This is a genomic window from Leisingera aquimarina DSM 24565 (assembly GCF_000473165.1).
GTDB classification, from domain to species: Bacteria; Pseudomonadota; Alphaproteobacteria; order Rhodobacterales; family Rhodobacteraceae; genus Leisingera; species Leisingera aquimarina.
The window spans coordinates 2813725-2926928 of sequence record NZ_KI421504.1 but is presented as its reverse complement, the minus strand read 5'-3'; the positions used below and the strand labels follow the sequence as shown (position 1 = coordinate 2926928).

The window sequence follows — 113204 nt, the reverse complement described above, 5'->3', positions numbered from 1 at the left end:
TTCCTCCTCGGCTTCTACATGCGCCACCCGGGCACCTGCCTTGTTGGAGGTCACCACCCCCAGCGACTTCAGCTTGCGATGCAACGCTGAACGCTCCATGCCGACAAACGACGCTGTACGGCTGATGTTGCCGCCAAAGCGGTTGATCTGGGTCAGCAGGTATTCGCGCTCAAACGCCTCCCGCGCCTCGCGCAGCGGCAGCGTTGCCAGCGCGCCGGACAGCACTACCCGGCCCTCTTCCTGCGGCTTGTCTTCTTCGCGCGGCAAATCCTTGGCCTCGATCGGGCCGCTGCCATCGCCAAGGATCAGCACCCGTTCCACCAGATTCTTAAGCTGGCGCACGTTGCCCGGCCACAGCATGGTTTGCATCAGCGCCACCGCCTCTTCGGTCAGCACCCGCAGCGGCAGACCCTGGGCTTCATTGAACTGGGCAATGAAATGGCCGGCCAGCAGCGGGATATCCTCGCGCCGGTCCGCCAGCGACGGCACCGCAACCGGCACCACATTCAACCGGTGATACAGCTCCTGACGGAAGCCGCCTGCTTCGATTTCTGCATCCAGGTCCTTGTTGGTGGCGGAAACCACCCGCAGATCGACACGGATTTTGTCCGAACCGCCAACCCGCTGGAACTGTTGATCCACCAGCACTCGCAGGATTTTGGACTGGGTGCCCAGCGGCATATCGGCAACTTCATCAAAGAACACAACGCCGCCATGCGCCTGCTCCAGCAAGCCGGGTTCCACCCCGCGCTCGGAGGATTCGCGGCCGAATAGAACCTCTTCCATCCGGTCGGGTTCGATACTGGCACAGTTGACAGTGATAAAAGGCGCGGACGCCCGGTTGGAATTGGCATGAATATAGCGTGCGGCAATTTCCTTGCCGCTGCCGGCCGGTCCGGTCAGCATCACCCTGCCGTTCGACTTGGTCACCTTGTCCAACTGGCTGATCAACGTCCGGAACGACGCAGAGGTACCGATCATTTCCGCCGGGCCTGTATCCCTGCGCTTGAGATCCGAATTTTCCCGGCGCAGACGCGAGGTTTCCATGGCGCGGCGGATCACCACCATCAGCTGGTCGATATTGAAGGGCTTCTCGATGAAATCATAGGCCCCCTGCTTGATCGCTGCGACAGCAATTTCGATGTTGCCGTGACCGGAAATGATCACCACCGGAACTTCCGGATTGTCGCGCTTAACTGCCTTCAGGATATCGATACCGTCCATCTGGCTGTCCTTCAGCCAGATATCCAGGATCATCAGCGCCGGCTCGGCGTCTTCAAGACGGGCCATGCATTCGTCGGAATTGGCAGCCTTTCGAGTGGCGTAGCCTTCATCCTCCAGAATATCCGAGACCAGTTCCCGGATGTCGCGCTCGTCATCTACAATCAGAATGTCACTCATGTCAGACCTGCTTTCACTGTGCTCTTGTTTGGCGCCGCTGCCCGGTTTGCGGCGGGCAGGCGGATTACCGCCATCGCGCCGTAATGCGCGTGTCCCTCGAATACCGGGGCGTCTTCCAGCGTCAGCGTGCCCCCGTGCTCTTCGATGATTTTTTTAACGATCGGCAGCCCCAGCCCGGTGCCCGCATCCCGCGTGGTCACATAAGGCTCAAACAGCCGGGCCCGGTCTTCGGGCAAGCCGATGCCGTTGTCGGCAATACGGACTTCATAGAAATTGCCCGCCTTGACTGCCGCCACCCGGATTTCCGGCACCAGCCCCTGCGGGTTTTTCTTTATCTGCAGGCTTTCAATGGCTTCGCCTGCGTTTTTGATCAGATTGGTCAAGGCCTGACCAATCATTGTGGCATCCAGATCCGAAGGCATGGCTGCCTCGGACAGCTCCGCCTTGATCCGGACACCGGGCTGGCCCTGCTGCTGCAGGATGACTGCATCCCGCAGCAGTTTGACCAGATCCTCTTCGCGCCGCTCCGGTTCCGGCATGCGGGCGAATTTCGAGAATTCATCGACGATCCTGCGCAAATCATTGGTCTGGCGCACGATCACATCAGTCATGGATTGCAGCTGATCGCTGTTCTCCTCACCCAGTTTGGGAGCGAATTTGCGTTTGATCCGCTCCGCGCTCAGCTGGATCGGGGTCAGCGGGTTCTTGATCTCATGGGCAATCCGGCGCGCCACATCGCCCCAGGCCGCCATCCGCTGGGCGCTGACAAGGTCGGTCACATCATCAAATGCCACCACATAACCTTCCAACCGGCCCTGTTCCGACCGGCGCGGCGACATCCGAACCAGCAGGTTTTCAAGCCGGCCCTGACGAGTAACTTTGATTTCCTCTTGCACCACTTCGGCGCTGGTTTCGATCAATTCCACAAACAGCGGCCCGAACTCCGGCACTGCTACAGACAGCGCCAGCGATTGCTGATCCTCCTGCCAGTCCAGAAGCCGCTCAGCCGAGCGGTTCACAAAGGTGACACGCCCGTCGGCATCCAGCCCGACAACCCCGGACGTCACGGATGACAGCACCGAGTCGAACAGGCGGCGGCGGCGTTCAATCTGGCGGGTATTGTCCACAAGGCGCCCGTGCTGCGCCTTAAGTTCGCGCGTCATCTGATTGAAATACTGACCCAATTGGGAGATTTCATCACCGCCGTCATCAATCGGCACCTGCACATCCAGATTGCCGGAACCAACCCGCTGCGCCGCCACCGTCAACCGTCCGACCGGACGTGACAGCCGTTCGGCAAACCACATACCCAGCCACATCGCCGCAAGGATCAGGATCACTGCAAAACCGAGATAGAGCAGCGCAAATTCAAACAGCACCCTGCCGCGCTCGCTTTCCAGCTGCTGATACAGATGGGCTGTTTCCTGGGTGTCATCCAGAAGGTTCAGAAGCTCGCCGTCCACATCGCGGCTGATGTAGAGGAACCGGTCGACAAACGCCTCCAGCCGCACCAGCGCGCGGAATTCACTGTTGCTCCAATCCTCGATCAGCAGGAAACCGTCCGCACGGGCGACACCGATCTGGCGGTCGTTCGGCTTCTCAAAATCGAACTCGTAAGACCGCTCGCCCCGCGCCCGGATCAGGCCGGCACTGTCGACAATATAAGCTTCGCGCAGCCCGCGCTGGATTTGCAGCTGGCCTTGTGACAGCACCAGACGAAGCTCAGCATCATTGATGAAGAAACTGCGAGCACGGCTGTTATCCAGATAGCGCGCCAGTGCCCGGGCATCTTCGCTCAGGTCGTTTTTCTGCTGCGCCTGATAGGCGTCCGCCGCCGCCAGCGAACTGCCGATCACCTGCCGCACCCGCTGGGAAAACCAGCCCTCAAGCCCGACATTCACCGTCAGCACGGCAAACACAGCGACGATGACGGTGGGGATCAGCGCCAGAAATCCAAAGGCGCCGATCAGCCTTAGATGCAGGCGGGATCCCGCTGATTTGGAGCGCCGCGCCGCAAACAGCCGAACGATCTGGGCCATAACCAGCGCTGCGATGGTGAGAATATAAACCAGGTCGGCCAGCAGAATCAGCCGCAATGGCCGGGAAGATGCTCCTTGCCCGAACGGGCCGATAATCAGGAAGGTCGCCAGCGCCAGCACCGGTCCCAGCAGAACCAGGCCGATGGTACCGATATTGCGCGCCCGGCGGGTTCTCCGCCACCGGTCCAAGGCCGCAAAAGGCCCGTATGCCGCCCTCAGATGTGACTTATGCGCCACTGACTGCCCTCATCCTGATGTGCGACTCTTTGCGAGTCACCGCCATATCTCGTGGCCCTGCCTAGGAAATTCACAACAAGGTCACATTTCTGTGGCGATATTACATCAGTTTGCGGCGGCGTGTCACCTCAATATCCAGATCGGTGATCTTCTTTCGCAAAGTATTCCGGTTTATCCCCAGCAATTCGGCGCATTTTGCCTGGTTGCCGCCGGTCGCCGCCAGCGCGATTTCGATCAGCGGCGTCTCTACTTCGCGCAGCAGCCGCATATAGAGGCCTGGCGGTGGCAGCAAGTCGCCATGCAGATCGAAATACCGCTGCAGATGACGACCCACCGACTCAGAAAGCTTTTCATTGGCAAGGCCAGCCACCGCGGGCTCCGGCCCGCTCTGCGGCCCCAGCACAGCGGCGGCATCGGCCTGGCTGATTTCCTCGCCGCGGGCCGTCAACGCCAGTCGCCGGACGGTGTTTTCCAGCTGGCGGACGTTGCCAGGCCAGCCGAAATGGCGCAGCGCTTCGCGCGCGCCCTCGCTCAGCTCGCGGTGCGGCGCGCCTTCGTTCTCGGCCCGGATCAGAAAATGCTCCGCCAGCAGCGGAATATCCTCCACCCGCTCACGCAACGCCGGCACATGCAGCGCGGTGCCGCAGATCCGGTAGTAGAGATCCTGGCGCAGCTCACCGGCCTCCATGGCCGCGGTCAGGTCTTTCTGACTGGACGCAATGAAGCGCGGGGCATGGTCGCCCGGTGTGTCCATCATCCGCACCAGCCGAGCCTGCGCTTCTTCCGGAAGGTCCGCCAATTCGTCAATCACCAGCGAGCCGCCTTTGGCCTGGGCCAGCAGCCGCGCCGGGCCTTCCAGCTCGATCAATGCCGCCGCATCCGCGTGGATAAAGGGCAAAGTCCGCCGGTCTGAAAAGTCATGAATAGCTTGCGCAATCAGAGACTTGCCGGTGCCGCTTTCACCAGTGATCAACAGCGGAAGCTCAGTATTCATCACCCGCGCAATCAGCCGGTACAACGCTTGCATGACCTCGCTGCGTCCAATCAACGGCAGCTCTTCCGGATGGTCTTGCACCGCGGTCTTCGAGGCAACAGGCGCCACCCGTTTGGCTGCCAGTGCCTTGGCGGTGCGCTTCATCAGCTCCGGCAGATCAAAGGGCTTAGGCAGGTAATCATATGCCTCGGCTTCCTCTGCCTTGATGGCAGTCATGATGGTGTTCTGCGCCGAAATCACAATCACCGGCAGGCCGGGCCGGTCGGCCTGGATCTTGGGCAGCATCTCCAGCCCGTTTCCATCAGGCATCATCACGTCTGAAATGACGGCATCGCCCTTACCCTCAGCCACCCAGCGCATCAGCGTTGTCAGCGAGGAGGTCGCATGCACCTTGCAGCCCGCGCGCGTCAGTGCCTGGGTCAAAACAGTGCGGATTGTGCGGTCGTCATCTGCGACCAGAACGGTGCCGTCCATGGATCAGCTCTCCTGCGGTTTTGCGTCACGCGGCACGCGCGACAGCGACAGCCGGAACACCGTGCGCCCGGGAACCGAGCTTACGGATATCCAGCCATTGTGTTCCGAGATAATCTTGCTCACCAACGCAAGCCCCAGCCCGGTGCCATTTTCCCGGCCCGATACAAACGGGTCGAAAATGTCATCTTTGATTTTGTCCGGCAGCCCTGGACCATCGTCGGTGATCTCGATCTGCAAAGGCAGCAGCTTGCCGGTTCCGTCACTGCGGCGCAGCCGGAAGGAGTGTTCGTAGAAAGTGCGGATGGACACTTTCCCCCCCTTCGAATCAGCCGCTTCCGAGGCATTCTTGAGAAGGTTCAACACCACTTGCAGCAGCTGGTCCGCATCGCCCCAGGCCATCGGCAGCGAGGGGTCGTAGTTTTCCGTTATGGTCATACGGGCACCGAAGCCCAGCAGCGCCGACCGCCGGGCCCGGTCCAGCACATCATGCAGGTTCACCGGCTTGAACGCCGGCTCGGTCAGATTGCCGAACTGCTCCACCTGATCCAGAAGTTTCACGATCCGGCGGCTTTCGCTGACGATCAGTTCAGTCAGTTCCAAGTCTTCAGAACTCAGGTTCATACTCAATAGCTGGGCCGCGCCAGTGATTCCCGCCAGCGGGTTCTTAATCTCGTGCGCCAGCATTTCCGCCATCCCAATGGCCGAGGCAGCGGCGGATTTGGCGGAATGGGTCTGTGTCATCCGCCCGGCCAGTTCCCGCGGGGTGACCATCAGCAGCATCACCCTGTCCTGCCCTTGCAAGGGCGCGATCTGCACCCCGCATTGCAGTGGCGCCCGGCTTCCCGAACCGACATCGATGTCGTTCACGAACAACGGCGTGCCCTGAACACGGGCGCGGGCAAAGGCTTCTTCAATCGGGGCGTCAATGGCAAGCGTGTCCCAGACGGGTTGCCCTACCAGGGCCTTACGCGAGGTATTCAGAAACCCCTCACCCGCCGCATTCACATCGGCGATCCTGTCCCAAGCGTCGATCAAGAACGCGGGCACCGGCAAGGAGGCCCAGAGGGCGGCACTATCCCTCATGCGGCGGCTTCCGGCTGTTGCACACTCAGAGCCTCCGGAATAAGGGCAAGGACTTCTGCCGGTTTTTTCTCTGTCAGCACCGCCCGGCGCATGGCTGATCCGGTTCCGGCCTCATCCATGTACCAGCCCAGATGCTTACGGGCAACGCGCACGCCCAGATCGGGCCCGTAGAAGTCGAGCATTGCCCGATAATGATCTGAAACCATTTCGATAAACGCATTTCCTTCTGGAACCTCTGGCGCCGGTGTGCCCCAGATGCGATGTGCCACCTCTGCCAGCAGCCAAGGCTTGCCTTCAGCCCCGCGCCCGATCATCACTCCGTTCGCACCGGAGAGATTCAGCGCCTGCCGTGCACTCGCAGTATCCACAATGTCGCCATTGGCCAGCAGTGGCACGTTGACTGCCTCCTTCACCGTCCGGATCGCCTTCCAATCCGCCGAACCCTTATAAAACTGGCAGCGGGTGCGGCCATGAATCGTAATCATCTGCACCCCGGCCTCGCAGGCGCGTCGCGCCACATCCGGCGCGTTCAGGCAATTGCCGTCCCAGCCCAGCCGGGTTTTCAGTGTGACCGGCACATCGACAGCTTTCACCACAGCCTCGATTAGATTCAACGCGTGATCCGGTGTTTTCAACAAGGCTGAGCCGGAATAACCATTGGTCACCTTTTTGGCCGGGCAGCCCATGTTGATGTCGATGATCCGTGCGCCCTGCCCGGCAACTTGCTTCGCAGCCTCAGCAATCCAGTATTCGTCGCGGCCCGCCAGCTGCACTGCAGTGTTCTCCGCATCAGCGCTCAGCTCGGCGCGTTCGCGCACGCCGGGCTTGGCCTGCACCATCTCTTGGCTGGCTACCATCTCGCTCACCATCAGCCCAACTCCAAAGGAGCGGACCAGGTCCCGGAACGGGCGATCGGTGATTCCCGCCATCGGCGCCAGCGCAATCGGCGGGGACATAGAGGTGGTTCCAAGCGTGAAGGACAACTGCCTAATCCTTGTGCAACTGAGAGGTTTTTACCCGAAGCACTTGCTATGCAGCAATGAAATGCGCCTCCGCAAGCGGTTCCTGAACTTCATTTGCCTATTTTTTAAGCACATTCCGCAGGGTGATTGCCACTTCCTGCGCCACCTCATAAACAATGCGGGACCTATCGGACGAGGACCGCATGACAACAGCCGCCCTGATCGTCGCTGCCGGCCGCGGCACCCGCGCAGGCGGCTGCACACCCAAGCAATGGCGCCCGCTGAAGGGACGCCGGGTGATAGACTGGACCCTCGAAGCCTTTGAAAAGGCGGGCGTGGACCTCACCGCGCTTGTCCTCTCTGCTGCTGATCAGGAAGCCTGGGAAGAATTCTCCGGCAAACCCGACCTGATCCTGGCCGAAGGCGGTGCTGAGCGTGCAGCCTCCGTCATGAACGGCTTGCAAGCGCTGAAGCCGCATTATGTGGACAAGGTACTGATCCATGATGCCGCCCGACCCTGCGTCGGCACCGACCTGATCCACAACATTATCAACGCCTTGGACGAGACATCTGCTGCAGCTCCTGCACTTGCCGTTACGGATGCTTTGTGGACTGGAACAGACGGCACTGTCACAGGAACTCAGGACCGCAACGGACTGTTTGCGGCGCAAACCCCGCAAGGCTTTCGCTATGAGGCCATCCTTGCCGCCCATAAGGCCCATCCTGGCGGCGCCGCGGATGACGTGGAGGTGGCGCGCGCCGCAGGACTTGACGTCCGCATCATTCCGGGCGAGCCGGACAATATCAAAATCACCCGCCCCGAGGATTTCACCCGGGCGGGCCGCATTCTGGGAGCTGACATGGACATCAGGCTTGGCAACGGCTACGACGTGCACCGCTTCGGCCCCGGTGACAGCGTGATCCTTTGCGGGGTGGAAATCCCGCATGAGAAAACCCTGCAGGGCCACTCCGACGCCGATGTCGGCATGCACGCGGTGACCGACGCCATCTATGGCGCCCTGGCGCGCGGCGACATCGGCCAGCATTTCCCGCCCTCCGACCCGCAGTGGAAAGGCGCCGCCAGCGAGATCTTCCTGCGCCACGCCGCCAACCTGGCGCGCGAGATGGGGTTCACCCTGTCGAATGTCGATTGCACCCTCGTTTGTGAATACCCCAAGGTCGGCCCTCACGCTGCAAAGATGCGCAAAGTGATGGCCGAAATCCTGGGCATCGATGCGGACCGTGTCTCGATCAAGGCGACCACCTCCGAACGCCTCGGCTTCACCGGCCGCGGCGAGGGCATCGCGGCACTGGCAACTGCCGCCCTGGTGAAGGCATGACCCCGGCGCAAGCAATCGGCACCGTCTGCGGCGTTGGCTATCTGCGCCCCGCCCCCGGCACCTGGGGCTCGCTGGCCGCGCTGCCGCTGGCCTACGGGCTGCACCAGCTGGGCGGCTTCCCTCTGCTGGCGTTGGCAACGCTGGCCAGCATTCCCGCCGGTATCTGGGCCACCAAGGTAATGACCGCGGGCAGCGCTGACCACGACCCGTCGGAAATCGTGGTGGATGAGGTCGCGGGTCAATGGATTGCGCTTTGGGCCATTTCCCTGCCGGCATGGCTGCATAGCATCGAGATCACCGCGTTGTGGCCGGGCTGGATTGCCGCCTTTGTGCTGTTCCGCCTGTTCGACATCTTGAAACCCGGCCCCGTCGGCTGGGCCGACCGGCAGAAGGGCGCAACAGGCGTTATGATGGATGATATAATCGCGGGAATCCTGGCCGCCATCTGTGTCGCCGCGCTCGCCTTCCTGTCGCACGGCGTTTTGGGAATGTAAGCATGGACACGGGTGAGCTGATCAAACGCGCGGCTGCTGCAGGCATCACCATCGCCACGGCTGAGAGCTGCACCGGAGGCATGATTGCGGCAGCGCTCACCGATATTCCCGGCTCCTCCGCTGTGGTGGACCGGGGCTTTGTCACCTATTCCAACGCCGCCAAGATGCAGATGCTGGGGGTCAGCGCAGATACGTTGGACGCCGTGGGCGCCGTCAGCGAGGAAGTCGCCGCGGAAATGGCGATCGGCGCAGTGCGGAACGCGGGCGTCACCCTGGCTGTTTCTGTCACCGGCATCGCAGGCCCTGGAGGATCGGAGTTCAAACCCGAGGGCCGCGTCTGCTTTGGCCTGGCCCGCACAGGCCGGGCGGCCGAGACTGAAACCGTCGAATTCGGTGCCATCGGCCGCGCAAATGTCCGCGCCGCCACCTGCGACCACGCGCTGGAACTGCTGGCGCAGGCCATTTCCCAAATCGAACGCGAAACGGGCAGCTGACCCGCGGCAGCGCTCAATTTTTCAGCACTCCTGCAAAAGCCCGCATTTTGTGCGCCGTTCCGGCACCCGCCTCTTTTTTCTGCGCGCCGCTTACGCTTTTTCCTGATCCCACCGGTTTTTGAGGGGAAGGAACAGACGGATGAACGGAGCGGACACCGCATGGATCATAGTGGCCACGGCCCTGGTCCTGTTTATGACACTGCCAGGGCTGGCCCTGTTTTACGGCGGGCTGGTACGTGCCCGAAATGTGCTCAGCGTCTTCATGCATTGCTACGCCATTGCCTGTTTGATGAGCGTTCTGTGGCTGGCCTTCGGCTACACCATCGCTTTTGGCGGCGGCACCTCCGGCATCTGGGGCGGGCTGGACAAGATGTTCCTCAACGGCGTCACCGCCGGCAGCCTGTCGGGCACCCTGCCCGAGGTTCTGTTCTTTGCCTTCCAAATGACATTTGCCATCATCACGCCCGCGCTGATCGTCGGCGCCTATGTGGAGCGCGTAGGCTTCGGCTTCGTTCTCGTGTTCTCAGGCCTCTGGATGCTGCTGTGCTATGCGCCAGTGGTGCATTGGATCTGGGGTGGCGGCTTTCTGGCGGATGGCGGCATCTTCGGTGAGACCGGCGTCAAAGACTTTGCCGGCGGCATCGTGGTGCATGAAACCGCAGGCCTGGCTGCACTGATCATCGCCTTTTTCCTCGGCCCGCGTAAAAACCGCACCATCCCGCCGCACAATCCCGGCTATGTGATGATCGGGGCCGCGATGCTGTGGGTTGGCTGGTTCGGCTTCAACGGCGGCTCGCAACTGGCCGCTGATGGCGGTGCTGCAATGGCGCTGACCGTGACCCATCTTTCTGCCGCCACGGCTTCGCTCTCCTGGGCGTTTTGGGAAAAGATCAAATACGGCAAGGCCTCCCTCGTTGGGCTGGTGACCGGCACCATCGCAGGCCTTGCATCAATCACCCCTGCCTCCGGCTTTGTCGGCCCGGTGGAAGCACTGATCATCGGCGCTATTGCCGGCGTGCTGTGTCAGGAAATGGTCAACCTGATCCGCAACAAGATGCAGATTGACGACACGCTGGATGTGTTTGCCGTGCATGGCGTCGGCGGCATCTTTGGCACAATCATGATCGCCGTTTTCGGCGCCGGTGCCTGGGCCGCGCAATTGGGTGCGCTGGTGATCGTCGGCATCTTCACCGTTGTTGTGACCATCGTGCTGGTCAAAGTCTCCGCTTTGATCACATCCCTGCGCGTGGATCTTGAAAGCGAGACCAACGGCCTCGATCTATCTGTACATGGCGAGCGTGCGTATGACATGAACAGCTGACCCTGGCTGTGACGTATGCCGCCACTCACGGCAGACGGTGCAATTTCCGCACCGGGCGGGTCCCTTCGGGGGCCCGTCTTGCGTTCTAAGCCAGCGGTTTCAGCAGCCAGGCCTGTTCCAGCGCATTGCAGCGCTCGCCGATCCGGCCGTCTGCCGCGCGTTCCTCGACAAGCGTGATTGAATGGGTTTCCTGATACAATACCTGCACGGTCTCACCTGGCACCGAAAACGGCGGTCCCTGCATCAAAGACTGATCATAGTCAAACCCGACCAGAAATTGTTGTGCCGGGCCTGCAATCCTGTTGATGTGCGCAGCATAGGCCTCGCGATCCTCAGGCTTGACCGCCACCAATGCCGCCCGGTCGTAAACCACATCCACCTGGCCAATATGCGCCGAGGTCAGTGCAAAGAAGTCACCCGCAAAAAGAGTCAACGCACCCGCGTGGAACCGAGTAAGGTCTCCTTCCCGGGTCAATTCTGGCGCCAGCCCTTGCCGGCCAAAGACCTCCTCAACTGCGCCCTGATTGAATTCAACCCCGGACACCCGCAACCCTTGAGTGCACAGCCAGTCCAGGTCCAGCGCCTTACCGCAAAGCGGCACAAAAACTGACTGGCCGGCGTGCAAGCCCAGATTCGCAAAATGCCGCGTCAGCAGGGTGTTGGGCGCGCCTTCGTGAAAGCCGATCCGGTTCTCGCGCCAGCGCGCCTGCCAAAAATCCTGTTCCATCCCGCCGAAATCCTTCCTGATTGATCTTGAGACCAGAGTCGACACAACTTCAAGTGGGCCTCAGGTCAAACCAAAAAATTCCGGCCAAAGCCTGTGTCAGGTGTAGAGCTCCGCCGCCCGGCGTTCAAAAGCGCGCACGATGCGCTGCATCGCCTCGTTGAAAACCACGCCGATGATGCCCTGCAGCACCGCGTTCCTAAATTCGAAATCGACAAAGAAAGACACGTCGCAAGATCCGTCCTCGCGCGGGGCAAAGGCCCAGTGGGATTTCATATGTCGGAACGGTCCGTCCAGATATTCGGTATCGATCTTGCGCGCGCCCGGATACAGCGTCACCCGGCTGCCAAAACGTTCCCGGAACACTTTGAAGGAGATCACCAAATCCGCTTCCATCACCTCAGCCTCGCCCATCGGTGCGCGGCTGCGGATGCGGGCTGCGGCACACCAGGGCAAGAATTTCGGGTACTGCGCGACGTCGGCCACCAGATTGTACATCTGCTGCGCCGAATAGGGCATCTGGCGGGTTTCCGAGTGTGTGGGCATCGGCCTGCTGATTTTCTGCTACAATTGTGCCGCGTCATGTCCTATGAACGCGCGGGAAATTCAAGGGGGCAGCCATGTCACAGCGTCCATATGTCATTGATGTGATGATCTCGGCCAAGGCCATTGCAGCACGCATCGAGGAGCTTTGCGAGGAAATCCAGGCAGAGTTCGGCAATACCGACAAGCTGGTCGTGGTTGGCCTGTTGCGCGGCAGTTTCGTGTTCATCGCCGACCTGGTGCGCGAGCTGGACCTGCCGATCGAGGTCGATTTCCTGGAGGCATCCTCTTACGGTGACGCAATGGAAAGCAGCCGGGAAGTGCGCATTCTCAAAGACTTGCGCGGCGCTATTGAAGGGCGCGACGTGCTGGTGGTCGAGGATATCGTCGACACCGGACACACGCTGAATCACGTCACCCATCTGCTGCAAAGCCGCAATCCGGCGCGGCTGAAATCGATTGCGCTGCTGGACAAGCCGTCGCGGCGCGAGGTGGATTTCCGCTCTGACTGGGTGGGTTTTGAAATCCCGGACGAATTTGTCGTGGGCTATGGCATCGATTATGCGCAACGCAACCGGAACCTGCCGCACATTGGCAAGGTGCGGTTCACGGACGAGGGCTGATCCGCTTCCGGCCCGCCGCACCCTAAGAGTTTTGCACTCCTGCGGCCTGCACAACCGCCAGCAGGTTCATTGCGCCCGCATATGCAGCAAAGCCACAATCCGCAGAAAAACGCACCCGGGCAAAGTGTGCAAGGAAACCGGCGCCGGACCGCCGGTTTCCACCCGCCGCCGGCGCTTTCCGGCGCAGCGGATTTGCCTTTTCTGTCAGCCTTGATCATCTGTGAACCCAAAGCAGTGATCACAGGAAATCCGCAATGCAAAAGACCGCGATAGTGGCCGCAATTGCAGCAGCAAGCCTCGCCCTTGCCCCCGCCGCGACCCTTGCAGGACCGAAAAAACAGGCGCCGGGCCATAACAACAGTGCCGCCCATCATGCGCCCGGCCAGGTGAAAAACCGCCAGGCAAGGCAAGGCCATATCCAGGGCGGCGACTGGATTTATGTGAAAGACTACGATCGCTGGGGCCTAAATCCGCCGCGCGACGGTCACCGGTACGTGCGTCAGAACGGCAAAATCTATGAGGTCGTGAAAGACACCCTGGCCATTATCGGCGCGGTTGCCGTTGTCGACGCGCTGCTGAAGTAACGCTCAGCCCAGCAGGCTTCTGACCGTGTGCAGGAAAATCCCGGCCCCGACCGGGATCGCCGGATCCGGGAAATCGTAATCCGGATTGTGCAGCTGCGGCTGATCCACGCCGGAGCCGAGCCAGAACATCGCCGCTTTCGCCTGTTTGCCGAACTGGCCGAAATCCTCGGACCAGCGTTGAGGCACGTCCTGCATCTGTGCCGGGCACCCCGCCGCCGCGGCAGCCGCGCGCAGAACGGCGACCGCTTCAGGATGGTTGGTGCAGGCGTCAAATACGTCATCAAATTCGATTGAAAATGTCAGCCCTGCTGCAGCGCAGGCCTGTTCCACATGCGCCGTTGCAGCAGCAATCAACTGCTCCATGCGGGCATCGGTGACGGTGCGCAGCGTGGCCCAAACCTCGCCATAACCGGGCGCAATGCCAAAAGTGGCCTCGCCCAGCCGCGCATGAGTCAGGGTGACCAGGGCAAACTCCGGCCCCAGTTCAGCGCCGCTACCCAAGCCCGCAAAGCCTGACAAAAGCTGCGCAATGGCATTGGCAGGTGAAATCCCGTCCTGGGGGGCCGCCGCATGGGAGGTCTTGCCGACCAGCCGGATCCGCATTCCGCGCGACGCGCAGTTGGCGGAACCTGCAGACAAAGCCACCTGCCCCACTGGCAAGCCCGGCAGATTGTGCAGAGAAAATGCATAGTCCGGTGCGATCTGCTGAAACGCGGGATCGGCGATGACCGCAGGCGCACCCTTGCCGGTTTCTTCAGCCGGTTGGAACAGCAGCACTGCGCGGCCCATGGCCGGGCGGCTGGCAGAGAGATCTTCTGCCAGGGCAGCAACCATGGTCATATGACCGTCATGACCGCATAGATGGCCGCGGCCCTGATGGGTGGAGCGGTAAGGCTGATCCGAAAGCTCCTCGATCGGCAGCCCGTCCAGCTCGCAGCGGATCAGGACGGTGGGTCCGTCTGCCCTGCCATTGTAAACCGCGGCAATTCCGTGGCCGCCCAGCCCGGTCAGCAGCTGATCCGGTTCAAATTGGCGCAGGTAGTCCGCCACCATGGCGGCGGTCTTTTCCTCGACGCCCGACACTTCGGGGATCTGATGCAGTGCATGGCGCAGCCGGGTGAGCCGCGCCAAACGCTCGGGCGTCATGCAAGCCCCAGCTTTTTGTTGCGCGCCTCGCGCAGGCGGGCAAAATCATCACCGGCATGGTAGGAAGACCGCGTCAGCGGCGTCGCCGAAACCATCAGGAACCCCTTGCCATAAGCGGCTTTCTCATAAGTCTTGAATTCATCCGGCGTCACGAAGCGGTCCACCGCATGGTGTTTCGGCGTCGGCTGCAGATACTGGCCGATGGTCAGGAAATCGATGTCTGCAGCGCGCATGTCATCCATCACCTGTTTCACCGCCTGTGCATCCTCGCCCAGGCCGACCATGATGCCGGATTTGGTGAACATCGACGGGTCCAGTTCCTTAACCCGCTGAAGCAGGCGCAGGGAGTGGAAGTAGCGCGCACCAGCGCGGACTTCGGGGTAAAGGCCCGGCACGGTTTCCAGATTGTGGTTGAACACGTCGGGGCGCGCCTCGACCACGGTCTCCAGCACTGAGGGGGCGCACTTCAGGAAATCCGGCGTCAGGATTTCAATTGTCGTCTTCGGGCTGCGGTGGCGCACCGCCCGGATGGTCTGGGCAAAATGCTCTGCCCCGCCGTCCTCGATATCGTCGCGATCGACCGAGGTGATCACCACGTGGTTCAGGCCCAGTTTCTGCACAGCATCCGCCACGCGTCCCGGTTCAAACACATCCAGTGCTTCCGGCGGCTTGCCAGTGGCGATGTTGCAGAAAGAACAGGCCCGGGTGCAGACCTCGCCCATGATCATCATGGTGGCGTGGCCCTGGCTCCAGCATTCGCCGACGTTGGGGCAGCCCGCTTCCTCGCAGACCGTGGTCAGCTTGTTGTCGCGCATGATCTTATGCGTGTCGGCATAACCTTTGCCGCCGGGCGCCTTGACCCGGATCCAGCTTGGCTTTTTGGGCTGAGCGTTGTCGGGACGATGCGCCTTTTCGGGGTGGCGCTGTTCCGGGATCTTTAGGTCTCTCACGTGGGTTTCCCTTCCGGCCTTTGGCGTTCTGTGCGGGTTTAACATAGCAGGCTTGGCTTGGCACGGTCATATCTTCAACCCTGCCTTGCTGCCTCGTCATGGCTCAAAGACGGGTCAAACACTGGCACCCATGCCGTTTTCTTTTGCCAAAGCGCCGCCCAGGCACACATAGTTTAGCTGTGCAAAGGAAATGCGCCGTTAAAAAGTTCAGGGAGGGCCCCATGGCCAAGGAGCTGGAAAAGTTCAAAGCAGAGCACAAAAAACTGGCTGCAGGCACCAAGACATACACCACCGCTGAGGGCGATAAGCTCAGAAAACGGGTTGGCATTTCTTTGGGCAACGCCTGGGAAGGCGAAGATTACTTCCGCGAAAGCCTCGCCAAGGCGCGCAAGGACGGGGTCGAGTCCAAGAAGATGGCCGACCTGCAAAAGAACAAGAGCTTCAAGGACGGTCTGACCACCTGGAACAAGGCGGTGGACATTCATCAGGAAGAGCTGGATGCGATGCTGGGCTTTTGCGGCGACGCCAAGGCGCATCTGGCCAAATTGGACAAACTGCTGGCCGACATCACCAAGGATCTGAAAAAGCGATCCAAGACGTCAGACTCGAAAAAAGACATCGAGGCGCTGCAGGGCGCGCTGGCCAAGGAAGCCGCTGAGGTGAAGAAAGCGGTTCAGTATGAGGGCAAGCTGAACGCCGCACAGAAATTCTATGCCGCCAACTTCCAGAAAACCGTGGCCAAGATCCTGAAGGAAAGCGATGACTCTCAGGACAAAAAGCTGGATGCAACCGAGCTGCCGCAGCTGCTGGTGGACCGGAACCTGAAGAAATACACCAATCGGGTCGGAGCGCTGGTGAAAGCGATCAACTCCCATTGCGTGTCGGCGGTCGACAAGGCCGGGCAAGACCTGAAGACGGCGGCGCCGGATCTGAAGGCGGCAGCGGCGAAGTTCAAGGACCTGAAGAAAATCAACGACCAGTACCAAACGGTGAAAAAGAAGTTCCCCGGCATAATCAACGACTCAAAGGATAAGAAGAAGCTGCTGGCCACATTGAAGAAGTTCAATGACCTTACCACGGCGGCCGAGCGCAAGCTGCGCGGCACCACAGTGACAATTAGGAAGGCGGCGGCCTGACCGGGAGCACCTCTCCTCTTGTGTAGAACACGCGACTTGATCCGACATTTCTGCTCTTCAGGAGCGCAAGCAAGGAGTGCCGATCAATGACGAGTATTCAGAACAAGATCATCAAGCCGAAGCTGGGGCTGCTGGAGCTTGGGAAGCAGCTCGGCAGCGTTTCGCAGGCCTGCAAGGTGATGGGGTACCTATGCGCGGGTGGCGGCCGGTAAGCTCTACACCGGGAAAACGGCGATCACCGCCGCCGGTCTGCTGAATGACAGGGTTACCCCTTCTTTGCCGGACACGGCATCAGCCTGTTGCGCATCCTGACGGGCCGCGGCACCGAATATTGCGGCAAAGCCGGAAGCCATGCCTATCAGCTCTACTTGGCGGCCGGGGACGTGGACCACACGAGAACCAAGGCGAACAGCCCCCAGAGTGAGACCGTAAGGCAATCGATCCAGTAAATCGATTGCAGGGCGAACGGGATCTGCGAGCGCTTCCACCGGACCACCAAGGATGAGTTCTGCGACATCGCCTTCCGCAAGAAGCTCTACCGGCCGGTGGAGGAATTGCAGGTGGGCCTGGACGCCTGGCTGGCCAGATACAACGAGCAGCGGCCGCATTCGGGAAGATACTGCTATGGCAAGACGCCTATGCAGTCCTTCCGCGAAACGCTGCATATTGCCAGGGATAAGACGATCATGGCTTCCGATCCATCGGACAGTCGGCAACCCATTCTCAGCACAGAATGCTGCGGTGTCCGTCAGATCAGGTCTGAAGTTTTACACCTGATGGCAGCAAAACCCGCGCCCGGCGTGCCGCCTTTTGGCGTCCGGGCGGCGCATCTGCGGCGTCTTGTCCGGAACCTTCACATCTTGCTCACGGACTTGTTGATACCGGCTTAGAATCGTTTTAAGCCTGCCCGCCGAACGAACATCCACCTGCAGGAGCATTCCGAAATGAAAGCTGGCGTTAAGCTGCCCGACGTGACCTTCCACACCCGCGTCCGTGACGAAGCGGTCGAAGGCCCGAACCCCTTCCGCTGGGAAGACAAAACCACCGCTGACTATTTTGCAGGCAAGCGCGTTGTGCTGTTCTCGCTGCCCGGCGCCTTCACCCCGACCTGCTCGACCTACCAGCTGCCGGGTTTTGAGAACGGCTTTGCCGACTTCCAGGCCGAAGGCATCGACGCGATCTATTGCATGTCGGTGAACGACAGCTTTGTGATGAACAAATGGGCCGAAGCGCAGAACCTGGCAAACGTGGACGTGATCCCCGACGGCTCTGGCGAATTCACCCGCAAGATGGGCATGCTGGTCGCCAAGGACAACTTGGGCTTCGGCAACCGCTCCTGGCGTTATGCCGCCATCATCAACAACGGTGTTGTTGAAGCATGGTTCGAAGAGCCGGGCCTGTCCGACAACCACGGCGATGATCCCTATGGCGTGTCTTCGCCCGAAACCGTGCTGAAGCACCTGAAAGAAGCCAAGGCAGAAGTCGCCGCCTAAGGCGTTGCCAATTCAGGCAGTTTAACGGGTCCGCCAAATGCGGGCCCGTTTTCGTTTGCCGGGCCTGTGCGGTCAACCGATCAGCTCAGCCTCCTGCGCGCTGGTCTCGCCGTAGTAATCTGCCAAATGCTGCAGAGCGATACGCAGCACCACCTTCCCCGATCGGGCCGGCCAGCCAAGATTGCGTTCAGCGGTTTCCAGCCCTTCCAGATGGCAGCAGCAGCGCAGAGCGATGTCGCTCAGCCCCATGCCCAGCGTCTGCAGCGCCTCTGTCATGCGCGTGCGCGCCGCGTCCCCGGCTTCCTGGCTGCTGCTGCGCAGCGCTTGGCTGCTCTGGGTAAAATACAGCTTTTCCTGCATCAGGTGGCTGCTGATCTGGGCCAGCTCGAAATCCTCCCGCAGGCGTTTACCGGCGCTGATCATACCTGGGGTCAAAAAGGAATTGCCGCCCTTGTCCGACAGCCGGGCCAGCATCTCCAGCGGCGTTTCGGAACTGCTGTAGCGCGGCTTGCGGCCATAGCTGGATTTGTCGCTGTCCTCGGGTGCCAGAAACGGCGTCTGGGCTTCGGCAAAGCCGCCCTCCAGACGCGCTCGCGCCCGGTTTTCCTGATCTGCAATGATCCGGTTCAAGGCACTGCGCCCGGCCGGTGTGATGGCATAACGGCTGATCCGGCTTCGGCGGGCACAGGAAATCCAGCCGGTCAAAGCCAAAGCACCGGCAAGGGGGCGGGAGACCGCCACCTTCTGCCCGTCCGCCTCTGCGCCTTCGCGCACGACAACGGCCATTTCCATGCCCTCGGCCGCAGCCAGAACCGCACCGCCGCGGCTGAGCAGGGTCAGAACACTGGCCGCCTCCTGTTCAAACCCCGCAGTCAATCCGCGCCCGGCCGGTTTGCCCAGGCCAGTGCCGGATTTGCCGGGGGCTGCCTGGTAACGCCCGGCAAGGTAAGTCAGAACTTCGTCGATCAGCGGATCATCCCGCAAGGTCTCTACCCGTCTGACCTGCCGCAGGATGGTGGAAGGATGGCACCCCGCCTTGCGGGCCAATTGCCGGATCGGGCGGCCCGCCTCTGTGTGCTGAAGGTAACGGCATGTCTCAAGCGGCACCCAGCCAGGCAGGGACGCGTGCGGTATGTTTTGCATATATCAAGCCCCGGTCGTCAGCCAGGCCAGCCTGTCAGCCGCACTCAATAGCGCCTGAGGCTTTTCCACGTACGCCTGACTGTAGTTGAACAAATGCGCGGATCAGGCCCCATTGTTTCCAGAAAAAACATAATCATCACAAAACGTACCGTTCGCCGGTAGCCCCCTAGCCGCAACACCACGATAGGTTGTGTTATAGCAAGTCCGGTACACAGATTTGAAAGGAGAGGACCATGCAGGACGCATTCACCCGGCTTACGTTGCTCCGGCGCCCGCGGATCCTGGCACGGGCTGCCCGGTTGGGGGCGCAGAACTATTGCCGCCAGCGGGATCTGCGCCGGATCCTGGGGTATGGAATCCTGCCCAAGCCCGCGGCCGCAGTGATGCAACTTCTGGAATTGGAAAGCGCTCAGGACAGCGCGCGCAAGGCAGGTGAAGCGGGATATTCGCTGATCCGGCATGTGGATGTGCTGATCGCGCTGGCGGGCGAAGCCGCCTTCCTGCGCAATACAGCCGCCCGGCCAAAAACACAAACGGCGGCCTTTCAAGACCGCCGTTCTGCTGCGGCAGAGGGTAACGTCCCCTGCCCCTAGGTTGTTCCCGCGCGACTACATGAACGCGTCTGGCATCGAGGCCTTTTTCTCGGCTACATACTCGTCCAGCGCCATCTTGATAGTCGGGTCCAGTGCCGGCTGCTCGTAGGTGGCCAACAGCTTCTCGACGCGGTTGGTCGCCAACACATAAGTGTCGCGCGCGCCTTCCTCTTCCCAGGTCTCGAACGGCTTGTAGTCGAGCAGCTCAGACTTCCAGAAGGCCGATTTGAAGTTCTCCTGAGTGTGGGCGCAGCCCAAGTAGTGGCCGCCGGGGCCAACCTCGCGGATGGCACCCATCGCCTGGGCGTTCTCGTCCACCGAGACACCCTTGGCCAGGCCGTGCAACACGCCTAGCTGATCGGCGTCCATCACGAACTTCTCGAAGTCCGCAACCAGGCCGCCTTCAAGCCAGCCGCAGGAGTGCAGCTGGAAGTTCACGCCGGACAACAGACCCATGTTGAGCGAGTTGGCGGTCTCATAGGCGGCCTGCGCGTCGGGCAGTTTAGAGCCGCAGAAGGAGCCGGCCGAACGGTACGGCAGGTTCATCCGGCGGGCCAGCTGGCCTGCGCCATAGGTGATGTGGGACGCTTCCGGGGTGCCAAAGGTCGGCGCGCCCGAGTTCATGTCGATTGAGGTCACCATGGCGCCGAAGATCACCGGCGCGCCTGCGCGGCACAGCTGGCTGTAAGCAACGCCGGCCAGCACTTCGGCCAGCACCTGCGTGAGGGTGCCCGCAACCGACACCGGCGCCATGGCGCCGCCGACGATAAAGGGCGAGATGATGCAGGCCTGGTTGTTCTTCGCGTAGACTTCCAGCGAGCCCATCATCACATCATCGAAAGTCATCGGCGAGTTGATGTTGGTCAGCGAGGTCATCACGGTATTGTTCTGGACGAACTCCTTGCCGAACAGAATGCTGGCCATGTCGACCGAGTCCTGCGCGCGGCTGGGTTCGGTCACGGAGCCCATGAACGGCTTATCGCTGAGGGTCATATGCGCCATCAGCATATCCAGGTGGCGCTTGTTCACCGGGATGTCGGTCGGCTCGCACACGGTGCCGCCGGAGTGGTGCAGCCACTTGGACATATAGGCGAGCTTCACGAACTTGTTGAAGTCATCCATGGTCGCGTAGCGGCGGCCGCCTTGGGCGTCACGCACAAACGGCGGGCCGTAGACTGGCGCCAGCACCATGTTGCGGCCGCCGATGACCACTGATTTCTCCGGGTTGCGGGCGTGCTGGGTGAACTCGGACGGAGCGGTTTCGCACAGCTTGCGGGCCAGGCCGCGGGGAATGCGCACGCGCTCGCCCTGCACATCCGCGCCCGCTTCGCGCCAGCGCTCCAGCGCCGCCGGGTTGTCAACGAAGTTGACGCCGACCTCTTCCAGGATGGTATCGGCGTTGTATTCGATGATCTCCAGCGCTTCTTCGTTCAGGATCTCGAAGTTCGGAATATTGCGCTCAATGTACTTCGCGGTCTCGATCTTGACGCTGGTGCGTTCGGCGCGGCGGGCGGCGCCGCCGCCACCCCGTGCGCGACGGCGCGGTGCTGCTTCTGTCATGGTTTATCCTCACCACAGGCATTTCATTGCGATGGGTATTATAGCCACCTCACACCACGCCGCCGCAGGATTACGGCCATTCAAGTTGAAAAGCGACATTGGTGGGGCATTTTGCACTGCGACCGTGGACTTTGGCATACCTTTGGCAGGTTCCCGGCCGGTCTGCCGTGAAAATCAGGACTGCGGGCAGGAGCAAGCCCAAACCCTCTTGCGGAAAACCTGTTCCTGGCCTATGGCGCGTACATGACAGAGACATCCCATGACCGCCTTCTCATCATCGACTTCGGCAGCCAGGTCACGCAGCTGATTGCACGCCGCCTGCGCGAGCTGAATGTCTATTGCGAAATCCACCCCTATCAGAATGTCACCATGGAGTTTGTGCGCGAACTGGCGCCCAAAGCGGTGATATTCTCCGGCGGGCCGGACAGTGTGACCCGCGAGGGCTCCCCGCGCGCTCCGCAGGAGATTTTCGACTATGGCGTGCCGATCCTGGGCATCTGCTATGGCCAGCAGGTGATGATGCACCAGCTGGGCGGCATGGTTGAGAGCGGCCATGGCACCGCCGAATTCGGCCGCGCCTTTGTGACGCCTACCGTGGAGACTCCGCCGCTGCTGGAAGGCTGGTTTGCCAATGACAGCGACCGCGAACAGGTCTGGATGTCGCACGGCGACCACGTAAGCAAGATCGCCCCGGGGTTCGAGGTCTACGGCACCTCCCCCAACGCGCCTTATGCCATCACCGCCGATGTCTCCCGCAATTTCTATGCGGTGCAGTTCCACCCGGAAGTGCATCACACCCCGAACGGCGCCAAGCTCTATGAGAACTTCGTGCGTCTGGCCGGATTCGAAGGCGACTGGACCATGGGTGCCTACCGCGAGCAGATGATCGAGAAGATCCGCGAGCAGGTTGGCGACAAGCAGGTGATCTGCGGATTGTCCGGCGGCGTGGACTCCTCGGTAGCCGCAATCCTGATCCACGAGGCGATCGGCGACCAGCTGACCTGCGTGTTTGTCGACCACGGGCTGCTGCGCAAGAACGAGGCGGAAGAAGTCGTCGCGATGTTCCGCGACAACTATAACATCCAGCTGATCCACGCGGATGAGCAGGAGCTGTTCCTGGGCGAGCTGGACGGCCAAAGCGACCCGGAAACCAAGCGCAAGATCATCGGCAAGCTGTTCATCGACGTGTTCCAGAAACACGCCAACACGATTGAGGGCGCCGAGTTCCTGGCGCAGGGCACCCTGTACCCGGATGTGATTGAATCGGTGTCCTTCTCGGGCGGCCCGTCAGTCACCATCAAATCGCACCACAATGTGGGCGGCCTGCCGGAGAAGATGGGCCTGAAACTGGTCGAGCCGCTGCGCGAGCTGTTCAAGGACGAGGTCCGCGCATTGGGCCGCGAACTGGGCCTGCCCGCAAGCTTCATCGGCCGCCACCCCTTCCCCGGACCAGGCTTGGCGATCCGCTGCCCCGGCGAGATCACCCGCGAAAAGCTGGAGATCCTGCGCGAGGCCGATGCCGTTTATATCGACCAGATCCGCAAACATGGTCTGTATGATGATATCTGGCAGGCCTTTGTGGCAATCCTGCCGGTCCGCACTGTCGGCGTGATGGGCGACGGGCGCACCTATGATTTTGCCTGTGCCCTGCGCGCGGTGACCTCGGTTGATGGCATGACGGCGGATTACTACCCGTTCAGCCATGAGTTCCTGGGCGAGACCGCCACGCGGATCATCAACGAGGTCAAAGGCATCAACCGCTGCACTTATGACATCACCTCGAAGCCTCCGGGCACCATCGAGTGGGAGTGATCCGGCGGATCGCAAAATTGGCCCAGTGGTTTGCTGCCGCTGGGCTTTTTACTTTTCTGGCGGTGCTTTGCTGGACTTTTCTATGGCCGGACAATGATCTAGCGGAATTGCCAGCAGCGCATGCGATCATCTGTCTGGGCGGCGGCATGTCCGCTGACGGTACCCTGCACGCCCCGACGCGCAAGCGGGTTGAGGCCTGCGCCCGGTTTTACCATGCAGGGCTGGCGCCGGTTGTGGTGTTCACCGGCGGGCGCGCGGTTCCGGACGGGCCTTCAGCGGGCGCGCAAATGGCACGGCTGGCGCAACAGTTCGATGTGCCGCCGGACGCCATCCTGATCGAGCACGAGTCGCAGTCGACCCTGCAGAACGCGCTGTTCACTGTGCCGCTGCTGCCCGCATCCGAAAACCTGATCCTGATAACCGAAGCTTTTCACCTGCCTCGGTCCTGGGCGTCCTTCCGCTGGGCCGGAGCGCGCAGACTGCATCTTGCTGCATCTGAGGATGTGCGCAGGGATCCGGAAACCGGCTGGCCCAGTATCCGTATTCTCTTGCGGGAATCTGCTGCGGTCTGGTTCAACCTGTTCAGGGCCGCCGCCTGGAGCGCGGCCTCCACCGTGGAGTTGCAAAATGACGATTGGCTGCACTGATGACTGACACCGCCAAGGCCGCCCTTTGGATGATCGGCGCCATTGTCTCGTTCTCCGCCATGGCGATTGCCGGGCGTGAAGCCGGTTTGACGCTGGATACCTTCGAGATCATGGCCTATCGCAGCCTGGTCGGGGTCATCATTGTCGTAAGCCTGTTGACGGTAGCGGGCAGCTGGCATCAGGTCAGCAGCGCCCGGCTGAGTGTTCATGCTGTGCGCAACCTCTTCCATTTCACCGGTCAGAACCTTTGGTTTCTGGCGGTGACGCTGGTGCCGCTGGCGCAGGTCTTTGCCTTGGAGTTCACCTCGCCCCTGTGGGTGATCATCCTGTCGCCGTTCTTACTGGGAGAAGCCCTCAGCCGGCGCCGTATGCTTGCCGCAGGCATCGGCTTTGCCGGCATCCTGATTGTTGCCCGCCCCAGTCCGGAAACGCTGAACCTTGGCATCATAGCCGCTGCCAGCTGCGCCATCTTCTTTGCGCTTACAGCTATCCTCACCAAGCGGCTGACCCGGAACGAAAAAACTGCTTCTATCCTGTTCTGGCTCACCTCCATGCAGCTGGTGATGGGTCTGCTGGCGGCAGGCTGGGACGGCGACATGGCGTTGCCGGACGCCACCACCCTGCCCTGGCTTGTTCTGATCGGCATTGCCGGGTTGACCGCTCATTTCTGCCTGACCACCGCGCTGTCCTTGGCGCCGGCCAGCGTTGTGGTGCCAGTTGACTTTGCCCGCCTTCCTGCCATCGCGATCCTTGGCATGGTGATCTACGGTGAAGCGCTGGATGCCTGGGTGCTGAGCGGCGCCGCGGTCATCTGCATTGCGAATTATCTCAACATTGTTGCCAAGAAACCCGCAAAGCCCGCTTAAGATTGATCGATTGCGGCAGGTTTCCGTGCCGTTAGCATTGATTTGACGAATTCCTGCTGGTTACGGTTCTGTGACAAAAAGCCGGAAAGGCTTTCGTACAGGGAGGAACAAATGAAGAAGATCCACGCTGCGCCCTTGGCGCTGGCGCTGCTGCCGGGTGTTGCCATGGCTGGCGGCGTTGACCGCTCCGGCCAAACTCTTGGTGCATTGTTTGAAGAGGGCACTTACGCCGAGTTCTCGATCGGCCATGTGAGTCCGGATGTGTCGGGCACGGCAATTGGCGCAAATTCTGGCGACATGGTCGGCTCGCACCTGCAGCTCGGCGCTGCTTACAAACGCGACATCAATGACAAGCTGAGTTTTGCGCTGATTTTCGATCAGCCTTTCGGCGCCGACGTGGAATACCCCGCTGGCACCGGCTATGTTTTTCAGGGGGCAACTGCTGAACTCAACTCCAATGCGATAACCGGGGTGCTGCGCTATAAATTCAACCAGAACTTCAGCGCCTACGGCGGCGTGCGGCTGCAGACAATGGAAGCCGAAGTCTCGATCCCTGTGTTCGGCGGCTATGCAGCAAGCGGCGACCGCGATGAAAGCTTTGGCTATCTGGTGGGTGTTGCCTATGAGCGCCCGGACATCGCGCTGCGGATTGCACTGACATATTTCTCGGAAATCGACCACGACGTCAGCACAACGGAAACCGGAGGCGGCCTGCCGGGACCGTTCACCTCGACAACTGCCATCAACACGCCGCAGGCAGTAAACTTGGATTTCCAGACCGGCATTGCCAAGGACACGCTGCTGTTTGGCGGCGTGCGCTGGGTGGAATGGTCCAAGTTCAACATCTCGCCTTCCTTCTACACCGGAACGCTGATCGGCCGGCCGCTGGTTTCCTTTGCGGATGACCGCTACACCTACACTCTGGGTGTGGGCCGCAAGTTTAACGAAAACTGGTCGGGCTCGGTGTCGGTCAGCTATGAGGAAACGCTGGGCGGCTTCCAGTCCAACCTCAGCCCGCAGGACGGCCGTTTGGGCCTGACCATCGGCGCCAAATACAAGCAGGGCAACATGAGCATCTCCGGCGGTGTGAACATCACCCGCGTCGGCAGTGCCCAAACCGTGGTCAGCCAGGCGCCCTTTGCCACGTCGCAATTCGGCGACAACACCTCGGTCGGAGTGGGCTTCAAGGTTGGTTACCACTTCTGATCCTGCCGCAGTTCCGGTTCCAGCCCCGCCCCTTTTCGGGCGGGGTTTTCTTTTGCCGCAAGATCCGGGTCGCCTGGCCGCGCCCGGCGGGTTAGATGACCCGCATGAGCCCTCAAAAAACCATATCCCCCCGCGCCTGGGCCGAGCTGATACTGCTCGGCGTGATCTGGGGCGGCTCGTTTCTGTCGATCCGCATCGCCCTGGACGAAATCCCCGTTGTTACCCTTGTGCTGCATCGCTGCGGCTGGGCGGCGCTGTTCCTGTGGGGCGTGGTGGTGCTGATGCGGCTGCCGGTGCCAAAGGAGCCGCGTATCTGGGGCGCCTTTCTGGTGATGGGCCTTTTGAACAACATCATCCCCTTCGGCCTGATGACCTGGGGACAGCTGTATATTGAGACCGGCCTCACCTCGATCCTGAATGCGGCCACAGCCATCTTCGGCGTCATCGTCGCTGCGCTGGTGTTTGCCGACGAACGGCTGGCAGCACGCAAGGTACTGGGAGTGGCGCTGGGGTTTCTCGGCGTGGCCACCGCCATCGGGTTGGAGCAATTTGCCAATTTCGACATCCGAAGCACCGCGCAACTGGCAGTTCTGGCCGGCACCGTGTCCTATGCCTTTGCCAGTGCCTGGGCGCGGCTGAAACTGTCCGGACTGCCGCCGCAGGTAGCGGCTGCCGGTATGCTGACCGGCTCCACCCTCTGCCTGCTGCCGGCAGCCTTGCTGGTTGACGGCCCGGTTTCGCTGAGCCTGGAAACCGGCACCTGGCTATCCATTGCCTATTTTTCGCTGATTGCCACTGCTGGCGCCTATCTGCTGTATTACCGGGTGCTAGCGTTGGCGGGCAGCGGCAACCTGATGCTGGTCACCCTGATCATTCCGCCGGTTGCCATCCTGCTGGGCGCCTGGTGGCTGGGAGAAGAGTTGAAACCGCAGGCCTACGCCGGTTTTGCCCTGCTGGCAGCCGGGCTTATGGTCCTGAACGGCAAACCGGTCCTGCGGCGCAAACGCACACGGAATTGACCAAGCCCGCGCAGGTGATTAGCAAGGCGTGAAACCTTCAGGGACTTGGGATCTCATGCTTTACACTTCTGCGCAGGACTGGCGCGATGCGCCGAACAAACGGGTGCTGTTCTTTGGCATGTCCGGGCTTGGCAAAACCTATGTCAGCAACATCCTGCGCGGCGCCGGCAGCTGGTTCCACTACTCGGTCGACTACCGTATCGGCACCCGCTACATGGGCGAATACATCGCTGACAACGCCAAGGCGGAAGCGATGAAAGTTCCGTTTCTGCGGGACCTTCTATTGTCGGATTCGATCTTCATCGGCTCCAACATCACGTTCGAGAATCTGACCCCGGTTGCCTCTTACTTGGGCAAACCAGGCGATAAGGCCAAAGGCGGGCTGCCGATTGGCGAATATAAGCGCCGCCAGGAACAGTTCCGGGTCGCCGAAATCCGGGCGCTGCTGGATACGGAGTATTTCGCGGGCCGCGCTGAACAGCTTTACGGCTATCCGAATTTCATCTGCGATACGGGCGGGTCGATCTGCGAATGGGTCGATGCCAATGACCCGCACGATCAGGTCCTGTCGGAACTCAGCAAACACACGCTGATGGTCTGGATCAAGGGCAGCGACGCCCATACCGCCGAGCTGGTCCGCCGTTTTGACCGCGCGCCCAAACCGATGTCCTATCAGCCGGAGTTTCTGGACCGGGTCTGGCAAGAGTATCTCAAGGAAAATGGCATAGCTGAAGGGGATGTGGACCCCGATGCCTTCATCCGCTGGACCTATGCCCAGGCGCTGGCGCACCGACAGCCGCGCTATCAGGCGATGGCGGACAATTGGGGTGTCACGGTCACCGCCGATCAGATCTCTGCCGTCAGGGATGAGGGGGATTTCGAGGATTTGATCGCGTCCGCTCTTGAGGCCCGCGGCTAAGCCGCCTATCTGTCGAATTCCGCTATATCGTACACCCTTCCGCAAATCAGGACACTGACATGCCCATCAAGATGCCCGCAGATCTCCCCGCCTATGACGTTCTGACGAACGAAGGCGTGATGGTGATGTCGCCGGATCAAGCGGCGCGTCAAGACATCCGCCCCATCCGCATCGGCCTGCTGAACCTGATGCCCAAGAAGATCCAGACCGAGAACCAGTTTGCCCGGCTGATCGGGGCGACCCCGCTGCAGATAGATCTGAGCCTGATCCGGATGAGCGAGCACCGCACCAAAAACACCGCGGCTGAGCATATGGCCGAATTCTATCACTCGTTCCAGGAAGTGAAGCACCAAAAGTTCGACGGGCTGATCATCACCGGCGCGCCGATTGAGCATCTCGACTTCCCCGAGGTCACCTATTGGGACGAGATGCGGGAGGTGTTCGAGTGGACCCAGACCAACGTGCATTCCACCTTTGGCGTCTGCTGGGGCGGCATGGCGATGATCAATCATTTCCATGGCGTGAAAAAGCATATGCTGGATCACAAGGCGTTCGGCTGCTTCCGGCACCGGAACCTGGCGCCTGCTTCGCCCTATTTACGCGGGTTTTCGGATGATTTCGTGATTCCGGTCAGCCGCTGGACCGAGATGAAGCAGGCCGAAATCAGCGCGGCACCAGGGCTGAAGACGCTGCTCGGCAGCGACGAGGTCGGCCCCTGCCTGGTTGAGGACAAGGCGCACAACGCTCTCTATATCTTCAACCATTTCGAGTATGACAATGATACGCTGAAGCAGGAGTACGACCGGGACGTGGCCAATGGCACCCCGATCAACGTGCCGGGCAACTATTATCCGGACGATGACCCCAGCCAGCCGCCGCAAAACCGCTGGCGCAGCCACGCGCATCTTCTTTATGGCAATTGGATCAATGAGATCTACCAGACCACGCCTTATGAAATGGATCAGATCGGCCGCTAAAGTGCTGGTTTATGCAGGCCTTGCACTGGCGGCCGCTGCTGTGCTGACCAACTGGCAGGCGGGCCGCCGCGAGGCAGCGGCTGTCGCAAGCCACCCGCCATTGGGGCAATCCCTGGTGGTGGGCAGCCACCGGGTGCATGTAGTGGAGATGGGGCGGCCCAAAGGCAGCGCGCCGGATCTGGTGCTGATCCACGGCTCCAGCGGCAGTACGCGCGATATGACCTTCCGGCTGGCTCCTGCATTGGCAGAGGACTTCCGCATCCTGATCTTTGACCGGCCCGGACTGGGGTATTCGGACCGCATCAATGGCACCGGGGCCACCATCCGCCAGCAGGCCGGCCTGTTGCGCGCGGCTGCGGCGCAAATGGGGGCGGACAGGCCTATCGTGCTGGGCCAAAGCTATGGCGGCGCGGTTGCGCTGGCCTGGGCCGTTGACTATCCCGGCAGCCTGTCGGCCCTGGTGTCGGTTGCCGGGGTTTCGTACCCTTGGGACACACCGCTGGACACCTTTTACCGGGTGACCTCTTCGCCGCTCGGCAGTGTTGTCGCCGTGCCCGCCCTCACAGCCTTTGTCTCCCGCAAAACCGTTATGGAGACGCTGGACGCCGTGTTTGCCCCCCAGCCTGTCCCTGAGGGATATGCCCAGCATTTCGGCATCGGCCTGACACTGAGGCGCGGATCCCTGCGGGCCAATGCCCGCCAGCGCGCCAACCTGCTGGACGAGGTGAAATCCCTGACGCCGCACTACAGCAGCATCGGCGTTCCGGTCGAAATCATCCATGGAACCGCGGATGACACTGTCAACCCGGATCTCCACGCCCGGCAGCTTGCCCGCGATGTCCCCGGTGCCGCCCTGACCCTGCTGCAGGGTGTCGGCCATATGCCGCACCAAGTGGCAACAGACGAGGTGGCCGCCGCCGTGCGCCGCGCCGCCGCCCGCGCACATTTGCGTTAAAACGATTCACATTCCATAGTTCTTGCCCATATAAAGGGTTGAGGACAGAAGGGTTTTTCACATGCCGCTGCCATTTGACGGGGCCATCAGCCGCTTTTACCGGACCGGCGCGCCGGAGGAGATCCGCGAGGCCATCAAAGGCGCCGATAAAGACGGGATCCTCAGCCCAAGCTACCCGTACCGGGAGCGCATGAAGCGCAAGGCCTATGAAAAAGAGCTGGAAGCGCTGCAGATCGAACTGGTCAAGCTGCAGTCCTGGGTCAAATCCAGCGGTGCCCGCATTGCCATTGTCTTTGAAGGCCGGGATGCGGCCGGCAAGGGCGGCACCATCAAGCGCTTTCGCGAGAACCTTAACCCCCGCGGCGCGCGGATCGTGGCGCTTTCGAAACCCAGCGAGGCCGAGCAGAGCCAGTGGTACTTCCAGCGTTATGTCCAGCACTTGCCGTCGGGCGGCGAAATCGTGTTCTTTGACCGCAGCTGGTACAATCGCGGCGTAGTAGAGAAGGTCTTTGGCTTTTGCACCGATGAACAACGCGAGCGCTTCTTTCGTCAGGTTCTGGGTTTTGAACGGGCGCTGGCCGAGGATCGCGTGCATCTGTTCAAGTTCTGGCTGAATGTCGGCCGGGCAGAACAGCTGCGCCGGTTTCTGTCCCGCGAGTCCGACCCATTGAAACAATGGAAGCTCAGCCGGATTGACGTGAAGGGGCTGGAGAAATGGGACGAGTACAGCGCCGCCATTTCCGAAACCTTTGCACACAGCCACAGCGCCGAGGCCCCCTGGACCATCATCCGCTCGGATGACAAAAGGCGGGCCAGGCTGGCAGCAATGCGCAGCGTTCTGCACGCCGTCGACTATGACAGCAAGACCGCCGACGCGATTGGCGAATTGGACACCGGAATTTGCGGAGGCCCGGATATCTGGGATGCCTAAACGCGGTTATCATCACGGCAATCTGCGCCAGGCGCTGGTCGAAGCGGCCCTGCATCTGATTGAGGCCAAGGGCCCGACCGGGTTCACCCTGTCGGAGGCTGCCAAACAGGCAGGTGTGACCCCCGCCGCCGTCTACCGTCATTTCAAGGGGCGCGAGGATCTGATCGCCGAGGCCGGGCGGCAGGGCTATGCGATGTTTGCTGACCTCATGCAGCACGCCTATGATAAATACCAGCCCTCGGCCCTGGCCGCGTTCGAGGCCACAGGGCGCGCCTATCTCGCCTTTGCCCGCAAGCATCCGGGGCACTACATAGCCATGTTCGAAAGCGGCATTTCGGTGAACCGGACGCCGGAACTGGCTGATGCCGCCGCACGGGCACGGGCGATCCTGGAGCGCGCCGCTGCGGACCTCAGCCAGCATATCCCGGAAGATAAACGCCCGCCGGCCTCAATGTTCTCGGCCCATGTGCTGGCGATGAGCCACGGGGTGGTGGAGCTTTATGCTCGGAATTCTCCGGGGGCCGCCTCCCCTTTCCCGCCTGAGGACTTGCTGGAAAGCGGTATCGGTATTTACCTGCGCGGGCTGGGGCTGATTGCACCCGACGGCTAGAGCCCCTCTAGAACCGTCCGCTGGGTTGCCGGGCACCCAGTTCATCACCGACATTGACCAGATGCACCTCGCCGATGCCTTTGATATCCTCGAGGCCAATATCGGTGACGCGGAATTCTTCGGAGAGGGCTTCCTTCATTTCATCCGGGGCGACGATTTTCATTGGATTGGCGAAGACTTGCAGGCGGGAAGCCAGATTCACCGCCGGGCCGAAGACATCATAGACATACTTCTGAATGCCCACCACCGAGCCGACAGCAGAGCCGGTTCCCAGACCGATGCGCGCCTGCCATTTATGCTGATGGCTCTGGTTGCGCCGGTCCAGATACCGAAGGAAGCGGGTAGCGCAATGGGCCACCGCAGTGGCGTGGTCGGGCGCCGGTTCTGGCATTCCGGAAACCGCTAGATAGGCATCGCCAATGGTCTTGATCCGCTCGCAGCCGTATTGTTCGACGATGCGGTCAAAGGCCGTGAAAATATCGTTCAGCTCACCCAGGGTCACAGTCGGGTCTGTGCGGGACGCGAAATCGGTGAAATTCACAAAGTCCAGCATCACCACCGAGACCTTGGGGTAAAGCTGCGGGGTCACCACGCCGAAGGTCTTGAATTCCTCATAGACCGAACGCGGCATCAGGTTCAGCAACAACCGCTCCACCCGCTCCTTTTCACGTTCCAGCTCGCGGGTGTTGCGCTCCACCATGGCAGAATAGCTGTCAATCATGCTTTCCAGCTCGCGGATCCGGGTGATGTTCTGGCATTCCACCACCAGAAGCGCCTCGTTCAGATGGCTGGCCTGCGAAATATTGATGGCGAAAACCAGTGTGCGCCGCTTGCGCTTGATCTTCAGCTCCGCCGAATAGCGCAGCCCTTCGTCGCACAGCGGGCCGAGGTCGTCCGGCTGCAAGCCTTCGATGGCATCCGTAAGCGCCGCGTCCGGGCCAGGCGTGCCAAACCACTCCGCAAAAAGTTGATTGTGAAAGACAAATCCAAGATCAGAGGCGCGGACAACGGCGATCCCGACGCCAACAGCGCGCAGCAGCTGCTCGTTGATGGCGGCAATGCTCATGCGGCGTCCCGGTGGACGATGACGTTGCGCTTTGATTCGATTGCGGCAAGCGTGGCCCGGACATCCGGTTCGGACAACCCGTGCTGCTCCAGCGCGTCTTTCAGCAGCGCGCCCATTTCGTCAAAGTCATCATGGGTTATTGCTAAGGCCCGGTGCACCGTCTCCAGCCGCTCGTCGCTGAATGAGGCAGGCCCGCCCAAAAGCGAGGAAATGAACTTGGTCTGGTGGTCGATCAGCCGCGCCATATCCACCTCGGCAAAGTAATCACCGATCTGATCGGAATCGAGCGCCATCTCATAAAAGGTCATCACGACCCGGCTGATGGCACTGAACCCGCCGTATTTCTCATAGATGGTTTGCGGCATTGCAGCTCCCCCCAACAGAAAGCGGTGCCGGCCATGTTACGTTACTTTTGCGAAAATGTTAACGGTGCTGATCAGTCACCTGCTCCAGTACCAAAAAAAGGGCCGCCCAGCAGGCAGCCCTTTCCAATAATAGCAAAAGCGTGAACCTTAGCGCTTGGAGAACTGGAAGCTCTTACGGGCTTTAGCCTTACCGTATTTCTTACGTTCCACAACACGGCTGTCGCGGGTCAGGAAACCTGCCGCTTTCAGCGCGCCGCGCAGTGCAGGATCATAGAGCTGCAGCGCCTTGGAGATGCCGTGCTTGACCGCACCGGCCTGACCGGACAGGCCGCCGCCTTTGACGGTGGCATAGACGTCGAATTCGCCTTCGACACCGGCAACCTGGAACGGCTGACGAAGGATCATCTGCAGCACCGGGCGCGCGAAGTACTTGTTGATTTCCAAACCGTTCACTTCGACCTTGCCGGAGCCCGGCTTGATCCAGACACGGGCAACCGCGTCTTTACGCTTGCCGGTGGCATAGGCGCGGCCCAGTTCGTCGCGAACCGGCTCACGCGTGATGGTTTCTTCAGCCACTGCTTCCACACCGGTTGCAGCTGCGAGCTCTTCAAGAGTGTTGATCTGATCAGACATCTACATTAGCTCCGGGTGTTTTTCTTGTTCATGGATGCAACATCCAGAACTTCAGGGGCCTGTGCTTCATGCGGGTGCTCGGCACCGGCATAGACACGCAGATTGGTCATGATCTGACGGCTCAGGCGGTTGCCCGGCAGCATGCGCTTGACCGCTTGGGTCACAACGCGCTCGGGGTGCGCGCCTTCCAGGATTTCCTGTTTGGTGCGCGATTTGATGCCGCCCGGGTGGCCGGTGTGCCAGTAGAAGTGCTCTTCGCGCTTCTTACCGGTCATCTGCACCTTGTCGGCGTTGATGATGATAACGTTGTCGCCCATGTCCATGTGCGGAGTGAAGGACGCTTTGTGCTTGCCACGCAAGCGCATGGCAACGATCGAGGCAAGGCGGCCCAGAACAACGCCCTCGGCGTCGATCAGGATCCACTTCTTCTCGATGTCTGCCGGTGTAGCAGAGAAGGTTTTCATGGCAGGTTAATCCTGTTTGTCGTGACGGCAGAATCCCGGAAGGAAACGCCTGAATGCGATGGAGGGGGTTTACGGGGATCACAAAGCCACGTCAACAGAGGCGAGCTATAATAAAATAAGCAAAAACAACATGTTGAGAATTAGGTATCATTTTACCCCACAAATCTCGCACCTTCCGCACTATCAGGCAAAGCGGAGAGCGGATTAGACAACACTTTCTATTGATTTATCTCCCCACCTTGCACCAAGGCATTTGCTCCGGCTAGCCACCCGGCAAAATTCAACCAAGAGAGCACCGTTTTGAAACTCTCCAAATTAGCCCCCTTTCCCTTGGCCCTGCTGGTCACTGGTTGCATGCAATATGCGCCCGCGGAACAGCCGCCGGTTGCCGTATCCTACAAGACCGGCCTCACCGCAGCACGCGTTACCGGCTACACCGAGCCCTTCATACGCACTTTCTTCTTTGAACTGGATGAAGAAGAACGGCGACAGCAGGTTTTGTCCGGAAACAACCGCTCCTCCGTCACCGAACGCATTGAAGTGACTGGAGCTGTCTGAACATTGGACTCCGCCGAGTTTTCCGCCTCGTTCACGACGCCGGCGGTGGTTCGCTTGCCCAAGCTCAAAGATCGGCCAACATCGCTGCGGGTGAATTGCAAAGCGCCCGGCAGGTCGGCGGACACCAAAGTTCAGCCAACACTTGACGGGGTTATCGTTGCCCGCGGATCGGTCGCCGGACTGGTCGCTTCGGCGGTCACTGCCGGAATTGCCCCCGGCAAAGACAACTGGTCCTTTGGTGGCAACGATGTCCCGCTGTGGGTTAAACTGGAAGAGTAATCAGCAGCATTTCAACCCGGTGGGGGCGGCTTGCCAAAGCGGCCTCTTTCCATTTTCAAACGCTGATCTGCTCGGGCGGGTTGTCCAGCAGGGAGCGCAGGCGCAGCATCGCCTCCTCGAACTGTTTCAGCGGTACATGCGCGTTGATGGCAATGCGCACCGCATGGGGCGCGCGGCCGTCGCGCAGGGCAAATTCATCTGCCGAGCGGATCTGCACCCCGTTTGACTCGGCGGCCCGGGTAAAGGCGGCGGCGCGCCAGCCGGAGGGCAGCCGCAGCCAGACAAAGGGCACATCCGGGTTCCAGGTCAGATCAAACCCGCCAAGCGCATTGACGGCGACCCGGACATAGCGGGCCATTTCCCCGCGCACCGCCGCCACCAGATCAGGCAGCCGCGGATCGGTGAGCAGTATCCGCACCAGTTCTGCCAGCGGCTGCGCCAGGCCGAAGTATCCGTACTCCGCCACCCGCCGCAGGTCTGTCGACCGGCCCTCGGGCGCCAGCGCAAAACCGACGCGCAGGGCCGGTGTCAGGATCTTGGAGATCGAGGACACATGCCAGGCAAGCTCCGGCGCCAGCGACCGGTAGCTGGGTGCGCGCGACTCGCCCAGGCGGTAGCAATCATCCTCGACGATCTGCACCCCGTGGCGGCGGGCAATGCGGACAATTTCCTTGCGGCGCTCCAGCGGTGTGTGCAGCCCGGTCGGATTGTGAACCTCAGGGCTGGTGCACAGCACCGTGGCGCCGGTCTTGCGGATCGCCAGCTCCATTGAATCCGGCCGGATGCCGTGTTCATCCATGGCGACTTCGACCACCTGCGCCCTCAGCAGTTCCGCAGCGCGGCGGAACCCGGCATAAGTCAAATCCTCAACCATGATAACCGGCTGCGGGCCTTCCAGGATCGCTTGCAGAACCACCATCAGCCCGTTCTGACCGCCGTGGGTCAGGACAATGTCGTTTTCTGTGACCATGCCGACCGGCGACTGCCCCACCCATGCCGCCGCCGCCTGGCGCACCGGCAGATAGGCGTCACGGGTCGGATAATTCAGGAATTTCCGCGCCTCGCCTTCCGCCACTTTGTGCAGCGCCTCGCGCACCGCGGCCACCTGCCCCATATCGGCAATCCGCGGGCTGAACAGGCTGACATGACCGGGATCGCGCGCCTCCAGCAAATGCAGCTCCCGCGACCATACGTCATCGGGCACCGGCTTTTTCTTTTCGGCTACAAAGGTGCCGCGCCCGACCTCGGCCTCCAGCACGCCTTCATCAGTCAGAATGCTGTAGGCGCGGGCAACGGTGCCGGGCGTTATGCTTAATTGATATGCAAGGTCGCGCACCGGCGGCAGCTTTGTACCAATTTTCAAACTGCCCAATTCAACAGCAGACCGGATTGTATCTGCCACCTTTTTATACTTAGGACCTTTCGCCTCACCCAGGCTCTGCGGCCATATTGTACCCATTACAATCCATCCTTGGACAACATGCTCACCCCTTTGTATCAAAACATCACGACAAATCAACAGGATTGTATCAACACAATATAGGAAACCTCCCATGGTACAGCACACGCAAATGGCACATTCGAACATGTCCTATCTGATCAGCCGCCCGGGCCTGCCGGTGCTGGCGCAATGGGCCGTCCTCTTTGCTGTGCTGGTCACCAAGTGGAGCCTGCGCCGCCGCACAAGGACCCATCTCAAACACCTAAGCGCAGCACAGCTTAAGGACATCGGGCTGAGCCGCCAGGACGCCCATTATGAAGCCACTCTTCCGTTCTGGCGCCCATGATCCCCTGGGCAATAGAACAACCTGACGGCCGGGGTTCGCCCCGGCCCTTTTTTTGCCCGCCCTCATGATCCGCAGGATGCAGGTCCTTGCACGTTACCGGCTATGCAAAAATTAAAGGTTGATCGAATCTTCCCCCCGGCCTAAATGCCCCTCACTTTCGGTACCGATCCCAACCCCGGACCCTTATTCGGGGGGGCGCTAAGGAACCGGCTGGATTGCAATCTACTGGAACGAAGGGGAGTGTCATGAAAGACGCCAACCTCTTCCAACTGGGGATCGGTCTGGAGACAGGCGCCCATGAGGAAGATACCGCCCGCGGTGTAACAGCCGCGAATATCGACTCCGTTGTGGACTCGGACCGCGAAGACCATTTCATCCGCAAGGATGGCAAGGTGTTTGCTGGGACCCATCTGATCATCGAAGTAATGAAAGGCACCGGCCTGGACTGCGAAGCCCGCATCCAGAAAGCGTTTCGCGACTGCGTTGACATTTGCGGCGCCACCCTGCTGCACATCCACACCCACAAGTTTTCGCCCCAGGGCGTCTCCGGCGTGGCCGTGCTGGCGGAAAGCCATATCTCGGTGCACACATGGCCTGAAATCGGCTATGGCGCCTTTGACGTCTTCATGTGCGGCGATGCCGAGCCGTGGAAAGCCGTCGACGTGCTGAAAGAGGCCTTCAACACTGACATGGTGGAAGTGCGCGAACTGCTGCGCGGAGAGGAACTGATCGCCAAAGAGGTTGCCGCATGAGCAGTGCCAGCAAACCGGAGTGGGTGACGGAAAGCCTGCACGCACATTACGCCCAGGCCCTGCGCGTGGACGAAATGCTCTATGACAGCAACACCGAGCATCAGCGCCTGAAAGTGTTCCAGAACGGCCAATTCGGCCGCATCCTGACACTGGACGACGTGGTGCAGACCACCGAAGGCGACAACTTCATCTACCACGAGATGCTGACCCACGTGCCGATCCTGGCGCATGGTGCCGCAAAACGCGTGCTGATCATCGGCGGCGGCGACGGCGGCATGGCCCGCGAGGCGCTGCGCCACACGTCGGTCGAACATGTCACAATGGTGGAGATCGACGGCGGCGTGGTGGATTTCTCGAAAGAATACCTGCCGATGCTGAGCGACGGCGCCTTTGACGATCCGCGCCTCAATCTGGTGATCAGCGACGGCGCGTTCTTCATGAAAGAGAACACCGGAAAGTTCGATGTGATCATCGTCGATTCGACCGACCCGATCGGCCCCGGCGAAGTGCTGTTCACCGATACGTTCTATGGCCATGCGGCGCGGTCGCTGACCGCGGATGGCATCATCGTCACCCAGAACGGCGTGCCGTTCATGCAGGGGGATGAGCTGACCGGCACCCTGCGGGCGTTCCAGGCTCTGTTTGCCGATGCCTCCTGCTATCTGGCGTCGGTGCCGACCTATGCCGGCGGGCCGATGGCGTTCGGCTGGGGCAGCCACTCGGACAAGGCCCGTAATGTGAGCCTTGAGGATCTGGAGGCGCGCTTTGCCGCTGCCGGGATCGAGACCGGGTATTACAACCCGGAGATCCACAAGGCGGCGTTTGCCTTGCCGAACTACGTCAAAAAGCTGTTCCCGTAAGGGCATGCACAAGGGGGCTTCGGCCCCCTTTTCTCTACTGTATTTCTTTACTGCAATTGCACGGCCTTTGCGCTTGCAGCCAGCCCCTCCCCCTGGCCGGCTGTCAGTTTGCCCGGACCGGTGCCCTCGGCGGGCAATGACTGACAGCAGCTTCTTTCTGGTCCCAAATACCTCAGGGTGAATTGGCCAAAGGCCAAGAGGGGCAGCGCCTCTGTTCTTTTCGCACCTGCCGGGCAGCGCCCCTCTCTGCTGCGCAATTCCCCCTTGGCCCCGGCCGCGCATCTTGCTAGGCGCAGAAGAATTGAAACCGAACCTGGCAGGCCCCATGCAGCGTGATCCGATCCTTGTTGTTGACCGCGACACCGGCGAGACCTTTGAAGAGGTGGTGCTGGGCGAGAAGTGGATCCGCTGGGCCTATCAGAACGCCAGCGCAAAGCCGGTGGAAAAGCTGCTGTTCCGCTCGGCTTTGGTCAGCCGGTGCATGGGCGCCTGGTTCGGCTCGCGGTTTTCCAAGGCCAAGATCAGCGCGGTGATCAACGAGTTGTCCATCAACATGGCGGAAGCCACCGCACCGGCGGAGAGCTATGGCTGTTTCAACGACTTTTTTGTGCGGAACCTGAAGTCTGAGGCCCGCCCCTACAGCAAAGATCCGCGGGACATCGTCTCCCCGGCAGACGGCCGGGTGCTGGTGTTTCCGGAGCTAGCCGAGGACGTCTTTGTTCCCGTCAAAGGCCACCCGATGTCAGTCCGCACTATGCTGCCCAGCATTGCGGAGCGTTTCATCGGCGGCGCGCTGGCCATCGTGCGGTTGTGCCCGGCGGATTACCACCGCTACCACTTCCCTGCCGCGGGCCGGATCACCGGCGCCCAGGACATTGCCGGCGCGCTGCATTCGGTGAACCCGATTGCGCTGGGGGCCGGACCGGATGTGTTCGGAGAGAACAAGCGCTCCTGGACCCTGGTCGAGACGGAGACGTTGGGCACCTATTGTTTTGTCGAGGTCGGCGCCTTTGGTGTGGGCAGCATCGTCAACACCCGTACCGCAGGCGCAGTGCAGAAGATGGACGAAAAGGGTTACTTCAAATTCGGCGGCTCCACCGTGGTGGTGGTGTTTGAGCCCGGCAAGGTCCGTTTCTCGGACGATCTGCTGGCCAACAGCGCCAAAGGCCGGGAGACGCTGGTGAAGGTCGGCCAGCCCTTTGCCACCGCGATCAACGCTTAGGCGGGACCGAGTAGGTCATGCTGGCACGTGCCACCGGCTCTGCCAGCCCTTCAGAGTACATCAGCACATCGGCGACCGCCAGAGCCCGGCCCAGTTTCAACAGCCGCGCCTCGGCGATAATATCCGCGCCGGCCACGGGTTTGCGCATGAAATCCAGCGAACAATTGGTGGTGACGGCCAGCGCCTCGCGCCCCAGCTGCGACAGGATCAGCGCATAGATCGCGCAATCGGCCAGCGCAAACATCGACGGCCCCGACACCGTGCCGCCGGGCCGTAGATGCCGTTCGGCTGTCAGCAGCCGCATCCGCAGGCCGCTTTCATCCATCGCATCAATGGCAAATTCGCCTTTCACCTGCGGAAAAATCTCATGCAGGTAATCCGTCAGACCTGCGACATCAAATGCCAGCGCCATGCTTTCCCTTTCCCCTGTCCCTGCATAGAGTTGCCCCGAGATTTGCGAGGAGGGCAAGATGACAATTCTGAAACGTCACGACACGGGCGGCATTGCCCGGCTGACGATGGACACGCCGGAAAAACTGAACGCACTGTCGGACGAGATGCTGGCCGCACTGCAGGCGCAGATCGACGCCCTGCGTGAAGACAGCAGTATCAAGGTGGTGATCCTGTCCGGCACCGGCAAAGGGTTCTGTGCGGGCCATGACATCAAGCAGATGACCGCAGGCCGCACAGGCGACGATGGCGGCAAAGGTTATTTCCAGGATCTGTTTGCCCGTTGCACCAGCGTGATGACCGGATTGCAGTCCCTGCCCCAGGTCGTGATTGCCCAGGTGCATGGCATCGCCACGGCGGCGGGCTGCCAGCTGGTGGCCTCCTGCGATCTGGCGGTGGCCGCGGAAGACACCAAATTCGGCGTCAACGGGGTGAACATCGGGTTGTTCTGCTCCACCCCGATGGTAGCGCTGTCGCGCAACATCCCCCGTAAACAGGCGTTTGAGCTGCTGACCACGGGTGAATTCATCAACGCCGCCCGCGCGGTGGACTTGGGGTTGGCCAACCGTGCCGTGCCACTGGAGGAGCTGGAGGCGGAAACCACCCGGCTGGCGGAAACCATCGCCTCCAAGCTCGGCACTGCGGTGAAAGTCGGCAAACAGGCGTTTTACGAGCAGCTTCAAATGCCGCTGGATCAGGCCTATGACTATACCAGCGGCGTGATTGTCGAGAATCTGATGTACCGCGACACCATCGAAGGCATGGCCGCCTTTATCGAAAAACGCGCGCCCGACTGGCAGGAAAGCTGATCCCGCCGGATAAATTTACGGGAATTCCGGCCTGACCTCCGGAATTCTCCGAAAATTTTAGGCTTTGTTTACCAATCGGAACATATTGTTTCCTTAAGACGCCAGCCAAACGCCTTTCAATTCGGGCGGAAAGATGGCAAAGATTGGGCACGGTCGCTGATTAATCACTGACCGGCACAATTTGGGCTGCTGCTGCGGAAGGGTCCCTCCAACCGGTTCTCTCTCACCGGTGTACCATTCCCGCAGCGGCGGCCCCAAATTCCCCTCTCTCCCGGACAGATCACACGTACTTGGCAAGCCCCGTGCGAATTGTGGCAGCTCTGCGACCCGTATAGAACTGCCAAGCCTGTTGCGCAGACCCTCCCCCTGTCCTATGTGGCGGGCATGACAGATCATTCGGCACAGACATTGCATATCGTGGGCGGCGGCATGGCCGGGTCCGAGGCCGCCTGGCAGGCGGCGAACATGGGCGTATCGGTGGTGATCCACGAAATGCGCCCCAAGGTGGAAACCTTTGCCCACCAGACCGGCAACCTGGGCGAGATGGTCTGCTCCAACTCCTTCCGTTCGGATGATGACGAGCAGAACGCCGTGGGCCTGCTGCATTGGGAAATGCGCGCCGCAGGCGGGCTGATCATGACCACCGCCGATGAACACCGCCTGCCCGCCGGCGGCGCCCTGGCGGTGGACCGCGATCCCTTTGCCGAAAGCGTGACAGCCAAGCTGAAGGCGCACCCGAATGTCAGCGTTTCTTATCAGGAAATCACTGAACTGCCGACCGACGGCCACTGGATCTTTGCCACCGGCCCGCTGACCTCGCCGGAACTGGGCAAGGCCATTCAGGCCGAAACCGGGGCTGAGGCGCTGGCCTTCTTCGATGCCATAGCGCCGATTGTCTACGCCGAGTCGATCGACATGTCGAAGGCCTGGATGCAATCGCGCTATGACAAAGGCGAGACCGAGGAGGAGCGCACTGCCTACCTCAACTGCCCGATGGACAAGGACCAGTACGAGGCTTTCATCGACGCATTATTGTCAGCTGACAAAACCGAGTTTCACGAGGGTGAGACCGCCGGATATTTCGACGGCTGCCTGCCGATCGAAGTGATGGCAGATCGCGGCCGTGAGACGCTGCGCTTCGGCCCGATGAAGCCGGTGGGCCTGACCAATCCGCATCAGCCGGACGTCAAGGCCTATGCGGTGGTGCAACTGCGCCGCGACAACGCGCTGGGAACACTGTTCAACATCGTCGGCTTCCAGACCAAGATGAAATACGGCGCCCAGGCGCAGGTCTTTAAGATGATCCCGGGGCTGGAGAACGCCAGCTTCGCCCGCCTTGGCGGCATCCACCGCAACACGTTTTTGAACTCGCCCACCCTGCTGGATGCGCAGATGCGGCTGAAGACGAAACCCAACATCCGCTTTGCCGGCCAGATCACCGGGGTCGAGGGCTATGTGGAAAGCGCAGCGATGGGCCTGCTGGCAGGCCGGCTGGCTGCTGCGGAAATCCTTGCTCAGGACCTGCCAGAAGTTCCCCAGGACAGTGCTATGGGCGCGCTGATCCATCACATCACCGGCGGCGCCGAGGCCAAGACCTTTCAGCCGATGAACGTGAACTTCGGATTGTTCCGCCCGGTTGACGGCCTCAAAGGCGGCCGCCGCGGCCGCAAGGACCGCTACAAGGCCTACACCGACCGCGCCAAGGACGTTTGGCAAGAGTGGCTCCGCAACTTTTCCTAGACGGACTGCTGCTGCCGGGCCTAAACTTGCTACATGAGCGAAAAGTTTCTGGACAAGGCCTACGACCTTGAAACACCGGAAGCGACCCTGGAGCACTACAACCAATGGGCCGCTTCTTATGACGCCGAAATTGCCGAAAACGGTTACGCCACACCGGGCCGTATCGCCGAAGCATTGGCAAAGTTTCAGCCGGACATGAGCGTGCCTGTTCTCGACTTTGGCTGCGGCACCGGCCTGTCAGGCCTGGCGCTGAGAATGCAAGGGTTTGAAAACATAGACGGAATGGAACCGTCTGACGAGATGATCACCCAGGCCCGCAGCAAGGGCGCCTACCGCACACTGACACAGATTGACGTCACAGACAGCAAGCCGATCCCGCAGGGTGCCTACCGGCTGATCACCGGCTGCGGCGTTTTAGGCACCGGTGCGGCACCGCCTGCGGTGTTCGACATGATCCTGCAGGCCTTGCCGCGCGGCGGGTTGTTTGCCTTCTCCTACAATGATCACGCGCTGGCGGACCGGGCCTATACCGGTAAACTCAATGAATGGCTGGACTGTTCAGCAGCGCGGCTGCTATTCCGGGAACACGGGGATCACCTCCCTGGCATCGACCTGAAGTCCACAGTTTATGTAATTGAGAAAGCGTGACATTCACCACCCGTTTCGCGCCGTCGCCAACCGGACCGCTGCACCTGGGCCATGCCTATTCCGCCATCCTGGCACACGATATGGCCATGGCGGAAGGCGGCACCTTCCTGCTGCGTATCGAAGATATCGATCAGTCCCGCGCGCGTTCCGAATGGGAGGCGCAGATTCTTGAGGATCTGGATTGGCTCGGCCTGACTTGGCCGCAGCCGGTAATGCGCCAGTCGGACCGCCTGCCCCGGTATCGCGCCGTACTGGACCAATTGACAGTGATGGGCCTGACCTATCCCTGCCGCTGCAACCGTGCCGATATCGAAACCGCCGCAGGCGCCCCGCAAGAAGGGGTGCCGCAATTCGGCCCCGACGGGCGCATCTACCCAGGCACCTGCCGCGATCGCCCGGCATCCGAGGCCACGGACAAGGACGTGATCCGGTTGAACATGATGAAAGCCGTCCAGGCAGCTGATTTACGCAGCTTCACCGAGACTTGCCCGGAGTTCGAAGGCATCCATCCTCTGGACCCGGAACAACTGATCATGACCGTTGGCGACATCATCCTGGTGCGCCGGAACATGGGCACATCCTACCATCTGTCCGTCGTTGTGGATGACGCGGATCAAGGCATCACACATGCAGTACGCGGTGCTGATCTTTTTGAGGCCACACAGATCCACGTGCTGCTGCAAAGCCTGCTTGGCTTACCCACGCCCGTTTACCACCACCATCGCCTGATCCGCGATGACACCGGCAAACGCCTCGCCAAACGCGACGACGCCCGCGCCATAGCCAAATACCGTATCGAGGGCGCCACCCCGCAAGACATCCGTGAAATGACCGGCCTGCACGCTTCTTCTGGCTGAAAATATCCCCGCCGGAGGCACGGCCCGCCAGGGCCGTATCCTTGTTCAGCCCATCGGTTTCATCAGCTCAATCTCTTCGCCGCCGCGCACCGCTGTATAGAAACAGGTCCGCCGGTTGGTGTGGCAGGCAGCCCCGGTCTGACGCACCAGCGCCAGCAGGCAATCGCGGTCGCAATCTATCCGCAGGTCCACCAGCTCCTGCACATGGCCGGATGTTTCCCCCTTTATCCAGAACGACTGGCGCGAGCGCGACCAGTAGGTGACTTTGCGGGTCTCCAGTGTGCGGGCTACCGCATCGGCATTCATCCAGGCCATCATCAGAACTTCGCCCGAGGCCTCGTCCTGCGCAATGCAGGGGATCAGCCCGGCGTCATTATAGACCAGGCTGGCGGGATCAAAGGACGCGGCAATAGTCATGGATAAAAACCTTTTGCATCTGCTGTTCGGCTCCCTATGTATGGGGAAGAACCAAGCAGGGAAAGCCCGGGAAAGACATGGCTGGCGAAAGTGATCTGATCAAACTGTACTCCACCCGTATTCTGGCGCTGGCCGCGGATATCCCGCATCTCGACAGGCTCGAATCTCCCAGCGCCACAGTTAAGAAACGCTCGCCGCTCTGCGGCTCTGCCGTGACCGTCGACATTTCTATGGAAAACGGGCGGATCGCGGATTTCGGCCAAGACGTAAAGGCTTGTGCGCTGGGACAGGCCTCGGCGGCAGTGGTGGGTGCCCATGTCATCGGCCGCTCTCTGGAAGAGGTCGAGACCGCCCGCGACCAGCTGAAAGCCATGCTGACCCAGAACGGCCCGGTGCCGGACGCGCCTTTTGACGGGCTGGAAGTGCTGCAGCCTGCGCGCGAGTTCAAGAACCGCCACGCCTCGATCATGCTGGCGCTGGAGGCAACGCTGGAAGCCATGCAAACAGCCGCCAAGCAACACTGCGCCTGACGCGGCAGTTTGCAGCCCTGCACAGGTAGTCCGAAATACAGCAACGCGGCCTGCACCTGTGCAAATCACTACGCTGCTTGAGCACTCTTTCCTCGCATGAAAAAACCGCCGCGCATCCGGGCAGGATGGCGGCGGCAGTCATGCTCTGCTGTGCGGGACCCGGGCAGGCCAGGCTGGATATTGAGGCAATCCAATTGGGGATCGGGACAGGCGGTTGATCCCTCGAACAGTCCGGGACAGGAAAGGGCCGGCCCGGCACAGCAGATGCAATCAGGAATGGGAAAAGCGGATCAGAACAGCCCTGGAAGATGCAACGCCGCCACCAGCATCACCATCAGCGAGGCCGCTCCGATGGCGTCCTCCAGCAACGTCGAATGGGCGTTCTGCATAGTGGTTTTGATCTGTGCAATCATGGCTCGGGCCTCCTCCGGTCAGTCTCTTCGCTCTCTGGCAAGTTTGTTGCCTCTTTGTTCTCATTTTTAAGAACACCTGTAAAGAACTTTCTGAGAACATTTGCGAACAAACTGGAACACCACAAGAGAGAACGCTTTAAAACGCGTATTAACCCACTGTAATCAAACGGATTGCTTGATCCTGCTTCATCAGCCACAGAAGAACACGCGCAGCCTTGCCGCGGTCGCTCTCCAGCTTGGGATCGGAGGCCAGCAGCGCCCGCGCGTCGCTTTGCGCCACCGCCATCAGCCCGGCCTGGCGTTCCAAATCGGCAATCCGGAACCGTGGCAGGCCGGATTGCGCTGTGCCGATCATATCGCCTGCCCCGCGCATCTGCAGGTCGGTTTCCGAAATACGGAAGCCATCCTCGGTTTCGCGCAGCACTTCCAGCCGCTTGCGTCCGCCTTCGGTCAGCGGCGGCTGATACATCAAAAGGCAGGTTGACTGCGCACTGCCGCGTCCCACCCGGCCGCGCAACTGGTGCAGCTGCGCCAAGCCAAAAATCTCTGCCCGCTCAATCACCATGATCGAGGCATTGGGCACGTTCACCCCCACCTCAATCACCGTGGTGGCCACCAGAACCTTGGTCGTGCCCTCCTGGAACGCTGCCATGGCCGCATCTTTGTCCGCAGGCGGCATCTGACCATGCACAAGGCCAACTGTGCCCTCACCCAGAATGGCGCGCAGGTGCTTGAACCGTCCCTCTGCTGCGGTCAGGTCGCTCAGCTCTGACTCATCGACCAGCGGGCAAACCCAGTAACACTGGCGCCCTTCTGATATGGCCTTGCGCAGATGGTCCACTACTTCTTGCATCCGCTCGGTGCTGATCACTGCGGTCTTGACCGGCTTGCGCCCCGGCGGTTTCTCGTCCAGCACCGAAACATCCATGTCGCCATACTGTGCCAGCGCCAGCGAGCGCGGGATCGGCGTGGCGGTCATTACCAGGACATCAGCCCCCTTGCCCTTTTCCGCCAATTCCATCCGCTGCCGCACCCCGAAGCGGTGCTGTTCGTCGACAATGGCAAGCCGCAGGTCGCGGAACTCAACGTCCTGCTGGAACACCGCATGGGTGCCGACCAGAATATGAATATCACCGCGTTTCAGCGCCGCCAGCTTGGCCTTTCGCTCCGCCCCTTTGTCACGCCCGGTAAGGATCTCAATCACCACACCTGCGTCCTCGGCCAGTGGTGCAAGCCCTTCCATATGCTGCTGTGCCAGAATCCCCGTAGGGGCCATCATCACCCCCTGACCGCCTGCTTCAACAGCGACCAGCAACGACATGAAAGCAACCAAAGTTTTGCCTGATCCGACATCCCCCTGCAAAAGCCGGTTCATCCGTTTGTCAGTCGCCATATCCGCCGAAATTTCCGCGATTGCACGGATCTGGGCGCCGGTCGGCCGGTAGGGCAGCGCCTTCAGCACGCGGGATTGCAAACGGCCATTGGCATGGCTTTCAATGCCGCGCAACTTCCGTTCGGTCTGACGGGCCAGCGCCAGGGTCAGTTGATGGGAAAACAGCTCATCATAAGCCAGCCGCGCCCGTGCTGGCGCCTGCGGGTCCAAGTCATCAGGCCCCTGCGGTGCATGGGCCGTTTGCAGCGCGTCATGCCAAGCAGGCCAAGCTTCCTTCAGCATCTGCGCCGGGTCGATCCATTCCGCCAGCTCCGGCATCCGCGACAGCGCGCTTTGCGCTGCCTTATACATGGTCTTCTGGGTAACCCCGTGGGTCAAGCTGTAGACCGGCTCGTACTCCGGGATCTCATGCGCCTCTTCCACCGGCAGCATGTGGTCCGGATGAACCATCTGGGCCAGCCCGTCAAACAGCTCCAGCTTGCCCGAGACCACACGGCGCGCGCCCTCCGGCAGCTGAGCCTCCAGATAACGGCTGCGGCCATGGAAGAACACAAGCTGAAATTCGCTCTCCGCATCTTCCACATGAATCCGGTAGGCGCCGCCCCGGTTGCGGGCAGGACGATGATTTCCGATGGTCACTTCAACCGTCAGTGTTGCGGGCAAGTCCACCCCGCGGATGGTCTTGCGCCGCCGCCGGTCCACGACCGAATACGGAAGCGAGAACAATAAGTCACGCGGCGTTTCTATCTCAACCTGAGTGAGAGATTGCGCAGTCTTCGGGCCGACCCCTTGCAAGGTCTCGGCACCGGCGAACAGCGGAAACAGGATCTCAGGACGCCCGCTCATGCCTCTGCAATCAGCTCCAGCCAGCCGTCTTCATCCATTGTTCTGATGCCCAGCTCTGCCGCCTTCTTGGCTTTTGACCCGGCCCCAGGCCCGGCCACCAGAATGTCGGTCTTTTTGGACACCGAACCGGACACCTTGGCACCCAAAGCTTCGGCCCGCGCCTTGGCTTCGGCGCGGGTCATCTTTTCCAGAGTGCCGGTGAAGACCACGGTCTTGCCCGCCACCGGGCTGTCTGATGCCGGTGCATCCGGCGGGACGACGGTCAGTTTGGCCATCAGCCGGTCAAAGGCCGCACGTTCTTCGGGGTTGGCAAAGGCGTCTGACAGGGACAGGCCCAGCACTGCGCCAATCCCATCAACGCCGATGAGGTCCGCCCAAGCAGAGGCGGCTTCGGCAGGAACATCGCACCTGGCAATGGCTGTATCGCGGGCGTCCTTGATGCGGGCACGGCGGCCTTCCTGCATGGCAGCCTGGCGTTCAGCCTCCTCGGCCTCATCCGCTGCCCGGTGCGCCAGCGCGGCGGGTCGCGCGGCGTCAACCGCCTCCGCCATCGCGTGCCATTCCCGGTAGTGCAACGCCAGATCGCGGCCGGCAACTTCGCCCGCGTGGCGGATGCCCAGGGCAAAAATCAGTTTGGCCATCGGGATGGTGCGTTTTTCAGAAATCGCAGCAAACAGGTTATCCGCAGATTTTTCGCCCCACCCGTCCCGGTTCTTCAATTGCTGTAAGCCAGAGCCATAGTTTTCTTGCAAATCAAAGATATCCGCGGGTTCTTTCACCCATCCGTCGGAATGAAACTGCTCCACCTGTTTGGCGCCCAGACCCTCAATGTCAAAGGCCGCGCGGGACACAAAATGCTTCAGCTTTTCCACCGCCTGCGCCGGGCAGATCAGGCCGCCGGAACAGCGCCGCACGGCATCGCCTTCCTCGCGCACAGCCGGGCTGGAGCATTCCGGGCAAGTCTGCGGGAACTGATAGGGCGCGGCATCCGCAGGCCGCTTGGCCAGATCCACATCAGCCACTTTCGGAATAACATCGCCGGCCCGGTAAATCTGCACCCAATCGCCGATGCGGATGTCCTTGCCCGCCCGGATCTCCTCGCCCTTGGAATCGAGGCCCTGAATGTAATCCTCGTTGTGCAGCGTCGCATTCGACACCACAACGCCGCCCACGGTCACAGGAGTGAGGCGGGCAACCGGACTCAGCGCGCCTGTACGACCGACTTGAATGTCGATGGCCTCCAGCCGGGTCCAGGCGAGCTCTGCCGGAAACTTATGCGCGACCGCCCAGCGGGGCGTGGTCGAGCGGAACCCGAGCCGCCCCTGCAGCGCCAGATCGTTAACTTTGTAAACCACGCCATCGATATCGTAGCCCAGTGTCGCGCGCTGTTCTTCGATGCTGCGGTAATGCGTGATCATCTCATCAACCGACACGCAAAGCCGGGTCAGCGGGTTGGTCTGAAAGCCCAAGGATTGCAGCCGTGCGATGGCTTGCATCTGCGTTTCTGCGAGGGGTGCACTCAATTCGCCCCAGCTGTAGGCAAAGAATCGCAAAGGGCGGGCACGGGTGACTTCCGCATCCAGCTGCCGCAGAGAACCGGCCGCGGCGTTGCGCGGATTGGCAAAGATTTTGCCGCCGCGCTCGGCGTGCCGGCTGTTCAGCGCCTCGAAGTCCGCGTGACTCATGTAAACTTCGCCGCGCACTTCCAGCACATCCGGCGCGCCGTCCAGTTGCTGCGGGATGTCGCCGATGGTCAATGCGTTGGCAGTCACGTTCTCCCCGACACTGCCATCGCCACGGGTTGCGGCCTGCACCAGCTTGCCCTGCTCATAGCGCAGCGACAGCGACAGCCCGTCGATTTTGGGTTCTGCGGTAAAGGAAAGCCCGGCATCACGCTCCAGGCCGAGGTAATTGCGGATGCTGCGGTCGAAATCGCTGACGTCTTCGTCGGCAAAGGCGTTACCGAGTGACAGCATGCGCACGGAATGGGAAATCTTACCGAACCCAGAGGCAACCGGAGCCCCCACCGTATTAAGCTGAGTGGCATCTGCCGCTAGATCCGGATATGCCTCTGCCAGCGCACGGTACCGCCGTTTCAGCGAATCATATTCCGCATCGCTGATTTCTGGCGCGTCGGCCTGATGATAGGCCAAATCCGCCGCACGAAGCTGTTCTTCCAGTCCGAAAAACTCGGCCTGCGCTTCTTCAGCCGACAGGTTGGCCACGTCTTTTTCTGTTTTCTCTGCCACGCGCGGTCCCTCTTCGTTCTCCCTTTTGGTGATAAGCTGCCGCGCTGGCCGCGTCCAGCGCATCTGACAACCCGCACGCTGCAGGCGTCAAAAAGCAAAAAGACCCGCCAACCGGCAGGTCCTTGCAACCGCCGGCACATCATCATGTGCCGGCCGGGTGATCATCCTTTCAGGCGCCGACAGCCATCCGCTGGCCGCCCGACATGTGGTCTTCCTGCGGATCCCGCAGCACATAGCCGCGTCCCCAGACGGTTTCGATGTAATTCTCGCCACCTGTTGCATTGCTAAGCTTCTTACGCAACTTGCAGATGAAAACATCAATGATCTTCAGTTCAGGCTCATCCATGCCGCCATAAAGATGGTTCAGGAACATCTCCTTGGTCAGCGTGGTGCCCTTGCGCAACGACAGAAGCTCCAGCATCTGGTATTCCTTGCCAGTCAGATGCACCGCCTTGCCATCGGTCTCAACCGTTTTGGCATCCAGGTTGACCGAGATCTTGCCTGTCTTGATGATAGACTGCGAATGCCCCTTGGAACGGCGGATGATCGCATGGATCCGCGCCACCAGTTCCTCGCGGTGGAACGGCTTGGTCAGATAGTCATCCGCGCCAAAGCCGAAGCCCTTGATTTTATTGTCGGTATCATCGGCACCGGACAGTATCAGAATGGGCGTTTCGATACGGGACATGCGCAGCTGGCGCAGTACCTCGTGGCCGTTCATATCGGGCAGCCCCAGATCCAGCAGGATCAGGTCGTAGTCGTAAAGTTTGGCCAGATCGATCCCTTCTTCCCCCAAATCCGTCGAATAGACGTTCAGGTTGGCATGGGTCAGCATCAGTTCGATGCTTTTGGCCGTGGTCGGATCATCCTCAACCAGCAGAATGCGCATATTATTTTCTCCGCCTGTACACTGTTTCCCTCAGGTCGCGTTAACCTTGGTGGAAAAAAGTTAATGCCTCGTTACCATGATGGTTAATTTACAAATGCAACTCAAGGGCGGGCCTGGCTATTTTGCGTCAGGGCTGCGGAATTTCTTGAGACGTGTGGTTTTCAGGGCCTCTTCGCCATGGTCTGCAACCGCTGCAACCCAGCTTCGGAACTCTTCCTCGCTCAGCCCGTACCGTTGCATGGCCTCCTTCTGAGGCAGCAGCCCGTACAGAACACCGCGCACCACCGCGGCCTTGCGCGAGGCAACCCAGCGCCTGGTGGTTTTCGGCGGCAGGTCCGCCTGGGTCATGATGGTGCCATCCGGCAGGGTGACGGCGCGCGGCCCGTCCACTTTCTTCAAAAACATATTTCTTCCCTCGAAGATCTTGTTCGTTGAGGTCTGACACCAGAATTTCCGATCAGGCTTAACGGCGCGTGAACCACGGCCCTTGAGAGTCTGTAGGATTTTCCTATATTCTGCGGCGCCTGCCCCCTTGCCTTCAGGAGCTGCCCCATGGCGCTGGACCACGACTCAAAACTCAACTCGCTCGGCTTTGCCAAACCGCCCTCGGAAACCCGGGTGGTGGTGGCTATGTCGGGCGGCGTCGACAGCTCTGTTGTTGCTGCATACTTGGCCGATCAGGGCTATGACGTGGTCGGCGTGACGCTGCAGCTCTATGATCACGGCGCTGCGCTGGCCAAGAAGGGCGCCTGCTGCGCCGGCATCGATATCCACGACGCACGACGGGTGGCCGAGGAACGCGGCTTCCCGCATTACGTCCTGGATTATGAGAACATTTTTAAGGATGCGGTGATTGACGAGTTCGCCGACAGTTATCTGGCCGGTGCAACCCCGGTGCCCTGCATCCGCTGCAATGAGCGCGTGAAGTTCAAGGACCTGCTGGAGACTGCCAAGGATCTGGAGGCCGACTGCATGGCCACCGGTCATTACATCCAGCGCATGATGGGGGCGAACGGGCCGGAGCTGCACTCGGCTGAGGATGCAAACCGCGACCAGAGCTATTTTCTGTTCTCCACAACGCCGGAACAACTGGATTATCTGCGCTTTCCACTGGGTCATCTGCCCTCCAAGGACGCAACGCGGGAGATGGCAGCGCAATACGGGCTGGCCGTGGCTGACAAACCGGATAGTCAGGACATTTGTTTTGTGCCGGACGGAAACTATGCTGGGGTGATCGAAAAACTGCGCCCCGGCGCCGCTGAACCGGGTGACATCGTGCATTCCGACGGCCGGGTGCTGGGCCGCCATGACGGAGTCCTGCACTATACCATCGGCCAGCGCCGCGGCTTGGGCATCGGCGGGCTTTCCGAGCCGCTGTATGTGGTGAAGCTGGACGTAGACAAGAAGCAAGTAGTTGTCGGCCCCAAGGAGCTGCTGGCCACCCGCACCATCCCGGTGCGCGAAATCAACTGGCTTGGGGATGACCCTTTCACCTCTCGCAAGGAATGGCACGTGAAGGTCAAGGTCCGGTCCACCCGCCCGCCTCGGGAGGCGATCATCCGGCCGCTGTCGGACACAACCGCCGAGGTGGAATTGCTGACGCCGGAAGAAGGCGTCTCTCCCGGTCAGGCCTGCGTGTTTTATGCAAATGAAGGCTCCCGCATCTTTGGCGGCGGCTGGATCTGGCGCGGCTACTGAGGCGCGCTGCCGGCCAATTGCGCCTTCCTTGCCCCGGCAATCCTTGTAAAAAATCCAACAGCGCCTGAGGCAGGTCCTGCCCTCAGGCGCTTCTCCGCAGAATCAAATCCACCGCATCATGCTGCCGGTCCGCAAATGTTTTGCTGTGCTTGGGCGGCACGCCCCGCGCGGAGGCGCAGCGCCCGCGCTACCGAAAGCCGCGCGGCGGAGGCGTCAGTCTCCGGCGCGCCTTGGCCTTACATCTGGGGGAGACGGTCCATGACAGCCCGCGCCGCCCGCAGGCCGGGCTCTTCACCGCCCTTGCCAAGACATTGCATGGTCACCTCCATGGCCTCCAATTGCGCGTCGGGATCTGCTGCCACCGCGGCCAGCCGGGCTGCGATGTTTTCCGGCGTGCACTCCGGCCCCAGGCATTCGGGCACCACGCGGGTATCGCTCACCAGGTTGACCAGCGTCACGGTGTCAATCAGTGCCATACGCTTCATTATCTGCCAGGTCAGCCATTGGAACTTGTAGGCAATCACCATCGGAGTTGCCGTGGCAGCCAGTTCCAGCGACACCGTGCCGGAGGCGGCCAGCGCCAGATCCGCCGCAGCAAAGGCGGCGCGTTTGTGGGCCTTGGCCGTGGCAGGATTAAATTTGTTCGGGTCGATCAGGACAGTGCCCTCGGGCCAGCCTTGCAAAGCCTCCACAACCAGCCCTGCAACCGATGCGGCGGCAGGGACAACCACCTGATAGTCCGGATGCGTTTTTGAAAACCGTTTCAGGGCCGCCCCGAAGTCCGGCGCCAGCCGCGACACTTCCGAGCGCCGTGAGCCGGGCAGCGCCAGAACAAACGGTGCGCGTCCCAAGCCAAACTCCGCGCGAAAGGCTGCTATCTCCGCTTCCGTGGCTTGCGGTTCCGCCACCACCGGATGCCCCACAAAGTCGCAGTCCATCCCTGCGGCTTCCATATATGGCGGCTCAAACGGCAAGAGTGCTAGAACATGGTCGATGACTTGCGCCATCTTCTCCGCCCGCTTTGGCCGCCAGGCCCAGACCGAGGGCGCCACGTAGTGCACGGTACGGATATTGCTGCGGTCTTTGACCAGCCGGGCCACCCGCAGGGAAAAGTCCGGGCTGTCGATGGTAATCACCACATCCGGCCTGGTTTCCAGAACCGCATCCGCCGTTTCCCGGATCCGGCGCTTCAGGTGGCGGTACTTAGGCAGCACCTCGGCCAGCCCCATAACCGACAGCTCATCCATCGGAAACCGTGAGGCCAGCCCCTGCTCCGCCATCAGCGCACCGCCAATGCCGTCAAAGCTGACGTCCGGTTCCAGCTGCTTCAGCCCGGCCATCAAAGCCCCGCCCAGACGGTCGCCCGAAGGCTCCCCTGCCAGAATGAAAACCCGAAGGCTCATCCCACACGCAACCACAGGAACAGGCCCAGACGGTCGCAGGCCGCAATCACCGCATCCTGGTTCAGCACGATCACGCCGCCGGCTTCCAGCACAATGCCAGACAGCCCCGCCTTGGCGGCGGCCTCCACTGTCCCGGCGCCGATAGTGGGAAGGTCAGCACGGCGGTCCTGCGCCGGCTTTGGTGCCTTGAACAGCAAACCGCCCTGCCCGTCCGGACGCTGCAGCAATGAGGCCAGCATCCAGTCGGTGCCAAAGATGTTTTCAACCGCGATTGCCTGCCGCTTGCGCACGGCGCAGGACTGGCCGATGTCCGCTGCACACATGGCGGCAACAATCTCGGCACCCCGCGCAGCATCCGCCTTGTCCAATTCGCCCGGCTGCACCTTGGTCGGCACGCCTTCGGACATCAACAAGTCCGGTGCCACTTCATGCGCGGCACGCACTGTGAACCCGGCCTGTTCGAAAATGCCGATAATGGCCCGCAAAGCCCCGTCATCGCCAGCAGCCAGCGCTGCCTGCAGCACCGGAACCAGCGGCATCGTGGCGGCATCAATGGCCGAAGGGTCGATACTGGGGCGGCGCACCGCGCCCGCCATGCAGATCTCGGTGACCTCGGCAGCTTTCAGGCGCTCCAGAAAGGACCCCAGCTGTTCGAACCGGAAGGTGACTTCCGCGTCCACGGCATCGGGCTCGGACCCTGCCATGGCGCAAACCAACGGCCTGCCCGCGACACGGGACAGCACTTCAGCCGGCAGCCCGCCGGTACCTGCGATAACAGCCAGCATAACGTCAGCCCCCCGGTGTCAGGAAAGAACGGTCGCTGCCGCCGGTGATAAAGGCGACAATCCGCTGCACGTATTCACTGTCAGCCTCATCCCCCAGCCGCTTTGCACGCTCCTGAAAGGTGCCCTCGCCCTGGGCCAGCATCTGAAACGCGGCACGCAGGGCGGTGATGTCACTGCGGGCGACACCGCGGCGTTTGAGGCCGACCAGGTTCAACCCGTCCAGCTCGCCCCGTTGCGCCTGCACCAGGCCATAGGGGATCACGTCATTGGTCACCATGGTCACTGCGCCGATGATGGCGCCGCGGCCGATGCGCACCCATTGATGGATGCCCGACAGGCCGCCGATGATAACGTCATCCTCCAGCACGCAATGGCCCGCCACCGCGGCGGAGTTCACTACAATCACCCGATCGCCGACCTGGGCGTCATGGGCGATGTGGCAGCCTGCCATGAACAGGCCGTCGTCGCCGATACGGGTCACGCCGCCGCCGCCGTCAGTGCCGGCATTAACCGTCACATGCTCGCGGATGCGGTTGCGCTTGCCGATCACGGTCTTGCACTTCTCGCCCTTAAACTTCAGGTCCTGCGGGATCTCGCCCAGCACCGAAAAAGAGAAGACAACGGTTTCGTCGCCGATCTCGGTGTCGCCTGTGACCACCACATGGGATTTCAGAACAACCCGGTCCCCCAGCACAGCATCAGGCCCAACCAGGCAGAACGGGCCGATCTCGCAGTCTTCTCCGATTTTGGCACCGTCTTCAATAATGGCGCTGGGGTGGATGCTGCTCATGTCAGGCGCCCTCGACCTGGCGGTCGACCATCGCGGTGAATTCGGCTTCTGCGGCCACTTCGCCGTCCACCGTGGCGCGCCCCAGAAACTTGAAGATCTTACCGCCCGGTTTGCCGCGCAGCGTCTCCACATTCATTTCCAGCACATCGCCGGGCACCACCTTGCGGCGGAATTTGCATTTGTCGATATTCATGAAATAGATCAGCAAATCGGTATCGACCATGTCCATGCCAACGCCCAGCATCACACCCGCGGTCTGCGCCATCGCCTCAACGATGGTGACACCTGGCATGATCGGCGTGCCCGGGAAATGGCCCTGGAAATGCGGCTCGTTCATGGTGACATTCTTGATGCCGCGGGCCGATCTGTAGCTGTCGATATCGACCACCTTGTCGACCAGCAGGAACGGGTAGCGGTGCGGCAGGATCCGCTGGATCAGTTGAATGTCAGCATTTTGCAGCTCGGTGGTCATGCGTGGTTTCCCATTATCGTCAATTATGCTGCGCCGTCCCTAGCAAGCAGAGGGCACTTGGGCAAGTTCGCACGCTCAGCGCTCACTCTCCTCATCTGTTGCGCCATCGCCAAGAACTTCGTCTATCCGGCCGATTGCCAGGCTGGTGATATCGGCGGCATTGGCGCTCAGAAAGACCGAAGCATGGTCCAGAATCGCCCCTGCGCCGGTCTCCCGCATGATCTGCTGCAGCACCGGCAGTGAAGCGGCGATGAATTCCCGCCGGGCATCCTCGCCCATCTGGTTGATTTCACGCAGCTTCTGGTCCTGGCGGCGCCGGGTTTCCTGCACTTTCTGGTCAAAAGCATCAGCCAGGGCGCGGAAGGCGTCCGGCGCCATGTCGCTGCGGCGTTCAGTCAGTTCCAGTTCCTCAGCGCGCAGTTCAGCCTCGATGCGGCGGTTTTCCGCGGTCAGCACCGCGCCCTCGGCCTCAATCTCACGCTCCACCCGTTTGCCAAAGGCGCTTTCGGAAAACAGCCGGTCAGGCTGGATGGTGAGGATGCCGCTTTGCGGCAGTCCCAGCTGAAATTCCGCTCCCGCATTGGGGGCCGGTGAGGCCGGCTCCTGCGCCAGGGCTGGCGCCGTTCCGGCCCCGGACAGCGCTATGGCAACTCCAAGCGCTGCCCAATAACTGGGCGCAGTCCGCCGCACCAGATCAGAACCGCGCCTGCAAGGTCAGGTCGAAACTCTGTTCCTGGTCAAAGTCCTCTTTCTGGAGGGCCTTGGAGAAGTTGAAGCGCAGCGGGCCGATCCCGGTGGTCCACAGCAGGGAAACGCCAACGACGTGGCGGAAGGATCTGCTGGAACCCACGACACCGTTGCCGCTGGTGCCAGAAGTATCAACGTTCTGCGTTCCCCAAAGGCTGCCAACATCATAGAACAGGGCGCCGCGCATCCCCAATTCTTCGGGCAGACCCAGTGGGAATTCCGCATCAAAGCGGGCCACCGCATAATAGTTGCCGCCTAGGAAGTCATTGTAGCTGCCGCTGCCTGGTGCGCCGTCGGATTGATCCCGCGGGCCGATGCCGCCGGGCTCAAAGCCGCGCATAACCGACGGCGTCAGAACAAAACGGTCAATCGAACGGCTGGAACCGCTGCCTTCCCATTGGAACGAACCAGCCTCGATGGTCGCACGGATCGTGACTTCCTCGTTCAGAATTTGCTTTTGCGCCACAATCTTCGTTGTGGTCTTGAAGTATTCAGAATCTCCGCCCAGCCCTGCATAGTCAGCACCGATTTCAACCAGGAACCCGGCAGTCGGATCCAGGCCCGTCAATCGGCTGTCATAGCGATAGGTGAAGCCGATGGCACTGGACGAACGCTCACCCTGATTGATTTCGTTTTGAATAACTGGGCTGGCCAGGAAAGTGGTTGTGTCGTCATCCTCGCTATCGCTGAACAGCATCTCATCCGCATCCCACGTATAGCGGACCTGAAGCGAAGTATCCTCGCCTGTGTTGAAGGTCAGTGCAGGCTGGAAGAAAATCCGTTTGGTGCGGTATTCCGAGAAACTGGAGTCGGTTTCATTCAGACCCAGGTCCAGATCAAACCTAAGATCCCGCCCCAAGAGGTAAGGTTCGGTAAAGCCCAGCACATAGGAATCCGATTCCGTCGCTGTGGCGATATTGAAAGACAACCGCTGACCGCGGCCCAGGAAGTTGTTCTCGGACAGGCCGACGCTGACCCCGAAACCATCCGTGACCGAGTACGCGCCGCCAAGGTTCAGGGACCCGGTCGGCTGTTCCTCGACGTCGACGTCGATAATCACCTGATCGGACGAGCTGCCCTCGCGGGTTTCCACATCAGCATTGGCGAAGAAGCCAAGCGCCCGGATACGCTCTGCACTGTTGCGGATAGACCGCGGGTTGAAGGGGTCGCCTTCCACCGAGCGGAATTGCTGGCGGACCACCCGGTCCAGCGTGGTGGTATTGCCTTCGATATCGATGCGTTCGACAAACACCCGCGGGCCGCGGCGCAATACGAATTCGATATCCAAGGTCAGGTCCCGCTCATTACGGGTGACCCGCGGCTCGACCCGCAGAAAATCGATCTCACTACGGACAGCCAGCCCCTCCATCCGGTCGATTGCATTCTCGACCAGTGTCGGGGAATAGACCACACCGGGCTTGATCTTCAGAGTGGAGCTGAACAGGTCGGCATCCGCTTCCGGCATTTCGCTGGTGACCGAGATATTGCCGAACTTGAATTGCTGGCCTTCGGTCACATCAACAACCAGAAAGACCGCATCCCGCTCCCGGGTGACTTCAGCATTGGAGCTGTTCACCCGGAAATCCACATAGCCGCGCGACAGGTAGAAATCCCGCAGCACCTGCTTGTCGAATTCCAACCGGTCCTCGATCAACGTGTCCGAGTTGATGAAGGCCCGCAAAAAGCCAGCCTGTTTAGTCTGCAAGACCCGGCGCAGGCGGCGGTCGGAATAGACCCGGTTGCCGGTGAAGGAGACCCGCTCCACCTCAATGGTGTCACCTTCGGAAATCTCAAAAACCAAGTCGACCCGGTTGTTGTTGCGGCGGATGATACGCGGAGTCACGCTGGATGCCAGACGGCCCTGAACACTGTAGGCCTCGGCAATCGCTGCGGCATCGCGCTCAGCCTGCGAGGGGCTGAACACCCGCCGCGGCGCGGATTCGATAATTTGGTCCAGGGAATCGTCCTTGAGGCGGCGGTTGCCCTCAAAGCTGATCTGATTGATGGTCGGGAATTCGGTGACTTTGATCACCAGCGTATTGCCGCGCGGAACCAACTCCACTGTTTCAAATACGCCACTGTCAAGAATGCGCTGATAGGCGTCGTTCAGCTCGCCAGCGCTGACAGTCTGACCGCGTTCGATCCCGGTATAGGCAACAACAGTGGACGTCTGGATCCGCTGATTGCCCTCAACCTGGACCGTATTGAAGCGGAAACTTTGCGCCTCAGCCGGCAGCGGAGACAATGCATAACCCAGCGCAACCGCCAGAGAAATAGCCGAAACTTTACGGTACAAGATGTTGATGCCCGACTTGCGCTCACCACAGGACTTGCCTGCGACTTTCCCCCAAACCATTTTTCAGAACCCGATTATTATAGCAGCTTTGGGATGTGCGTACCGGGTTTGAATGCGCTTGTCAAAACCAACAAAGCGCATTCTGGCAGCAACCGGCACGGCAGGCTTGCGCGCCGGTTGCAGGAATCACAATGCGGCGAGCCAGGCGCCGGCGGTCAATGCGCCCAGGACGGCAAAACCTGTCAGCGCGCGGTCCCAGTTCAGCCGGACCAACAGGCCCAGGCCGCGGTAAGATTGCGAGAGTGTCTGCATCGGTCGTCCCCCAGTTATCGTCCACCCGTCCGCAAAGCACCTCTCTGGCACAGTCTGCGGATTGATAAAAAGTTAACGGGAAAATGTGGCAGCACTTGGGCGGCAAAATGGCCGCCCAAAGTCATCGTTCAGCAGAACAGATCATTGCCAAGCGCAAACACCATCAGCGACAGCACAATGGCGATGCCAAGCGACATCAGCACCCGCACGGCCCGGTCGCTGGGCGGACGGCCTGCAACCGCCTCATAGGCATAAAACATCAAATGGCCGCCATCCAGCGCGGGTACAGGGAACAGGTTCAACAGGCCCACAGCCGTCGACAGCACCGCAATGAACCGGATAAAGCTCTCCGCCCCCTGGCTGGCCATCGCGCCTGAAGTTTCAGCAATGCCGATCGGCCCTGACAGGTTGCAGGTGCTGATGGCGCCGGTGATCATATGCTTCAGCCCCGACAACGAGGTCTCCACAACCGCCCAAACCTGATAGGTGCCCGCCGCCAAAGAAGCGCCGAATCCAGCGGATTCTGTTGCCGGCTCGAAGGCCAGGCCGCCAATGATGCCGATCCGCCAGCGGGTGGCAAAGCCGCCATCCGGCTGCGGCTCATCGGTGCGGCGCGGCGCCAGGGCCATTTCGACCTGCTCGCCATTGCGCCAGACGTCCAGCACCAGAACTTTGCCGTCGGCCGCTTCGACATGCGTCTTCAGCTGGTCAAAGGACACAACCGGCGCGCCGTTCATTGCCAGGATCACGTCTTCCGGCTGCAGGCCGGCATCCGCGGCAGCGCTGCGCGGCACCACACCGCGCACATAGGGCGGGTAAAGATACGGTCCGCTGACGCTGATTTCACTGCCGCCTCGGCGCACTTGATAGTCCAGCGGCTGCTCTTGCGGCAGGGCTTCGCGGAAAGCCTCCCAGGCATCGGGATCCAGATAGCTTGGCACTGCCAGCCCGCCTGCCGCAATCAGCTCATCCCCTTCCTGCAGGCCGTTCTCGACCCCCGGCAGCGGCGCCAGCGCGCCAATGGTCAGCGGGTCGCGCATGATGCCTTGGGACATGGCAACAGCGGTAAAGATGATCGCCGACATCACAAAGTTGAACACCGGGCCGGCCGCCACAGTTGCGGTCCGGGCCCACAGAGGGGCGCCATGCATGGTCCGGCGCAGGGCAGCGGGATCGTCTGCAGCGGCTTGCATCGCCTGGTCATCCTTGCCCGAGGCCGCATCGGCATCGCCAAGGAATTTCACATAACCGCCGAACGGCAGCGCTGCGACCTGCCAGCGGGTGCCGTGCTTGTCCACCCGGCTCCACAACACCGGGCCGAACCCCAGCGAGAACACCTCGGCGTGGATCCCCGACCAGCGGCCAACGATGTAGTGGCCGTATTCATGCACTGCCACAATCACCGACAGGGCGATGACAAAGCTGGCAATCGTGTAAAGGAAGCCGCCAAACTGCGGGACAAAAGCAAGTACGTCCAAAGATCTACCCTATGCGTTCTTCTGCGGCGCGTGCCGCCTGTTGCCGGGCGAGATGGTCAACCCGGGTCACGTTATCAAGTGTCATTGCGGCATCAATGAGGTCACGTTCCGCTGACATGCGCTCTAGCGCGGTCTCGGTGACAGCCGCCATATCGGTAAACCGGATGCGGCCTGCGATGAAGTCATCCAGCGCCTGTTCCTTAGCCGCGTTGAAGGCTGCGCCCATCATACCGCCGCGTTCCATTACCTCATAGGCCAGGTGCAGTGCCGGATAGCGGGCCGGGTCCGGAGCACGGAAGTTCAGCTGGCCGATACGGGCCAGGTCCAGCCGTTCCACCGGCAGATCCTGGCGTTCCGGCCAATGCAGCGCGTAACCGATGGCGTGCCGCATGTCCGGCGCGCCCAGATGCGCCATCAGCGCACCGTCATTGAAGCCAACCAGCGCGTGGACCAGAGATTCGGGGTGCACCAGCACCTCGATCTGTTCAGGCCGAACACCGAAGTATTCCCGCGTTTCAATGACTTCCAATGCCTTATTAAACATCGACGCGCTGTCGATAGTGATCCGCTGACCCATATCCCAATTGGGATGCGAAGACGCCTGTGCCAGGCTTGCATCGGGCAAATCTTCCAGCGGCCAATCGCGGAATGCCCCGCCAGAGGCGGTGATGATGATCCGCTCAACCGCATCAATGTCTTCGCCCGCAAGCCCCTGGAACACCGCCGAATGCTCGCTGTCTACCGGCAACAGCCGGGCGCCGTATTGCCCGGCAGTCTCCAGCAACAACGCGCCCGCACAGACAAGCGATTCCTTGTTGGCCAGCGCCAGTGTGGTGCCGTGTTTCAGCGCCTCCAGCCCCGGCGCAAGGCCCGCCGCGCCAACGATGGCCGACATAATCCAATCCGCAGGCCGCGCGGCAGCCTCCACCAGCGCCGCCTGCCCTGCTGCAGCCTCGACACCGGTGCCTGCCAGCGCCGCGCGCAGATCCGGCAACCGGTCTTCATAGGCAGTGACCGCGACATCAGCCCGCAATGCGGCGGCGTCCGCGGCCAGCCGTGCGATATTGGCGCCGCCGGTCAGCGCCACCACGTCATAAGCGTCCGGCGCGCGGCGGATCAGATCGATAGTGTTCTGGCCGATTGAGCCCGTCGCACCGAAAATCGAGACTTTCCGCATAGTTTTTCCTGTCTGGTTATCCCCAGAGGGCGGTCACGGCCAAGAGCATCGCCGCGGCCCCCAGCATCCCGTCGAACCGGTCGAACAGCCCGCCATGGCCGGGAATCAACCCGCTGGAATCCTTGACGCCCATCTTCCGCTTCAGTGCGCTTTCGGCTACGTCGCCGGCCTGACTGGCCATCGACAGCAGCACCGAAAGCACCACAATGCCATAACCCAGCCCCATCTGCCCGGCAAAGACCGCGCCCACAATGGCAGCCGCCAGCCAGCCCGCAGCAGTGCCGCTCCAGGTTTTCTTGGGGCTAACGCGCGGCCAGAACTTTGGCCCGCCGATCGCCTTGCCCGCAAAATAGCCCGCGATGTCAGTGGCCACCACAATGCAGACCAGCCACAGCATCCAAGCCATGCCCATCTGCCCGCGCAGCCAGATAAAGCCGAAACCCGCCAGCAGAATCCACAAGGTAAAGCCGGTGAAATACTGCCTCCGCGCGCTGATCTGGCTAAAACCGGCAGCCACAGGGGCCGCCAGCACTGGCAGCACCCAAAGCGCGGGCAGGAAAGACGCCAGCAGCACTGCAACAACAGAGATCGCGCCAAGCTGCAGCGCAGTGCCGCTGCGCGCGGGCTGAAGCATCCGCACCAGTTCCCACACCATACCGCCGCTGCACAGCGCAATCAGCACATCAAACACCAGCCCGCCGGCCCACACCGCATATCCGCCCGCAGCCACCATCACTACAGCGGACAGCACTCGCGGCAGCAGGTCCGCCCAACGGCCCTTGGCAGCACTCATGTTTTGACGGCCCCGAACCGGCGGTCGCGGCGGCCATAGCTGTTGCACAGCCTCGCCAGCTCCTCGCCCGAGAAGTCCGGCCATAGGGTGTCGATGAACTCATATTCCGCATAGGCCGACTGCCACAGCAGAAAGTTCGAGATCCGCGCCTCGCCGCTGGTGCGGATCACCAGATCCGGATCCGGCAGCACATGGGTGTCCAGATAACGCGGCAGAGTTTCCTCGTCGACCTTGCCGGGATCAAGCCGGCCATCTGCCACATCCTGTGCCAGCCGCTTGGTGGCACGGGCGACCTCGTCGCGGCCGCCGTAATTCAACGCGATAGTCAGCTGTGTGCCGTCGTTGCCTTCGGTCTTCTGTTCCAGCTTGTCCATCAGGTCAATCAGCTTGGCATCCAGCCGCACCCGGTCGCCGATAAAGCGCACCCGGACATTGCGCTCCGCCAAAGCGTTCATTTCTTTGGAAATATAGCGCCGGAACAGGCTCATCAGACCGGCAACCTCAGTCTGGGTGCGTTTCCAGTTCTCGGTCGAGAAAGCAAAGATAGTCAGATATTTCACGCCCAGACCCGGGCAGCACTCGACAACTTCGCGCACCCGGCGCGCCCCGGCATGGTGGCCAAACAGCCGCGGCCGCCCGCGGGCCTGGGCCCAGCGGCCATTGCCGTCCATGATGATGGCCACGTGGCGCGGGCCGGAGCCGACCGCCGGAGACTCTCCGGCGGCGCTCAATTGCGGATTTGCATCTCCTGGCATACTGCCGGTCAGACCTGCATGATTTCGGCTTGCTTGTTCTCAAGCGCCTCATCCACGGCCTTGATCATCTTGTCGGTCAGCTCCTGCACTTCGGCTTCCCAGAACTTCTGATCGTCTTCCGACATGCCGTCGGCCTTGGCCTTCTTGATCTGATCCATGCCGTCGCGGCGCACGTTGCGGATTGCAACCCGGCCATGCTCGGCATACTGACCGGCAACTTTGGTCAGCTCGCGGCGGCGTTCCTCGTTCAGCTCCGGAATCGGCAGCATGATGATGGTGCCGTTAAGCTGCGGGTTGATCCCCAGCCCGGATTCGCGGATTGCCTTTTCGACCTTGCCGACCAGGCCCTTGTCCCAAACGTTGATGGTGACCATCCGCGGCTCCGGCACGTTCACGGTGCCGACCTGGTTGATCGGCGTCATCGAGCCATAGGCATCCACCATCACCGGCTCCAGCATCGAGCCTGAGGCCCGGCCGGTGCGCAAGGACGCAAATTCAGTCCGCAGGTTCGCCATTGCGCCGTCCATACGGCGCTTCAGGTCATCGGTATCCAGTTCAAAATCATCAGACATTCTGCTCTCTCCCCTTATCTGAGGCGGTCTTCCATTGGCTCATAAGCCATTGGAAGGCTGATGTATAGCGATGTTGGCCAGGATTCGCCGCCGCCGGGATTGCATATGCCCCCATCGCGGCCTCTCCTGTCCTGCAAGAAATTTAGTTTGCGCTGCGGTGATTTCACGAAATTGCCCCGTCCTGCCAGGGAAGATGCCCCGGCCGGAAGCAATAAACGCGGACTGCAAAGAGCCCGCGTCAATCATCAAACCCGGATCAGGACTTAGCCGTGAACCTTCGTGTAGGTGCCCTTGCCGGCCAGGATGCCGCGGAACCCGCCCGGCTCATCCAGCGGGAACACAATCAGCGGCAGATTGTTGTCCCGCGCCAGCGCGATGGCCGAGGCATCCATCACCTTCAGGCGTTTCGCGAAGACTTCGTCATAGCTGATTTCGTCATAGCGGACGGCATCGGCATGTTCCTTGGGGTCCTTGTCATAAACGCCATCAACCCCGTTCTTGCCCATGAAGATCGCTTCGCAGGCCATTTCATTGGCCCGCAGGGTGGCAGCGGTGTCAGTAGTGAAATACGGGTTGCCGGTGCCCGCCGCAAAGATGCAGACCCGCTTTTTCTCCAGATGGCGCACGGCGCGGCGGCGGATATAGGGTTCAGCAACCTCATCCATGCGGATCGCCGAAATCACCCGGGTGAAAACCCCCAGTTCTTCCAGCGCCGACTGCATGCCAAGCGCGTTCATCACGGTTGCCAGCATCCCCATGTAATCAGCGGTGGTGCGTTCCATTCCTTGCGCGGAACCGGACAGCCCGCGAAAGATGTTGCCGCCGCCGATCACCATGCAGATCTCTACCCCCATCTCCTGGACGGATTTCACTTCGCGGGCAATGCGCTGCACGGTTGGCGGATGCAGGCCGAACCCCTGATCGCCCATCAGCGCCTCGCCCGAAATTTTCAGCATGACGCGTTTATAGGCGGCGGCCGGATGCAGTTCCGGCTTTTCTTGCGGTTGAGGCATGTTGCGCTCCAGAAGATGTGAGGGTTAGTTTGCGCGCAAAATGAAGCAAATCGCTGCCGGTTTCAATCCGCGCCGCGCGCTTTCCGCACAGTTTTGCGCAACTGGACCTAGAGACGGATAACACCTGCATGAACCTGCCTGACATCAACCCGGAATTGCCTGTGCTGATCGCAGGCCCAACTGCTTCGGGAAAATCCGCGCTGGCGCTGGAAATCGCTGCGCGCCAGGGCGGCATCATCGTCAATGCCGATGCCAGCCAGGTTTACGATTGCTGGCGGGTGATCACCGCCCGCCCTTCGGCTGAAGAAGAGGCCGATGCACCGCACGCGCTGTACGGGCACATACCCTATGACGCAGACTATTCCGCCGGCCATTGGCTGCGCGAGGTGATGGAACTGCTGAAAGGGCCCGAGCGGGTGATCATCACCGGCGGCACCGGGCTTTACTTCACCGCCCTGACCGAAGGCATGGTAGACATTCCGGCCACGCCGACGGCAGTGCGGGCCAAAGGCGACAGCCTTCCCCTTGAAGCATTGCTGGCCGAACTGGACTCCAAGACCGCGTCCCGCATCGACCTGCAGAACCGGGCCCGGGTGCAGCGCGCCTGGGAAGTACTGAAGGCCACCGGCCGCCCGCTGGCCAACTGGCAGGACGCGACCCCCGCTCCGGTGCTGCCGCTGTCCGGCTGCACGGCACTGGTGCTGAATTCGGACAAATCCTGGCTGGAGACCCGCATCCGCAAACGCTTTGGCTTGATGCTGGATCAGGGTGCCATGGATGAGATCGAAGCGATGCAGGGCCGCTATGACCCCGCCTTGCCCTCCTGCAAGGCGATCGGCGTTCCGGAACTGATGGCCTATTCCCTGGGCCTGACCACACTGGAAGAGGCAGAAGAACGCGCGGCCATCGCAACCCGCCGGTTCGCCAAGCGTCAGCGCAGCTGGTTCCGTGCCCGCATGAAGGACTGGCAGCAGGTAACTCTGGCCTGAGCGCCACTGCCCGGCCAACTTGCATAAATCCTAAAAGTTTACACGTTTTCCGTTCTGCCCGGCGAAAACTTGCCAGAATCAGAGATTCATGCCCTGTTGCAGCAGATTGTATTTGTTTCTGCGCCTAAGATATCTGATGCCATTTGATCCGACCCTGTCCGACGACATTCACGCCGCCCCCTTATCCAGGCTTGCCCCTGACGGCGCCTGGCAGACCGGGCTGGCGCATACCCGCCGCGAACACCTGCTGATCTGGATCACCCGCGGACAGGGGCGCATCTGTGTCAATGGCGCACAGCGTGGCTTCGGCCCTTACAGTGCCATCTTTCTTCCGGCCGGGACGCTGTGGTCCGCCGAATTCACCCGCCAGTGCCTGGGGCAGGTTCTGTCGATTTCCGGCCCGCTGCCGCTGCCCTTTCCGGAAATGCCGGTCCAGAAGCGGTTCACCAGCCTTCAGGACCAGGCCAGGCTGACCACGCTGTTCGAAGCCATCAGCCGCGAGCAGAACGCGCAGGAGCCGCTCTGGCACCGTTCTGTTCAGGCCCATTGCGAACTGGCCGCCATTGCGTTGCACAGGCAGCCGGAACCTGCAGGTTTGGCAGTCCGGCACACCGCGGCGCAGCGCCTGTGCCAGGCCTACTGCCTGCGCATCGCCGAACTGCCCGGCACCCAGGCCGCCATGGCCGATCACGCGGCCGCGTTGAAGGTGACGCCAACCCATCTTACGCGGGTCTGCAAGGCCGAGACCGGCAAGACCGCCGCAGCCCTGTTGACCGAGCGCCAGTTGCACGCCGCACGCACGCTGCTGATCAGCTCTGAGCTGCCCATCCGCGACATCGCTGCTCATCTGGGGTTTGGCAGCGCCGCCTATTTCACCCGCTTTATCTCCCAGCACGCCGGTCAAACCCCCAGCGCATTGCGCAAAGCGGTCCGCAAGAAGTCACAATAGTTTGATCCGCCTGCAGATTCTTGCATGTTTTCCATCAAGTGCGGATTTCGCTCCGGTTACTGGGCAGTTTTGAACAGTATTCAGTAGCATACCGTTTCAAATCGGGAAAACGACTCTCTGAATGTCGTAATTTTACCTTCAAACGCCGAAACTGTGCATTGACGAAACGGCATATCTCTGCCCGAATGCAGGCATGGGGAAACTTTAATCCAAAACGCTAAGCAAAAACGCCCGGCACACCGCCGGGCCAAAATCCGTTTCGCAAGACAAATGACCAAACGGTATAACAGGGAGACCTAAATGACCAAAGACACCATCAACGGAGCACCGGTACACTGGGCCGCCAAGATGCACGCAAAAGAAGTGCTGGAAGGCAAGCTAGACCGCCGGGAGTTCCTGACCCGCGCCACGGCGCTTGGTGTGACCGCAACGGCTGCCTATGGCATGATCGGCATGGCCGCACCGGTACAAGCCGCTGAAGAGAAGAAGCAAGGCGGAACCCTGCGGATCCAGACCGAAGTCCGCCCGCTGAAGGACCCGCGCACATTTGATTGGTCGCAGATGGCCAACAAGACACGCGGCACCATCGAATATCTGGTTGAATACAACAATGACGGCTCCTTTACCGGCATGCTGCTGGAAAGCTGGGAAGTCAACGAGGACGCGACCGTCTACACGCTGAACGTCCGCAAAGGCGTCAAGTGGAACAACGGCGACGACTTCACCGCCGACGACGTGGCCCGCAACATTGCAGGCTGGTGCGACAAGTCGCTGGAAGGCAACTCGATGGCCGGCCGCTTTGCGACCCTGATCGACACCGACTCCGGCCAGGCGGTTGAAGGCGGTATCGAAGTGGTCGACAGCCACACCGTGAAGCTGAACCTGCCGAACTCCGACATCTCGCTGATCGCGGGCATGGCGGATTATCCGGCGGCGGTTGTCCACTCGTCCTTCCAGACCAACGATTTCCTGTCCAACGTCGGCACCGGCCCCTACCTGCTGACGGAACTGGAAGTGGGCGTGAAGTCGACCCTGGAGCGCAACGAAAACCACACCTGGTGGGGCGAAGCGATTTACGGCAAACCCGCTTTGGACCGCATTGAATACGTCGATTTCGGCACCGACCCGTCGTCCTGGCTGGCCGCTCTGGAATCCGATGAAGTTGACATGCTCTATGAATCAGTGGGTGAATTCATTGATGTGATGGACGGCCTCGGCTACAAGAAGTCCGAAGTCGTAACCATGTCCTCGATCGTGATTCGCACCAACCAGCTGGCGGAAATCGATGGCAAGAATCCCTATGCAGACAAACGCGTTCGCAAGGCGATCCAGATGGCCGTCGACAATTCCGTCTGCCTTGAACTCGGCTATGGCGGCCGCGGCGAGCCTGCGGAAAACCACCATGTCGGCCCGATCCATCCGGAATACGCCGAACTGCCGCCGCAGAAGGTCGACCCGGCCGGTGCCAAGGCGCTGATGGAAGAAGCCGGCATGATGGATTTCGAGCATGAAATCCTGTCGATCGACGACGACTGGCGCCGGAACACCACCGACGCCGTGGCGGCACAGCTGCGCGACGCCGGCTTCAAGGTGAAGCGGACCGTTCTGCCCGGCTCCACGTTCTGGAATGACTGGTCGAAGTATCCGTTCAGCTCCACCAACTGGAACCACCGCCCGCTGGGCGTGCAGATCTGGGCGCTGGCCTACAAGTCCGGCGAAGCCTGGAACGAATTCGGCTGGGCAAATGCTGAGTTCGACGCTCTGCTGGAACAGGCCCTGTCGATCGCCGACGCCGACAAGCGCCGCGAGATCTCTGCCAAAGGCCAGGCGCTGATCCAAGAGGAAGGCGTTACCATCCAGCCTTACTGGCGTTCGCTCTACCGCCACATGCGCGAAGGCGTTGTCGGCGCGGACATGCACGTGTCGTTTGAACACCACCACTACAAGTGGGGCTGGGCGGCGTAAGCCACGCCCTTCCAGGCTCCCGGCACCCGCACCGCCCCGGATGGGGCGGTGCTTTCCAGCTAAGATGATAAGAGACCCGCACCTGCAACCGGGTCCGATCCGCCAGACTGACAGGGGACCCCATGGGACTTTTCATTCTCCGACGTTCAGGCGTGATGCTGCTGACGGCCCTGTGCCTGACGTTCATCGTGTTCTTCCTGACGAACCTCTACCCAAACCTTGAGAAACTCGCCAAGACCCAGGGCAACTTCCGCATGTCGGATGAGGCCGTGGCCAGCTGGCTGGATGCCAACGGCTATGGCGGCTCCATGGTCTCGAAATACGGCCAATGGCTGGGTGTCCTGCCCGGTTGGACCCGCGAAACTGAAGACGGTTATAGCGGCCGCTGCATGACTGGCACGGTCTCGGCTGAAGTGGCTGCAGAAGCCTCTACTTTCTGCGGTATTCTGCAGGGCGACTGGGGCTATTCCACCCGTTTTAAGGACGAGGTTTCCACCATCGTCGCCGAACGCTTGGGCAATACCGGCCGCCTGATGTTCTGGGTGCTGGTGCTGATGATCCCATCGGCACTGATCATCGGCGTCCTGGCGGGGATGCGCGAAGGCTCAGTTACCGATCGAAGCCTGTCGACCGCTTCAATCCTGACCACGGCGACGCCGGAATACGTGTCCGGGGTGATCTTTATTGCCGTCTTCACGTCTTCCACCGTCGGCCTGAAATGGTTCAAGGGCACCGCCACCTCGGCGATGGACAATCCGAATTTTGAGAACTTCTTCCTGCCGGTGCTGACCATTGCCTTGTACGGCATGGGCTATATCGCCCGGATGACCCGCGCCTCGATGACCGAGGTGATGACCGCGCAATACATCCGCACCGCCCGCCTTAAGGGTGTGAGCTTTCACAACATCGTTATGAAACACGCGCTGCGGAATGCGCTGATTGCGCCTTTCACCGTCATCATGCTGCAGTTCCCCTGGCTGCTGAACGGCGTGGTGATCGTCGAGACCTTGTTCAACTACAAGGGCTTTGGCTGGATCCTGGTGGAAGCCGCGGGCAACAACGACATCGAACTGCTGCTGGCCGTCTCTGTGGTCTCAGTCTTCGTGGTTCTCATCACTCAGCTGATCTCGGATATCGGCTATGTGTATCTGAACCCGCGTATCCGGATCTCTTAAGGAAGGCAGCAGAGAATGGAACCTCTTAGCGCAATTGAAATTGCAGGGCGTATTATCTACCAGCTGTCTCCGGTTTGGATTTCCCTGGTGATCCTCTACGCTTTCTCCATCGGCTTCAAACGGCGGCTCGGCCTTTACGGCAAGCTGTTTGACAGCCCCATCGGCATGATCGGCTTTGGTCTGGTGATGTTCTGGGTGTTCACCGGCGTCTACGGCGCCATGGACATGATTATCACCCACGACCCGCTGTCCCAGCTTTCCGGCATGAAAAACAAAGTGCCGGGCACACCGCTGCGCAGCCCTGAAGAGGGCCAGTATGAATGGTATCTGCTTGGCGGTGACAACCTCGCCCGCGATGTCTTCAGCCGTCTGGTCAAGGGCGCCTGGGAAGTCATAAAGATTGCTCCGATGGCCGCGGTCTTTGCCTTTATGGTGGGGATCACCCTGGGCCTGCCCGCCGGCTATTACGGCGGCCGCCTGGACACCGCGCTGTCCTTTGCAGCGAACCTGATCCTGGCCTTCCCGGTGATCCTGCTGTTCTACCTGCTGGTGACCCCGGAAATCGTCGCCACCGGTGTTCCGAACTATATGGCCATCGTGCTGTTCGTGTTCCCGATCATCTTTGTCGGCGTGCTGCTGAACTCGCGCTACTACACACGGCCCAAGCTGCGTAACTGGCTGCTGCCGGTTGTGCTGGGAACCATCATCTGGTTCTACCTGCAGCTGGTCTCCAACGGCGGTTACCTGATCAACACGCCGGAATACGCGATCTGGGGGCTGCCCCGGGCGATGGATATGTTCGACATTCCCGGCGGTATCCTGGTGGTCTTCGTCTCGGTGGTCTTCGTCAATTCGCCCACCGTGTTCCGCATCGTGCGCGGCCTGACACTCGACATCAAAACCCGTGACTATGTGGCCGCTGCCCAGACCCGCGGCGAAGGCCCCTGGTATATTATGCTGTGGGAAATCCTGCCCAACGCACGCGGGCCGCTGATCGTCGATTTCTGCCTGCGCATCGGTTATACCACCATCCTGTTGGGGACCCTGGGCTTCTTTGGCCTTGGCCTGCCGCCGGAAAGCCCGGACTGGGGATCGACCATCAATGACGGGCGCAAGCTGCTGTCGATCTACCTGCACCCAGCCCTGCCGCCTGCCTTTGCGCTGCTGACGCTGGTTCTTGGTCTGAACCTGCTGGCTGACGGCCTGCGCGAAGAGAGCCTGAAGGATTGATGCGACAAACCCGGGGGGCCAGCCCCGCCGCCAGCTGGGCTTGAACCAGTGGCGCCACAGCAGGCAGCCCCCCGGGATACTTGAGGCCAGAAGAAAGGGGTCTTTCCCTTCCAGCCTCAACAGGGAGATAAAAACATGAGCAAAATGGAAGAATACGACGGCCCGATCCTTGAGATTGACAAGCTGTCGATCTCCTTCTTCACCCGCCTGCGCGAAATTCCGGCGGTGATGGATTTTTCGGTGGCCGTGCAACCGGGTGAGGCCGTCGGGCTGGTTGGCGAGAGCGGCTGCGGCAAGTCCACCGTGGCGCTGGGGGTTATGCAGGACCTTGGCAAGAACGGCCGCGTTGTCGGCGGCACCATCAAGTTCAAGGGCCGCGACCTGGCCGAGATGAGCGCCGAAGAACTGCGTGACATCCGCGGCAACGAGATCGCTATGATCTATCAGGAACCGATGGCATCGCTCAATCCGGCGATGAAAATCGGCAAACAGCTGATGGAAGTGCCGATGATCCACGAGGGCGTCAGCGAAAAAGAAGCTTATGACCGGGCGATGGAAGTGGTGACCGACGTGCGCCTGCCCGACCCGGAGCGGATGCTGAACTCCTTTCCACACCAGCTGTCGGGCGGCCAGCAGCAGCGGATCGTGATTGCGATGGCACTGATGTCGAAACCGTCTCTGCTGATCCTGGATGAGCCGACCACCGCGCTGGATGTGACGGTTGAGGCCGCGGTGGTTGAGCTGGTGAAGGATCTGGGCAAGAAATACGGCACCTCGATGCTGTTCATCTCGCACAACCTCGGCCTGGTGCTGGAAACCTGCGACCGGCTGTGTGTGATGTATTCCGGCGAAGCGGTGGAGCGCGGCTCGATCCACGACGTCTTCGACGAGATGCAGCACCCCTATACCCAGGCGCTGTTCCGCTCGATCCCGCTGCCGGGGGCTGACAAGAACTCGCGCCCGCTGGTGGCCATTCCCGGCAACTTCCCCCTGCCCCACGAGCGGCCCAACGGCTGCAACTTCGGGCCGCGCTGCGACTACTTCGAACAGGGGCGCTGCGATGTCGACCAAGTGATCCCGATGGCGCCGGTGCATGGCAATGACCGCCACGAGACCCGCTGCCTGAAGTTCCAGGAAATCGACTGGGACGCCCCGATCACAGTGGGAGAGCAAAAGGAGAAAACCGCGCCTGGCAAGGTCGTCCTGAAGATGGACAACCTCAAGAAATACTACGAGGTTGCGGCCAACGCGCTGTTCGGTGGCGGCGAAAAGAAAGTGGTGAAAGCCAACGAAACCCTCAGCTTTGAGGCCCGCGAATCCGAAACCCTCGCCATCGTTGGTGAATCCGGTTGCGGCAAATCCACCTTTGCCAAGGTGCTGATGGGGCTGGAGACCGCCACCGAGGGCCAGATCCTGCTGGACAACCAGAACATCGAACAGGTTCCGATCGAAGAGCGCGATACCAAAACCGTCTCGGATGTGCAGATGGTGTTCCAGAATCCGTTCGACACACTGAACCCCTCGATGACTGTGGGCCGCCAGATCATGCGGGCGCTGGAGATCTTCGGCATCGGCAATTCCGAGGCAGAGCGCCGCAAAAAGATGCTGGAGCTTTTGGATCTGGTGAAACTGCCCCGCGCCTTTGCCGACCGGATGCCGCGGCAGCTGTCGGGCGGCCAGAAGCAGCGTGTCGGCATCGCCCGCGCCTTTGCCGGCGGCGCCCGGATCGTGGTGGCGGACGAACCGGTTTCGGCGCTGGACGTGTCGGTGCAGGCCGCGGTCACAGACCTGCTGATGGAGATCCAGCGCGAGGAAAAGACAACGCTGCTGTTTATCTCCCACGACTTGTCGATCGTACGCTACCTCAGCGACCGGGTGATGGTGATGTATCTCGGCCATGTGGTGGAGCTGGGCGATACCGATCAGGTGTTCTCGCCGCCCTACCACCCCTACACCGAAGCGCTGCTGTCCGCGGTGCCGATTGCTGACACCTCGGTCGAGAAAGAGCACATCGTGCTGGAGGGCGACATTCCTTCGGCGATGAACCCGCCGCCGGGCTGCCCGTTCCAGACCCGCTGCCGCTGGAAGTCCGAAGTGCCGGGCGGGCTGTGCGAAAAGGACGTCCCGCCAGTGCGCCAGCTGGAAGACGGGCATCAGATCAAATGCCACCTCAGCGACGAGGTGCTGGAGCGCATGAAACCTGTCATCAAAATCGCGGCGGAGTGAAGGCAACTCGCAGGACAAAAAACGGGCCGGAAATTTCCCGGCCCGTTATTGTTTTTGATGTTAGCCGCCGTGCAGCGCGTTGTCCCAGGCTTCCCATTCAGCGACCCATGCGTCGCCGCCTAGAGAGGCTTTTAGCGGGTCCAGCTGTGCAGAAAAGGGTTTCCACTTGTCCAGCGCTGCGGTGTTGATCTTCCGGCGAACCTGAACCAACGAAGCAGTGACCACCGCCTTACTGGACTTTTCCGGGGACAGGCAGCTATCCTGCCACTCCAGCCCCGAATGCTCTAGAAGCCGGGCGATCTGCGGCTGTGGGTCGCTCACCAGCGCGCGGTAGGACTGGGCTCTGAACTGGCCGCCAAGCTTACCCTGATAGTCCCAGGCAGATTCATAGACCAGCCGAGTCATCTCGCCCAGCCAGTCCATCCGCCGGGTAAACGCATTGCCCCGAGCAAAATCAGCCGTGATATAGGACAGACCGGTATCCAGCGGATGGCGGGACATGAACACAAACCGCGCGTCCGGCAGCAGATGTTGCTCCAGCCCCAGCGCAAGGCAGTTGAGCGGCATCTTGTCGACAATCACTGGTGTGTCTGCAGGCCGCGTCTGGAACGCGCGCTGGAAATAGAGCTTCCGGAAAGTCTCGCGTTCTTGCGAGTCCTACAGGCCAGCCCAGTCCCAGTACCCCTGCCCCACCCCACGCGAAATACAATGCGCGCGAACCTCAAACAGCGTATGTTTCAGCGCTTCGCTTTCGCCGATACTGTCTACTTTGCTATGCCGAAGCAAAATATTCTCGGCCAAAGTGGTTCCGCTTCTCGGCAGACCGCAGACAAAGATGACGCGCGGACCAGTAGAAACTCTGTCTTTGTGAGTAAGAGGCTGGAACCGCTGTTTCTGATCCCGAACCCTTGCTCGCGTCCCATCCGCATCAAATTCCCCTGAGCTCAGCTTCTTGGACTTCAGAAAATAGAAGAAGGCGCGCGAAGGATTGCCAGTCTTTGCTTCTATGTTTCCTAGCGCATTATGCGCCATCCGCCGCTCTTTGGCCGCTAGCTTGCGATTATTCGAAAGCTTTTTGAGACGCTGGGCCTTGCTGCTTTGGACTGCAAATGGCTCAAGCCGACTGAGCGACACAAGCGCGCCAACATGTTTTGGGTTGATCTTCAAAGCATTCTTCAGATCACCGATGGCTTGCTCTATTTGACCGGCGGTCTGACGCATCACAGCGAGCTTTGCCCAGGCCGTTTCCCTATCAGGCCAGTTCCCGGTTATGAACTCCATCAAAGAAATAGCTGTCGGCGCATCCCCCAACGCGTGATAGCAAACCGCAGCGCGGTCCAGAACGCCCGCATCTATTGCGCCGCTCTCTAGAACTGGCAGCAGGACCTGCAGCGCTTTGGCAAAATCCTTCTGTGCGATCAGCCGGTCAGTGTGCTCCAAAAGGGCTTCTGATGCTTCCGAAGTGCGCTGAAACTTCGATCCTTGGAGTGTCATTCTGGTTCCCTTCTGAAACATGGCCGTCATCAAGATAGCGATATTCAGATGAACCAGCCGTTAAGTCGGCAGGAAAGAATCCGTGTTTACCCTGCCGCTTTCCAGCAACCCGGCAGCACTTTTTTCCACCTTTGCACCAAAATCAACGGATCCGGTATTTCGCCTTAAACCAAAGCGCTCCCCCCCACTCCCACAGGGGCCGTCTTGTTCAACTCAGCAGCAGCACCACGATCATCAGCAGGTTTATCGAGGCAAACTGCATCAGCCGCGGGGCCTCTTTCCCTTTGGCCGCAGCCAACAGGGCGGCCGTTACCGAAGCGGCCAGACCAGTCAGCGCCAGGCAGCCGCCGATAGCTCCGGCAAGGCCGGTTTCCGGTCCCCAAGGGGATCCGGCCAAAGACATGCCCTTGAGGCCGGTGCCGACCAGAATACCAACAATGGCGCCGGCCAGGCTCAGCACAGCACTGCGCGGCTGCCGGGGCAGACGGCTGGCCAGGACACTGTCGATCATCTGCCGCGTTGGAGCCGCGCTCGGCTGCCAGTCAATCCGGTTGATCCGCTCATCGAAGCTGTTGATATACAAGTCATTCCCTCCAGAACTTGAGGGCAGATTCACGAAAAATTAAGGCAAATGCGTGACGCTGTGACGGAGTTAACGGGGCATTAAGGGAACTTACCCGCAGGTTAACCAAACTGCGCATCAGCTGCCCCAGATCTTCTTCACGTAGTTCTGGGTTTCCTTATAGGGCGGCACCCCGCCGTATTTCTTCACCGCGTCCGGACCGGCGTTATACGCCGCCAGCGCCAGCCGCCAGGACCCGAACTTTTGGAATTGCCGCGCCAGATACCGTGCGCCGCCGTCCAGGTTTTGCTGCGGCACCGCGGGGTTTACCCCCAGTGCCCGTGCGGTGGCAGGCATCAGCTGCGCCAGGCCCAATGCGCCTTTGTGCGATTTGGCGTTCGGGTTCCAATTGCTTTCCTGCTGCACCAGGCGCAGGAACAGATCTTCGGGCACACCGTGCTGTCGCGCGGCGTCCCGCGCCAGCTGCAGATACTGGCCGCGGTATTTGCCGCTATAGGGCAACGTGCCCGCAGCTGAAGGAATCTGATAGGTCTTGGGCTGCAGCCGGGATGAGTTCTTGTACTGCGTGGCCGCGCGGCCATCCAGCAACCTGGTGTGGGCGGAGAATAAATCCCGCCGGTTCTTGGTACTCAAGACATCGGCGGCGGCAGGCTGCCCTGCCCCGACCATGGCGATCACCAACCCCGCAACGGCTTTGCGCATTTCCGCTGTCCCAACACTGTCCCACTTTGCGCAAATATAGCGAATGCAAAAGAAATTTAAAGCAACACGAGCGCAATCGGCCATCATTGCTGCGCAAACACCTGCAAAACCATCCCCAGAGAGCTGCTTTCCTCACCTTGCACAGGTCTGTACTGTGCCAATCAAGCAGCCCGGACGGATTCGCGCCGGACCGGTGCTGGACAGGACATTCAGGAATAAAAGGACGGAACCCTATGGCCGGCTCTCTTAACAAAGTCATGCTCATCGGCAATCTGGGCCGCGACCCGGAGGTGCGCAGCTTCCAGAACGGCGGCAAAGTTTGCAACCTGCGTATCGCCACCTCGGAAAACTGGAAGGACCGCAACACCGGTGAACGCCGCGAGCGGACCGAGTGGCACTCTGTGGCCATCTTCAGCGAAGGTCTTGTGCGCGTTGCCGAGCAGTATCTGCGCAAAGGCTCTAAGGTCTATATTGAAGGCCAGCTGCAGACTCGCAAATGGCAGGACCAAAGCGGTCAGGACCGGTATTCGACCGAAATCGTCCTGCAAGGCTTCGGCTCCACCCTGACCATGCTTGACGGCCGCGGTGAAGGCGGCGGCGGTGGTCAAGGCGGTGGCGGCGGCTATGGCGGCGGCAACCAGGGCGGCGGCTACGGCGGCGGTTATGACAGCGGCCAGCAAGGCGGCAGCGGTGGCGGCGGAAACTTCGGCGGCGGTGCGTCCCATAACATCGATGACGACGAAATCCCGTTCTGAACCTTGTTTTCTTGAACAGCAATACAGAAGCCCCGCTGGCCTCGCCCGGTGGGGCTTTTTTGTTTCGGACGGCATCCCGGGCGCTGACTGACGCGGAACAAACCTTTGCAGCTGCACAGAAAACCTCATCAGACCGGGCGGGTAGGCGATTATTAAGACGCATCTCATATGCTGAATTCAACTATTAGAATTTTTGCAGCAAGGATTCAGAATATGAGTATGCGATTTTTAGGGCACCTGCCGGTCAAGGCAAAAATCGCCATTCTGGTGGCTGCACCGCTTGTACTCTCAATGTGGTTCATGGGACAGACTCTGCTTCAGCTGAACAAAAACGCCCAGATCAACACTGCCGAGGCCGGCGAAGTGATCGAGCATATGAGCAGCTTGGTTCACAACCTGCAGCTGGAACGCGGCCTCAGCGCCTCCTATCTGGAAGGCTCTGCCACCGCAGTGCCAGAAAAACTGGTCCAGGTCCGGTTGCAAAACAACACCGCGATGGACGCCTATCTGGCCGAAATCAGCCACATCGATAAGTCCCTGCTCCCGCTCGAAGCGGTACAGGCCATCCAGTTTGCCCAGGCCGAACTGGCCAAGAAAAAGGACATCCGCAACAAGATCGACGGACACACGCTCTCGCTCAAGCGGATGCTGGCCTACTATACCGATCTGAACGCGGCCCTCATTCAAACCGGGCTGTCGCTGGCACAATCCATCGACAATCCGGTGATCTCGCAAGAGGCCGTCGCGCTGTCCTTCTTCATGCGCGCAATTGATGCCGCCGGGCTGGAACGGGCTGCAGGCGCTGTTGGCTTCAAACACGGCTGGAAACCGGCCGACCGGGAAAGTTTTGTCGCCTATCATGAAGTGTTCAAGGAACGCCTGTCGCTGTTCATGGATTTCGCAACTGCGGAAGACCGCGAGACCGTCCAGGGGCTGTTCACCTCGCCTGAGATGAAGGCGTTCGAGGACGTTCGAAAGGCCATCTTGAGCGGCGGAGCCCAGACAGAAATGACATCGGATCAGTGGTTCTCGGCAGCCAGCAAAGCGCTGGAAGTGCTTCAGAAAAAAGAGGGAATCCTGATCGATCACTTGGAACGGGACATGCAGGCTTTTGATGCGGACAACAAGTTTCTGCTGGCGGAGATGGCAGTGTTCACAGCTGTTCTTCTGGTTGCGGTTCTGGGTCTCAGCGTGATCATCGCACGGGACATGACCAAAAGCCTTTCGGTTCTGAACAGCGCGCTGAAGAAGCTGGGCACCGGTGAAACAGACGTTGACGTGCCAGGTGCAAACCGCCGGGACGAGATTGGCTCGGTCGCCCGCAATGTGGTCGACTTGCGCTCTGTGACCCAGCGCAAGCAGGAAGAGCGTATGGAGGAGGAAAAGCAGCGCCGCGAAGAGATCATGACCGTTGCGCGCCGCATCGGCGAAGCGCTGATGGATCTTCAACACAAGCGTTTGGACAAGCCGATCAAAGAGTTCTTCCCGGAAGAATTCAAATCGATCCGGATGGATATGAACGACTCGCTGCAGGCGCTGAGCGTATCGATCTCCAACATCGGCGAATTGACCAGCAGCGTGGATGAAAGCACCAAATCCATTGCCGAAGCCTCTATGGACCTGGCCCACCGCACAGAAGCGGAATCGGCAACGCTTGAAAAAACCACCAATTCAATCAGCGAACTGACCGCCAATGTTCAGCAGTCGGCAGACAATGCCGGCCGGGCCGAACAACTGGCGGACAGCGCCCAGAACGGGGTAAAATCCTGCGACGCGGTGGTGAAAGACACCATTGTGGCCATGGACAAGCTGCAGGAATCCTCGCAGGAAATCTCGCAGATCACCAAAGTGATCCAGGATATTGCATTCCAGACAAATCTTCTGGCGCTGAATGCCGGGGTCGAGGCCGCACGCGCCGGCGAAGCAGGCCGCGGTTTTGCGGTGGTCGCCAGCGAGGTGCGGATGCTGGCGCAGCGCTGCGCCGATGCGGTCCAGCAGATTGACGAGCTGACTGCGCGCAGTTCCGAGCAGGTCAAGAACGGCGCTGCATTGGTGGACCAGGCCGGCACCGCAATGTCGCAGGTAAACGATCAAGTGGCCGAGATTTCCGGTCTGGTCATCGAAATCGCCGGCAATATGAAAGAGCAGTCGTCGCGAATGGGCGAAGTCAATACCGCCGTTGGCGATCTGGAGATGATGGCACAGCAAAATGCTGCCATGGCCGAAGAAACCACGGCGGCGACCACCTCGTTGTCCGAGCAAGCCCAGGAGCTGCGCGAACTGGTCCAGCAATTCTCCGTCGGCGAGGCTGCTCCGGCTCAGAACGCGCTGGCCGGACCGGATGCCTATGCCCCCCCGGCAGCGACGATCGATTTTGATGCCGACGACTGGGATGATCAGGATTTTGGCGGCAGCGCCGCAGCCTGATCCGCCGAAAAGCTCAATTCCGATGCACCTGAAAAGGGCAGTCCCCACGGCTGCCCTTTTTGTTTTCCAGTCTCAGGCCCCGGAGCCGCGCAGCACGTCCAACACTGTTTCAGGCGGAACGTCACCTGTTACAAACGCGTCGCCAATCCCACGCGCCAGGATAAACCGTAGCTGGCCGGCAACAACTTTTTTGTCTTGCCCCATCAGACCCAGCAGCACCTCCGCCCCTGGCAGATCGCCAGGAATATCAGCCAGATCGGTCTTCATGCCCATCGCCTTCAGATGCGCCCGGACCCGGCTGGGGTCCTCTTGCGAGCACAGCCCCAGCTTGGCCGACAGCTCAAACGCCAAGGCGCAGCCGATGGCCACGCCCTCGCCATGCAGCAGCCGGTCGGAATAGCCAGTGGCCGCCTCCAGCGAATGGCAAAAGGTATGGCCCAGGTTCAGCAGCGCCCGGTCGCCCTGCTCGGTTTCGTCGCGCACGACGATATCCGCCTTCATCTGAACCGAGCGCGCAACCGCCTCAACCCGCGCCGCGACATCGCCTTCAGCCAGCGCAGGACCATGCTCTTCAAGCCAGGCGAAGAACCCGGCGTCCCCGAGCAGCCCGTATTTCACAACTTCGCCGTAGCCGGACAGGAAATCGCGCGGCGTCAAGGTCTCCAGAACCGAGGTGTCGGCCAGCACCAGCGCGGGCTGGTGAAAAGCGCCGATCAGGTTTTTACCCTGTGGCGCGTTGATGCCGGTCTTGCCGCCCACCGAACTGTCGACCTGCGCCAAGAGCGACGTCGGGATCTGCACAAACCGCACACCGCGGCGCAGTACCGCCGCGGCGAAACCCGCCAGGTCTCCGATCACACCGCCGCCGAATGCGACAACCACGTCGCCCCGCTCGACCTTCTGCTCCAGCAGCCATTCAACCGCGCGGGTGAACTGCGGCCAGCCCTTGGTCGCCTCGCCCGGAGGCAGCGCCAGCGCGGTCATCTCAACACCCGCGGCCGCCAGCCCGGCGCGCAAACCCTCCAGGTGCTTTTCCGCCACGGTCTCGTCCGTCAGCACCGCCACCTGCGGCCGCTTCAGCAACGGTTTGATCCGCTCCCCTGCCTGCGCCAGCAGGCCGGGGCCGATCACCACATCGTAGGCCCGCTCGCCCAGAGGCACGTGAACCCTGCGTTCCATCATGTCCACTCCAATACATCGGGGCGTGCCTGCAAGGCCTCCAGCACCCGGTCAACCATGGTTTCAATCGCAGCCTGGCCATCCGAGACAACAGTCAGATCCGCCTTGGCATAAAGCGGCACCCGGTCGCGGTACAGGCCGCTGAGCGTCGCGCGCGGGTCGGCTGTGCGCAGCAGCGGCCTGGTGTCGCGGTGGCGCACCCGGTTCCACAGAACCTCCAGATCGGCCTGCAGCCAGACCGAGACCCCTTTGGCGGTAATCACATTGCGGTTTTCCTCCGCCAGGAAAGCACCGCCGCCCGTCGACAGGACACCGCGTTCCTCCTCCAGAAGGCGCGCGATCACCTGCCGTTCCTTTTGACGGAAGAACGGCTCGCCGTCGCGGGAAAAAATCTCGGGGATCGTCATGTTGGCAGCGGCCTCGATCTCGTGATCGCTGTCGAGAAAGGGCACATCCAGCCGGGCCGCCAGCGCCCGCCCGACGGCGGTTTTGCCAGCCCCCATCATGCCCACCATCACGATGGTCTTCTTCAGTTTCCCCGGCACCGGGCCTGCTGCCTTCTGGCCGCTGCTTTGCTCTTTTTCGCTCATTCTTCAGTGAATGACGTGATCTTGCGGAAAAGGGAATATATAACTTGGGCAAAAGAGCAGGAAACAGGCTTTGGATATACTATGGGGCGATTGATTAAGTATCTGGTCTATTTGGCGGTTCTGGCGGCAATCGGGCTTGTGGGCTATGCCTATGTGGGGCCGTGGTTCGGCGCCGATTTCCGCGCGCCCAGCACCGAAGTGCGCAAGCCAGTGGTGCTGAATGCGGATTAGGGCGGCTGCCGCCGGGGTGATGATGGCAGGCAGTGCGCTTGCAAATGAACCCCTGGCGGCGATTGACTGGCTGAACCAGCCGCAGCCGCGCAGCGAGCTGCCGGGCACTGTGCTGCTGGAGCCGCCGGTGGCAGGCACGGCTGCATTTCCGTCAGTTTCGGTCACACCTTTGGAGACGCTGGTGCCCCCCATCGGGCTGGTTCCGGCCTCGGCAACCGGCCTGCCCGCAGATTTGTGGCGCGGCAGCAATGATGATGATGTGACCCATCTTATCGAAACAGTTCCGGTGCGCGGCAGCCCGGCGATGCAGGCGTTGCTGTTTACACTGCTGCTTTCCGAATCCCGGCCGCCGGCCGCGGCAGGCGACCGGATTTTGCTGGCCCGGCTGGACCGGCTGCTGGCGCTTGGGGCCACTGATCCCTCCCAGGCTCTGGTTGAACATGCAGGCCCCACGGACAGCAAGGACCGTTTCACACGCTGGTTTGACGCCACCCTATTGACTGGCAGCGAGGACGCCTCTTGCGCCGCCCTCACGGCCTCGCCGCATCTGTCAGACAGCTACGCGGCCAGGATCTTTTGCGCAGCGCGGCGCAGCGACTGGCCCACTGCGGCGCTGATGATGGAAACCGCCCACGCGCTGGAGCTGCTGCCCGAAAACCAGATGCAGCTTTTGGACCGTTTTCTGAACCCCGATCTGTTTGAGCTGGCACCGCCGCTGCGCCGCCCGGCGGATCCGGATCCGCTGACCTTCCGCCTGTTCGAAACCATTGGCGAGGCGATGCCCACCGCCCCCCTGCCGCCAGCCTTTGCCGCGGCAGATCTGCGCGACATTGCCGGCTGGAAGGCGCAGCTGCAGGCAGCGGAGCGGCTGGCCCGTGGCGGTGCGCTCAATCCCAATCAGTATCTTGGCCTGTTCAGCGCCCGCAAACCTGCCGCATCAGGCGGTATCTGGGACCGGGTTGCGGCTGTCCAGCAGCTGGAAAGCGACCTCAGCTCCGGTAACGCAGACGCCATTGCCCGCTCCCTGCCCCGCGCCTGGAAGGCGATGCAGCAAGCGGGAACGGAAACCGTATTTGCCGACCTCTTCGGCGAACTGCTGGCGCGGTCAAGCCTGAACGGCCGGACCGCTGCCCTGGCTTGGCGTATCCGCCTGTTGTCGCCGGCTTATGAATTGGCCGCGCATGACGCCCCGGCCGATGGCGGAGCCGACCCGTTCCTGGCAGCCCTGGCCCAGGGCAGGCCTGGTGACGCCGCCGCCCCGTCGCCAGTGGCTGAGGCGATCTCGCTGGGGTTTGGCACAACGGCCCCGGTGCCGCCCGCGATCCGGCAACTGCTGGACAATGGCCAACTGGGCGAAGCGATCCTGCGCAGCATGCTGCTGTTTGCCCAAGGTGCCGATGGCAACCTTGGTGACTTGACCGCAGCGCTGGCAGCTTTCCGCGCTGTCGGGCTGGAGGACACGGCCCGCCGCGCCGCCTTGCAGCTGATGCTGCTGGAGCAGCAATAGCATGGCCGCCCCCCGCAACAATTTCCAGTGGATTTCCACCTTCCTGGACGCTCAGGCCGCTGAGGCCGGCGCATCGCAAAACACGCTTCTGGCCTATGGCCGCGACCTTAAGGATCTGACAGCCTGGCTTGAGCACCGGAAGCTGGACTTCCTCACCGCCAGTCAGGACGACATCGAGGCCTATCTGATCAATTGCGATGCGCAGGGGCTGGCCCGTTCGACCCGGGCGCGGCGGCTGTCGGCAGCCAAGCAGATCTACCGTTTTGCGTTTGAGGAAGGCTGGCGCGAGGACAACCCGGCTATTCAGATCCGCGGCCCCGGACGCGAGAAACGCTTGCCCAAAACGCTGGACGTCATCGAGGTCGACCGCCTGCTGGACGCCGCGCGCCAAACCGGCCGCAGCACCGCAGACCGGCTGCGTAATACCTGTTTGATGGAATTGCTCTATGCCACCGGAATGCGGGTGAGTGAGCTGGTCTCACTGCCGGTATCCTCCGCCCGCGGCGACCCGCGCATGCTGCTGATCATGGGCAAAGGCGGCAAGGAGCGTATGGTGCCGCTGTCGCCGCCCGCACGCGACGCGCTGGCCGTCTGGCTGGTCACCCGCGACGATACCGAGGCAGAGCATGAAGCAAAGGGCAAGCCCGCCTCGCGTTTCCTTTTCCCCTCGCGCGGCAAGTCCGGCCACCTGACCCGGCACCGCTTTTACCTGCTGATCAAGGAACTGGCGGTCACCGGCGGTGTCTCTCCGGACAAGGTCACACCGCATACGCTGCGGCACGCCTTTGCCACCCATCTTTTGGCCAATGGCGCTGACTTGCGCGCAATCCAGGCGCTGCTCGGCCACGCCGACATCGCCACCACCGAGATCTACACCCATGTGCTGGACGCCCGCCTGCAGGAACTGGTGCTGGAGCATCACCCGCTGGCCAAGGATGCGGGCTAAGCATCTCTAGAACTTGAAGCGCCTGCGGCAAACCCCCATAAATACAGCGAACATTCAATAGACCGGATCTCTGGACCTCTCATGGACACTGCCTCCACCGTACTCGACAGCGCCTTCTGGACCACTGCCGGGGCCATTGTGCTGCTGCTTGTGCTGTCCGGTTTCTTCTCCGGCTCGGAAACTGCGCTGACCGCCGCCTCGCGCGGAAAACTGCGCAGCCAGGCCGACAAAGGATCGCATGGCGCCCAAAAGGCGCTCAGCGTGACCGAGGACAGTGAAAAGCTGATCGGCTCGGTCCTCTTGGGCAACAACTTGGTTAACATCCTGGGCACGTCGCTGGCGACTGCCCTGTTCACCCGTGCCTTCGGGGAAAGCGGCGTCGCCTTGGCCACTTTGGTGATGACCGTTCTGGTGCTGGTTTTTGCCGAGGTGCTGCCTAAAACATATGCCATTTCCAACGCAGAAAAGGCCGCGGCTGCTGTTGCGCCGGTGATCGGCGTTCTGGTCACCCTGCTGGCCCCCGTGGTCGGCTTGGTCCGGTTGCTGGTACGCGGGGTGCTCGCCATCTTTGGTGTGCGGATCGATCCCGACAGCCACATCATGGCGGTGCGCGAGGAAATCGCAGGCGCGCTGCATCTGGGCCATTCCGAAGGCGTGGTCGAAAAAGAAGACCGCGACCGCATCCTGGGCGCGCTGGATCTGTCCGATCGGTTTGTCGAAGAAATCATGCTGCACCGCTCCAAGATCGAAATGATCGACGCGGATGCGGAACCGGAAACCATCCTGGAGCAATGCCTGCAAAGCCCGCACACCCGCTTGCCGGTGTTCCGCGGCGAGCAGGAAAACATCATTGGCGTGGTCCATGCCAAGGATCTGTTCCGGGCGATGTACGAACAGGCCGGCGGCGCAGAGGGCGACACCGGGCGTCTCACCTCCTTTGACATCGCCGAGGTCGCCAAAGCCCCCTATTTTGTGCCCGAAACCACCACTTTGGACGAGCAGATGCGCCAGTTCCTGCGGATGCGCTCTCACTTCGCGCTGGTGGTGGATGAATACGGCGCACTGCAGGGGCTGATCACGCTGGAGGATATTCTGGAAGAAATCGTTGGTGAAATCACCGACGAGTTCGACCCTGATGAGGAAAGCATCGTCAAGAAAACCACCGATGGGTCTTTTCTGGTCGAGGGCGTCACCACCATCCGCGACCTGAACCGCGCCACCGATTGGAACCTGCCAGATGAGGAGGCCAACACCATCGCCGGGCTGGTCATACACGAGGCACAGATGATCCCGACAACAGGCCAGGTGTTTTCCTTCCATGGTTTTCGCTTTGAAGTGACCGAACGCGAGGGCAACCGGGTGACCGGTCTCAAAATCCGGCCCTTGTCGTGACAAGGACCCACGCATGACCCGTGCGGCGGTGCTGGCCTGGGGATGGTTCGACAGCATCATTCTGGACCTGTTCCGTCAGCTGCGCTGGTCCTTCTTCCCGCCGCTGCTGATCTATTTCGCCTATGGCGCGCAGGGCATCACCACCGTCGCCGCATCGTTTTATGTCAAGGAATACCTGGACTTATCCGCTGCCTTTCTGGCAGGACTGGCGTTCTGGGTGGGTCTGCCCTGGGCGCTGAAGATGCCGCTGGGGCATCTCGTTGATCTGATCTGGCGCTGGAAATATCTGCTGATCCTCGCAGGTGCCGCCCTGATGGCCGGCAGCTACGCTATCCTTGCTGCCATCGTGCTGGAACCTGCGAGGATGGGCACCGTGATGCCGCTCAGCGCCTGGTATGTCACCGCCGCGCTGCTGGCCCCTTGCGGATATGTGCTGCAGGATGTGGTGGCTGACGCGATGTCGGTCGAGGCCGTGCCCCATGCGGATGGCCAAGGCCAGCCCCTGCCCGAGGCTGAGACCAAATCCCTGCACACCACCATGCAGACCTTCGGCCGCATCGCGCTGATCGGCGGCTCCAGCGCCGCCGCCGCGCTTAACGTTGCCCTGTTCGACGGCGCCGATGCGCTGCCGCAGGAGGGCAAAGGCGCGCTTTACGGCTTTGTCTTCAGTCTCGCTCTGCTGATCCCGGTGATCTCGCTTTCGGGCGTGGCCTTGGCGATCTGGCAGAAATGGCGCAAGGCTGCCCAGCTGCGCCGTGCCGGTGCCGCGGAGGCAGAGATCCGCGCCCGCATCGAACTCCCGCGTGAGCCGGTCACGCCAAATCACTGGTATTTCATCGGCGGCGGCGCCTTTGTCCTGCTCTCCCTCGCGGTGGGCCTTGGCGATGTGCCTTATTCGCAAGAAATCGTTTTTTCTGGTTCCATGGGCATCGTGCTGCTGCTGATGCGCCAGCTGGTGGCGGTCCTGCCCACGGACCAGGCCCGCGCCCTGATCGGCACCGCCATCATCATCTTTGTCTACCGCGCCACGCCCCTGCGCGGCCCAGGCGCCACCTGGTTCGAAATCGACGTGCTCGGGTTTGATCAGCAGTTCCTGTCGGTGCTGGCCCTGATCACCTCGCTGCTGACGCTGGCGGGCATGCTGATCTTCCGCCCGATGATGGCCAGCCGCCCGATCACCTGGATCGTCGCCTTCCTCGCCATCACCGAGGCCGTCCTCAGCCTGCCCAACATCGCGCTTTACTACGGCGCCCATCATTGGACCGCGGCGATGACCGGGGGCCTGGTTGATGCGCGCTTCATCGCCATGGTCGACACAGCCGTCGAATCCCCGCTGGGCCAGGTCGCGATGATCCCGATGCTCGCCTGGATCGCCCGCAACGCACCCTCGGGGCTGAAAGCCACCTTCTTTGCGGTCATGGCCTCCTTCACCAATCTGGCGCTGTCGGCCTCTAGCCTCGGCACGAAGTACCTGAACGAAATCTTCCTGGTGACCCGCGAGGTCACAGATTCGGCAGGCACCATCACCACTCCCGCCGATTATTCGCAGCTGGGCATGCTGCTTATCACTGTCGGCGTGATCCTCCTCCTGGCGCCGCTCACGGCAATATTTGTCATTCAGAACAGCCGATTCCGCACCTCTGAGTAACGAAACCGCAGCCTGACTGCCCGTATGCGGCACGCGGTGCCGTTTTTCTGCTGGACTACTGTTCACTTCTGTACAGAATGCAAGCAACACCTACTCAGGGGAGGCCCACATGAAAACCACCACCCGCGTGGCAGTTATCGGCGGCGGCGTCGTCGGCTGCTCAGTCCTGTATCACCTGACCAAGCTCGGCTGGTCCGATGTCATGCTGATCGAGCGCTCCGAGCTGACCTCCGGCTCCACCTGGCACGCGGCGGGCGGGTTTCATACGCTCAACGGCGACACCAACATGGCGGCGCTGCAGGGCTACACCATCAAGCTCTATAAAGAGCTGGAAGCGATCACCGGCATGTCCTGCGGGTTGCACCACGTCGGCGGCGTTACCCTGGCCGAGACCCAGGAACGTTTCGACATGCTGAAGGCGGAGCGCGCCAAGCACCGTTTCATGGGCCTGGAGACCGAGATTGTTTCCCCCGAAGAAATCAAGAAAATCGCCCCCGTCACCAACATCGACGGCATCGTCGGCGGGCTGTATGATCCGCTTGACGGCCACCTGGATCCTTCCGGCACCACCCACGCCTATGCCAAGGCCGCGCGCATGGGCGGCGCCACGATTGAGACCCACTGCAAGGTGGTTGAGACCAACCAGCGCCCCGACGGCACCTGGGACGTGGTCACCAGCAAGGGCACCATCCACGCCGAACACGTCGTCAACGCCGGCGGTCTCTGGGCGCGCGAAGTTGGCGCCATGGCCGGCGTCTATTTCCCGCTGCACCCGATGGAACACCAGTATATCGTCACCGACGAGGTGCCGATGATCGCCGAGATCATCGACGGCGGCGGCGAACACCCGCATGTGATGGACCCGGCCGGCGAAAGCTATCTGCGCCAGGAGGGCCGCGGTCTCTGCATCGGATTCTATGAGCAGCCCTGCAAACCCTGGGCAGTGGACGGCACGCCGTGGGACTTCGGCCATGAGCTGCTGCAGGACGACTTCGACAAAATCGAGGATTCAATCAACTTCGCCTACAAACGCTTCCCGGCGCTGGAGGCTGCGGGCGTGAAATCAGTGATCCACGGCCCCTTCACCTTTGCCCCCGACGGCAACCCGCTGGTCGGCCCGGTGCCTGGAATGCGCAACTACTGGTCGGCCTGCGCGGTGATGGCCGGCTTCAGCCAGGGTGGCGGCGTCGGCCTGATGCTGGCCCAGTGGATGGTCGAGGGCGAATGCGAGCGCGACACATTTGCGATGGACACCGCCCGTTTCGGCGACTGGATCACGCCCGGCTACACTCGCCCGAAAGTCATTGAAAACTATCAGAAACGCTTCTCCATCGCCTACCCGAACGAGGAGCTGCCCGCGGCCCGCCCCTTCCGCACAACCCCGATGTACGACATCTTTGATGGCATGGGCGCTGTCTGGGGCGCGCAATACGGGATGGAAGTCCCGAACTACTTCGCGACAGGCGATGAGCCGCGTTTCGAGACCCCGTCCTTCCGCCGCTCCAACGCGTTTGAGGCCACCGCACGCGAAGTCAAAGCAGTGCGCGAAGCCGTCGGCATTAACGAGGTCCACAACTTCGGCAAATACCTGGTCAAGGGCACAGGTGCGCGCGCCTGGCTCGACCGCATCATGGCCGGCCGGGTGCCAAAACCGGGCCGCCTGTCGCTGACCCCGATGCTGTCCCCCAAGGGCCGCCTCATTGGCGATTTCACCATCTCTTGCCTGGCGGAAGAAGAATTCCAGCTCACCGCCTCCTACGGCTCACAAGCCTACCACATGCGCTGGTTCCTGCAAAACCTGGACGACGGAGCAACCCTCGACAACATCTCCGACACCCGCAACGGCTTCCAGATCGCAGGCCCCAAGGCGCGCGAGGTGCTGCAGGCCTGCACCCGGTCCGATATATCGAACATGCGTTTCATGGATGTGCGGCGCCTCACTGTGGGCATGGCCGACTGCATCGTGCAGCGCGTCAGCTACACTGGCGATCTTGGCTATGAGATCTATTGCGACCTGCCCTCCCAGCGCGCCCTGTGGGATGCGCTCTGGACCGCCGGCCAGCCCCACGGCATGAAACCCTTCGGCATGCGGGCAATGATGTCGCTGCGATTGGACAAGTTCTTCGGCTCTTGGCTGCGCGAGTTCTCACCCGACTACACTGCCGCGGAAACCGGCCTCGACCGCTTCATATCCTTCAAGAAACCCGCAGATTTCATCGGCCGCGCCGCAGCCGAGGCCGAACGCAACGCAGGCCCCGCCCGCCAGCTCTGCGCCTTTGAGGTCGGGGCAGACGACGCCGATGTAGTCGCCTATGAGCCGATCTGGCTGGACGGCGCAGTCGTGGGCTTCTGCACCTCCGGCGGCTACTCGCACCACGCGCAGAAATCCATCGCGCTGGGGTTCGTTCCCACTGATAAAGCCGTTGAAGGCCTGGAGGTGGAGATCGAAATCCTCGGCAAGATGTACCAGGCCCGCCTGATCACCCAGCCGCTGTTCGACGCAGACGGCGTCCGGATGCGCGGACAAGCCTGAAAAACACTGGATACAGGTCAGGCAATCTGACCTGTATCCAACCCGTTGCCACAGCAGCGCACGGTGACATGACGGCACTCCCGCAACGTATACGTCAGCACCTGCAACCGAATGTTTCGCGCGCGAAACATTCGGTCAACCTTACTGACCATTGCGGCTTTCGCTGGCCCCCGCTCTTCATCTTTGCAAAAATACTCCCGCCGGAGGCATCCGCCATTGCCGCCAAGAACCAAGGACGGGGTTGCATGACCGCCATCGCCATTCTCCTGCTCGCCGCCGGCGCCTCATCCCGGATGCAAGGCCGCGACAAGCTGATGGAGGATGTGGACGGCCAGCCTCTGCTTGCCCTGATGTGCCGCCGGGCGGCGCTTACCGGTTTGCCAGTGTTCGTGACTTTGCCCAGCAAAGCGCACCCCCGCGCAGCCGCCACCGGCAGCGCAATCCCGGTCCCGGTTCCTGACGCGGCTGAGGGCATGGCCGCCTCGATCCGCCAGGGAATCGCAGCATTGCCTGAACAGGCCAAGGCCGTGATGATCCTGCCCGCTGACATGCCGGAAGTTACGGCTGAGGACATGCTGCGTCTCGCCGCGCATTTCCGCGGGGAGGACAGCCCGGTCCTGCGTGCCGCGTCGGAGGACGGCACCCAAGGCCACCCGGTGCTGTTTCCGCGCCGCTGCTTTGCTGCCCTGAAATCCCTTAGCGGCGACCAGGGCGCCCGCAGCGTCCTGAAATCCGAACCGCTGCAACTGGTGCCCCTGCCAAAGTCCCATGCTCTGACCGATCTGGACACGCCCGAAGACTGGGCAAACTGGCGCAGCCCGCACTGACCAGCGCCCCCCCGTCAAATGCAGAGAAGGCAGGGCACAAGGCCCTGCCTTCCTGCGCTTTGCTCTTCTCTGCCGTTTCCCCCAAAACAGCAGCAGCATTTCTCAATGCACGAGCAGATGCGCCTCGTGTTTCCGCAAGGACCGGCGGGCCGCGGAATAGGCGGCCCGGCCCTTCTCTGATTTAAGATCGGGGAACAGCTCGAACAGTTCATTGCGCTGTGCATTGTCCAGCCCGCGCAAGGACTGATCGCCCGGCTGAAAGCTCTCGGTCCAGGCGCCATCGGACAACACCACTTCGTGCTGATCAAACATAAAGTGGATATAGGTCACGCTGGTGGTCTCCACCGCGTCAACGCCCGCCAGCCCGGTCAGGTGCTTGGCAGCCACCAGCACCTCGCGGTCCTCGAAGTAGAGCGCGGTCTTGTCGTTGGCGACCAGCACCCTGTGGTTCGGGCTGACCATCATATCGCGTTCGGGCAGGCCATTGCCCAGTGCGCCCTGGCGGATCAGAACCGGCTGCAGATGCGCGGAAGATTTCAGGTCGCCGGCTTCCAGTGACCGGGTCCCGATCCAGCGGATCTCCTGAATGCCGTTGTCGCGGGTGATCACCCGGTCGCCAGCCTGCAGATCCTCGACCCCGCGTTCCCCCATCGGGGTGGCAATCAGCGTGCCGGGCGTGAAACAGGGAATGATCTGCTCTATCTCGCCAAACGTCATGGAGCCGGTCACTGCCCCGTCGCCATCGAGGAAGTTAACGGTGCCGGAGATGCTGTTGCCGTCTGCATCGACGGTGACACCGCTGAGCTCGAACGGGCCGGTTCCGGTCAGATCCAGCGTGTCGAAGTCGTCGCCGCCCGAGCCGCCGTCAACTTCGTCGCCGGCATTGCCGCCCAGGAAAGTATCGCGCCCGGCACCGCCCGACAGGGTATCGGCCCCCTGGCCTCCGGTGATCAGGTCATTGCCTGCCCCGCCGCGGACGATATCGTCATCAATACCGGCATCAATGGTGTCATGCCCGGAGCCGCCGGAAATGTCGTCATCGTCGTCCTGGCCAAAGATCAGGTCATTGCCCGAACCGCCATCAATGGTGTCCATGCCGTTGGTCGGGTCCGGATCCGCTGGGCGGCCGTCACTGCCGTCATCTGTAATGTTCAACCCATCCGGGAAACCCGGGTTCAACCCGCCATAGATGGTGTCGCTGCCGCCGCCGCCCAGCAGACTGTCGGAGCCTTCACCGCCGGTCAGAACGTCTGCATTGGAGCCGCCGTCGATAGTGTCATCGTCGATGCCGCCATCAATCACGTCCATGCCCGAGCCGCCGTCGATCAGGTCGGCGTCATCCCCAGTAGAGATGGTGTCATTGCCGGCGCCGCCCAGAACGGTATCGCGGTCGTCGAACGGATCAGCATCCGCCGGGATGAAGGGAATGTCGGGGTCAGTGCCGGTGTAGCCCGTAAAGCCGCGGTCCGGCAGCGGAATGCCGCTGTCCTTGGACGTGTCGATCACATCATCGCCGTCGCCGCCATCAACCGAATCGGAGCCATCGCCGCCGTCGATGGTGTCGTCGCCGCCGCCGCCAAGAATGGTGTCATCACCCTCGCCGCCGGTCAGGCTGTCGTCGCCCGGCACAACCGGGTCGGCCGGATCGGAAGAATAGTCGAAATGAGCATTGTCGAGCGTCGTGCCCGAGGTGCCCAGGTCAACGATCAGCTTGACGTCGTTGAAGTCCCTGTCGCCCAGGTTGCGAATATCCTCAAAGCCCAGCTGAACGGAGCCATCCGGGAATTCAAATATCCCTTTGGTGTGGTCCAGCCCGTCCGGGTTCAGATCTGCGTTGCCGCCATAGCCGGAAGAGTAAAATGTGCCATGCGGGCTGATGATGCCGACGCCGACAACCGCGCCTTCGGGCGCATCATAGCTATAGGTCTCGCCGACGTCCGCATTTGCATTCTGCGACAGCATCACAACGTTGCTGATCTCGCCGGTTGACGGATCGATGGTGTAGGCAAAGACCTTGTTCTGGAAGGCCGCGCTGGTCGAGGAAATGGTGATTTTGACAGGTTCATTTGTGCCGGAAACGCCATCGCCCAGGATCAGATCATCGCCGCTGCCGCCATCAACAGTATCATCGCCGGAGCCGGCATAGATGCTGTCGTTGCCGCTGCCTGCGATGATAACATCATCATCCGGCCCCGCCGCCGGGTCGGTGGCATCCGCGTTATCAACCATGTCGCCTTCCGGATCGCCGGTGTAGGCCGCATTGATCAGGTCATCCCCCGAGGTGCCCTCAACAATTCCGTTCAAGTCCGCATTCGGCATATCGGTACTCTTCGCCATCACTCTCTCCTCACCGGTCTGGCCCCAAGCCAATCGTTCGGGCCAGCCGGACAGCCGCACAGCCATGCGGAACTCCGCAGTCAAAACACCAGCCCAAGCGGAGAGAGGGCCAGAACGCGCAAACGCTCTGGAGTGCACGCCGGAACAGCGCACAGCCGATAAGCAAAAGCTCTCAGATCAGTGGTGTGCAGGCATCAGCAGCACAGGGACTTAAACTAAATTTTAGCAGTCCACCACAGTTCAGCAGCTCGCAGAACTCGCCCCCCAATGGGCTAGAACATGCATACGTTAGGCACCCCCGGCCACAAAGCCAAAAAATTGCCTAAAAATCCCCCCATTGCGTCATTCGGGCCAAGCGGGAGGGCATAAACCGGTGCTGGACTGGGTTGATTGTTTCGAAAATCAGATGCAATCAGCGGTTCAAACTTGCACATCCCGCACAAAATTCCCGCACCTGTTGCTTGAGCGGGGCGGATTTGATGCCAGATCCGAAACAAGGGCAAAATGCGGCGATACCGCCGGCTTTCCGCTCCCCCCGCAAGCTGCCGTGAGGGAAATGGCGTGGATTTGATTTCAATCCTTGCAGTTTGCAAAGTTTGTTTCTCAATGCGGCAGGAATGCCGGGCAGGTCTTTCGAATCAGGCTGCCTATGCCAAAGGCCGCTGCAACCGTGCGGGAAAGTAAATAACACTGAAGAGTTTATTCAATCCGCCGGCATTTGTCCGCTGACAGGCCTGCCCTTGATGCCATATCCGCCACCGCAACGCGCTCTTCACTGGGTACTGGCAGACAAATGCGAACCAGTCTCCACAAGGACAGTAACGCTGCCCTTTATGCCGCGCCGAGTTGGCGCCACTCGGCGAGAGCAGCGGAGCGATTAAGCTTGAAATTTTCTCGGGAGTAGAGGCTGCGCTCCGAATTGAACAGGTTGTAGACCGAGGCATGGACGGCGGCAAATTTCTGCAAACTACGCATTCGCCGGAAACGCAGCATCGCCCTCTCTCGTCGTCGGAACGGCAGGTGCGAATTCTCGGCCCGATTGTTCAGCCAGCGGCCGGTTTCCTGCAGACTTGAGGCACCTATTTCCTTCAATGCTGCACCGTAGGACCGGAACTTATCAGTCACGATAATCTGGGGCCGGCCATGGCGTTTCATTGATTTCCTTAAGAATTTCAGCGCCGCCTTCTTGTCACGCTTCCTTGTGACTAAGCTTTCCAGGACCTCACCTTCGTGGTCGACGGCCCGCCACAAGTAATGGCGTTCGCCATTGATCTTCACGAACATCTCGTCCAGGTGCCACTTCCAGCCCGAGTAGGAGCGAAGGTTTTCAACACGTTTCCTGCGGATCTCGGCCGCAAATTTCGGCCCGAAGCGCTGCCACCAGAACCGCACGGTTTCATGGCTCACTTCAATACCGCGCTCGTGCAGGAGATCCTCGACATTCCGAAGCGACAGCGGAAACCGGATATACATCATCACCGCCAGGCGGATGATCTCGGGGCTGGTTTTGAAGTACCGAAAGGGGCTGCGCTTGGTCATGGCCAAACGCTACGAAACCGCCCAACCCGCCTCAAGTTGTTTTCTTCTGACAGTGGCGTCTGGCTACACGTGTTGAGGTCCACGCCGCCGGTCTGGAACTCCTCCTGCCCGGCCACCTGCTGCGCCGCTTACGGCCGCAGCTTGGGCCGGGCGAAGCCGCGGAGCCAGATCCGGCAGACCCGTCACAGATGCGTCTTGTGCTTCCTGTACGAATGCACACCCGTGGCGGCAGGACCGAATTCACCGGCGCTCCGGCAGATTCCCTCCGGCCTGATCCTGTGCTGATCCGGGCCTTGCGTTGCGCCCACGCGATGCTCACTTTCGATCGCTTTGGATCCCCAGCCCTATCCACGGCGCCTGGCACGCCCTACCGCCGCCGCCTCATCCGCCTCGCTTTCCTGGCACCAGACATCCAGCGCGCCATTCTCGAGGGCCGCCAGCCTCCAAGTCTGACACTCGCCGCGCTTATGAAACACGACCTGCCACTTTACTGGCCGGAACAGCGCAGGGTCTGCGGCCTGCCAGCACCCGTCTGAACCGCATCCACTCCGCCCGCCTGCGCACCCCGGAACACCTGTTATGTCGAAAAAATCACCTGTTATTGCGCTTTAACAGGCCTGTTTTGACATTTAACAGGCCTGTTCTGTCGACAAACAGGAAACCGGGACAGGACCCTCGTAACAACCTGTTATCATGACGGAATTCCCGTACGCTCACGGCCAGATGCCCGTTCGACGCCTGTTTTCAGGCTGAATCTGAAAGAAATTCTCTGTTAATGACCATACTCACCTGCCCCTCTGACATGCGGAGACCGGCGCACAAAGCGCGGCCTGAATGCGCCGGAGACGTGCGCAAGAAATTAGAAATGATTGGGAAAGACGCCTGAAAACCGGCCTGTTCCGGCAGGTTGCAACAGCAGCCGCAAAGTAGAGACAGTTCGCAAGGGTGGATGGCGGAGAGACAGGGATTCGAACCCTGGAGACGGTTTCCCGCCTACACACTTTCCAGGCGTGCGCCTTCGACCACTCGGCCACCTCTCCGTGAGGGGGCTTTTGAAGGATCACAGGGGGAATTGCAAGGGCCGAAATGGTAAAAAAGCACTCCGGCCCGCATTCTTTTTTAAGTCTCCAGATGGAGATAGACGCGGCGGTTCTGCTTGCCCTTTTTCTCCACCTTTCCAAGGCGGATTTTGCCGATTTCAGCGGTGCGTTTGACATGGGTGCCGCCGCAGGGCTGCAGATCAATCTGCTCGTCAGCGGTGCCGATGCGGACAAGGCGCACATGCCCTGCCCCGCGCGGCGGCGAGACGGACATGGTTTTTACCAGCTGCGGATTGGCGTCGAGTTCGGCATCGGTGATCCAATCCTCGCTCACCTCCAGATCGCGGTCGATCAGCGCCTGCAACTGGTCCTGCAGCGCCTGTTTGTCCACGGGCGCCTCAGGCATGTTGAAATCCAGACGCCCTTTTTCCGCGCTTATAGAGCCGCCGGTCACCTCCAGCGGGATCACCACCGACAGCAGGTGCAGTGCGGTGTGGACCCGCATGTGGCCATAGCGACGATCCCAGTCGAGCACTTGGGTGACCGTCGTGCCCTCGTCAGGCAATTGTTCCCCTTCATGCGGCACCAGCACAATTGCATCGCCCTCACCCTTGACGGTGGTGGCGATGGTGCATTGGCCGTCGCCCCACAAAAGCTGGCCGCTGTCGCCGGGCTGGCCGCCGCCGGTGGCGTAAAACAGAGAGCGGTCCAGGATCAGCCCGCCCTGTTCCGTGCGGGCCAGGACCATCGCTTCGGTCATCCGTGCATAGGCGTCATTGCGGAACAATGGTTCACTTGTCGGCATCGGCATCTCCATCAGCATCTTCTTGGGGGTCCTGCTGGACATCCGCCAGATCCGGCTTCAGCGGAGCAGACGCGGGAGCGGCGGCAGGTGCGGAAGCGGGAGCTGTGGCAGAGGCCGCCGGTTTTGACGGGGTCAGTGCCTCGGGGTTACGGATCCAGATATCGCGCTGCATGAAGGGGATCTCGATCCCTTCTTCGTCGAACCGTTTGGAAATCTCGTAATTCATGTCGGATTTCACCGACAGAACCCAGTTCACATCGCGCAGGATTGCCCGGATCTCGAAATCCAGGCTGTCGGCGCCAAAGCCCTGGAACACCACGCTGGGCGCCGGGTTAAGCAACACCATCGGATGCGCCTTGGCGACCTCGTTCAGGATCGCCTCGACCTTGCGCGGGTCGGTGCCATAGGCGACACCTACCGGCACGATCACCCGGCCCACGGTGTTTCCGCGGGTGTAGTTGGTGACGGTGCCCGAGATCAGGTCAGAGTTCGGCACGATCACGTCAGAGCGGTCGAAGGTCTCGATCCGGGTAGAGCGGACGGAAATATCGCGCACGTAGCCCATCAGCCCGCCGACCTCGATCCAGTCGCCTTTGGAGATCGGGCGTTCGATCAGCAGGATAATGCCGGAGACGAAGTTCGACACGATAGTCTGCAAGCCAAAGCCGATGCCGACCGACAGCGCGCCTGCGACGATGGCAAGCGACGACAGGTCCAGCCCGGCCATCGAGATTGCCACCACCGCTGACAGGAAGATGCCGACATAACCAAGGCCGGAGGTGATCGCATTCTGGCCGCCCGGGTCGATCTTGGTCTTGGGCAGCAGAGAATTGCGCAATGAACCCTGGATCAGACGGGTCAGCGCATAGCCGGCGGCAAAGACGATGGCAAAGGTCAGGAAGGCGGTTGGAGAGATCTTTGTGTCGCCGATCTGGAACCCTTCCAGGAACTGCGACCACAGTTCGGTCAGGTCGGCGATCCGCGCACCCCAGATCAGCGCCAGCAGCGGCAAGGCCAGAGCCGCGAGCACAAAGCCGATCATCACCGCAAACAGGGATTCCCGCGCTTCGGACCCTCTGCCGGAGAGCCAGCCGTAGAGATCGCCCAGGAAGCGCTGCAGTACCAGCAGGGCGGCCAGCAGCGCCAGGGTGGACACCGCGGGATAGATCAGCGCCTCGGCCGCGTTGACATAGCCAAAGGCGGCCAGCACCGGCGACACGAACCCCAGCAGATAGATGGCACGGCGCACCAGATTCATGATCCGGTTGGCGCCGGCGGCTATGGCACCGTCCTCATCGGTTTCATCGCCGCTTTGCTGCTGACGGCGCTTGGCGCCGATGCGGTGCAGGCGCAGCAGCACCAGAGCAGCCCCCATGATCAGCGGGAAGCTGGCCACCGCATGGGCCTCAGCCGGGATGCTGTCGATGTTTTCCAGCTGCGACAGCGCGTCCTGCAGCACCAGGATGACCGCCAGGATGTCAACCATCAGCCGGGTCTCGTTCAGCCGCCCTTCCTGCACCGGGACCAGATCGTTTTCGATGCGGCTGGAAAACAGCTGGTTGCCCAGCCAATGGAACGACAGAAGCAGCAGCGCCCAGCCGGGCACATAGTCCAGCAGGATCGAGCCGCGGATGCCGAGCACCCCGGACAGGTCCACTGCTGCGGTCAGGCAGATGATGCCGATAAAGGGCAGGATCACTTCCAGCAACGAGACCACAAAGCCCCAGACACCGCGGCCCGAGCTGCCGAATTGGCGCAGGTAGTCGCCAGCCGCATGGGCCCAGGGCCGGCCGCGGAACACCAACAGCGCCGCAATCAGCAGCAGCAAGAGCAGTGCCGGCAGGCTGTTCTGAACCCGCTCAGCCGTGGTGGCGCTGCCCACTTTGGAGGCGGTTTCGTTCCACAACGAGCTGCCGGAGCGTGTCAGAGAGCGCAATGCCCCTGCCCAGTTTTCCGGATTGAAGGGAGAGGGTCCGCGTTCCAGCAGCCTGCGGGTGCGGCGTTCGCGGATGATCTTGTCAATCTCGGCGATCAGCCCGTTGGCACGGCTGTAGGCCTCTTCCGACACAATGCGCGGGACCTTGAGGTCCTTCAGCTGCTGTTCCAGCGAGCGGCGCAGCTGGGCAATGTCCTCGGGCTCGCTCTCGCCCTCGCCGGGCGCCGGGCCGAGGGCGCCAAGCTGGCCTTCGAGCGTCTGAATACGGTCGCCGTTGCCAGTCCGCGCTTCCAGAAAATTCTGCCGGTAGGAGGTGAGCTCTTTGCGCAGCGCTTCCATAGCGGCGCTGGAGGCCCGTCTGGCGTCAATGACCTCCTCCGCGCGGTTGGCGGTCTTGAGCCAGTCCTGATAGATCGCCCGGGATTCAGCGTTCAACTGAGCCAAGGCAGGCAAAGCGAGGCCGGCCGCAATGGCCAGCCCCAGCAAAGCAGTCCGCAAAGCGGTTATTATGGGTGTCATACGTCCTCAAATACGCCTGGGATAGACGCGGGCGTGTGGGTCATCCACTCCGGCACCGGCAGGTTTTTCTCCCGCAGGAAATCCGGATTGAACAACTTGGACTGGTAGCGGGTGCCATAGTCGCACAGAACGGTGACAATGGTTTTGCCCGGCCCCATCTCCTTGGCCATACGCACGGCGCCGGCAATGTTGATGCCGGAAGAGCCGCCCAGCACCAGGCCTTCCTCGTGCAGCAGATCAAAGACATAAGGCACCGCCTCAGCATCCGGCACCTGGTAGCTGAAGTCCGGCGTGAAGCCTTCCAGGTTCTTGGTGATCCGGCCCTGGCCGATGCCCTCGGTGATGGAGCTGCCTTCGGAGGCCAGCTCACCGGTGGTGTAGAAGGAATAGAGCGCCGCGCCCAGCGGATCGGCAAGACCGATCTTGACGCCCTTGGGCTGCAGCGCGTCGGCGACGCCCGCCAGGGTGCCACCAGAGCCGACCGCGCAGACAAAGCCATCGACTTTGCCGCCGGTCTGTTCCCAGATTTCTGGGCCGGTGGTTTCCACATGGGCCTGACGGTTGGCCACGTTGTCGAACTGGTTGGCCCAGATCGCGCCGTTCGGTTCCGTCTTGGCCAGTTTTTCCGCCAGACGCTGGGAATAGCGCACATAGTTGTTGGGATTGCGGTATGGGGCCGCGGGAACCTGGACCAACTGGGCACCTGCCAGGCGCAGCATGTCCTTTTTTTCTTCCGATTGGGTTTCCGGGATCACGATCACCGTCTTGAAACCCATGGAGGCGCCGACCAGCGCCAGGCCGATGCCGGTGTTGCCGGCCGTGCCTTCAACAATGGTGCCGCCGGGCTTCAGATCGCCGCGGGCAATGGCATCCTTGATGATATAGAGCGCGGCACGGTCCTTGACCGACTGGCCCGGATTCATGAATTCCGCCTTGCCCATGATCTCGCAGCCGGTCTCTTCACTGACGCGGTTCAGGCGGATAAGAGGAGTGTGGCCGATGGCATCAGCCAGATCGCGTGCAATGCGCATGGTATCCCTTTCGATCGTTCCCCCAAGGTGTATCCAAGCGGTCCGGTGTTCACAAGACGCGAAGCGGGTCAGTCCGCAGCGTTGCGCAGCCGGGCGCGGTGGCGTGCCAACCACAGCGCCGCGGTGACCAGAGGCATGTCCTGATAGATCTGTCCATCCACCCCCAGCATCAGCTCGTCAAAGCTGAGGATCTTGCTGCGGATGTCCTCGCCCTCACCGGCAACACCACCGCCGCCATAGATGTCAGAAAGGTCTGATATACCGATGAAAACATGAATGAATTCCGCCAGTGCGCCACTGGAAGGATAGACCTGCGCCACCGGTTCCAGCCGCTGGACAGTGACGCCCGCCTCCTCCTGCGCCTCGCGGATCGCGGTTTCCCCGGCCGTCTCGCCGGGGTCGATCACGCCTGCGACCGGCTCCCACATCCAGGGGTTCGCTTCGCCCATAATGAAGGGCGGTGCGCGGAATTGCTCCACCAGCAGCACCTGATCGCGGATCGGGTCATATGGCAGCAGCACCGCTGCATGGCCCGCCATGGCGGCAGAGCGTTCCATGACCGGGCTAAGACTGCCATCAAACAGGCGGAACTGCAGGTTCATTTCCTCCATCGCGAAGAAATTCAGGTAGGCGCGGTTGTGGCTGTGGACAATCACGTCTTTGGAAAGGTCACGCACCCCGTCACCGGGCCGCGCCTGCGCTTCCAGCCAGGCGGCGGCGCGGCGGCGGACCGAAGGGAAGCAGCGGGCCACTTCATCAGCGGTCATGCGGCCATGATATGACATCACCTCTTCGGCGGCCCGCAGGGACAGCGCCCCCCATTTCCGCACCCAGGCCGCCAGATCCCAGGGCTCAGCGGTTTGCCACAGGCCCGGTTCGGGAAAGTAAACCTCTGCCGGGGCGGTGCTGCCATCCTCCAGCTGAACCGAAACAGGTTTCAGCGCATAGCCAAAGCCGCCTTCATAAAAGTTGAGCGCATCCAGATCTGCGGGGGACAGGCCCTGTACCAGAACGCCGTCAGCCGTGGCGCCCTCGCGGGCTTCGATCGCCGGGAATGGCTGGCCAACCACCTGATAGACACCATGGCCGGACAATATTGCGCCCTGCGCTTGCAGCGCCGCACCGCTGCGGCTCAGCACCAGTTCAAGCAAAGGAATATGGCGCAGCGTGCCAAAGAAAAAGAGATCAGCCACGGATTACAACCTGTTGTTAAAAAGACGTTTCAGCGCCAGCGGCGGGAGGCATTCTCGGTCGCGAGACCGGCAAGAACCCCGCCCACGGCCAATGGCACCAGCACAGTTGGCACAGCGATAACAAAGAAATACTCCAGTGCAATCACAAAGATCTGGGACAGGGCCTCAAACGGGCCGCCATAGCGGTGGCGCATGGCCAAGCGGAACATCTCCCAGGTGCCTTGAATGAACAGCGCCCACAACACCATGACCACCATGCCCGTCAGGCCATTGTTTATGCCGGGAACCAGCCCGCGACCTGCGCGTTTGCCCATGAAGATCCAGCCGCTCAGCAGCCCCAGCGCCACATTCACATGCACGAAATAGCCGAAATCGGTGCCCTCGGGCATCAGCGGCATCACCAGAAATGAGACAATAAAAGCCAATAAAGCCAAACAAAAGGCAGCGGTCAGTCGGGCTCCGGTGGGCATGTCTGGTTACAATCCGTGCGGCCAGTTCAGTCAGCGATGCGCAACTGTAATCTGCGTCACGTCGCAATTGCCAGTCTTAAAGGCCGCCGCGCAGGAAGTGAGGTAAAAGTTCCACATCTTGCGGAAGCGGTCATCAAACCCCATGCGGGCGATCTGATCCCAGCGGGCGTTGAAGGTATCGTGCCAGCGCCGCAAGGTCTGGTCGTAGCTGTCGCCGAACTCAATCGAGCGGACAACGCCCAGACCTGCCTGTTCGACCTGATCGCGCAGGATATTCGGCGATGGCAGCATACCGCCGGGGAAGATGTGTTTCTGGATGAAGTCGACGCCTTTGCGGTAAATCTCCCAGCGGCGGTCGGCGACGGTGATGATCTGCAGCGTGGCCCTGCCGCCGGGTTTCAGCCGGTCGTGAACGGTGCTGAAATACGCAGGCCAGTATTTTTCGCCCACGGCCTCGAACATCTCGATCGAGGCGATGCCGTCGAACGTGCCGCGGCAGTCGCGGTAGTCTTGAAGGCGCAGGTCCACCAGACCGGAAAGACCGGCCTTTTCCATGCGTTGACGGGCAAAATTCAACTGCTCCTTGCTGATCGTCAGCCCGGTGACTTTCAGCCCCCTTTGACCGGCGGCGTATTCGGCAAAGCCGCCCCAGCCGCAGCCGATCTCCAGCACATGATCGCCGGGTTGCACACCCATCTGGTCCACCATAGAGGCATATTTGGCGGTCTGCGCTTTTTCCAGGCTGTCCTGGCCGCTGCGGAACAGGGCGCTGGAATAGGTCATCGTATCATCCAGCCACAGCCCGTAAAAATCATTGCCCAGGTCGTAGTGATAGGAGATGTTCTTTTGCGCCTGTTTGCGGTGATTGCGGTGCAGCCAGAAGCGGAAACGTTCATAGGCGCGTGCCAGTCCCTGGCCCGGGAACCCGTCATAGACGGTGTTGGCCCCCATATGCACCAGATCCATAAAGCCCTGCAGGTCCGAGGTGCTCCACCAGCCTTCCAGATAGGCGTCGGCAAAGCCAAGATCGCCCTCGCGGATCAGCCGGGCAAAACAGTCGGGATTGCGGATGTGCAAGTCGGCAGCAGGGCCGGGATTGCGCCCGTTAGCGGAAAATATGCGCCCGTCCGGCAGGTGGATATCCAGCTGCCCGACCTCCATGGCCTTCACTTTGGCAAACACCGCAGCAAAGTAGCGCGGCAGGTTTTTCTGGCCCTCAACGGACGTGAGCTTCATTCGCTTCCCCCTGTGAGACACGGACTGGCTACAAGGAAAAAGCTAGGCCGCGGGGGACCTTCCGGCAAGAAAACTATGCGTTAGCGGTCTTCACGCGCATCGTGATAGGCCGCGAGTGCACGGTCGCGCCCCTCTTTCAGGCTAATGACCGGCTCTGCGCGGGGAGTGTCCGTTGAAAGGTTCCAGGACAGCGGCGCGGCGTCGAAAAAGTCCAGCGCGGATTGCGGTGCGTTGCCTTGCCCCTCGGCAATCCAGCGTCGCGTGTAGGTGCCTGATGGGTCGAATTTTTCCAGCTGACCGCTGGGGTTGAAGACACGGAAGAAAGGAGCTGCATCAGGGCCGGAACCTGCAACCCACTGCCAGCCCATGGCGTTGGATGCCGGGTCCCAGTCCACCAGCGCCTCCGCAAACCAGTCCATCCCGATTTTCCAATGTGCCATCAAATGCTTGGTGAGGAAACTTGCCACAATCATCCGGGCCCGGTTGTGCATCTTTCCGGTTACATACAGCTCCCGCATGGCGGCATCGATGAAATCGTACCCGGTCTGCCCGCGCTGCCAGGCCAGCACCTGCGGGGTGATGTCCTGCACCCAAGCGAAGGCCTGCCATTCGTCGCGCCAGCTGCTCGTCAGCATATGCGGCGAGTGGTACATCAGGTGATAGGCGAACTCGCGCCAGGCGATCTCTTTCAGAAAATGTTCCGCACCCTGGCTGCCGCGCTCCATCGCCGCGCGGCCCAGGTGCCACATGCGGTGCGGGCTGATTTCCCCCCAGGCGAGGTTTTCCGACAGGCCGGAGGTGGCGTCCTCGCCCGGATAATCGCGGCGTTCTTTATATACATCCACAGTGTCTTCGAGAAATCCATCCAGACGGTTCAGCGCGGCGTCTTCGCCCACACGGCAGTAGCTGGCCACCACATCCGCACCGCGGTGCATGGCGGCGCCCATATCCCAGGCAGTGAGATCTTCGCTGACGGGCCAGTTTTCCGGTGCTGGCAGCGTGGCGGGTGCCGCCAGCAGGCTGGTGACGCTGCGGCCCCGCACGGCCTTCCAAAACGGGGTGTAGACCTTGTACATGCCTCCGGTCTTGGTCTCGACCGTCCAGGGTTCAAACAACAACCGCCCGCCGTGAGACTTAGCCGCGATCCCCTGCGCCGCGAGCCGCTGTTTGATATCCGTGTCGCGGGCGATGGCCTGCGGATCATACAGGCGGGACCAATGCACGGCCCCTGCTCCGGTTTCACGGATCAGCTGTTGCAGCACGTCCAGCGCTCTGCCCCGGCGCAAGATCAGGCGGGAGCCGACCTTGGCCAGCTCCTGTGCGAAACGCTCCAGCCCCAGCCCTAGGCGAAATTTAGGCGCCGCGCCCAGCGCCGCGTCCTGTTCGTCCAGAACGTAGACCGGCAGGACAGCGCTGCCCCCTGCCAAGGCAGCCATCAGTGCCGGATTGTCGCACAAGCGGAGATCCCGCCGGATCCACCAGATCGCCAGAGGACGGCTGCTCATAATTGGCTTCCCTTCCTGGGTTGGCTACAATACCCGATCCAAGGCCTCGATCAGTTTGGCGACCTCGGCCTGGGATGTGTAATGGGTGAAGCTCATACGCAGCACGCCTTCGTTTGGATCAATGCCCATCGCGGAAAGGGCGCGCACCGCGTAGAAATCACCGCCGCCGGCCATAATGCCATATTCCGACAGCGCCGCGGCAACCGGCTCAGCCGGACGGTTCAGGGCAATGGCAACGGTGGGCGCGCGGGTTTGTGCGGTTGCGGGCCCGAGCAAGCGCACATCGTTGCGGTCCTTAACCGCATCCAGCAGCGGCTGCAGCAGGGTGATTTCATGCTGACGCATCAGGTCGTGGACAAAGGCGCCGGTTTCGGCCGCGGTGCCCGCGTGGCCATGTTGGACCGCCAATGCCTCGAAATAATCCGCCATGCCGGCCGAGGCCGCCACCTGTGCATGGTCCGGGCCTGCCGGGGTGAACCGTTTATAGAGTGTGTCCGCATTGAAGTAATGCGCCTGGTTTGGCAGCAGCGCGCCCAGCGCCTTGCGGATCACCATGATGCCCTGATGGGGGCCATAGGTCTTGTAGGCGGAAAACAGATAGATATCGGCGCCCAGATCATCCACGTTCGGCAGCCCGTGCGGCGCATATGAAACCCCGTCAACACAGACAAAGGCACCGGCGGCATGGGCTAGGGCTGTGATCTCGGGCACCGGGTTGATCTCGCCCACCACGTTGGAACAATGGGGGAAACAGACCAGGCGGACGTTTTCGTCCAGCAGGCTTTCCAGTTGCGCCACGTCCAGATGTCCGGTCTGCGGGTCGATCTGCCATTCGCGAATCTCGATCCCCTCCTCGGCCAGACGGCGCCAAGGGCCGGTGTTGGCTTCGTGGTCCTGGTTGGTGACGATGATCGCCTCGCCGGGCTTCATGAATTTGCGAAATGCCTGGGCCAGCACATAGGTGTTCTGGGTGGTCGAGGGGCCAAAGCTCAGCTCTTCGGTTGCCACGCCCATCAGCGCTGCCAAACGAGCACGGGCTTCGTCCATTTCGCCGCCGCCCAGGCGGGAGGCCTTATAAGGCGCATAGGGCTGCACCTTGCGCTGGGTATAGAACCGGGTCAGCCGGTCAATCACCTGGCGGCAGGCATAGGAGCCGCCCGCATTTTCAAAAAACGCCTGGTTCTGAAGGCTGGGTTCGGCAAAGGCCGGGAATTGGGCCCGGACAAAATCAATATCCAATGCGGTCATTTCTGTCTCCTCTTTCGCCTTGCTGTCCTGTTGCACTCCGCAGTTTGCTGCGGTTCCGGCAAGGCCGTGCTCCCGCACAAGGATTGAGGGAACACAGACAGCCCTGCAAGCCGGAATTCCTGATCGGGACGGCAGGTAAGAAAATCAATTGCACCGGAGGCTCCAGACAGGAAGCTGATGCCAGAAACTGGCAGGAGCACCTGTCATGCTGACCACAGGCAAACACGGAGGATTTGATATGGCCTATACCCCCAAGGATTTCCTGGTCTGGGGCGAGCTGCCCGTCAGCGACTTGGACGCGGCAGTGACGTTTTATTCCAAGGTGACCGGTGCCGATTTGAGCATCGATACCAGCGGTCCCAACCCGATGGCAATGTTCAAGCCTGCGGATCAGGCAACCGGCGTTGCCCTGCATCTGTATCCCGGAAAGCCGGCAGGCGACGGACGCGGACCGACATTGCATCTGACCGCTGAGGGCGAGTTGGAAGATGTCATGGAGAGGGTCACGGATGCCGGCGGCAAAGTGGTCTCCCCCACTATCGAGATCCCGCCCGGGCGGTTCTTCTATGCCACCGACCCGGATGGGAACTCGGTGGGTTTCTTCAAATACAATGACTGACACGCAAAGAAGGCCCCGGGAAAGCTCCGGGGTCTTTTGTTTGTCCCGGACGCACCCTAGCGCGCTTCGGCCTGCAGCCCGCGGAAAATTGCCCAGCACATCGTCAACACCACCGCAGTAAAGGGCAGACCGGTGGATATCACCATGGCCTGCAACGCCTCCAGACCGCCGCCCAGCAGCAGCACGATAGCCATAGCGCCCTCGAAGATGCACCAGAACACCCGCTGCGGCACTGGTGCATCCACTTTGCCGCCTGCGGTGATAGTATCAATCACCAGCGAACCGGAATCCGACGAGGTGACAACGAACACTACCACCAGAACAATCCCGACAAAGGAGGTGATGCCTGCCAATGGCAGCTCTCCCAGCATCTTGAACAGTTTCAGCTCCAGTGCTGAGTCCTGCGCGCCGGTGAAACCCTCTGTAACCACCTGATGGATTGCGGTGCCGCCAAAAACGCTCATCCTTAGCACGCAGACCATGCTTGGGATCAGCAACACGCAGATGATGAACTCGCGCGCACTGCGGCCGCGGCTGACCTGGGCAATGAACATGCCGACAAAAGGCGACCAACTGATCCACCAAGCCCAGTAAAAGGCGGTCCAGCCCTGGCTGTAGTTCACATCTTCGCGCCCGAAAGGATTGGACAGCGCAGGCAGGTATTCCACATAGGCCGCGAGGCTGAAGTGGAAGCCTGTCAGGATAGCTACCGTCGGGCCGAGCAGCAGTACAAAGATAAGCAGCACAAAGGCCAGTCCCATGTTTATCTCTGACAACACCTTGACGCCGCCATCCAGGCCGCGCAGCACCGGGATCAGCGCCACTGCGGTAGTTGCGGAAATCAGGATCACCTCGGTTGCGGCACCAACCGGTACGCCAAACAGCTCGTTCAGGCCGACGTTGGCCTGGGTTGCGCCGAACCCCAGCGAAGTGGCAAGGCCGAACAGGGTTGCAAAAACCGCCAGGATGTCGATCACATGGCCGGTTCAACCCCAGATCCGTTCACCGAAGATCGGATAGAAGGCTGAGCGGATGGAAAGCGGCAGCCCCTTGTTATAGGTGAACAGCGCCAATGCCAGTGCGACGATGGCGTAGATCGCCCAGGGGTGCAGCCTCCAGCGGAGCCCAGACGCACGCTGCCCCAGGGGGAAACAATCAGAAACAGACAGAACAGGACAATAAAATCTGCTGCCCCGAAGAAGAACCAGTCAAAACCGGCGGTTACTGCTGGGCGCAGCCAGTTGCAGACCGACGCAGCCTGTTCCGGAAGTGCCAGCGCATAAAAGACAAATGCAACGATCACCAGGCCGGAGATCAGGAACATCGGGTTGTGAATATCGACCCCGAACGGGCCGATTTGAGTTTCGAAATTTTCCTGGCCGATCTCATACTCGGTATCGATGATATCCGCCTCGCCCTCCGGTGCAGGGATACCTTGGTTCGTGGTTTCGCCAGCCCTCACGGCCTCCTTCGCTGTAAACTGCGTTTGCGCGTTCTCAAAGAGTCCGGCTGGCCAGCCTTCCCGTGCCACTGGATCTGAAACAGGCGCTGCTGCCGCCTGCGTTGCCTGGCTCAGGCAACCGGCACAGGCTTGCCCCGAGGGCACCGTGAATTTGCAAATCACTCCCTCCCTCCTTCTGTAACAATGCTGGGCGTCCCCGGTGCAAAGAGCTAGCCCCCCTGCTGCCGCGGAACCGCAGAGATGCTCATCGCGGCCGCCGTGTAGCGGCTCCTTGTCACGACAAACGCGCGGCGATGGCCGCGCGTTTTCAGTCCGGGCCTGACGCTGTGGAATGTCAGCCGTTCACATCAACCACAACACGCCCCTTAACTTGCCCCTTGAGGATATCCGCCCCCAGCTGCGGCAGGTCGCTAAGCGCCGCGGGATAGATCATCGCCTCCAGCTTGTCCATCGGCAGATCCTTGGCGACCCGCTCCCAGGCCCGCAGCCGGTTGTCATAAGGCTGCATGACTGAATCGATACCCAATAGGTTCACACCGCGCAGCAGGAAGGGAATGACCGTGGCAGGCAGCCCAGCGCCGCCCGCGAGGCCGACAGCCGACACTGAGGCACCGTATTTCATCTGCCCCAGCACCCGTGCCAGCATGGCGCCGCCCACGGCATCCACGCAGCCCGCCCAGCTTTCGCTTTCCAGCGGGCGCTTGGTGGTCTCATTGATCTCGTCGCGGGGCACGATTTGTGTGGCACCCAGAGATTTCAAATAATCAGCAGTTTCCGGACGCCCCGTGACGCCGGCCACCTCATAGCCGAGGTTCGCCAATATCGCGGTGGCCACCGAGCCGACACCGCCCGCGGCACCGGTGACCAGAACGGGACCATGTCCGGGTTCCAGTCCATGGTCCTCCAGCGCCATCACCGCCAGCATCGCGGTAAAGCCCGCAGTGCCCACTGCCATCGCCTGACGTGTATCCAGTCCTTCAGGCAACGGCACCAGCCAATCGGCGCGCACATTGGTCTTTTGCGAATATCCGCCCCAATGCGCCTCGCCCACGCGCCAGCCGGTCAGCACCACCTTGTCGCCGGGCTTGTAGCGGTCATCAGAGGACGCCTCGACAGTGCCGGCAAAATCGATCCCCGGCACATGCGGGTACTTGCGCACCAGGCCGCCACCCGGACCGATGCACAGGCCGTCCTTGTAGTTCACAGTGGAATACTCCACCGCCACGGTCACTTCTCCTTCGGGCAGATCCTCAAGGCTCAGCTGCTGTACCGCGGCAGATGTCTTGCCGCTGTCTTCGTCCTTGTTCACAACCAGTGCATTGAACATTTCACATTCCCTTTCCTAAAACCTAGCCAGATCCCATGCACATCTGGCCAAAAATATCCCGGGGAAGCCGCGGCTTGCCGGGGCGGGGGCAGCGTCCCCCCTGCTAGCGCCAGAACCTGTCTTGAACCGCCGCAGGCAGCCTCCCTGCCCCGGTCTCCACTTCCATCACCGTGCCCGGTGCCCAATGACTGCGGTCCACCATGCCAATCGCTGCATTCACCCCGAATTCGGGGGAATTAATGGCCGATCCCACCTGCCCCACCTGGCGGCCGTCTGCAAAAAGCGGCCAAGCGTCCAGACAAGGCGGGATCTCTCCGCCGATCACCAGCGGGCGGATCTGACGGGCGGGACCGTTTTCCGCCTGTTCTGCCAGTGCGGCCCTGCCGATATAGTCTTCGGGCGAATTGCAGAACTTGCCCAGTCCGCATTCATAAGGCGTGTTGTCGCGGTTCATGTCGTTGCCGTAACTCAGCAGCCCGCTTTCGATGCGTTCGATGGTGTTCGGGCAGCCCGCACGGACGTGCATGTCCTCTCCGGCTTCAAACAATGCATTCCAAAGGGGCATGCCCAGATCTGCCCCTTGCACATAGATCTCAAAGCCGCCCTGCTTGGACCAGCCGGAGCGCGCCACCACCAGCTCGACGCCCTGGAACGCCAGACGCTTGTAGCGGAAGAAGCGGATATCCCGCACCGCATCGCCAAACACCCGCGCCATCAGATCATCGGCCTTGGGTCCCTGTACAGCCAGCGGTGAGACGTCGGGTTCCACGATCTCGACATCAAAGCCCTTGGCAATGGCGATCCCCAGCACGAACTGCAGCAAGTCGCCATCGGCCAGCGACAGCCAATAGTGATCCGCCGCCAGTTTGACCGCCACCGGATCGTTCAGCATGCCGCCATTGTGGTCCACCGTCGGCACATAATAGCACTGATCGTCCGCCATCCGGTTCATGTCGCGCGGGCTGATCAGTTTCATCAGCCGCAGCGCGTCCGGACCCTTGATGCTGACCTGCCGTTCGCAGGACACATCCCAGACCTGCACATTCTCCTTCAGATGCGCGCAGTCGTATTCAAGACTTTCAAACACCGTCGCCAGCAGCATGTGGTTGTAGACAGTGTATCCCTTGACGCCTGCGGCCTCGACCCCCTGGGAAAAGGGTGTGCGCCGGATGCGGCGGGACGGAAAGATGTTCGCCAAACTCAAGTCTCCATATGAGCGTTACACAGTTCAGATGCATAAGACCCGCACCAGGCAGCCCGCTTGCTGCCCGGCGCGGGAGCATTTCTATTTGGAACCAGACCAGTCGATGGGGCAGATTTCAGCGGATTTGCCGCCAAAGTCCCAAACCCGGCCATAGTCGCGCACACGCGATTTGAGACCCGTTGCCGCTATGATGTCCGGCCCCATCCAGTATTTGGAATTGGTGATCATCACCGGGTGATCCTCGCTGGCGCCGTCGATCATCTCGATCTCGCCCTGGATTTTACGGCCGATCTTGATCACCCGGCGCTTGCCGTCGCGTTCGATCAGCACCTGGGTGCGCTCGGCGCCGATGATCTCGCTCACCAGCATGGTGAACAGCCCGGTGGTGCCACCCGCCTGGCCGCTGAAAATCTGCAGCAGGCCATCATACGCCTTGTCCGAGGCGGTGTCGTCGACATAGGCCGCGACCTTCCAATTGCCTTCGCCCATGCGGCCGGGGATATCCACCAGCAAGCCGACGTTCAGGCCCGCCAGGCTCTCACCCTCGAAATGGCCTTCGTCAATGGCGATGCCCATCCAGGCGTGGCAATGGCCCTCGGTCGGCGGATGCGCGCCCAGTGATACCACGCAGGGGCAGAAAACTTCGCAAGAGCAGTTCAGAAACAGCTCACCCTTGACCGCCCAATCTGCGGGCGTGATCTGCGGACGCTGATAAGAAGCCATTTGGTTATCCTCCAACAAGAACTGGATAGGCGATCACCGCGATCCCCCCGGCGGCAAGCGCCCCTCCCAGTGGTTTCATGATCCGGTGGCCGACCTGCGGAAGCTTTTCGAGCACCATGAAGACCGTGGCCAAACCCATCCACAGCAGGCTCATCACACCGGCGGCAAAGCCCAGCGCCATGAAGCCCCAGCAGCAGCCGGCGCAATAGGCCCCCAGCCCTGCGCCCATCTGCAACCCGCCACCAAATCCGGTTTTCCAGCGGGTCAGGAAATAGGTCATCGGACTGTGGCAGACACCGTGGCACAGCGCCTTGGCACGGGTGAACTGGTATAGGCCGACGGCAATCAGCAGACCGGCGGCAAAGAAGCGGGACTTGGCAATGCCCAGCATGTCGATCGCCCCGGCAAACAGCAGCACCAGCTGCAGCCCTGCGATTGCGGCCGCGAACAGAACCCAGACCAGCAGGTACCCCAGCAGCACCCCCAGCCAGCCGGCGCGGGAGCCGTTGGCGCTGGAGATCAGATCCTCATAGCTGCGCAGAGTTGGCACCATGGTCGGCAGCATCATTGCCGCCATCATGATCGCCCACATGGCAAAGACCGGGCCAAAGGCGGCCATCGGCATGTGCATGTCCATGCGCGGATCCATGTTGCGCATTGCCTCGGCCATCGGGCCGGGACGGCCGATCAGATCCAGCCCCATGCCGGTGCTCATGGAATACATCATCCACCAGGACACCAGAATGGCGGCAAAGAACCCAAGCCACAGAACGTTGCGCATGGATGATCCGAGCATTGTTTTCTCCCGACTCACGCCTTGCAATTTAAATGTCAGACTTTTAAATGTCAGACAAATGGTTTTTTTTGCCGGGGCACCTCCGGCGTAGCGCTGCGTCAAGGCCCTGAGCATGAAGATTGACCCCAACAGTTCCGCCGATCTTTCGGTTCAGATAGCGCAGGCGATCAAGGATGCCATTATCTCGGGCGCGCTGATCGTGGATGAGCGGCTGCCATCCGAAAGCGAATTGTCGGATCAATTTAAGGTCTCCCGCTCCACTGTGCGGGAAGCGCTGAAGCGGCTGGCGGCGCAATCGCTGATCCGCACCCAGCGCGGCGCGTCCGGCGGAGCCTTTGTCAACCGCTTGAGCTTTGAGGACGCCTATTCGCAGCAAATCACCACCTCGACCCTGCTGCTGAGCATGAACGCAGTGAGTTTTGATACCGCCTGCGAGGCGCGCTATGCGCTGGAGCGGGCCTGTGCGCCGTTATCGGCAGCACGGCGCAGCGCCGATCACCTGGCGACCATGCGGGCGGAGATCTTCCGCCAGGGCCAGCCCGGGCTGACCGATGTCGCCTTTTGCGCTTCTGACGTGGCGTTTCACCGGGCGCTGGTGGACGGGGCCGGCAATCCGGTGCTGTCCTACCAGCTGGCCGGTGCGGTTGAGGCGATGCAGCCCTTGATGAACATGATCACCTTTACCGCCCGTGACCGCGAAGTGATCACCGGCCTTCACACCAGAATTGCGGACGCCATCGAGACAGGAGACGGCAGCGCCGCCGCTGCAGGCCTGCAAGATCTGGAAAGCGAAACACGCAAGCTGGCGTCAGATGTGTTTGCCGCCCGGGCGCAGGCGTAGGCTCTCAAACCATTGTTAACCATGACCGCGAAAACTGCCGGTCATGGTCAAACCCGGATCCGCCCTCTCACCCGACATCTGGCTGCGCGATGTTTTGCCTGCAAGGCGGTTCAGAACGGCCAGGTTGTCCGCCGCAAGCTCCGCGACATCGAACGCTATGCAGGAATGGAAGCCTTCCTGGCTGAGGTTCGCGACCGCGGGTTTCAGGCCGTTCAAAATCGCGAGCAGGTGATTATCTTCTGCAACAACGCTCCGGTCCGCAAATTGGTGTGATGCTGACGTTTTCCGGCGCGGAAAACGGCTAAAAATCCTGCGAGGATTTTTTGGCCGGGTCAGGTTGAGGCGGACGCCGGTTTTCCGCGCCGGAAAACTGGCCGGAATCCTCGCAGGTTTCCGGTTTCCCCTTTGCAACCGGAAGGAAGCAGACTTTACAGCCTCTGTTCCCTTGTGGAACTCTGCGAGCGACACCTGAACCGCGGCACCTATTGCCTCTGAGGGTTGGGGGAGCGGCCCAGTTCTTCCATCATTTTCTCTCTGAAGACCTCCGCGGGCGTCTTCCACCCAAGGCATTTGCGGGGCGTGTTGTTAAGACGGTCGCAAATTACTTTCATGTCGTGATCTGAGAGCTGCCGGATATCGTGCTTCCGCGGGAGCCATCGCCGGGCCCGCCGGTTGGTGTTCTCAACCGTGCCCTATTGCCAAGGCAAGGAGGGGTCGCAAAACCAAGTCTGCGTACCGGTCTGTGCTTGCAGATGCGGCCAGGACACGAATTCGGTGCCGCGGTCGAAAGTGATGGATTTGCGGGCAGCCAGAGGCAAGTCGCTGCTTGCTTTCATGATCTTGCCCCTCTCGGCAGATGGCTTCGCAATCGCCTGACGGGCAAGGCATAACCGGTTTGATACGCTTGTCCGGGTTCTTTAAGAGAACCGTGAAGCGGCTGACGCATTCAACCATTGAGGTCGCGCTGGACTGTCCAAGGCTTTGTTTGACCAGCATAAGATCTGCTTCCCAGTGGCCGGATTGACGCCTGTGCGCTACGGCGCCGGGCCGGAACAGGATACTGGCATCACGATGGAATTTTGCCTTCTGGCGCTTGCGGGCCCGCCTCGGCCTGCGGGCCGTACGGTGGGCAGGCAGATACCACCAAAGCTCCTGCGCCATACCTTCCTTGGAATGGATGTAGCGGTAGATGGTTTCCTGGCAGACCCGCAGCCTGGCGCCTTCATGGATC

General features: G+C 61.2%; 104 protein-coding genes, 1 tRNA gene and 4 pseudogenes (2 of these 109 only partly in view). 50 read left to right on the top strand and 59 right to left on the bottom strand.

Going from position 1 to position 113204, the window contains the following annotated elements; all coding sequences use genetic code 11:
- The 5 genes from ntrX to dusB form a co-directional block, all read right to left on the bottom strand.
- A protein-coding gene (ntrX, locus tag AQUI_RS0118610; RefSeq protein ID WP_027258843.1) for a nitrogen assimilation response regulator NtrX crosses the window boundary here: on the bottom strand, nucleotides 1–1401 show its 5' portion. Its footprint begins 9 nt before the window's first position; the window shows 1401 of its 1410 coding nt (coding positions 1–1401); its start codon is at nucleotides 1399–1401; the stop codon falls past the left edge of the window.
- A complete protein-coding gene (locus AQUI_RS0118605; protein WP_027258842.1) occupies nucleotides 1398–3677 on the bottom strand; it encodes a sensor histidine kinase NtrY-like in 2280 nt (759 codons plus the stop codon). The genes ntrX and AQUI_RS0118605 overlap by 4 nt, the downstream gene beginning before the upstream one ends.
- Before the next feature lie 100 nt (nucleotides 3678–3777).
- Nucleotides 3778–5145: a sigma-54-dependent Fis family transcriptional regulator gene (locus AQUI_RS0118600; protein ID WP_027258841.1), complete on the bottom strand. Its 1368-nt coding sequence runs from the start codon at nucleotides 5143–5145 to the stop codon at nucleotides 3778–3780.
- Between the two features lie 3 nt (nucleotides 5146–5148).
- Nucleotides 5149–6228 (bottom strand): two-component system sensor histidine kinase NtrB, encoded by a 1080-nt coding sequence (locus AQUI_RS0118595; protein WP_027258840.1) that lies wholly within the window; start codon nucleotides 6226–6228, stop codon nucleotides 5149–5151.
- Complete coding sequence (gene dusB / locus AQUI_RS0118590; RefSeq protein WP_027258839.1) at nucleotides 6225–7211, bottom strand: tRNA dihydrouridine synthase DusB; 987 nt, start codon at nucleotides 7209–7211, stop codon at nucleotides 6225–6227. Before dusB ends, AQUI_RS0118595 begins: the two co-directional genes overlap by 4 nt.
- A gap of 182 nt (nucleotides 7212–7393) precedes the next feature.
- Here dusB and AQUI_RS0118585 point away from each other — a divergent pair, with 182 nt between their 5' ends.
- The 4 genes from AQUI_RS0118585 (at nucleotide 7394) to AQUI_RS0118570 (ending at nucleotide 10839) form a co-directional block, all read left to right on the top strand.
- Nucleotides 7394–8530, top strand: a complete 1137-nt coding sequence (locus AQUI_RS0118585) for a bifunctional 2-C-methyl-D-erythritol 4-phosphate cytidylyltransferase/2-C-methyl-D-erythritol 2,4-cyclodiphosphate synthase (RefSeq protein WP_027258838.1) — start codon at nucleotides 7394–7396, stop codon at nucleotides 8528–8530.
- Nucleotides 8527–9024: a phosphatidylglycerophosphatase A family protein gene (locus AQUI_RS0118580; protein WP_027258837.1), complete on the top strand. Its 498-nt coding sequence runs from the start codon at nucleotides 8527–8529 to the stop codon at nucleotides 9022–9024. The genes AQUI_RS0118585 and AQUI_RS0118580 overlap by 4 nt, the downstream gene beginning before the upstream one ends.
- 2 nt (nucleotides 9025–9026) lie before the next feature.
- Complete coding sequence (locus AQUI_RS0118575) at nucleotides 9027–9518, top strand: CinA family protein (RefSeq protein WP_027258836.1); 492 nt, start codon at nucleotides 9027–9029, stop codon at nucleotides 9516–9518.
- 139 nt (nucleotides 9519–9657) lie between these two features.
- Nucleotides 9658–10839 (top strand): ammonium transporter, encoded by a 1182-nt coding sequence (locus tag AQUI_RS0118570; RefSeq protein ID WP_027258835.1) that lies wholly within the window; start codon nucleotides 9658–9660, stop codon nucleotides 10837–10839.
- Between the two features lie 85 nt (nucleotides 10840–10924).
- Here the strand turns inward: AQUI_RS0118570 and AQUI_RS0118565 are convergent, their stop codons facing one another.
- Together AQUI_RS0118565 and AQUI_RS0118560 are read right to left on the bottom strand one after the other, a co-directional pair.
- Complete coding sequence (locus AQUI_RS0118565; RefSeq protein WP_027258834.1) at nucleotides 10925–11566, bottom strand: class I SAM-dependent methyltransferase; 642 nt, start codon at nucleotides 11564–11566, stop codon at nucleotides 10925–10927.
- A gap of 96 nt (nucleotides 11567–11662) precedes the next feature.
- Nucleotides 11663–12109, bottom strand: coding sequence for a type II toxin-antitoxin system RatA family toxin (locus AQUI_RS0118560; RefSeq protein WP_027258833.1), 447 nt, complete (start codon nucleotides 12107–12109; stop codon nucleotides 11663–11665).
- 74 nt (nucleotides 12110–12183) lie between these two features.
- Between AQUI_RS0118560 and hpt the strand changes: the two genes are divergently transcribed.
- Both hpt and AQUI_RS0118550 read left to right on the top strand, forming a co-directional pair.
- The gene (gene hpt / locus AQUI_RS0118555) at nucleotides 12184–12729 is read left to right on the top strand and encodes a hypoxanthine phosphoribosyltransferase (RefSeq protein ID WP_027258832.1); all 546 of its coding nucleotides are present in this window, start codon (nucleotides 12184–12186) and stop codon (nucleotides 12727–12729) included.
- A gap of 254 nt (nucleotides 12730–12983) precedes the next feature.
- The gene (locus tag AQUI_RS0118550; protein WP_027258831.1) at nucleotides 12984–13313 is read left to right on the top strand and encodes a hypothetical protein; all 330 of its coding nucleotides are present in this window, start codon (nucleotides 12984–12986) and stop codon (nucleotides 13311–13313) included.
- Between the two features lie 3 nt (nucleotides 13314–13316).
- On the opposite strand, the gene AQUI_RS0118545 is transcribed toward AQUI_RS0118550, so the two are convergent.
- Entirely contained in the window at nucleotides 13317–14459 is a 1143-nt protein-coding gene (locus AQUI_RS0118545) for an amidohydrolase (protein WP_027258830.1), read from the bottom strand.
- Nucleotides 14456–15409 (bottom strand): lipoyl synthase, encoded by a 954-nt coding sequence (lipA, locus tag AQUI_RS0118540; RefSeq protein ID WP_027258829.1) that lies wholly within the window; start codon nucleotides 15407–15409, stop codon nucleotides 14456–14458. The genes AQUI_RS0118545 and lipA overlap by 4 nt, the downstream gene beginning before the upstream one ends.
- A 221-nt stretch (nucleotides 15410–15630) precedes the next feature.
- Between lipA and AQUI_RS0118535 the strand changes: the two genes are divergently transcribed.
- The 4 genes and pseudogenes from AQUI_RS0118535 (at nucleotide 15631) to AQUI_RS0118510 (ending at nucleotide 18038) form a co-directional block, all read left to right on the top strand.
- Complete coding sequence (locus AQUI_RS0118535; protein ID WP_027258828.1) at nucleotides 15631–16545, top strand: hypothetical protein; 915 nt, start codon at nucleotides 15631–15633, stop codon at nucleotides 16543–16545.
- A gap of 86 nt (nucleotides 16546–16631) precedes the next feature.
- Nucleotides 16632–16757 carry a hypothetical protein gene (locus AQUI_RS32300; RefSeq protein ID WP_281172017.1) on the top strand — a complete coding sequence of 42 codons (126 nt, stop codon included), beginning with the start codon at nucleotides 16632–16634 and terminating at the stop codon, nucleotides 16755–16757.
- A pseudogene (locus AQUI_RS32040) lies at nucleotides 16732–17231 on the top strand (integrase core domain-containing protein); the annotation flags it as partial. The gene AQUI_RS32300 and the pseudogene AQUI_RS32040, both read left to right, overlap by 26 nt.
- A gap of 258 nt (nucleotides 17232–17489) precedes the next feature.
- The gene (locus AQUI_RS0118510; RefSeq protein WP_027258827.1) at nucleotides 17490–18038 is read left to right on the top strand and encodes a peroxiredoxin; all 549 of its coding nucleotides are present in this window, start codon (nucleotides 17490–17492) and stop codon (nucleotides 18036–18038) included.
- Between the two features lie 72 nt (nucleotides 18039–18110).
- On the opposite strand, the gene AQUI_RS0118505 is transcribed toward AQUI_RS0118510, so the two are convergent.
- Complete coding sequence (locus tag AQUI_RS0118505; RefSeq protein ID WP_027258826.1) at nucleotides 18111–19181, bottom strand: DUF6456 domain-containing protein; 1071 nt, start codon at nucleotides 19179–19181, stop codon at nucleotides 18111–18113.
- Between the two features lie 233 nt (nucleotides 19182–19414).
- On the opposite strand from AQUI_RS0118505, the gene AQUI_RS0118500 reads away from it, so the two are divergent.
- The gene (locus AQUI_RS0118500) at nucleotides 19415–19774 is read left to right on the top strand and encodes a DUF6477 family protein (protein WP_027258825.1); all 360 of its coding nucleotides are present in this window, start codon (nucleotides 19415–19417) and stop codon (nucleotides 19772–19774) included.
- Between the two features lie 15 nt (nucleotides 19775–19789).
- Here the strand turns inward: AQUI_RS0118500 and AQUI_RS0118495 are convergent, their stop codons facing one another.
- Nucleotides 19790–21334, bottom strand: a complete 1545-nt coding sequence (locus AQUI_RS0118495) for a trimethylamine methyltransferase family protein (protein WP_027258824.1) — start codon at nucleotides 21332–21334, stop codon at nucleotides 19790–19792.
- A gap of 243 nt (nucleotides 21335–21577) precedes the next feature.
- On the opposite strand from AQUI_RS0118495, the gene guaA reads away from it, so the two are divergent.
- The 10 genes from guaA to AQUI_RS0118445 all read left to right on the top strand — a co-directional run bounded on the left by guaA (nucleotide 21578) and on the right by AQUI_RS0118445 (nucleotide 31276).
- A complete protein-coding gene (guaA, locus tag AQUI_RS0118490) occupies nucleotides 21578–23146 on the top strand; it encodes a glutamine-hydrolyzing GMP synthase (RefSeq protein ID WP_027258823.1) in 1569 nt (522 codons plus the stop codon).
- A complete protein-coding gene (locus AQUI_RS0118485) occupies nucleotides 23137–23793 on the top strand; it encodes an ElyC/SanA/YdcF family protein (RefSeq protein WP_027258822.1) in 657 nt (218 codons plus the stop codon). Before guaA ends, AQUI_RS0118485 begins: the two co-directional genes overlap by 10 nt.
- Nucleotides 23793–24659 (top strand): DMT family transporter, encoded by an 867-nt coding sequence (locus AQUI_RS0118480; protein WP_027258821.1) that lies wholly within the window; start codon nucleotides 23793–23795, stop codon nucleotides 24657–24659. Before AQUI_RS0118485 ends, AQUI_RS0118480 begins: the two co-directional genes overlap by 1 nt.
- A gap of 111 nt (nucleotides 24660–24770) precedes the next feature.
- Complete coding sequence (locus tag AQUI_RS0118475) at nucleotides 24771–25865, top strand: OmpP1/FadL family transporter (protein WP_027258820.1); 1095 nt, start codon at nucleotides 24771–24773, stop codon at nucleotides 25863–25865.
- A 104-nt stretch (nucleotides 25866–25969) separates the two neighbouring features.
- Complete coding sequence (locus AQUI_RS0118470) at nucleotides 25970–26884, top strand: DMT family transporter (protein ID WP_027258819.1); 915 nt, start codon at nucleotides 25970–25972, stop codon at nucleotides 26882–26884.
- A gap of 55 nt (nucleotides 26885–26939) precedes the next feature.
- Nucleotides 26940–27803, top strand: coding sequence for a hypothetical protein (locus AQUI_RS0118465; protein WP_027258818.1), 864 nt, complete (start codon nucleotides 26940–26942; stop codon nucleotides 27801–27803).
- A 59-nt stretch (nucleotides 27804–27862) separates the two neighbouring features.
- Nucleotides 27863–28780, top strand: coding sequence for a homoserine O-acetyltransferase MetA (metA, locus tag AQUI_RS0118460; protein ID WP_027258817.1), 918 nt, complete (start codon nucleotides 27863–27865; stop codon nucleotides 28778–28780).
- Nucleotides 28755–29735 (top strand): alpha/beta fold hydrolase, encoded by a 981-nt coding sequence (locus AQUI_RS0118455; protein WP_035920080.1) that lies wholly within the window; start codon nucleotides 28755–28757, stop codon nucleotides 29733–29735. The genes metA and AQUI_RS0118455 overlap by 26 nt, the downstream gene beginning before the upstream one ends.
- Before the next feature lie 61 nt (nucleotides 29736–29796).
- Nucleotides 29797–30666: a polyphosphate kinase 2 gene (gene ppk2, locus AQUI_RS0118450; protein WP_027258815.1), complete on the top strand. Its 870-nt coding sequence runs from the start codon at nucleotides 29797–29799 to the stop codon at nucleotides 30664–30666.
- Nucleotides 30659–31276 (top strand): TetR/AcrR family transcriptional regulator, encoded by a 618-nt coding sequence (locus AQUI_RS0118445; RefSeq protein WP_027258814.1) that lies wholly within the window; start codon nucleotides 30659–30661, stop codon nucleotides 31274–31276. The genes ppk2 and AQUI_RS0118445 overlap by 8 nt, the downstream gene beginning before the upstream one ends.
- Nucleotides 31277–31283: 7 nt before the next feature.
- Here AQUI_RS0118445 and AQUI_RS0118440 read toward each other — a convergent pair whose 3' ends face one another.
- From AQUI_RS0118440 to rplM, 4 genes are all read right to left on the bottom strand, one after another.
- On the bottom strand, nucleotides 31284–32342 hold the full coding sequence (locus AQUI_RS0118440) for an adenylate/guanylate cyclase domain-containing protein (protein WP_027258813.1): 1059 nt from the start codon (nucleotides 32340–32342) through the stop codon (nucleotides 31284–31286).
- Entirely contained in the window at nucleotides 32339–32707 is a 369-nt protein-coding gene (locus AQUI_RS0118435; RefSeq protein WP_027258812.1) for a group I truncated hemoglobin, read from the bottom strand. Before AQUI_RS0118435 ends, AQUI_RS0118440 begins: the two co-directional genes overlap by 4 nt.
- A 147-nt stretch (nucleotides 32708–32854) precedes the next feature.
- Nucleotides 32855–33340 carry a 30S ribosomal protein S9 gene (gene rpsI / locus AQUI_RS28415; RefSeq protein WP_035920078.1) on the bottom strand — a complete coding sequence of 162 codons (486 nt, stop codon included), beginning with the start codon at nucleotides 33338–33340 and terminating at the stop codon, nucleotides 32855–32857.
- A 5-nt stretch (nucleotides 33341–33345) separates the two neighbouring features.
- Nucleotides 33346–33804, bottom strand: coding sequence for a 50S ribosomal protein L13 (gene rplM / locus AQUI_RS0118425; protein ID WP_024090265.1), 459 nt, complete (start codon nucleotides 33802–33804; stop codon nucleotides 33346–33348).
- A 330-nt stretch (nucleotides 33805–34134) separates the two neighbouring features.
- Here rplM and AQUI_RS0118420 point away from each other — a divergent pair, with 330 nt between their 5' ends.
- Both AQUI_RS0118420 and AQUI_RS0118415 read left to right on the top strand, forming a co-directional pair.
- Nucleotides 34135–34362 (top strand): hypothetical protein, encoded by a 228-nt coding sequence (locus AQUI_RS0118420; RefSeq protein WP_027258810.1) that lies wholly within the window; start codon nucleotides 34135–34137, stop codon nucleotides 34360–34362.
- 3 nt (nucleotides 34363–34365) lie between these two features.
- On the top strand, nucleotides 34366–34641 hold the full coding sequence (locus AQUI_RS0118415; protein ID WP_027258809.1) for a hypothetical protein: 276 nt from the start codon (nucleotides 34366–34368) through the stop codon (nucleotides 34639–34641).
- Nucleotides 34642–34696: 55 nt separating this feature from the next.
- On the opposite strand, the gene AQUI_RS0118410 is transcribed toward AQUI_RS0118415, so the two are convergent.
- Nucleotides 34697–36100 (bottom strand): aminotransferase-like domain-containing protein, encoded by a 1404-nt coding sequence (locus AQUI_RS0118410; protein ID WP_027258808.1) that lies wholly within the window; start codon nucleotides 36098–36100, stop codon nucleotides 34697–34699.
- A 94-nt stretch (nucleotides 36101–36194) separates the two neighbouring features.
- Here AQUI_RS0118410 and AQUI_RS0118405 point away from each other — a divergent pair, with 94 nt between their 5' ends.
- From AQUI_RS0118405 to asd, 4 genes are all read left to right on the top strand, one after another.
- Nucleotides 36195–36428, top strand: coding sequence for a DUF1127 domain-containing protein (locus AQUI_RS0118405; RefSeq protein WP_027258807.1), 234 nt, complete (start codon nucleotides 36195–36197; stop codon nucleotides 36426–36428).
- A gap of 245 nt (nucleotides 36429–36673) precedes the next feature.
- Nucleotides 36674–37180, top strand: a complete 507-nt coding sequence (gene speD, locus AQUI_RS0118400; protein ID WP_027258806.1) for an adenosylmethionine decarboxylase — start codon at nucleotides 36674–36676, stop codon at nucleotides 37178–37180.
- On the top strand, nucleotides 37177–38040 hold the full coding sequence (gene speE / locus AQUI_RS0118395; protein WP_027258805.1) for a polyamine aminopropyltransferase: 864 nt from the start codon (nucleotides 37177–37179) through the stop codon (nucleotides 38038–38040). The genes speD and speE overlap by 4 nt, the downstream gene beginning before the upstream one ends.
- A 325-nt stretch (nucleotides 38041–38365) precedes the next feature.
- Nucleotides 38366–39262, top strand: a complete 897-nt coding sequence (gene asd / locus AQUI_RS0118390; RefSeq protein WP_027258804.1) for an archaetidylserine decarboxylase — start codon at nucleotides 38366–38368, stop codon at nucleotides 39260–39262.
- Here asd and AQUI_RS0118385 read toward each other — a convergent pair.
- Nucleotides 39252–39674, bottom strand: coding sequence for a PaaI family thioesterase (locus tag AQUI_RS0118385; RefSeq protein WP_027258803.1), 423 nt, complete (start codon nucleotides 39672–39674; stop codon nucleotides 39252–39254). The genes asd and AQUI_RS0118385 overlap by 11 nt on opposite strands.
- Before the next feature lie 58 nt (nucleotides 39675–39732).
- On the opposite strand from AQUI_RS0118385, the gene AQUI_RS0118380 reads away from it, so the two are divergent.
- The 4 genes from AQUI_RS0118380 (at nucleotide 39733) to gluQRS (ending at nucleotide 43766) form a co-directional block, all read left to right on the top strand.
- A complete protein-coding gene (locus tag AQUI_RS0118380; protein ID WP_027258802.1) occupies nucleotides 39733–40521 on the top strand; it encodes an enoyl-CoA hydratase in 789 nt (262 codons plus the stop codon).
- A gap of 384 nt (nucleotides 40522–40905) precedes the next feature.
- Nucleotides 40906–42261 (top strand): methylenetetrahydrofolate--tRNA-(uracil(54)-C(5))-methyltransferase (FADH(2)-oxidizing) TrmFO, encoded by a 1356-nt coding sequence (gene trmFO / locus AQUI_RS0118375; RefSeq protein WP_027258801.1) that lies wholly within the window; start codon nucleotides 40906–40908, stop codon nucleotides 42259–42261.
- Nucleotides 42262–42294: 33 nt separating this feature from the next.
- Nucleotides 42295–42909, top strand: coding sequence for a class I SAM-dependent DNA methyltransferase (locus tag AQUI_RS0118370; protein WP_027258800.1), 615 nt, complete (start codon nucleotides 42295–42297; stop codon nucleotides 42907–42909).
- Nucleotides 42906–43766 carry a tRNA glutamyl-Q(34) synthetase GluQRS gene (gluQRS, locus tag AQUI_RS0118365; protein ID WP_027258799.1) on the top strand — a complete coding sequence of 287 codons (861 nt, stop codon included), beginning with the start codon at nucleotides 42906–42908 and terminating at the stop codon, nucleotides 43764–43766. The genes AQUI_RS0118370 and gluQRS overlap by 4 nt, the downstream gene beginning before the upstream one ends.
- A gap of 45 nt (nucleotides 43767–43811) precedes the next feature.
- Here the strand turns inward: gluQRS and hisI are convergent, their stop codons facing one another.
- Nucleotides 43812–44183, bottom strand: coding sequence for a phosphoribosyl-AMP cyclohydrolase (hisI, locus tag AQUI_RS0118360; protein ID WP_027258798.1), 372 nt, complete (start codon nucleotides 44181–44183; stop codon nucleotides 43812–43814).
- 77 nt (nucleotides 44184–44260) lie between these two features.
- Here hisI and AQUI_RS0118355 point away from each other — a divergent pair, with 77 nt between their 5' ends.
- Nucleotides 44261–44713: an iron-sulfur cluster assembly scaffold protein gene (locus AQUI_RS0118355; RefSeq protein ID WP_027258797.1), complete on the top strand. Its 453-nt coding sequence runs from the start codon at nucleotides 44261–44263 to the stop codon at nucleotides 44711–44713.
- Between the two features lie 290 nt (nucleotides 44714–45003).
- Here the strand turns inward: AQUI_RS0118355 and AQUI_RS32295 are convergent, their stop codons facing one another.
- The 5 genes from AQUI_RS32295 to sciP form a co-directional block, all read right to left on the bottom strand.
- Nucleotides 45004–45126 carry a hypothetical protein gene (locus AQUI_RS32295; protein WP_275423038.1) on the bottom strand — a complete coding sequence of 41 codons (123 nt, stop codon included), beginning with the start codon at nucleotides 45124–45126 and terminating at the stop codon, nucleotides 45004–45006.
- Nucleotides 45127–45274: 148 nt separating this feature from the next.
- On the bottom strand, nucleotides 45275–47365 hold the full coding sequence (gene recG, locus AQUI_RS0118340) for an ATP-dependent DNA helicase RecG (RefSeq protein WP_027258796.1): 2091 nt from the start codon (nucleotides 47363–47365) through the stop codon (nucleotides 45275–45277).
- A complete protein-coding gene (gene ligA, locus AQUI_RS0118335) occupies nucleotides 47362–49614 on the bottom strand; it encodes an NAD-dependent DNA ligase LigA (protein ID WP_027258795.1) in 2253 nt (750 codons plus the stop codon). The genes recG and ligA overlap by 4 nt, the downstream gene beginning before the upstream one ends.
- A gap of 169 nt (nucleotides 49615–49783) precedes the next feature.
- The gene (gene ctrA / locus AQUI_RS0118330) at nucleotides 49784–50503 is read right to left on the bottom strand and encodes a response regulator transcription factor CtrA (RefSeq protein WP_027258794.1); all 720 of its coding nucleotides are present in this window, start codon (nucleotides 50501–50503) and stop codon (nucleotides 49784–49786) included.
- A gap of 117 nt (nucleotides 50504–50620) precedes the next feature.
- A complete protein-coding gene (gene sciP / locus AQUI_RS0118325) occupies nucleotides 50621–50908 on the bottom strand; it encodes a CtrA inhibitor SciP (RefSeq protein ID WP_027258793.1) in 288 nt (95 codons plus the stop codon).
- 147 nt (nucleotides 50909–51055) lie between these two features.
- Between sciP and mnmA the strand changes: the two genes are divergently transcribed.
- Nucleotides 51056–52201, top strand: a complete 1146-nt coding sequence (gene mnmA / locus AQUI_RS0118320; protein WP_027258792.1) for a tRNA 2-thiouridine(34) synthase MnmA — start codon at nucleotides 51056–51058, stop codon at nucleotides 52199–52201.
- A 236-nt stretch (nucleotides 52202–52437) separates the two neighbouring features.
- Here the strand turns inward: mnmA and lpxB are convergent, their stop codons facing one another.
- The 13 genes from lpxB to pyrH all read right to left on the bottom strand — a co-directional run bounded on the left by lpxB (nucleotide 52438) and on the right by pyrH (nucleotide 64794).
- A complete protein-coding gene (gene lpxB, locus AQUI_RS0118315) occupies nucleotides 52438–53604 on the bottom strand; it encodes a lipid-A-disaccharide synthase (protein ID WP_027258791.1) in 1167 nt (388 codons plus the stop codon).
- Nucleotides 53601–54389 carry an LpxI family protein gene (locus AQUI_RS0118310; RefSeq protein WP_027258790.1) on the bottom strand — a complete coding sequence of 263 codons (789 nt, stop codon included), beginning with the start codon at nucleotides 54387–54389 and terminating at the stop codon, nucleotides 53601–53603. Before AQUI_RS0118310 ends, lpxB begins: the two co-directional genes overlap by 4 nt.
- A 4-nt stretch (nucleotides 54390–54393) precedes the next feature.
- Nucleotides 54394–55179: an acyl-ACP--UDP-N-acetylglucosamine O-acyltransferase gene (lpxA, locus tag AQUI_RS0118305; protein ID WP_027258789.1), complete on the bottom strand. Its 786-nt coding sequence runs from the start codon at nucleotides 55177–55179 to the stop codon at nucleotides 54394–54396.
- Between the two features lies 1 nt (nucleotide 55180).
- Nucleotides 55181–55651 (bottom strand): 3-hydroxyacyl-ACP dehydratase FabZ, encoded by a 471-nt coding sequence (gene fabZ / locus AQUI_RS0118300; protein WP_027258788.1) that lies wholly within the window; start codon nucleotides 55649–55651, stop codon nucleotides 55181–55183.
- Nucleotides 55652–55726: 75 nt separating this feature from the next.
- Nucleotides 55727–56341: an OmpH/Skp family outer membrane protein gene (locus tag AQUI_RS0118295; RefSeq protein ID WP_027258787.1), complete on the bottom strand. Its 615-nt coding sequence runs from the start codon at nucleotides 56339–56341 to the stop codon at nucleotides 55727–55729.
- 4 nt (nucleotides 56342–56345) lie between these two features.
- Nucleotides 56346–58754 (bottom strand): outer membrane protein assembly factor BamA, encoded by a 2409-nt coding sequence (gene bamA, locus AQUI_RS0118290; protein ID WP_027258786.1) that lies wholly within the window; start codon nucleotides 58752–58754, stop codon nucleotides 56346–56348.
- Nucleotides 58755–58880: 126 nt separating this feature from the next.
- Nucleotides 58881–59006 carry a nucleolar protein 16 gene (locus tag AQUI_RS32035; protein WP_245596942.1) on the bottom strand — a complete coding sequence of 42 codons (126 nt, stop codon included), beginning with the start codon at nucleotides 59004–59006 and terminating at the stop codon, nucleotides 58881–58883.
- Between the two features lie 128 nt (nucleotides 59007–59134).
- Complete coding sequence (rseP, locus tag AQUI_RS0118280; protein ID WP_027258785.1) at nucleotides 59135–60484, bottom strand: RIP metalloprotease RseP; 1350 nt, start codon at nucleotides 60482–60484, stop codon at nucleotides 59135–59137.
- 4 nt (nucleotides 60485–60488) lie between these two features.
- Nucleotides 60489–61661, bottom strand: a complete 1173-nt coding sequence (gene dxr, locus AQUI_RS0118275; protein WP_027258784.1) for a 1-deoxy-D-xylulose-5-phosphate reductoisomerase — start codon at nucleotides 61659–61661, stop codon at nucleotides 60489–60491.
- A gap of 16 nt (nucleotides 61662–61677) precedes the next feature.
- Nucleotides 61678–62454, bottom strand: coding sequence for a phosphatidate cytidylyltransferase (locus tag AQUI_RS0118270; protein WP_027258783.1), 777 nt, complete (start codon nucleotides 62452–62454; stop codon nucleotides 61678–61680).
- Nucleotides 62451–63209: an undecaprenyl pyrophosphate synthase gene (locus tag AQUI_RS0118265; protein WP_027258782.1), complete on the bottom strand. Its 759-nt coding sequence runs from the start codon at nucleotides 63207–63209 to the stop codon at nucleotides 62451–62453. The genes AQUI_RS0118270 and AQUI_RS0118265 overlap by 4 nt, the downstream gene beginning before the upstream one ends.
- An 8-nt stretch (nucleotides 63210–63217) precedes the next feature.
- Entirely contained in the window at nucleotides 63218–63781 is a 564-nt protein-coding gene (gene frr, locus AQUI_RS0118260; protein WP_027258781.1) for a ribosome recycling factor, read from the bottom strand.
- Between the two features lie 263 nt (nucleotides 63782–64044).
- Nucleotides 64045–64794 carry a UMP kinase gene (gene pyrH / locus AQUI_RS0118255; RefSeq protein ID WP_027258780.1) on the bottom strand — a complete coding sequence of 250 codons (750 nt, stop codon included), beginning with the start codon at nucleotides 64792–64794 and terminating at the stop codon, nucleotides 64045–64047.
- Nucleotides 64795–64922: 128 nt separating this feature from the next.
- Here pyrH and miaA point away from each other — a divergent pair, with 128 nt between their 5' ends.
- The 6 genes from miaA (at nucleotide 64923) to AQUI_RS0118225 (ending at nucleotide 73328) form a co-directional block, all read left to right on the top strand.
- Nucleotides 64923–65783, top strand: a complete 861-nt coding sequence (miaA, locus tag AQUI_RS0118250) for a tRNA (adenosine(37)-N6)-dimethylallyltransferase MiaA (RefSeq protein WP_027258779.1) — start codon at nucleotides 64923–64925, stop codon at nucleotides 65781–65783.
- Nucleotides 65784–65919: 136 nt separating this feature from the next.
- Nucleotides 65920–66732 (top strand): helix-turn-helix transcriptional regulator, encoded by an 813-nt coding sequence (locus AQUI_RS0118245; RefSeq protein ID WP_027258778.1) that lies wholly within the window; start codon nucleotides 65920–65922, stop codon nucleotides 66730–66732.
- A gap of 300 nt (nucleotides 66733–67032) precedes the next feature.
- Nucleotides 67033–68697: an ABC transporter substrate-binding protein gene (locus AQUI_RS0118240; RefSeq protein WP_027258777.1), complete on the top strand. Its 1665-nt coding sequence runs from the start codon at nucleotides 67033–67035 to the stop codon at nucleotides 68695–68697.
- A gap of 122 nt (nucleotides 68698–68819) precedes the next feature.
- On the top strand, nucleotides 68820–69872 hold the full coding sequence (locus AQUI_RS0118235) for an ABC transporter permease (protein ID WP_027258776.1): 1053 nt from the start codon (nucleotides 68820–68822) through the stop codon (nucleotides 69870–69872).
- Nucleotides 69873–69887: 15 nt separating this feature from the next.
- Nucleotides 69888–71102, top strand: a complete 1215-nt coding sequence (locus AQUI_RS0118230; RefSeq protein WP_027258775.1) for an ABC transporter permease — start codon at nucleotides 69888–69890, stop codon at nucleotides 71100–71102.
- Between the two features lie 135 nt (nucleotides 71103–71237).
- Nucleotides 71238–73328, top strand: a complete 2091-nt coding sequence (locus tag AQUI_RS0118225; RefSeq protein ID WP_027258774.1) for a dipeptide ABC transporter ATP-binding protein — start codon at nucleotides 71238–71240, stop codon at nucleotides 73326–73328.
- A gap of 60 nt (nucleotides 73329–73388) precedes the next feature.
- Here AQUI_RS0118225 and AQUI_RS32030 read toward each other — a convergent pair.
- The 3 genes and pseudogenes from AQUI_RS32030 to AQUI_RS0118205 all read right to left on the bottom strand — a co-directional run bounded on the left by AQUI_RS32030 (nucleotide 73389) and on the right by AQUI_RS0118205 (nucleotide 76107).
- Nucleotides 73389–74549, bottom strand: a pseudogene (locus AQUI_RS32030) (sulfotransferase).
- Nucleotides 74550–75030: 481 nt separating this feature from the next.
- On the bottom strand, nucleotides 75031–75405 hold the full coding sequence (locus tag AQUI_RS0118210; RefSeq protein WP_027258771.1) for a hypothetical protein: 375 nt from the start codon (nucleotides 75403–75405) through the stop codon (nucleotides 75031–75033).
- Nucleotides 75406–75522: 117 nt separating this feature from the next.
- Nucleotides 75523–76107 (bottom strand): lytic transglycosylase domain-containing protein, encoded by a 585-nt coding sequence (locus AQUI_RS0118205; protein WP_027258770.1) that lies wholly within the window; start codon nucleotides 76105–76107, stop codon nucleotides 75523–75525.
- Nucleotides 76108–76340: 233 nt separating this feature from the next.
- Between AQUI_RS0118205 and ssb the strand changes: the two genes are divergently transcribed.
- Together ssb and AQUI_RS28410 are read left to right on the top strand one after the other, a co-directional pair.
- Nucleotides 76341–76862: a single-stranded DNA-binding protein gene (gene ssb / locus AQUI_RS0118200; RefSeq protein WP_027258769.1), complete on the top strand. Its 522-nt coding sequence runs from the start codon at nucleotides 76341–76343 to the stop codon at nucleotides 76860–76862.
- A 213-nt stretch (nucleotides 76863–77075) separates the two neighbouring features.
- Nucleotides 77076–79289 carry a methyl-accepting chemotaxis protein gene (locus AQUI_RS28410; RefSeq protein WP_169730814.1) on the top strand — a complete coding sequence of 738 codons (2214 nt, stop codon included), beginning with the start codon at nucleotides 77076–77078 and terminating at the stop codon, nucleotides 79287–79289.
- 72 nt (nucleotides 79290–79361) lie between these two features.
- On the opposite strand, the gene aroB is transcribed toward AQUI_RS28410, so the two are convergent.
- Nucleotides 79362–80468: a 3-dehydroquinate synthase gene (aroB, locus tag AQUI_RS0118190; protein ID WP_027258768.1), complete on the bottom strand. Its 1107-nt coding sequence runs from the start codon at nucleotides 80466–80468 to the stop codon at nucleotides 79362–79364.
- On the bottom strand, nucleotides 80468–81058 hold the full coding sequence (locus AQUI_RS0118185) for a shikimate kinase (RefSeq protein WP_027258767.1): 591 nt from the start codon (nucleotides 81056–81058) through the stop codon (nucleotides 80468–80470). Before AQUI_RS0118185 ends, aroB begins: the two co-directional genes overlap by 1 nt.
- A gap of 81 nt (nucleotides 81059–81139) precedes the next feature.
- Here AQUI_RS0118185 and AQUI_RS31305 point away from each other — a divergent pair, with 81 nt between their 5' ends.
- The 7 genes from AQUI_RS31305 to AQUI_RS0118150 all read left to right on the top strand — a co-directional run bounded on the left by AQUI_RS31305 (nucleotide 81140) and on the right by AQUI_RS0118150 (nucleotide 90142).
- Nucleotides 81140–81289 carry a hypothetical protein gene (locus tag AQUI_RS31305; protein ID WP_169730813.1) on the top strand — a complete coding sequence of 50 codons (150 nt, stop codon included), beginning with the start codon at nucleotides 81140–81142 and terminating at the stop codon, nucleotides 81287–81289.
- The gene (locus AQUI_RS0118175; RefSeq protein ID WP_027258766.1) at nucleotides 81279–82796 is read left to right on the top strand and encodes a hypothetical protein; all 1518 of its coding nucleotides are present in this window, start codon (nucleotides 81279–81281) and stop codon (nucleotides 82794–82796) included. The genes AQUI_RS31305 and AQUI_RS0118175 overlap by 11 nt, the downstream gene beginning before the upstream one ends.
- A 1-nt stretch (nucleotide 82797) precedes the next feature.
- Complete coding sequence (locus tag AQUI_RS0118170; RefSeq protein WP_027258765.1) at nucleotides 82798–83742, top strand: site-specific tyrosine recombinase XerD; 945 nt, start codon at nucleotides 82798–82800, stop codon at nucleotides 83740–83742.
- Between the two features lie 81 nt (nucleotides 83743–83823).
- Nucleotides 83824–85134 carry an HlyC/CorC family transporter gene (locus tag AQUI_RS0118165; RefSeq protein WP_027258764.1) on the top strand — a complete coding sequence of 437 codons (1311 nt, stop codon included), beginning with the start codon at nucleotides 83824–83826 and terminating at the stop codon, nucleotides 85132–85134.
- A gap of 13 nt (nucleotides 85135–85147) precedes the next feature.
- Nucleotides 85148–86782 (top strand): MFS transporter, encoded by a 1635-nt coding sequence (locus AQUI_RS0118160; RefSeq protein WP_027258763.1) that lies wholly within the window; start codon nucleotides 85148–85150, stop codon nucleotides 86780–86782.
- 109 nt (nucleotides 86783–86891) lie between these two features.
- Complete coding sequence (locus AQUI_RS0118155) at nucleotides 86892–89315, top strand: GcvT family protein (RefSeq protein ID WP_027258762.1); 2424 nt, start codon at nucleotides 86892–86894, stop codon at nucleotides 89313–89315.
- 245 nt (nucleotides 89316–89560) lie between these two features.
- Nucleotides 89561–90142, top strand: a complete 582-nt coding sequence (locus AQUI_RS0118150) for a nucleotidyltransferase family protein (protein WP_027258761.1) — start codon at nucleotides 89561–89563, stop codon at nucleotides 90140–90142.
- A gap of 102 nt (nucleotides 90143–90244) precedes the next feature.
- Here AQUI_RS0118150 and AQUI_RS0118145 read toward each other — a convergent pair whose 3' ends face one another.
- The 11 genes from AQUI_RS0118145 to AQUI_RS0118090 all read right to left on the bottom strand — a co-directional run bounded on the left by AQUI_RS0118145 (nucleotide 90245) and on the right by AQUI_RS0118090 (nucleotide 105001).
- Nucleotides 90245–92479, bottom strand: coding sequence for a Hint domain-containing protein (locus tag AQUI_RS0118145; RefSeq protein ID WP_027258760.1), 2235 nt, complete (start codon nucleotides 92477–92479; stop codon nucleotides 90245–90247).
- 831 nt (nucleotides 92480–93310) lie between these two features.
- Nucleotides 93311–94018: an IS6 family transposase gene (locus AQUI_RS0118140; RefSeq protein WP_027258759.1), complete on the bottom strand. Its 708-nt coding sequence runs from the start codon at nucleotides 94016–94018 to the stop codon at nucleotides 93311–93313.
- Between the two features lie 950 nt (nucleotides 94019–94968).
- Nucleotides 94969–95058, bottom strand: a tRNA-Ser gene (locus tag AQUI_RS0118130).
- Nucleotides 95059–95137: 79 nt separating this feature from the next.
- Entirely contained in the window at nucleotides 95138–95905 is a 768-nt protein-coding gene (locus AQUI_RS0118125; RefSeq protein ID WP_425411825.1) for an alanyl-tRNA editing protein, read from the bottom strand.
- Nucleotides 95850–98318, bottom strand: a complete 2469-nt coding sequence (locus AQUI_RS0118120; RefSeq protein ID WP_027258756.1) for a DUF3772 domain-containing protein — start codon at nucleotides 98316–98318, stop codon at nucleotides 95850–95852. The genes AQUI_RS0118125 and AQUI_RS0118120 overlap by 56 nt, the downstream gene beginning before the upstream one ends.
- On the bottom strand, nucleotides 98315–99349 hold the full coding sequence (locus AQUI_RS0118115) for a cysteine synthase A (RefSeq protein WP_027258755.1): 1035 nt from the start codon (nucleotides 99347–99349) through the stop codon (nucleotides 98315–98317). The genes AQUI_RS0118120 and AQUI_RS0118115 overlap by 4 nt, the downstream gene beginning before the upstream one ends.
- A gap of 68 nt (nucleotides 99350–99417) precedes the next feature.
- Nucleotides 99418–100542: an NUDIX domain-containing protein gene (locus AQUI_RS0118110; protein WP_027258754.1), complete on the bottom strand. Its 1125-nt coding sequence runs from the start codon at nucleotides 100540–100542 to the stop codon at nucleotides 99418–99420.
- A gap of 29 nt (nucleotides 100543–100571) precedes the next feature.
- The gene (locus AQUI_RS0118105; protein WP_027258753.1) at nucleotides 100572–101012 is read right to left on the bottom strand and encodes a TrgA family protein; all 441 of its coding nucleotides are present in this window, start codon (nucleotides 101010–101012) and stop codon (nucleotides 100572–100574) included.
- 30 nt (nucleotides 101013–101042) lie between these two features.
- Entirely contained in the window at nucleotides 101043–102248 is a 1206-nt protein-coding gene (locus AQUI_RS0118100) for an SAM-dependent methyltransferase (RefSeq protein ID WP_027258752.1), read from the bottom strand.
- Nucleotides 102249–102328: 80 nt separating this feature from the next.
- Complete coding sequence (locus AQUI_RS0118095; protein ID WP_027258751.1) at nucleotides 102329–103753, bottom strand: cryptochrome/photolyase family protein; 1425 nt, start codon at nucleotides 103751–103753, stop codon at nucleotides 102329–102331.
- A gap of 24 nt (nucleotides 103754–103777) precedes the next feature.
- A complete protein-coding gene (locus tag AQUI_RS0118090) occupies nucleotides 103778–105001 on the bottom strand; it encodes an aminotransferase class V-fold PLP-dependent enzyme (RefSeq protein ID WP_027258750.1) in 1224 nt (407 codons plus the stop codon).
- Between the two features lie 238 nt (nucleotides 105002–105239).
- On the opposite strand from AQUI_RS0118090, the gene AQUI_RS0118085 reads away from it, so the two are divergent.
- Nucleotides 105240–105620: a VOC family protein gene (locus AQUI_RS0118085; RefSeq protein ID WP_027258749.1), complete on the top strand. Its 381-nt coding sequence runs from the start codon at nucleotides 105240–105242 to the stop codon at nucleotides 105618–105620.
- Between the two features lie 56 nt (nucleotides 105621–105676).
- Here AQUI_RS0118085 and AQUI_RS28405 read toward each other — a convergent pair.
- The 5 genes and pseudogenes from AQUI_RS28405 to AQUI_RS0118060 all read right to left on the bottom strand — a co-directional run bounded on the left by AQUI_RS28405 (nucleotide 105677) and on the right by AQUI_RS0118060 (nucleotide 111132).
- Nucleotides 105677–107082 (bottom strand): annotated as a pseudogene (locus AQUI_RS28405) (BCCT family transporter).
- 334 nt (nucleotides 107083–107416) lie between these two features.
- The gene (gene acuI / locus AQUI_RS0118075; protein ID WP_027258748.1) at nucleotides 107417–108409 is read right to left on the bottom strand and encodes an acryloyl-CoA reductase; all 993 of its coding nucleotides are present in this window, start codon (nucleotides 108407–108409) and stop codon (nucleotides 107417–107419) included.
- Nucleotides 108410–108512: 103 nt separating this feature from the next.
- On the bottom strand, nucleotides 108513–109607 hold the full coding sequence (locus AQUI_RS0118070) for a dimethylsulfoniopropionate demethylase (RefSeq protein ID WP_027258747.1): 1095 nt from the start codon (nucleotides 109605–109607) through the stop codon (nucleotides 108513–108515).
- Between the two features lie 87 nt (nucleotides 109608–109694).
- The gene (locus AQUI_RS28400) at nucleotides 109695–110336 is read right to left on the bottom strand and encodes a DUF1326 domain-containing protein (RefSeq protein WP_084294455.1); all 642 of its coding nucleotides are present in this window, start codon (nucleotides 110334–110336) and stop codon (nucleotides 109695–109697) included.
- A 4-nt stretch (nucleotides 110337–110340) separates the two neighbouring features.
- Entirely contained in the window at nucleotides 110341–111132 is a 792-nt protein-coding gene (locus AQUI_RS0118060; RefSeq protein ID WP_027258746.1) for a DUF2182 domain-containing protein, read from the bottom strand.
- Between the two features lie 112 nt (nucleotides 111133–111244).
- Here AQUI_RS0118060 and AQUI_RS0118055 point away from each other — a divergent pair, with 112 nt between their 5' ends.
- Nucleotides 111245–111973 (top strand): FadR/GntR family transcriptional regulator, encoded by a 729-nt coding sequence (locus tag AQUI_RS0118055; protein WP_027258745.1) that lies wholly within the window; start codon nucleotides 111245–111247, stop codon nucleotides 111971–111973.
- Nucleotides 111974–111988: 15 nt separating this feature from the next.
- Here AQUI_RS0118055 and AQUI_RS30890 read toward each other — a convergent pair whose 3' ends face one another.
- Complete coding sequence (locus tag AQUI_RS30890) at nucleotides 111989–112441, bottom strand: hypothetical protein (protein WP_156916871.1); 453 nt, start codon at nucleotides 112439–112441, stop codon at nucleotides 111989–111991.
- A gap of 14 nt (nucleotides 112442–112455) precedes the next feature.
- A pseudogene (locus tag AQUI_RS28390) lies at nucleotides 112456–113204 on the bottom strand (IS30 family transposase) (it continues 317 nt past the right edge of the window).

Excerpts from the sequence above, each read along its gene's own strand:
- AQUI_RS0118600 (WP_027258841.1), bottom strand. The coding sequence starts at position 5,145 with ATGGACGGCACCGTTCTGGTCGCAGATGACGACCGCACAATCCGCACT.
- AQUI_RS0118595 (WP_027258840.1), bottom strand. The coding sequence starts at position 6,228 with ATGAGGGATAGTGCCGCCCTCTGGGCCTCCTTGCCGGTGCCCGCGTTC.
- AQUI_RS0118585 (WP_027258838.1), top strand. The coding sequence starts at position 7,394 with ATGACAACAGCCGCCCTGATCGTCGCTGCCGGCCGCGGCACCCGCGCA.
- AQUI_RS0118580 (WP_027258837.1), top strand. The coding sequence starts at position 8,527 with ATGACCCCGGCGCAAGCAATCGGCACCGTCTGCGGCGTTGGCTATCTG.
- AQUI_RS0118575 (WP_027258836.1), top strand. The coding sequence starts at position 9,027 with ATGGACACGGGTGAGCTGATCAAACGCGCGGCTGCTGCAGGCATCACC.
- AQUI_RS0118570 (WP_027258835.1), top strand. The coding sequence starts at position 9,658 with ATGAACGGAGCGGACACCGCATGGATCATAGTGGCCACGGCCCTGGTC.
- AQUI_RS0118565 (WP_027258834.1), bottom strand. The coding sequence starts at position 11,566 with ATGGAACAGGATTTTTGGCAGGCGCGCTGGCGCGAGAACCGGATCGGC.
- AQUI_RS0118560 (WP_027258833.1), bottom strand. The coding sequence starts at position 12,109 with ATGCCCACACACTCGGAAACCCGCCAGATGCCCTATTCGGCGCAGCAG.
- hpt (WP_027258832.1), top strand. The coding sequence starts at position 12,184 with ATGTCACAGCGTCCATATGTCATTGATGTGATGATCTCGGCCAAGGCC.
- AQUI_RS0118550 (WP_027258831.1), top strand. The coding sequence starts at position 12,984 with ATGCAAAAGACCGCGATAGTGGCCGCAATTGCAGCAGCAAGCCTCGCC.
- AQUI_RS0118545 (WP_027258830.1), bottom strand. The coding sequence starts at position 14,459 with ATGACGCCCGAGCGTTTGGCGCGGCTCACCCGGCTGCGCCATGCACTG.
- AQUI_RS0118535 (WP_027258828.1), top strand. The coding sequence starts at position 15,631 with ATGGCCAAGGAGCTGGAAAAGTTCAAAGCAGAGCACAAAAAACTGGCT.
- AQUI_RS32300 (WP_281172017.1), top strand. The coding sequence starts at position 16,632 with ATGACGAGTATTCAGAACAAGATCATCAAGCCGAAGCTGGGGCTGCTG.
- AQUI_RS0118510 (WP_027258827.1), top strand. The coding sequence starts at position 17,490 with ATGAAAGCTGGCGTTAAGCTGCCCGACGTGACCTTCCACACCCGCGTC.
- AQUI_RS0118505 (WP_027258826.1), bottom strand. The coding sequence starts at position 19,181 with ATGCAAAACATACCGCACGCGTCCCTGCCTGGCTGGGTGCCGCTTGAG.
- AQUI_RS0118500 (WP_027258825.1), top strand. The coding sequence starts at position 19,415 with ATGCAGGACGCATTCACCCGGCTTACGTTGCTCCGGCGCCCGCGGATC.
- AQUI_RS0118495 (WP_027258824.1), bottom strand. The coding sequence starts at position 21,334 with ATGACAGAAGCAGCACCGCGCCGTCGCGCACGGGGTGGCGGCGGCGCC.
- guaA (WP_027258823.1), top strand. The coding sequence starts at position 21,578 with ATGACAGAGACATCCCATGACCGCCTTCTCATCATCGACTTCGGCAGC.
- AQUI_RS0118480 (WP_027258821.1), top strand. The coding sequence starts at position 23,793 with ATGACTGACACCGCCAAGGCCGCCCTTTGGATGATCGGCGCCATTGTC.
- AQUI_RS0118475 (WP_027258820.1), top strand. The coding sequence starts at position 24,771 with ATGAAGAAGATCCACGCTGCGCCCTTGGCGCTGGCGCTGCTGCCGGGT.
- AQUI_RS0118470 (WP_027258819.1), top strand. The coding sequence starts at position 25,970 with ATGAGCCCTCAAAAAACCATATCCCCCCGCGCCTGGGCCGAGCTGATA.
- AQUI_RS0118465 (WP_027258818.1), top strand. The coding sequence starts at position 26,940 with ATGCTTTACACTTCTGCGCAGGACTGGCGCGATGCGCCGAACAAACGG.
- metA (WP_027258817.1), top strand. The coding sequence starts at position 27,863 with ATGCCCATCAAGATGCCCGCAGATCTCCCCGCCTATGACGTTCTGACG.
- AQUI_RS0118455 (WP_035920080.1), top strand. The coding sequence starts at position 28,755 with ATGAAATGGATCAGATCGGCCGCTAAAGTGCTGGTTTATGCAGGCCTT.
- ppk2 (WP_027258815.1), top strand. The coding sequence starts at position 29,797 with ATGCCGCTGCCATTTGACGGGGCCATCAGCCGCTTTTACCGGACCGGC.
- AQUI_RS0118445 (WP_027258814.1), top strand. The coding sequence starts at position 30,659 with ATGCCTAAACGCGGTTATCATCACGGCAATCTGCGCCAGGCGCTGGTC.
- AQUI_RS0118440 (WP_027258813.1), bottom strand. The coding sequence starts at position 32,342 with ATGAGCATTGCCGCCATCAACGAGCAGCTGCTGCGCGCTGTTGGCGTC.
- AQUI_RS0118435 (WP_027258812.1), bottom strand. The coding sequence starts at position 32,707 with ATGCCGCAAACCATCTATGAGAAATACGGCGGGTTCAGTGCCATCAGC.
- rpsI (WP_035920078.1), bottom strand. The coding sequence starts at position 33,340 with ATGTCTGATCAGATCAACACTCTTGAAGAGCTCGCAGCTGCAACCGGT.
- rplM (WP_024090265.1), bottom strand. The coding sequence starts at position 33,804 with ATGAAAACCTTCTCTGCTACACCGGCAGACATCGAGAAGAAGTGGATC.
- AQUI_RS0118410 (WP_027258808.1), bottom strand. The coding sequence starts at position 36,100 with ATGGGTACAATATGGCCGCAGAGCCTGGGTGAGGCGAAAGGTCCTAAG.
- AQUI_RS0118405 (WP_027258807.1), top strand. The coding sequence starts at position 36,195 with ATGGTACAGCACACGCAAATGGCACATTCGAACATGTCCTATCTGATC.
- speD (WP_027258806.1), top strand. The coding sequence starts at position 36,674 with ATGAAAGACGCCAACCTCTTCCAACTGGGGATCGGTCTGGAGACAGGC.
- speE (WP_027258805.1), top strand. The coding sequence starts at position 37,177 with ATGAGCAGTGCCAGCAAACCGGAGTGGGTGACGGAAAGCCTGCACGCA.
- asd (WP_027258804.1), top strand. The coding sequence starts at position 38,366 with ATGCAGCGTGATCCGATCCTTGTTGTTGACCGCGACACCGGCGAGACC.
- AQUI_RS0118385 (WP_027258803.1), bottom strand. The coding sequence starts at position 39,674 with ATGGCGCTGGCATTTGATGTCGCAGGTCTGACGGATTACCTGCATGAG.
- AQUI_RS0118380 (WP_027258802.1), top strand. The coding sequence starts at position 39,733 with ATGACAATTCTGAAACGTCACGACACGGGCGGCATTGCCCGGCTGACG.
- trmFO (WP_027258801.1), top strand. The coding sequence starts at position 40,906 with ATGACAGATCATTCGGCACAGACATTGCATATCGTGGGCGGCGGCATG.
- AQUI_RS0118370 (WP_027258800.1), top strand. The coding sequence starts at position 42,295 with ATGAGCGAAAAGTTTCTGGACAAGGCCTACGACCTTGAAACACCGGAA.
- hisI (WP_027258798.1), bottom strand. The coding sequence starts at position 44,183 with ATGACTATTGCCGCGTCCTTTGATCCCGCCAGCCTGGTCTATAATGAC.
- AQUI_RS0118355 (WP_027258797.1), top strand. The coding sequence starts at position 44,261 with ATGGCTGGCGAAAGTGATCTGATCAAACTGTACTCCACCCGTATTCTG.
- AQUI_RS32295 (WP_275423038.1), bottom strand. The coding sequence starts at position 45,126 with ATGATTGCACAGATCAAAACCACTATGCAGAACGCCCATTCGACGTTG.
- recG (WP_027258796.1), bottom strand. The coding sequence starts at position 47,365 with ATGAGCGGGCGTCCTGAGATCCTGTTTCCGCTGTTCGCCGGTGCCGAG.
- ctrA (WP_027258794.1), bottom strand. The coding sequence starts at position 50,503 with ATGCGCATTCTGCTGGTTGAGGATGATCCGACCACGGCCAAAAGCATC.
- sciP (WP_027258793.1), bottom strand. The coding sequence starts at position 50,908 with ATGTTTTTGAAGAAAGTGGACGGGCCGCGCGCCGTCACCCTGCCGGAT.
- mnmA (WP_027258792.1), top strand. The coding sequence starts at position 51,056 with ATGGCGCTGGACCACGACTCAAAACTCAACTCGCTCGGCTTTGCCAAA.
- lpxB (WP_027258791.1), bottom strand. The coding sequence starts at position 53,604 with ATGAGCCTTCGGGTTTTCATTCTGGCAGGGGAGCCTTCGGGCGACCGT.
- AQUI_RS0118310 (WP_027258790.1), bottom strand. The coding sequence starts at position 54,389 with ATGCTGGCTGTTATCGCAGGTACCGGCGGGCTGCCGGCTGAAGTGCTG.
- lpxA (WP_027258789.1), bottom strand. The coding sequence starts at position 55,179 with ATGAGCAGCATCCACCCCAGCGCCATTATTGAAGACGGTGCCAAAATC.
- fabZ (WP_027258788.1), bottom strand. The coding sequence starts at position 55,651 with ATGACCACCGAGCTGCAAAATGCTGACATTCAACTGATCCAGCGGATC.
- bamA (WP_027258786.1), bottom strand. The coding sequence starts at position 58,754 with ATGGTTTGGGGGAAAGTCGCAGGCAAGTCCTGTGGTGAGCGCAAGTCG.
- AQUI_RS32035 (WP_245596942.1), bottom strand. The coding sequence starts at position 59,006 with ATGCAGACACTCTCGCAATCTTACCGCGGCCTGGGCCTGTTGGTCCGG.
- dxr (WP_027258784.1), bottom strand. The coding sequence starts at position 61,661 with ATGCGGAAAGTCTCGATTTTCGGTGCGACGGGCTCAATCGGCCAGAAC.
- AQUI_RS0118270 (WP_027258783.1), bottom strand. The coding sequence starts at position 62,454 with ATGAGTGCTGCCAAGGGCCGTTGGGCGGACCTGCTGCCGCGAGTGCTG.
- AQUI_RS0118265 (WP_027258782.1), bottom strand. The coding sequence starts at position 63,209 with ATGCCAGGAGATGCAAATCCGCAATTGAGCGCCGCCGGAGAGTCTCCG.
- frr (WP_027258781.1), bottom strand. The coding sequence starts at position 63,781 with ATGTCTGATGATTTTGAACTGGATACCGATGACCTGAAGCGCCGTATG.
- pyrH (WP_027258780.1), bottom strand. The coding sequence starts at position 64,794 with ATGCCTCAACCGCAAGAAAAGCCGGAACTGCATCCGGCCGCCGCCTAT.
- miaA (WP_027258779.1), top strand. The coding sequence starts at position 64,923 with ATGAACCTGCCTGACATCAACCCGGAATTGCCTGTGCTGATCGCAGGC.
- AQUI_RS0118245 (WP_027258778.1), top strand. The coding sequence starts at position 65,920 with ATGCCATTTGATCCGACCCTGTCCGACGACATTCACGCCGCCCCCTTA.
- AQUI_RS0118240 (WP_027258777.1), top strand. The coding sequence starts at position 67,033 with ATGACCAAAGACACCATCAACGGAGCACCGGTACACTGGGCCGCCAAG.
- AQUI_RS0118235 (WP_027258776.1), top strand. The coding sequence starts at position 68,820 with ATGGGACTTTTCATTCTCCGACGTTCAGGCGTGATGCTGCTGACGGCC.
- AQUI_RS0118230 (WP_027258775.1), top strand. The coding sequence starts at position 69,888 with ATGGAACCTCTTAGCGCAATTGAAATTGCAGGGCGTATTATCTACCAG.
- AQUI_RS0118225 (WP_027258774.1), top strand. The coding sequence starts at position 71,238 with ATGAGCAAAATGGAAGAATACGACGGCCCGATCCTTGAGATTGACAAG.
- AQUI_RS0118205 (WP_027258770.1), bottom strand. The coding sequence starts at position 76,107 with ATGCGCAAAGCCGTTGCGGGGTTGGTGATCGCCATGGTCGGGGCAGGG.
- ssb (WP_027258769.1), top strand. The coding sequence starts at position 76,341 with ATGGCCGGCTCTCTTAACAAAGTCATGCTCATCGGCAATCTGGGCCGC.
- AQUI_RS28410 (WP_169730814.1), top strand. The coding sequence starts at position 77,076 with ATGAGTATGCGATTTTTAGGGCACCTGCCGGTCAAGGCAAAAATCGCC.
- aroB (WP_027258768.1), bottom strand. The coding sequence starts at position 80,468 with ATGGAACGCAGGGTTCACGTGCCTCTGGGCGAGCGGGCCTACGATGTG.
- AQUI_RS0118185 (WP_027258767.1), bottom strand. The coding sequence starts at position 81,058 with ATGAGCGAAAAAGAGCAAAGCAGCGGCCAGAAGGCAGCAGGCCCGGTG.
- AQUI_RS31305 (WP_169730813.1), top strand. The coding sequence starts at position 81,140 with ATGGGGCGATTGATTAAGTATCTGGTCTATTTGGCGGTTCTGGCGGCA.
- AQUI_RS0118175 (WP_027258766.1), top strand. The coding sequence starts at position 81,279 with ATGCGGATTAGGGCGGCTGCCGCCGGGGTGATGATGGCAGGCAGTGCG.
- AQUI_RS0118170 (WP_027258765.1), top strand. The coding sequence starts at position 82,798 with ATGGCCGCCCCCCGCAACAATTTCCAGTGGATTTCCACCTTCCTGGAC.
- AQUI_RS0118165 (WP_027258764.1), top strand. The coding sequence starts at position 83,824 with ATGGACACTGCCTCCACCGTACTCGACAGCGCCTTCTGGACCACTGCC.
- AQUI_RS0118160 (WP_027258763.1), top strand. The coding sequence starts at position 85,148 with ATGACCCGTGCGGCGGTGCTGGCCTGGGGATGGTTCGACAGCATCATT.
- AQUI_RS0118155 (WP_027258762.1), top strand. The coding sequence starts at position 86,892 with ATGAAAACCACCACCCGCGTGGCAGTTATCGGCGGCGGCGTCGTCGGC.
- AQUI_RS0118150 (WP_027258761.1), top strand. The coding sequence starts at position 89,561 with ATGACCGCCATCGCCATTCTCCTGCTCGCCGCCGGCGCCTCATCCCGG.
- AQUI_RS0118145 (WP_027258760.1), bottom strand. The coding sequence starts at position 92,479 with ATGGCGAAGAGTACCGATATGCCGAATGCGGACTTGAACGGAATTGTT.
- AQUI_RS0118140 (WP_027258759.1), bottom strand. The coding sequence starts at position 94,018 with ATGACCAAGCGCAGCCCCTTTCGGTACTTCAAAACCAGCCCCGAGATC.
- AQUI_RS0118125 (WP_425411825.1), bottom strand. The coding sequence starts at position 95,905 with ATGTCCAGCAGGACCCCCAAGAAGATGCTGATGGAGATGCCGATGCCG.
- AQUI_RS0118120 (WP_027258756.1), bottom strand. The coding sequence starts at position 98,318 with ATGACACCCATAATAACCGCTTTGCGGACTGCTTTGCTGGGGCTGGCC.
- AQUI_RS0118115 (WP_027258755.1), bottom strand. The coding sequence starts at position 99,349 with ATGCGCATTGCACGCGATCTGGCTGATGCCATCGGCCACACTCCTCTT.
- AQUI_RS0118105 (WP_027258753.1), bottom strand. The coding sequence starts at position 101,012 with ATGCCCACCGGAGCCCGACTGACCGCTGCCTTTTGTTTGGCTTTATTG.
- AQUI_RS0118100 (WP_027258752.1), bottom strand. The coding sequence starts at position 102,248 with ATGAAGCTCACGTCCGTTGAGGGCCAGAAAAACCTGCCGCGCTACTTT.
- AQUI_RS0118095 (WP_027258751.1), bottom strand. The coding sequence starts at position 103,753 with ATGAGCAGCCGTCCTCTGGCGATCTGGTGGATCCGGCGGGATCTCCGC.
- AQUI_RS0118090 (WP_027258750.1), bottom strand. The coding sequence starts at position 105,001 with ATGACCGCATTGGATATTGATTTTGTCCGGGCCCAATTCCCGGCCTTT.
- AQUI_RS0118085 (WP_027258749.1), top strand. The coding sequence starts at position 105,240 with ATGGCCTATACCCCCAAGGATTTCCTGGTCTGGGGCGAGCTGCCCGTC.
- acuI (WP_027258748.1), bottom strand. The coding sequence starts at position 108,409 with ATGTTCAATGCACTGGTTGTGAACAAGGACGAAGACAGCGGCAAGACA.
- AQUI_RS28400 (WP_084294455.1), bottom strand. The coding sequence starts at position 110,336 with ATGGCTTCTTATCAGCGTCCGCAGATCACGCCCGCAGATTGGGCGGTC.
- AQUI_RS0118060 (WP_027258746.1), bottom strand. The coding sequence starts at position 111,132 with ATGCTCGGATCATCCATGCGCAACGTTCTGTGGCTTGGGTTCTTTGCC.
- AQUI_RS0118055 (WP_027258745.1), top strand. The coding sequence starts at position 111,245 with ATGAAGATTGACCCCAACAGTTCCGCCGATCTTTCGGTTCAGATAGCG.